The sequence below is a fragment of the Candidatus Poriferisodalis sp. genome, from assembly GCF_965203655.1.
Classification (GTDB): domain Bacteria; phylum Actinomycetota; class Acidimicrobiia; order Acidimicrobiales; family Poriferisodalaceae; genus Poriferisodalis.
Map to the genome: position 1 here is coordinate 229,172 of NZ_CBDBDD010000009.1, position 114,756 is coordinate 343,927.

Consider the following 114,756-nt stretch of genomic DNA (forward strand, 5'->3'; position numbering starts at 1 on the left):
CGGCGATTCCTGGACGAACAGGATCGTGCCGGCGATCGGCTCGTCGTTGGGACCTGCGACCGAGCCGCCCACGCCGGGGCCCACGAAGCGGTAGATCAGCCACAGCAGCGGGATCGCCGCCGTCGCAGATCCCACCGCGATCGCCGTCTGGCGACGTCGTACGCCGAAGGCGCACAGGCCGGTGAGCAGGACGGTCACCGAGGCCAGGACGGCGACGGCGGCCCAGGCGCCGCCGGTGGAGGGCCTCAGCGTGCCGAGCCAGACCCAGACGGCGTTGAGCAGCCCGGTCTGGCTCTTTTGCGGAGGCCTGGCGATGTACATGAAGCGCCAGATGATCCCCGCGCCGACGAACGAGATCGCCATCGGCAAGAAGATGAGGCTCTTGGCGAGCGATTCGCGCTTGACGCGATCTGCGATCACTGCGGCGAGCAGGCCGAGCGCCGTGGACAGGAAGGTGACCGCCACCACCCACCACAGGTTGTTCATGACCGTGCCGCGCAGGCTGGCGAACACGGCGAAGCTCAGCAGCAGGCCGGCGCCGAGCCCGATCCCGACTGTGCCGGCGGAGAAGTCGGCCCGGACGCCGCGCCGACGGCCCCGGTACAGCGCAATGACGGCCATCAAGACGAACAGCACGACGGCGCCGTAGAACAGCTGGCTGCCAAAGATGCCCGACCAGCCGGAGAGGTCGAGACTCTGGGCGTTGGTGAATATCTCGCCGTAGTTGGCCAGCCCGCGGAAGTCGGTGCCGCGCTTGTCGAACAGCGACAGGTAGATGGTGCGCAGCAGCGGGATGATCAGCCCCAGCGCGACGAACAGCATCGCCGGACCCACGAACGTCAGCGCCCGCAGGCGGCTCTGCACAGCCACGATGCGGGCCGCCGACAGCGGCCAGCGGATGCCCACGGCGATGCCCACCAGCCCCCCGGCAGCAGCGCCGCCGACGATCCAGACGAGCGATGAGCCGGCCAGCAATTGCTCGGACTCGGGTCCGCTGCGAATGCCGGCCGCCAGCGCGCCCGCGACCCCACCGGCGATCGCGCCCGACACGGCTGCCACCACGGCCCATCGGCGCTCCACCAGTGCGAACAGCCGATGAGTGCCCCAGAACAGAGCGGCGCTGGCGCCGACGGAAATCACCACGCCGACGAAGGCCCCCCACAGCGCTGCCATCGTCGCAGTCTTGCACCCGGTGCAACGCTGCGACGCCTTTGCTTCCCGCTCTGGCTCCCCGGTCTCATGCGATTGGGCTGGTGGGCCGCTCGTGCCCGGGGCTCAGCCTCGGGGACAAGCGAAAGGCCGCCCCGCACGGGCGGGACGGCCCTTCGTCTATGGATGTGATCTCGCCGGCAGATGCGCCTCGCGGCGCGGAACCGGCCAGAAGCGGCTCAGCCTCAGCCGGGCCAGCTGTCGTCGATGGCCTGGGTGGCCTCGGCGACGGTCTTGTCGCCGTTGACCACTGCGGTGCCCTCGGTCCAGAACGTGCCGGCGCCCACCTCGGCAGGCATCAGGTCTGAACCGTCGAAGCGCACGACATCGGCGTTCTGCAAGATGCTGAGGAAGGACTGCTCGAGCGGCTGGTACACGCTCGGGTCCTGGTTCGTCGCAGCCGACAGGAAGCCGGACAGACCGCCGCCCTTGCGCTCGGTCTGTGCCCGCTGGCGGACCTCGGCATACTCGGAGCTGCCGAAGTACTTCATGACCTCCCACACCTCGGGAGCGTCACGGAAGGCGCCCACCAGGGTGCCGGCGCCCAGCACAGGCTGGTCGCCCCTGACCGACGGGAAGTAGAAGGTGTCCACTGCGTCGGCCGAGCCGTCAGCGAACACGGTTCCCTCGGGGATGAACGCGGCGTAGAAGGACGCCTGACGGTGCATCATGCAGTCGTTGTCGACCAGCGGCTGGCCGTTGTCGCCGAACGGCGTCGCGGCGATGGAGCCGCCTGCTGCGAACACCATGCCCGGTGTGTTCCACAGGTCGAGCACTTCGGTGAACACGCCGCTGACCTCGTCGCTGGAGAATGCCAGCTCGCCGGCAACCCATGCGTCGTATTCGTCAGGCGTATGGAAGCGCAGCATCAGGTCCTCGACCCAGTCGGTGAAGGTCCAGCCCGTGGCAGGACCGCTCTCGATGCCGATGCAGAACGGCGTGTCGCCGTTGGCGATCATCTCCGCCGACAGCGCCTTGAGCTCGTCCCAGGTGCCGGGCACCGAGTAGCCCTTCGACTCGAACAGCGCCGGCTTGTACCAGACCAGCGACTTGAGGTCGGACTTGTTCGGGATGCCGTACTGGGTGCCGTCGACGTCGCCGAATGCCGTCCATGCGGGCGTCCAGTGCTCGTTCATCGCAGCGATCACGTCGTCGGGCAGCGCGACGAGGTGGCCGTCACGCGCGAAGTCGGCCAGCTTGCCCGGCTGCGGGAAGATGAAGATGTCCGGCGGGTTGCCGCCGGCGGCCTGGGCGTTGATCTGATCCGCGGCGTCGCGGGCACCGGTGTAGGTGATCTCGATACCGGTCTGCGCGGCGAAATGATCGAGGGCGTCGCGCAGCGCGCCGGCCTCTTCGTCGCTCGACTCGGGACCGAAGACCGTGACCTTGGTGCCTTCGAGGGGGTCAGCAGCTTCGGTGGTGGCTGGCGCGGCGGCAGTGGTCGCCGCCGCGGCAGCGGCGGTCGTCGCTGCCGCGTCCTCGTCATCGTCGCTGGCGCATGCAGCTGCGATCAGCCCGAATGCCAGTGCGATAGCCAGAAGACGCGCCCCGCGGAGGCGGGTACGTCTGTTGCTGTGATCTCTCATGTGTTCCTCCCTGTGGGGCCGCACGACGGTGCGCCCTCGTGACACGTTGCAAGCGCTTGCAGACGCCGTTGCCGCAGCCTAGCGGACCGCCGAATGGACGTGTCTTGCTGGCCACCCGAGGTTCGACCGCGACATGCGGTCACGTCGTGCACTCCCGTCATATCCCGTGGGCGTTCGGCGCTGTGCATGTCGTCGTTGGGCTCAGCTTGGGGGCGGCCCCACCGAGTCACGGACGATCAGTTCGGTGTCGAGCTGGATGTGGTCGGGCGCTGAGGCGGCGGAGGTGAGCGCGGCCAGCACGAGATCGGCAGCCGCCACGCCTTGGTCAGCGACGTGCTGTCGCACCGTGGTCAGGCCCACGAGGCGGCTCTGGTCGTGGTCGTCGACCCCGACCAGCGACAGATCGTCCGGGATGCGCAGACCCAGGTCGCGCGCCGCGAGCATGACGCCGAACGCCTGCTCGTCGCACATGGCAAAGATCGCACTCGGCGGCTCTGCGGCGCCGAGCAGCACATGGGCCGCCCGGCGGGCCTCGGCCCAGCTGTTGCTCGTCGAGACCGTCATCGCAGGATCCGGCGCCAGCCCAGCTGTGCTGTGCGCCCCGGCGTAGCCCTGGGCCCGCTGGCTGGGAATCGAGAAGTTGAGCGAATCGCCGCTGCTGAGGCTGAGCAGCCCGATGCGCCGGTGGCCGTGGTCGAGCAGGATCTCAGTAGCGGCGCGGCCAGCGGCCACGTTGTCGACCGTCACCGAGCTGAGTGCCGATGTCCGGAAGCCGACGGTGACAGCACAGCCGCCCTGAGCGACGAAGGCGCTTGCGACTTCGGTGTCCACGGCGACGTCAATCAGCACCACCGCGTCGCTGCGACCCGATCTCACGCCGTTCAGCTCGATGAAGCGCTGTCGTTCTTCGGAGCTCGCGACCCCCGACAGCAGCAAGTCGTAGCCCGCGGCGGTTGTGTGGCGGCCCAAGGCACCCACGATCGTCGCGTTGAACCATGCGGCCGGGTCGGGCACCGCAGCAGCGATTGTGTTGGTCGTTCCGGCGGCCAGCCGGGCCGCCGGCAGGTTGGGCCGGTAGTCGAGTTCGGCAGCGGCCGTGAGCACTCTTTGCCGTGTGGCCGGCGCGACGTGGCGCAGGCCCCGCAAGGCCCGGCTGACGGTTGCGGTGGACACTCCCGCGGCTCGGGCGACATCGCCGATCCGAACCATGGGACCGGTCATTCCTGCCACACCACCGCGCTCGCCGGGGCGAGCAGGTACGGCCCGTTCGACTGTCCTGGCCCGCGGCTCCCGCAGGGTCCGGCAGCGCCGTCGTGGGGGTGGGGGCAAGCGGACGCCGAGTCGTACAGCACGGTGGCAGCGGCTGGGATCTCCACTTCGACCGAGGTCCCGCCGACGCTGGCTGCGACCCCGATGCGGCCGCGGCGGTACGAGATGACCGGACCGCGGCCGCTGTCGGTCCACTCCACTGCTTCATCGCCGCTTGTTTCGGCACCGCCGGCGGACCCGTTCGAGAATGCTGACCGCACTCGCTGCTGCACGTCCAGCAGCGTCCGGTACGCCCCCAGCCACGACCGCTCGTCCTGGGACTGCGCCCCAGCCGTCTCGCCGACGGGACGCTCGGCCGAGCGCAGCCACGGCTCGGCGGCCGAGAAGCCGTTGTGGGGGCCGTCGCCCCACGGCATCGGCGTGCGGCAGCCGTCTCGCCCGGCGCTCACGTCGTCGTCGGGACCGACGGGGTCCAGCTTGTCCTCGGCAGCGACCTCGCCGTCGGCCAGACCGAGTTCTTCGCCTTGGTACAGCACCAGGGTGCCGGGCAGGAAGGCGGCGAGCACGTTGAAGGCGAGGGTGCGCGCAGCACCCCAGCGCCGCGAGACCCCAGCAGTGCCCTCAGCGCTCGAGTCTGGCGCGAAACGGGTCGGCGCCCGGGGCATGTCGTGGCTGCTCATCGCCCACAGCAGTCGGCCGGCCAAGCCGCTCGACGGACCGCGGAGCGTCCTGCGGATCTCGTTGGGCTCCCAGTCGATGTGCATCGGCGCGAACCAGTAGCCGCCGTGCATGCCGTCGGGCGGCAGCAGGTCGTCCATGCCCCGCGGGTCGAGGTGGTACGTCTCGCCGTGCAGGAACGCTCCGTAGTCGTCACAGATCTTCCGCCAGCGACGGAACACGTCCTGGCTCTCGGGCTGGAAGACGTCATAGAGATGCTCGAAGCAGTCCCACTGCTCCCAGCGCGACGCCCGGGGCGGGATCGGCAGGAGCTGGGGATTCGAGCGAAGCTCGGCGTCCTTGACCAATCCGCCGGCCACGTCGACGCGGAAGCCGGCGACGCCGCGGTCCAGCCAGAACCGCAGGATCTGGTCCCACTCGTCGGCCACGGCGGGGTTGCGCCAATTCAGGTCAGGCTGTGACGGCAGGAACAGGTGCAGGTAGTACTGGCCTGATTCGGGCTCCAGCGTCCACGCCGGACCGCCGAAGTAACCCACCCAGTTATTCGGCGGCCCGCCGTCGGGGGCGGGGTCTCGCCAGATGTAGTAGTCCCGGTAGCGCGCCCGCTCAGCTTCGCCGGCGTTGCCCAGCGCGGCTTGGAACCAGCGGTGATCGCTGCTCGTGTGGTTGGGAACGAGGTCGGTCACCACGCGGATGCGCCGATCGGCGGCATCGGCCACCAGCGCCTCGAAGGCGTCCAGGTCGCCGAACAGCGGGTCGACGTCGCAGTAGTCGGCGACGTCGTAGCCCCAGTCGTGTCCGGGCGTGGGGTAGAAGGGCGTGATCCAGACGAAGTCGACCCCGAGGTCGCTGAGGTAGCCGAGCTTGGACCGGATGCCGGCCAGGTCGCCGATGCCGTCGTCGTTCGAGTCGGCGAAGGACCGCAGGTACACCTGGTAGCCCACGGCGTCCATCCACCACGGTGAGGGCGTGTGGCGGGCGGATGTCGGGCTGTGAGCCATCGCGCCGTCTCCAGTCGTCCAATGGTGAGGTGCTTCGCTGACGGCTGTCAGTCTGCCCTCAATCTGCAAGCGATTGCAGGATCTGTCCATGCGCCGGCTGCGTAAGTCACCGCGAGGCGCTGAAGCCGCCGCGCGAGCAGGCAGCTAACGGGCTGGGCTGTGCAACCCAAAGACCGGCCCGCAGAAGCGGGCCGGTCCTTGGTCTGTCAGTTTGGGTTGTGTGATGTGCAGCCCGGAGTGCGCACTCCGGGCGGTGAACACGCCGCTTGTTTAGCCCAAAACGGCAAGTACGTGCCATTTCGTTGCCCCGAGCGGCGCTGAGGGTGCTGCATACGGGCATGAATGCCCATGCCCGAGCGCGCTGCCAGCGCGCGGCCACGGCGGCAGGTCAGCATGCTCGGGCGGCATCCGACGACAGAATCGCGAACGACCGTGAACGAATAGTGTCAAGGCTTGGCGCGCGGTTCGGCCTGGCGCCGACGCGGTGGATCCGGTCGCACAGCGGACCGAGTGCCTCATCCACATCCCACCGGTTCAGCGAACAGAAAGGTGCCTGTGATGCCACAGCCTCCCAGTCCCTATGACTTCCTTCCCGCAGTTGCGTCGTTCGAGGTGCGAAGCGACGACGTAGCGGATGGTCAGATGCTGCCGATGCCGCAGGTCTCGGGCATTTTCGGTGCCGGCGGCGAAGATCGATCGCCCCACCTGGCGTGGTCCGGAGCGCCCGACGGGACCCAGAGCTACGCCGTGACCTGCTTCGACCCCGACGCACCGACCGGCAGCGGGTTCTGGCACTGGGTGGTGTACGACATTCCCGCGTCGTGCGCCGAGCTTGCCTCAGGTGCCGGCGATGCCGAAGGCGGCGGACTGCCTGAGGGCGCCAAGCAGCTTCGCAACGATGCCGGACTCTCCGGCTACCTGGGTTCTGCGCCGCCTGCCGGTCACGGCCCGCACCGCTACATGTTCGCCGTGCACGCGCTGAGCGTTGAGGCGCTGCCGATCGACGAGAGCGTCTCGCCCGCGATCTGCGGCTTCAACATGTTCGGCACGACGCTGGCCCGCGCCCTCATCACGCCCGTCTACGAACAGGGCTAGCTGTGACGACCGGGGATGCCCGCAGCGGCGTTCCGGTCCCACCGGCTAGATCGCACGTCGGCGTGGTGGCACCAGCCCCAGGCCCCGTATCCGAGGCAGCCCCGTGAGCTCCGCCCAGATGCGGCCCACTGCGACTCCGGTGGTGTACCGGGCGATGTGGAATGACGACCGTCCAGGTCTGCACGAGCTTGCTGCGCGCACGTTTCGAGCATGGGCTCGGACGCTCCACCCGCAGCTTGGCGGCGACGCCGCAGCGGGCGCGGAAAAGCCCGCGTCCGGCGAGCCGACGCCCGACGGGCCCTCGAACGGGTTCGGCGGCGAGGCCGCCACCGATGGGGTGCGGGTGAACCTTCGCCGCGAGACCGCTGCGCATGGCGGTGTCTCCGAGACGCTGCTGGAGCTGGACCAGCAGGGACCGTCGAGTTCATCCGTAGTCGTCCTGCGCGTGCTGACCAACGGCACGGACGGCTGGGTGTGGATCGATGTGGAGATGGGTCACGAGCAGGCCGCGGCCGCCAACGTCGGCGAGGTACAGGACCTCGTATGCACGCTGCTGGATGACGCCGAACGCGGTGGCGGCCGGCCCCGCATGGCAACGGAACGGCTGGGCACCCGCCCGCTTGCGGTCGAACCGACACGCCAGGCGGTCGTGCCGCTCGCGAACGCGTTGCGCGGCGCGAACCGGGTGATGCCGTACGTCGTGCTGGCGCATGACTACCTCGACGGGCCGGGTCCCACGATGGACCGCGCTCGTGCAACGGCACGCCACCTGGCAGGACTGGCCCGTGTCTACGTGCTGCCGGCGCAGACGATCAATCCCTTCCAGGTGGCGATGGGACCCGAGCTCGACGTTCAGCCCGGCGAGGCTCGGCTGTACCTGCCCGGCGAGCACGAGCCGCACCGTCACCGGACGCTTGCTGCGGAGTTCGTGCGAAGCGAGCCCGACGAAACGGGCCGCTGGTTCGGCCGCCTGCTCCAGTCGATGCTGGTTGACCGCGAGCCGCCCGAGCTCTACCGCCGATCGCGCCAGCTGCTGGGCGATCGCCGCGAGCGCTACGAGCCCTCGCCCGACACCGACGCGGCCGAGCGGGCCGAAGCCCTCGAGACCGAGGTGGAGGCGGTCTGGGCCGCGCTCTACCAAGCCCGCGAGGAGCGAACCGCGGCCCGGGCCGAGCGTGACGAGCAGTCCGAGCAGCTCTACGACGTGCTCGAAGAACTCGAGATGGCCCAGCAGCGGGTCGAGCAACTGCACCAGCTGCTGGAGGAGTCACGGGATCAAACCGTCAGGGCCCTGATGTCGTCTGAGATGACTGCGGCGTCCGATGCCGATCCCTCGCACACCAAGTACCCGCAGGTGACCTCCATCCGCCAAGCCCTCTCGCTCGCGCGGATCAATCTGCGCAAAGTCGAAATCCCGCCCGAGGCGGAACACCGCATCGCCGACCTCGACAGTGCCATCGAGTCCAGGTCATGGGCTCGCAGCGTGTTCGACGGCCTGCTCGCCCTCGAGGTGTACGCGCACAAGGGCGACGACTTCGGCGACTTCCGCGACTGGTGCGCCCGCAGCAAGCACGAGCGCGCCTGGTTCGCGAATGCCAAGAAACTGGCGATGAACGAGTCCGAAGAGGTGATGCGACGTCCCGAGCTGCGCCAGCACCGCGTGCTGCCGGTCTCGAAGGGCGTCGACCCCTCAGGCCAGACCGTGATGCAGTCGCACCTGAAGCTGGCGAACGGATCGATGGCGCCGCGGCTCTACTTCCACGATGACACGCGAGGGTCGACCGGGAAGGTGCATGTGGGCTACATCGGCCCGCATATGCCGACGAAGCGCTTCAAGTCCTGACGAGCAGGCTGCGCCGGCAGCGCTGCCGGCACGGGCCTCGTGGTGTCAGCCGGAAAGCCCGGCAGCCCCCTGGCGCTCGCCTTGGGGGTCGCGGCGCGACACGAATCCGTTGAGGTCACAGGCCTCGCGCACCGGTGCCGACATGTCGAACGTCCCCGGATCGAGCGGGGTGCCGGTGCCGTCGGCGACACGGGTCATCATGTGGAAGTTGGCGCTGACCGCCACCGCATCGACCATCACATCGGCGCCGGCAGCGTCAGTGAGAGCGGCTCGGGCTGCTGCCATCTCGGTGGCGTCGCCTTCCCACATCGCCTCCGCGATGCGGGCCAGCAGTGCGCCGTGGGGCACGCCCCCGTCACCACTCTCGGAGCCGTTGACGGTGTCGTATCCGACGTCCATGCCCTTCTGTTGGCCGCTCAGACCGAGCAGCAACGCATGTGCAGACGTTCAGTAGAAGCACTCGTTGAGCTTCGATGTCCGCGCTGCGAGCACCTCGATCTGGGGCCGGGTGAGCGAGTTGCGGTCCGACACCACATCGCCCCGCACGCGCTCCATCGGCACGTACTGGGCGTCGGAGAGGATGAACAGCGCCTCGTTCTCCGCCGGCACGGCGCTGAGCGCCTTGATGACGTTGGGCATCTTGATGTCCGCCGTGGGAACCCAGTGGTACTTCACGGCCGCAGGCGCGCCCTCCCGCCCCGGCGGGCCGTCGGCGGGCTCGTCCAGCTCGATGCGCGGCAGCTCCAGCGCGTCGGCGAAACGATCGACGCAGTTGGACTGCGCGACCAGCCCCACCAGCTCCACATAGGCCAGCGGATCGGTGCCGCGATCGACGATCGACTGGTACCAGTCTTCGGTCAGCGTTCCCGGGTGGTTGGTGATGCGCCACACCGCATCGACTGCGGCGGCGGGCAGCGGGCCGTCAGCATCGACAAGGCCGTCGACGGTGCTGGGCTGCACCCACGGCGGCAGTGCGCCGCCATCGTCGCTGCGATGGTCTCGGGCTGCGCGCACCTGCCGCACGATCTCGGCGCGCTGCTCGCCGGTCCACCAGGTGCCTGGCCGCGACCAGCGGGCCGCGATCTCCCCATGGGCGGCTCCCAGATCGTCCCGGATCGGCAGCTCACTGTCGTAGGTGCGTTGTGGTGCTGCGATGCTCATGGCTGCATCTCCGCTCGTTGTGGGCAGTGGCGACCGCCACATGCTGGCACACGTCGGGCAGACGCACTGCGGCCATATCGAAGAGCAGGAACCGGCGGTGCGCGGGCCGCGACGGTTGGCCTACGATCAGCCTCGCAATCTCGCCGCCGCGCCGCCCTGAGCGACGCCGGGCGCGGTTGATTCCGCTTGCACAACCGAACCCCTCAAGGAGCACAGATGCCGACGCCGCAGAAGGCCATCTTCAATGAAATGGGCGCCAACCAGTGGTACGTCCACTTGAGTCGTGTCGAGGGCGCTGACCTCGGTGTCATCAAGTCTGTGATCGCAGCCACCAGAGCAGCCGCGGACGACCAGGGCATCAACCTGACCGTCGGCATCGGCCCGGGCCTGCTGGGTGACCTGACCGACGACGTGCCCGACGACTTCCAGGAGTACGTGACCGTCAAGTCAGAGGACGGCTCGGGGCGCGAAGCCAAGGGCACTCAGGAAGAGCTGCTGCTGTGGCTGAACCACGACGACAAGGACAAGGTGTGGAAGGTGCAGTACGACGCCCGCACCGCGCTGGCCGGCCACATGGCCGTCGCTCGTGAGACGCCCACGTTCATCTACGGCGACTCGCTGGACATGACCGGCTTCAAGGACGGCACCGGCAACCCCGCCGACGAGGATCAGCCAGCCGTGGCCATCGTGCCCGACGGCGATCCGGGTGCGGGCGGCAGCCACATCATCGCCCAGCGCTGGGTGCACGACCTCGACGGCTGGAACGCGCTCTCCGATGAGCAGCAGGAAAAGAACTTCGGGCGCAAGAAGTTCCCCGAGACCGACAAGACCGACAGCCAGGAGCCCTACAGCCACCTGAGCCATGTGGAGCTGCGCGCGGATGGCAACCACGGCAACGAGGGCAGCGACAAGATCAACGAGATCGCCCGCCGCTCCACGCCGTACGCATTCCACGACGGCACCGTGGGCCTGTACTTCATGGCGTTCTGCAAGGACCAGGCGCCGCTGCGGCGCCGCCTGCGCCGGATGTACGGCCTCGACGACGCCGACGGCGTGCGCGACGCCATCACCGACTTCTCGAACCCGGCCTCGGGCTCGTTCTACTTCGCTCCCAGCGAGGAAACCCTCGACGCCATCACCGGCTGCGAATCCAATCCCAGCGGCGTTCCTAGGCGTCGTCGGCGGCTTGGTCCCTGAACCATTCGCGGGCTGACATCGAGGCGATCGCCTCGAGTGCGAGGCCCGTGTGCAGGTCGTCGGCCATGGCGCGTCGCAGCGGGCGGACCAGCGCGTGGCACGTGTTGCGCAGCAGGATCGGGTTCAGCTTGGCCAGGTCGGCGGCGATCTCCTGAGCGCGAGCCATCAAGCCGTCGGCGGGCAGCACCTCGCCCACGATGCCGAGCTCGTGGGCCTCGGCGGCGTCGATCTGCTGGCCGGTGAGCAGGAAGTAGCGGCCGCGGTTCGGGCCGAGCAGCATCGGCCAGACGATCTGCATGCTGTCGCCGGGGACCAGCCCGCCGGGGAAGTGCGGGGCGTCCTGGAAGTAGGCCCCTTCTGCGGCGAGCACGATGTCGCACAGCACCGCCAGCTCCGAATGCACTGTCACCGGGCCGTTCACTGCGGCGATCATCGGCACCTCGATATCCAGCATCTGGTCGACGAGCCGGTTGCCCTCCCAGATGATGCGGTCCCACACCGTCGCGTTGGCGCGCCCCTCGGCGAGCGCATTGACCTCGTCGGGCAGCTCGATGAACGAGTCTCCGGTGCCGGTCAGGATCACCACCTTGATGTCGCGGTCGGACGCCAGTGCCATGAACAGCTCGGGCAGCTCACGGTGCGGGCGGCCGCCCCACTGCAGCGGCCCGCCGCGGGTGTTCATGCGAACGGTCACCACCCCGGCGTCGTCGCGGGTCACCTCGGCGGTGCGATATCGGTCTGCGTACTCAGCGAACTCCATGGCTTCATGCTCGCAGGTCGCGGATATCAACGAGAGAGCCGGCGGGTTGCCCGATTACCATCGTTTCGACGGGGACTGCCTGGGGGAGCGCGATGACTGACGTTGCGGATCGAACGGAAGCGGCCGATGCGCCGACGAGAGAGCAGCACCTCGCAGACATGGCCGACTACCTCGCCGGCGGCGTGGAGCGAGCCCACGAGACCGGCAACAGGGGTCCCGTCCGGTTTGGGCCCGACGGCAAGCTGCATCCCGAGATCCTGGAGAACTACTGGAAGCACGGCTTCTACGTGTTCACCGGCGTCGTCGGCCCAGACGAGATTGCCGAACTCCGATCCGAGGTGGGCGAGGTCATCGAGCGGGCGCCGGTGCGCCAAGGCGCAGAGGTGGACCGTCACGGCCGGCCCGCGCTGGGCCGCGACTACGCAGTCGAGCCGTACATCCACATCGCGCCGCTGTCAGACCCGTTCGGCGGCACCAGCGCCCTCGGCGGTCGCCACCAGGTCCAGATGGACCAGCCGACCCCCGATGCCGACGCCCCGCCTGATGTGGTCTACCTGATCTTCGGCATGTGCCAGTCGATGCCCTCCGCGCTGCGGCTGTACGGCCATCCCGACCTGATGTCGATCGCCGAGAGCATCAACGGCCCCGACTTCGTTCCCTACAACGACGCCATCTTCGTGAAGGAACCCGGGCTGGGCGGCTCGGTGTCGTGGCACCAGGACGGCGTCACCCACTGGGACAACCCCGACTGGGACATGGGCATTCACGGCTTCAACTTCCAGGTGCAGCTGTATGACACCACGGCGGCGAATGCGCTGTGGGTCGTGCCAGGCACGCACACGTCGGGGCGCATCGACCTGCGTGCAAAGGTGGCCGACAACGGCGGCAGCACCATGCTGCCCGACGCCATCCCGCTGCTGTGCGAGCCGGGTGATGCGACCGTGGTGAACCGTCACATGGTCCACGGCTCCTACGCCAACACCTCTGCGGACCCGCGCATCTCGGTCACGTTCGGCTTCCACCGGCGCAGCTCGGTGCTGGGCGTGGCAGGTCAACTGCGGGTGCACGAGCGTGACGGTGTGGTCGTCTACGACGAGGAGCGCGTGTTCAAGCGGTCGTCGGTGATTGCCGTGGCCATCGACGCCCGGGCGCAGCATCACCCCGGCGAGCGCCGCTACACCTACGCCCCCTTCGTCGGCCTAGAGGACGACTTCCGCTACAACGACGAGACCTTCGAGCGGGTCATCCGCGACTACAACCTCAACGACCTCGCCATCTGACCCACCGTCGATCTCGACCCTTCAGGCCGCCGACGCCGGGCTGTAGAGCTCGGTCACGACGTCGAGCGCTTGGGTCACCAGCGGCAGGGGTTCGCCGGAGCGGGTGAGCAGCAGCAGGGGGACCGAGGCCGCGGTGTCGCTGATCGGCACGTAGTGCAGGCCTGGCGGGCGGAACGTCTGCACGCTGGCGGGCACGATGGCGACGCCCTCGCCTGCGGCCACGAATCCGAGGATGGTGGTGTACTCGGTGGCCTCGATCATCGGGTCATAGGCGACACCCTGGGCGCTGAACATCCCCGCCAGCACGGCGTGGAGGCTGGGCGACACCCCCCGGTCGAATCCGATGACCGGCTCGCCGGCCACGTCACGCAGCGCTGCATTCGGCTGCTGTGCCAGCCGGTGGGCGCCGCCCGCGGCCAGCAGCAGCGGTTCGTTCATCACCAGGGCCGCCTCCACCTGGTCGGCATCCCCGGTGGCCCTGCCGATGCCGAGGTCGATGCGCCCGGCCCGCAGCGCCTTGACCTGCTCGTCCGAGCTCAGCGTGTGCAACTCGAAGTCGACCCGGGGCCGCCGCCGGCGGTACTCGGCCAGCACGCGCGGCATGACCTCGTAGGCGGCCGAGTCGACGAAGCCGACACGCAGCGTGCCCGTGTGGCCTTCGCGGCGCTGAGACATGAGGCGCTCGACTCCGTCTGCAGCCGCCAGCAGGCGCAGCGCTTCGGGATAGAGGAACCGTCCGGCCCCCGTGAGCGTGACGCGGCGGGTGCTGCGGTCGAAGAGCGGTGCATCGAGTTCGTGCTCCAGCAGGCGTATCTGCTGGCTCAGCGGCGGCTGGGACATGTGCAGTCGCTGCGCAGCTCGGCCGAAGTGCAGCTCCTCGGCCACGGTGACGAAATAGCGCAGGCGCTGCAGGTTCACGCAGCACATCGTAGGCAGGAATGAGAGGCAACACGTCTGAATTGATCGCAAATTGATACTTCCCGTCACCGAGCGAGGTGCTTACCCTGCATGGCGATGGCGGCAATCGGGGGTCGGCTGCGGCGACGCCCGCCGAAGTACTCGGCGGCGGCGCTGGCCTGGAAGGGCCTGCGCGGCGAGAGCTGGCCGCGCGTGTGGCGCGACTGCGATCTGAAGCGGTCCTACGACGCCGTGGTGATCGGCGGCGGCGTGCACGGCCTGGCCACCGCGTACTACCTGGCCCGCAACCACGGCATGACCGATGTGGCCGTGCTCGACAAGGCCTATCTGGGCAGCGGCGGCTCGGGGCGCAACACGGCCATCGTGCGCTCCAACTACCTCACGCCCGAGGGCGTGGCCTTCTACGACCGTTCGGTGCACCTCTATGAGCAGATGGCCATCGAGCTGAACATCAACGTGATGTTCAGCCAGCGGGGCCACCTGACGCTGGCCCACTCCGACGCCTCCCTGCGCACGATGCACTGGCGCGCCGAGGTCAACAAGCTCGGCGGCGTCAATTCCAGCGTGATCGGCCCCGACGAGATCAAGCAGGAGTGCCCGAGCCTCGACACCTCCGACCACCCCCGCTACCCGATCCAGGGCGCCCTGTATCACCCGCCCGGCGGCGTCGTTCGCCACGACGCGGTGGTGTGGGGCTACGCCCGGGCGGCGGACCACATGGGCGTCGAGATGCACCAGAAGACTGAGGTCACCGACATCATCTGCGAAGGCGGCGATGGTCCCGACGGCAAGGGCGCAGGCGGTCGAGTCACCGGCGTGCGCACCAATCGCGGCGACATCTCCACGCCGATCGTCATCAACTGCACCGCCGGGTGGGCATCGCTCATCTCGACCATGGCCGGCGTGCGGTTGCCTATCACCACCCACCCGCTGCAGGCGGCGGTCACCGAGCCGGTGAAGATGTTCCTGCCGACGGTGGTGGTGTCGGGCTCGCTGCACGTCTACGTGAGCCAGACCGACCGGGGCGAGCTGGTGTTCGGCGCCTCGGTCGACCCGTACGCCAACTACTCGGTGCGCGGCTCGCTGGAGTTCACCGAGGGGCTGGCGGGACACGTGCTCGAGCTGATGCCCGGCATCTCGCGCATGCGGATTCTGCGCCAGTGGTCGGGCCTCTGCGACATGACTCCCGACTACTCGCCGGTGATGGGCTTCACGCCTGTCGACGGCTTCCTGGTGGATGTGGGCTGGGGCACCTACGGCTTCAAGGCCGCCCCGGTCTCAGGCGAGCAGTTAGCCGAAGCCGCCGCGACAGGCAAGACGCCCAAGCTGATCGAAGCCTTCGCCCTCAGCCGTTTCGACAACGGCGAGCTGGTGGGCGAAAAAGGCGCAGCGTCGGTGGGCCACTGATGTCCGGTGAGACGCTTGACCCGGGTGCCATGAGGCCCACCGGCGCCATTACGACAGTGGTGGGCCACTGATGCTGCTTGTCCCGTGCCCCAACTGCGGTCCACGCAACTCGACCGACCTCCGGTACGGCGGCGAATCGCACGCCCGTCCCGACCCCAACACGGCCTCGCCATCGGAATGGCGGGCCTACCTCTACCTGCGCGACAACCCCGCGGGCTGGCTGCGCGAGAACTGGTACTGCGCGTCGGGCTGCCGCCGCTGGTTCTCGGTGGAACGCAACACCGCCACCAACGAATTCCGAGATCCGCCCCTGCCCGGCGACAAACGCGGCGGTGCAGCATGAGCGCGTATGTGCCCGGTGCCGTCTGGGGTACCCAGCCCGACGGCGAGCGAGGTAGTGCGGCATGACGATGAGCCGGCAGGGCGTCCAGCCCACCGAGGTGATCGACCGGGCTGCCAAGCTCCGCTTCCGCTGGAACGGCAAGCGCTTCAGCGGCTTCGAGGGCGACACGATCGCCTCTGCCCTGGCCGCGTCTGGAGTGCAGATCTTCTCCCGGTCCATGAAGTACCACCGGCCCCGGGGGATCCTCACCGCCGACTACTGGGATCCCAACCTGATGGTCCAAGTGGGCGACGATCCCAACGTGCGGGCCGGCCACCGCTTGCTGGAGTCCGGCATGGACGTCCGCTCGCAGAACGCGTGGCCGTCGCTGAACCGCGACATCAAGGCGGCGAACAGCCTGCTCGGGCGCTTCCTGACGGCGGGCTTCTACTACAAGACCTTCATGCGGCCGCAGTGGCTGTGGCCCACCTACGAGCGGGTGCTCGCCACGTTCGCCCCGGGCGGCAAGATCGACCTCGACACCCCGCACGCCTACCACGACAAGCGCTACACCCACCCTGACGTGGTGGTGGCCGGGGCAGGACCGGGTGGCATCGAGGCGGCATTGGCCGCGAGCAACGCCGGCGCCAGCGTGCTGCTCGTCGAGCACGAGCACGCGGTCGGAGGCCATCTGCGCTATTCGAGCGATGCTGCCGATCAGGCTGCCCTGGCAGAACTGCGGGCAGCCCTCGACGCATCCGACATCGAAGTGCTGACTGATTCAACCGTGACGGGTCGATATGAGGACAACTGGCTCGGCATCGTCCAGCGCAACCACCCGATCGCGGTCGAGCGGCTCATCAAGGCCCGCGCCAAGACGCTGGTGGTGGCGCCCGGCCTGATCGAGCGTCCGTATGTGTTCGAAGGCAACGACCGGCCCGGGGTCATCACCCCGGGAGCGGCTCGACGCCTCATCAACCTGTGGGGCATCAAGCCAGGCGAGCGGGCCGTGGTGTTCAGCGCGAATGCCGAGGGCGACGCGGCAGTCGCCGACCTCGAGCGGGCCGGCACCGAGATCGCCGCCGTCATCGACGGTCGCACCGCCGCGCGGATCAGCTCGACCGCAGGTTCGTCCCGGGCCGTCGAGGCCGTCATGGTGGACGGAACCGACGGCCCCCAAAGAGTCGAAGCAGATGTGCTGGTGGTGGCCGCAGGCTGGACTGCCCCCACCTCGCTGCTCAACATGGCAGGCGACCGTCCGGTCTACGACCCGGCCGCGGCCAGATTTTTTCCGTCAGACCCCCCCAGCACTGTGCTGGCGACGGGCGGGCTTGCCGGCGACGGCGATCTGGATCGGCTGCGCGAGCACGGCGCAGACACCGGTCGCCTCGCCGCATCCCGTGCCGCTGCGGTACGCCATCGCTTGCAGGCCCGCACCGCCCGGGCGGTGCCGGTCGACGGCGACGAGCCCGCGTGGGCGCCTGACGAGCGGGCGCCGCTCGGCCGTGATCCCCATCCCGAGCTCTACCGCGCCGACACCCACGGCATGGTCGACATGTCCGAGGACATCAGCTCCAAGGACCTCGTCGCCGCCGCTCATGAGGGTTACGACTCGGTGGAGCTGGCCAAGCGCTACACCACCGCCACGATGGGGCCCTCGCAGGGCAAGCTCGAGACGGTCAACACCGTTGCGGCCATCGCTGAGGCGCGCGGTGAGACGATCAGTGAGGTCGGCACCACCGTGTGGCGCCCCCCCTTCGCGCCCATCACGCTGGGCGCGCTCGGCGGCCGGATGTTCGAGCCGGTGCGGGTGTCATCCATCCACCCCTGGCACGAGGCCAACAACGTCTCGGTCATCCAGGCCGGCCAGTGGCTGCGCCCCGATCACTACGGCGACCCCCAAGGCGAGGTCCGCAACGTCCGTGAGAATGTCGGGCTCATCGACGTCACACCGCTGGGCAAGCTCGACCTGCGCGGCCCCGACGTGCCGAAGCTGCTCAGCCTGCTGTATGTCAACAAGTGGATGAAGCTGGGCATCGGCCGGGTGCGCTACGGGATGATGTGCGCCGAGGACGGCGTGGTGCTCGACGACGGCGTCACCGGCCGGCTCGGCGAAGACCACTACATGATGTCCACCACCAGCTCGGGCGCCGGCGGCGTGTGGGAATGGGTGGAGAACTGGCTCCAGACCGAGCGCCCCGACTGGCAGGTGCACGTCACGCCGGTCACCACCGCCTACGCCAGCATCAACGTGGCCGGGCCCAAGTCCCGCGAGCTCATGGGCAGGGTCTGCGAGGGCGTCAACCTCGATGCCGAGGCATTCCCGTACATGACCGTCCGCCAGGCCACCGTGGCCGGCGTGGAGGGCTGCTTCATGTGGCGCATCGGCTTCACCGGCGAGCTGTCGTTCGAGCTGCACGTGCCGTCCGGTCACGGCTGCCATGTCTGGGAAGCGCTCATGGACGCTGGCAGCGATCTCGGCATCGGCCCCTTCGGCCTCGAAGGCCAGCGCATCATGCGCCTCGAGAAGGGGCACTTCATCGTCGGTCAGGACACCGACGGGCTGACGCTGGGACCCAGCACCGGCTTGGGTTCGCTGATCAAGCTCGACAAGGACGACTTCGCCGGCAAGCCCGAGCTGGCGTGGGCAGCCGATCGGCCGCTGCCGCTCGTCGTGGCCATCCAGCCCGACGATCCCCACGTGGTGCCCGAGGAAGCCGCCCAGATCGTCCGGGGCGAGACCAACGAGATCCTGGGCCGCATCACGTCCTCGCGCTTCTCGCCGACGCTGAACCGCTCGATCTGCCTGGGGCAGGTGGAGCCCGACCTGGCCGCCGGCGGCACGAAGCTGACGGTGCTGCTCGAGTCCGGCAGGCGCATCAGCGCCACGGTGATCGACCATCACGCCCACTTCGACCCGGCAGGGGAGCGTCTCCGTGGCTGAGACCGCATCGCCCCAGAGCCCGGCGTTCGAGAGCCCGGTGGTACGGAGCTATCCCGCAGGGCCAGAGGGCGACCTGACGCTGACCGACGCGAGCGCCACCGCCAAGTGGCTGGTGCGAGCCAGTCCCGACGGCCCGACGGCAGCGCGCATGGGAACCGCGTTCGGATCGTCGAGCCTCGCGCCGAGCGGCGCGCTCGTGCTGGGCTCCCGGCCCGGCGAGTGGATCATCGTGGGAACCCCGGGCGAGGTGGCTGCAGCAGTCGCCGACCTCGACGGACTCGACTCCGAGGAGTTCATGACGGCGCTGGATTGGACCCACAGCCGGGCGATGTTCCGGGTGGCCGGCGCCGAGGCAACGCGCATGCTGGAGAAGGTGTGCGGCATCGACTGGAGCGACCACATGACGCCCGACGGAGCGGTGCTCTCGGCCTCGGTGGCCCTGGCCACCTGCGACCTCGCCCGCAACGACCGCGGCGAGGTCCGCTCCTACCTGATCTTCTGCGACCGATCCTTCGGCCAATACCTCTTCGACGCGCTGATCGATGCCGGCGGCGAGTTCGGCCTGGCAGTTCGCGCTGGCTGAGCCAGTCGCTCAATCGGGATGCGCGGGCCTGCGTCGCGCAGCAGCGCTCAGGCGAGCACGACGACGGGAGTGCCGATCGGTGCCCACCGGTACAAGCGCTCTGCCTTGTCGTCTCGTTGACGGATGCAGCCCAATGACAGGGCCTCGCCGAGTTCCGCCTCGGTCTGCACCGGCACATCGCTCCAGCCGCGGGGAATGGAGTGGAAGCCGATCCAGTCGTCGTCGGCATCTGTCGTGAACCGCACCATGTGGCGCATGGTGACCAGCCAGTTGTAGGAGATCGCATCCTCTGACTTCGACGTGACCGCATAGCGGCCTGGCTCCGGTGAGGCGGGGTGACCGCTGACCGGGTAGTTGTCGACCATGCTCCCGTCGGCGTCAACCAGCCAGACCCACTGCTGGCCCCGCTCGTAGATGACATGACGGCGCCCCGCGAGCCCGACATCGGGCACTGAGTTGCCGCTCCGCCAGAGCACGCGTCCCTGCGGCGTCACCACCGCCAGGGTGCCGTCGTCGTCAAGCCGGAGAACAGCGCCCGATTCGCTGCGAGTGTCCGCGCTCCACAGCATTGCTGCACTGCCTTGCGACAGGGTGTCGCCGAATCCGGGGCTGGCCGTGTCGTAGAGAGCGAGTTCGCCGCGGGCGTGCATCACCAACAGCGGCATGGCTTCGGTGACAGGCCCGGTTGACCACAGCAGGCCGTAGCGGCCTATGCCGTCGTCTGTGGCACGCAGCACCAGTCGGCCGTTCGGTTCGAGCGTCAGCCGGTACCAGCCGTTTGGCGAGACGGCCGATTGGCCGACAGACAGGTACTCACCGGGTCCCAAGACGACGGTCGAAGGCGGCTCCTGGGGGAATTGGTCAGCGGGATCGATGACCTTGACGAAGCCGTCGGGTGGCCATGAAGCATCGAATTCGGCGTGCCAGAGCAGACTCGGCTCTGCGCTCAGATCGGCGAACCGGTCAGCAGCGGACGCGTGACTGACGGGCAGCACGGCGAGCACCACCGCCGCGAGGACCAACGTGGCGAGGGTGCGCCACGGCGTGTTCGAAACGAGCACGCATGGCGAGAGTACGGCAGGTGTCCCAGTTCTGACAAGACTTTATGAGCGGTACCGCGACCCCGAATTCGTACGCCAACGGTCTGAGAGGGCCGAGATCGCGAGGAACTGCTCGCCGGTTCGAGACCCTCGCATTCCTCTACTGAGAGGAAAGAGCCGCTACTCACGTTAGACATCATCTCGGCTTCTGTGCTAGGTTGCGGAGCGGCTCGGACACGTTCGCACGCGGGCGTGCCGAGGCACAATTCGCGGGGCGTTACGGTTCGCATGAACTTGAACGCCATGCCAACAGGGGGAGCAATGGCCACAGATCTTGAGAAGTTCGTCGAAGCCGACGGACGCGAGGAACAGATAGCCGAAATCGAGCGCCGGATAGAGGCCGACGGCATCCAATACCTCTACTGCCAATTCGTGTCGGTCACCGGCCGGATCATGGGCAAGGGGATACCTGCCAAGCACTTCGGCATGATCGCCCGCAAAGGATTCCAGCTCGTCTACGGCTCTACCGCCAATCTCTTCATCGATCGTCACGGCAACTACATCGGCTACGGCCCCGAAGCCCGCGAGCTCGTGGGCATCGGCGAGCCCGAGACGTTCATGCCGCTGCCGTGGGACCCCAAGACCGCACGCGTCTGGTGCACGCTCTTCCGGGGCCGTGAAGAAGAGGTCGACGGCGGCGCGTTCCTCACCTCGGACTGCCGGGGCAATCTCAAGCGCCTGCACGCCGAATTCGAGGCCAAGCACGGGCTGCACCTGCGGGCCGGCTGCGAGCCCGAGATGATGTGGCTCAAGGCCGATGCAGACGGCAAGCCCACCGTGGAGGGCATGACCAAGCCGAACTGCTACCACATCGACCAGTTCGCCGAGCTGCAGCCGCTCATCCACAAGGTGGTGGAGTACTGCGAGGCCATGGGCCTCGAGATGATCCAGGGCGACCACGAGGACGCTCCCGGCCAGCTCGAGCTGAACTTCCAGTTCGACCGGGCCGAGCTCACCGCCGACCGCCTCACCACCTACCGCCAGGTGTGCAAGCAGGTAGGTCGCGAGCTGGGTGCGTTCCCGTGCTTCATGCCCAAGCCGTTCATGGGCGTGTCGGCCAACGGCTGCCACCACAACATCTCGCTGTGGGACTCCGAGGGCAACAACAAGTTCCTGCCCGAGGGCGACAACCCGCAGCTCCCCGGGCCCGTCGGCATGAAGGCCATCGGCGGCATCCTCGAGCATGTGCGGGCGCTGACGTGCCTGTCCTCGCCGACGGTCAACTCCTACCGCCGGCTGTGGGACACCGGCTTCTGGGCGCCGGTCTTCGCGGACTGGGGCTTCCAGAACCGCACCACCGCGCTGCGGGTGAGCGCGCCGGGCCGTTTCGAGTACCGCTCGGCGGACAGCTCGGTCAACCCCCACCTGTCCTTTGCCGGGCTGCTCATGGCGATGGACGACGGCCTCGACCGCAACCTCGACCCGGGCGAGCCCGAAGAGCGCAACATCTACGAGGCCATGGAGGCCGGCAAGGACGTGCAGAAGATCCCGCTCACGCTGGGCGAGGCCCTTGAGGCGCTCCGCAACGACGAGTGCGTCATGCGGTCGCTGCCCGGCGAGATGGAAAAGGTGTTCTTCCACTACAAGACCGACGAGTGGGAGCGCTTCCTGCACACCGTCTCCGACTGGGACGTGGAGGAGTACCTCGACGTCCTGCCGTGAGGGAGGCCGACAGCCATCGGGCCGGTTCGCCGAGGCGGGCCGGCACACAACCCGAAAGACCAACAGCACCCACGAAGGGGGGAGCACCATGTGCGGCATAGCCGGAGTGATCCACCGCGACGGAACCGCCGACATCGGGGCAGAGCTCACGGCGATGCTCCAATCGATGAAGCACCGAGGGCCCGATTCCACCGGCTACGCCGTGTACGGACCGGCCGACGACCTGGTCGTGATCCGGTTCGTGCTGGCCGAGCCCAACAAGAGCACGGGCATCGGCATGGCCGAGCGCCTCGAGCGCAACCGGGCCGAGGTCGAGAGCCGCCTGGCCAAGATCGGCGCCGAGGTGGCGACGGTCACCAGCGAGACCGGGTACGCCTTCCGTGCCACCATCCGCTACGGCGGCGATCTCAAGGCTCTGGCCGACTACCTCGAAGACGTTCCCGGCTGCGAGGTGCTGTCGCTGGGCAGCTCGCTGGAGATCATCAAGGACCTGGGCGACGCATCGACCGTGAGCGACCAGTACAACCTGGGCTCGTTCCGGGGCACGCACGGCATCGGCCACGTGCGCATGGCCACCGAATCCGAGGTGGATCTTGCGAGTGCGCACCCCTACTGGGCGTATCCCTTCGCCGATGTGGCGGTGGTGCACAACGGCCAGCTCACCAACTACCACCAGTGGCGCCGCCGCCTCGAGCAGCACGGCCACCGATTCCAGAGCGAGTGCGACTCGGAGATCATCGCCGTGTACCTCGCCGAGTACATGAGCCGGGGCCTGACGCTCGAGACGTCGATGAAGCACAGCCTCGATGATCTCGACGGCGTGTTCACCTACGTCTGCGTCACCGGCAACCAGCTGGGCGTCGCCAAGGACGAGATGGCCGCCAAGCCTCTGGTGCTGTTCGAGTCCGATCCGCTCGTGGCGGTTGCCACCGAGGAAGTAGCCATCCGGTCGCTCGTGAAGCGCGAGGTCGTGACACGTGATCCCTACGAGCGGGAGGTGCTGGTGTGGCAGGTGTAGGTTCCCGCAGCGGCGTCTCCTACGACGCCCGGGGGCTGGTTGAGCCCCATGCCGACATGCCCGACAACATCGAGGTCGACGGCGGCCGGGCCCGCTTCGACGCAGCCGATCTGACCATCCGCCAGATCAACATGGCACTGCGCAAGCTCATCTACGACGACGGCATCACCGATGTGACGATCCTGAATCCGGCGTCGAAGCACTCGCTGGCGGTCGGGATCCTGAAGCGCTGCCGCATCCACTTCGAAGGCAGCCCGGGCTGGTTTGCCTGCGGGCTCATCGACGGCCCCGAGGTGACGATCAACGGCCGTGTCGGCTGGTCGGTGGCCGAGAACATGATGTCGGGCGTGGTCACCATCGAGCGCAGCGCCGGCTCGCTGACCGGTGCGGCCATCCGCGGAGGCGATCTCATCGTGAAGGGCGATGTGGGTGCCCGCACCGGCATCGACCAGAAGGGCGGCACGATCGTCGTGCTCGGCGATGTGGGCATCAACACCGGGTTCATGATGCAGCGGGGCCGCCAGATCATCTGCGGCAACGCCGGCATGAACCTGGGCGACTCGATGTACGACGGCGAGATCTACGTGGCCGGCAAGGTGGCCTCGCTCGGCGTCGACTGTGTTCCTGGTGAGTGGAACGATGCCGACACCGAGCTGATCGAGCGCAAGTTCCGCATCCACGGGCTGGGCGACCCGCCCGAGTTCCAGAAATTCGTCTGCGGCAAGGTGCTGCACAACTACGACCAGCTTGAGCCGTCCGAGCGCAAGCTCGTGATCCATTAGAGGCAGGGGGAGTACAGCCATGGCTGACGCAAATGAGGTGAACAAGAGCACTGACGTGCTCGGCAAGAGCCGGATCTTCACCCCCGAGGTCATCAACGACATCCACGTGAAGGCCGAGCTGGGCCGCTACCGCATGCGGGGCTTCTCGATCTTCAAGAAGATCCCCCACTGGGACGAGCTCGTGTTCCTGCCGGGCACCCTCACCCGGTTCGTGATCGAGGGTTATCGCGAGAAGTGCGAGACCAAGACCGTCATCGGCTCACGCTTCGCCTCTAAGCCGCTCGAGCTCGACATCCCGGTGTACATCACCGGCATGAGCTTCGGCGCACTGTCGCTGGAGGCCAAGATGGCGCTGGCCAAGGGCGCCTCGATGGCCGGCACGGCCACCTGCTCGGGCGAGGGCGGCATGATCCCGCCCGAGCGTGACCTGTCGACCAAGTGGTACTACCAGATCATCCAGAGCCGCTACGGCTTCAACCCCCACCACCTGATGCTGGCCGACGCCGTGGAGTTCTTCATCGGCCAGGGCTGCAAGGTGGGCCTCGGCGGCCACCTGATGGGTCAGAAAGTCACCGAGCAGGTGGCCGAGATGCGGTCGTTGCCGGCGGGCATCGACCAGCGCTCACCGGCCCGCCATCCGGACTGGCTGGGCCCCGACGACCTGTCGCTGAAGATCCAAGAGGTGCGCGAGGCCACCGACTACCAGATCCCCATCCAGCTCAAGCTGGGGTCGGCCCGGGTGTACGACGACGTGCGGATGGCGGCCAAGTGCGGCCCCGATGTCATCTACCTCGACGGTGCCGAGGGCGGCACCGGTGCGGGGCCGCACCTGGCCACCGAGGAGACCGGCATCCCGCTGATGGCGGCCATCCCCGAGGCCCGCCGGGCGCTGGAGGACGTCGGCCTCGCCGACGACATCGACCTGGTGGTTGCGGGCGGCATCCGCAATGGCGGCGACGTGGCCAAGTGCCTGGCGCTGGGTGCGAACGCGGTTGCGCTCGGCACCGCGGCGCTGATGGCGCTCAACTGCAACAAGGAGATCCCCGGCGTCACCGACTACGAGGGCACCATCGGCGTGCCGGCGGGCGAGTGCTACCACTGCCACACCGGCCGGTGCCCCGTGGGCGTGGCCACCCAGGACGTGGAGCTGCGCAAGCGCCTCGACGTCGACGAGGCGGCGCTGCGGGTCTACAACTTCCTGATCACCCTCACCATGGAAGTGCAGATGCTGGCCCGGGCGTGCGGCAAGACCGACATCCACTCACTCGAGCCCGAGGATCTGGCGGCCCTGACGCACGAGGCGGCAGCCATGGCCAAGGTGCCGATCGCCGGCACCAACTACATCCCGGGCGTCACCGAGGAGCGGACCCTGGCGGAGATCCGTGACCTCTTCGACAAGCACGTGATCGACGGAGGACTGTAGGCATGGCTGGACAAGCAAGCACCGGCGAGAGCACGCGCGAGACGCGCACCGTTGCCATCGACGCGGAGGTGCTGGCGGGCAAGCGGTTCCCGTACCAGGAGGACATGTCGCTGGTCGAGGACATCGACCTGCTGGCGCTCACGCCGGGTCCCGACATCAACTGGCTCGAGGACATCACGCTGCTGGAGGAAGACGGTGTGCCCGCCGTGTTCGACCGCTACTCCAACTCGTTCCTGAAGATCTACTTCGACATCCCCGAAGGCCGCGAAGACGAGATCGCCCGCAAGGTGCTGATGAAGCACCTCACCGAGGGCAACAGCTACGGCATCACGCTGAAAGACATCCACTGCAAGTTCCCGCAGGTGGAGCTGGGACCCTGGGTGGAGAACTCCCGCATCGTCGGCACCGAATGGCGCCCGCCGGTGCTGGAGGGCTGGGAGGCTCCTGCCGGCCACTGAGCCGGCGCTCGCCGACCGGCCAGCGTCGCCACACGACAGACGCCGCCACACGACAACACCGCGACACTTCACGATCAAGAAGGCAACGGCATGGCACTACCCACCAGCGCTCGTTACGTCATCATCGGCTCGGGCATCCACGGCCTGTCCACCGCTTGGAACCTCGCCCGCGATCTGCGGTCGTCGGGTCGGGGCTCGGGCGCCGACATCGTGGTAATCGACAAATCGGGTGTGGGCGCAGGCGCTTCAGGCATTGCCTGCGGCGTTATCCGCAACAACTACTTCCAGCCGGCGATGCGCGAGCTGATGGCCCACTCGGTGGACGTGTGGGACAGCGATCCCGAGGCGTTCTCGTACCACCCTGTCGGCTACATGCAGATCAGCCACGAGGCGATGCGCGCCGACGTGGCGTCCATCCATGCCCAGCAGCAGGCCATCGGCTACTCGTCGACGTTCGTCGAGGGCGCCACTGCGTCGGACAGCTACATGAAGGGCATCTTCGACGACTGGCAGGCCCAGGGAATCACCAGCGTGCTGCACGAGCACCGTGGCGGGTATGCCAACAACATGGCCTCGCTGAAGGGTTTGCTGGGCAAGGCCGAAGCCGAAGAGGTCAACGTAGTCGGCGGCGTCACCGTCACCGGGTTCGACCAGGACGCATTGGGGGCCGTCACTGCCGTGCTCACCGATCAGGGCTCGGTTGCCTGCGAGCACGTGGTGGTGGCCGTGGGGCCGTGGGTGCAGAAGATCTGGGCAATGCTGGACCTGCCCACCACCACCGACATCGCGGGCGGCGACGGCGAGCTGCACAACGTGCCGACGTGGACCTACATGTGCCTGCAGGAGGGCACGCTGACGGTCGATCCGGGCTACCTGACCGACAACGAGGGCAACATGCCGCCGGTGGTGCATGTCGACACCGACGCGCCGCTGTATGACGCGGATGGCCTGGTGACCGAGGGTCCGTGGGGCATCTACTACAAGCCCGACTTCAACTTCGGCGGCGTGCAGGGCGGTTACATGCCCTACGTGGTCGACAAGCCGCCCGAACAGGTGGCCGTTGACCCCTACGGGCCCGACTCGCCCGACTTCGTGGTGGGCGGCGATTTCTACCGCACCTGGACGGCGGCACTGGCGCACTGCCACAAGCGCTTCGAGGGCAAGAACCACCTCATCAGCGACGAGCCCTCAGGCGGCATCGGCAGCTTCTCACCCGACAACTTCCCGGTGTTCGACACCTTCTGCGACAACGCCTTCTTCATCGCCGACTCGAATCACGGCTACAAGATGATCGGCGTGGGCGCACTGGTCGCCAAGGAGTTGCTCGGCGAGCCACAGGCACTGCTCGAGCCGTTCCGCTACTCGCGCTACGCCGAAGGCCGGCTCCACCCGGTCAGCAACTCGCCCTACCCCTGGAGCTAAGAGGCTGAGCCGATAGGCGAAGCCGTGGCCCGAGCGGCCCGTGAGCGACAGCGAACAAGAGCGGGAAACGACAGGTGGGCCGACGAGAAGGCTCGCCTATCCGCGCTGCCTCTAAGCGCGGGCGCTGGGTCCGTAGGACAGGTGCATCAGGTCGCCCTCGGCGAAGCGTGACGGTCGCAGAGCGCTGATGTCGATGGGCGGCGCGTCGCCCACCTGGTCGACGCCGAGCACGCGGGCTGCGACGATCTCGCCGAGAGCGGGTGACAGCTTGAGCCCGTGGCCCGAGAGGCCGACGGCCAGGTACAGGCCCTCCACCTGCGCGATGTCCGACGCCCAGCCCAGGATGGGGTGGTAGTCGGGCGCGACGTCGTAGGCCCCGGCCGTGGTGCTGACGGTGGACGCGACGGTCAGGCTCGGGAGTCGTTCGGAGATGGCAGCCCGCAGACGCACGTCGTGAGCTGCATGGCCGGCCCTGGACGCATCGGCGAGCGGGTCATCGACCACGGGCATCTCCGGCGGGTAGGCGACGGCGACGATGTGACGGCCCATGTCGGGTCGGATCACCAGGTTGGAGTTGCCATCGGTGATGCAGGTTCCCAGTGCTCGTGCTCCAGCGCTCTGTTCGAGCACTGCCATTTCCAGCCGCCGCCGCTCGATGGGCACCTCCACGCCCAGCGGATCCAGCAGGTCGCGCGCCCATGCCCCAGTGGCGGCCACAACGACCGGCGCGACGATCTCTCCGCCGGCGGTGTTCACGCCGGTGACGGCCCCGCCCGAGGTCATGATTTCCTCGACGTTGACCGGCGCGAGCACATCGGCACCGGCGGCGCTCGCCGCGGTGAGCCAGCTCAGCACCATCTTGGTGACGTCGATGTAGCCGCCCTCGGGCTCGTAGGCGCCGCCGGCGAGACCGTCGGCGTTCACCAGCGGCTCGACCTCGGTGATCTGGCTGCCGACAACGAAGCTGGTGTCCACGCCGAGGCTGCGGCCGAGCTCGATGTTGTGGCGCAGGCCGTCGAGCTGATCTGCGACGACCAGCAGCATGTAGCCGAAGCGGGCGTAGCCGGGATCGCCGAAGCCCACCGCCGAGTCCCAGTTCTGGATGCAGTGGAAGCCCCGCTGGGCGATGCGCACCATCAGCTCGTTGGAGTAGTGCTGGCGGATCTGGCCGAACGTGCGGCCCGAGATGCCGCCCACCGGTGCCCGGGCGTCCACGATGGCCACGCGCATATCCGAATGTCGGGCGAGCTGGTAGCCGATGCTGGCACCGGTCACCCCGGCGCCGATGACCACAACGTCCGCTTCAGATGGGATCGCCTGCACCAAGCGGCCCTTCGCTGTTCTCTCTTGGCGAGACCCGCCGATCAGCCTTCAGCCAAGTACGACTCCAGCGAGTCGTCGAGGGCGTCCTCCCACGACGTGTGGTGCACCGGTGCCAGCGTGCCGGTCACCGGCGAGGTGTGGCCGTGGTCGCGGTAGCCGATGATCGACTGCTTCTTGTGCCCCTTCCAGTCCTTGAACATCTTGTTGATGAGCTGCGTGTTCGGGTCGGGGCAGTCGGTCTGGTCGATCAGGTCCTGGGTGTAGTCGCCCTGGAAGTCGATGGCCCCGTAGTCGTCGGCCACGGCGTCCTCGGCGGCCTGGAAGTCGTCGATCCAGCGGGCCTGCTCGTCCGCGCCGGGCAGTTCGATGCGGCCCAGGATCACGTCGCGGGCGTACCAGGCCTGGGCGTCGAACATGTTGAACGTGTACCACTGGTCCTGCATGCCCAGGTAGAGGATCCGGTTCTCCGGCTGGAACACCACGCCCCGGTACAGCATCGACGAAGCGAGCCGGTTGGCGGTCACCAGGCGCAGCTCGTCGTCCATGAACGGGAAGTGGTGCAGGTAGCCGGTGCACGAGACGATGGCATCCACCTCGGCGCTGGTGCCGTCGGTGAAGTGCACGGTGCGACCGTCGACATGGGTGAGGATCGGCTTCTCGCTGATGCCGGCGGGCCAATCGAAGCCCATTGGTCCGCTGCGCGAGGAGCAGATGACCTCCGACGCCCCGTACTTCCACAGCTGCGACGCGATGTCCTCGGCCGAGTAGCTCGAGCCGATCACCATGACGACCTGGCCTTCGAACTGCACGGCGTCGCGGAAGTCGTGGGCGTGCAGCAGCGTGCCGCCGAACGTCTCGTAGCCGGGATAGTGAGGCATGTTGGGCGTCGAGAAGTGTCCCGTCGACACGACCACCCAGTCGAAGTCCTCGCTGACGTTGGCGTCGGCGGCGTGATCGTGCGACGTCACCGTGAAGCCGTCACCGGACGCAGAGCGGCTCACCCGTCGCACCGCTTGGTTGAAGCGGATGCTGTCGCGGATGCCGCTGCGCTCTGCCCGCCCGATGATGTAGTCGTAGAGCACTTCCCGTGGCGGGAACGAGGCAACTGGCTTGCCGAAGTGCTCCTCGAAGCCGTAGTCGGCGAATTCCAGGCACTCCTTGGGGCCGTTGGACCACAGGTAGCGGTACATGGAGCCGTGGCAGGGCTCGCCGTGTTCATCGAGGCCCGTGCGCCACGTGTAGTTCCACAGGCCGCCCCAATCCTCTTGCTTCTCGAAGCAGACAAGTTCGACGCCCGCAGCCTCCCCCGAGGCGTCGCTGGCGAACGCATGCAGCTGCGACAGTCCGCACGGTCCAGCACCGATGATGGCTACCCGAGTCATATCCGGATCCCCCCTGTGAGTAGATGTTTATGCAATGAGAGTAGAACGTCGCCCAGTCTTGCATCTGCGTGCACAGGTCCGGGACACGTTGCGCGACCGCTGCGGAGGCGGCAGGACCCTATGAGCGCACTCGGGATTTGTCGGGATCGTAGAACGGGAAGCGCACGACCTCGGCAGCGATGCGCTTCTCGTGGCCGTCCAGCTTGCCCACTTCCACCGCGGTGCCGATCTCGTTGTAGGGCAGCGTCATGCGGCACAGGGCGATGTTCTTGCGCAGGATGGGCGAGATGGTGCCGCTGGTGACCTCGCCGACGTGATTGCGCCCGACGTACACGCCGTCGCCGAGCCCGGCCGGCTCACCCCCCTCGAGTTCGAGGCCCACCAGCCGCCGCTGGGGATTGTCGCGCCGGTCGAACAGGGCATCGCGTCCGATGAAGTCGTCTTCCTTGGTCTTGAGCGGGACCGTGAAGCCGATGCCCGCCTCGTAGGGATCGGTCTGGTCGCAGAACTCGTGGCCGGCGAAGACCAGCCCAGCCTCGATGCGCAGCATGTCGAGCGCACTCAGGCCCATGGGCACGAGCCCGTGGGGGGCGCCCGCCTCGAAGATCGCGTCCCACACCGCCGGGGCATCGGAGGGATGGCAGAACACCTCGTAGCCGAGTTCGCCGGTGTATCCGGTGCGTGAGAGCACCAGCGGGATGCCGTCGTAGTCGCCGATGCGAGCGATGGCGAACCGGAACCAGCCGAGCTCGGAGACGGTGGGCTGATCGGGGCGAGTCCAGATGACTTCGTCAAGGATGCGGCGGCTGTTGGGGCCTTGGACCTGCAGGTTGTGGAGCTGCTCGGTGGAGTTGCGCACCCAGACGTCCAAGCCCATCCGCTCTGCCTGCTCGCGCAGCCAGATGCCGCTGTAGCCGAGCTGACCGCCGATCCAGCGGAAGTTCTGGCGCGTGATGCGGAAGACGGTGCCGTCGTCGATCATGCCGCCCGTGGGGTGGCACAAGGCGGTGTAGACCACCTGCCCGTCGGCGAGCTTGCGGACGTTGCGCGTGACGCAGGTCTGCATCAGCAGCTCGGCATCGGGCCCCGTCACCTCGTACTTGCGCAGCGGCGACAGATCGATGGCTGCCGCCGCCTGCCGGCACGCCCAGTACTCCTCGGTGGCGCCGTGCGCCGTGTAGTGGTCGGCCAGCCAGTAGCCGCAGTACTCGCTGAAGCTGCGCGTCAGGGCGGCGGTGCGGGAGTGGAATCCGGTCTCTTTGGTGAGCTGGGCTTCGGAGTCCGCGGTCATTCTGATCGCCGTCGCTTTCTTGAACATGTTGGCTGCGGGGTACACCCTGACCGCAATGTCGGTGGGGTTCCAGCCGTTGGCGGCGTCGACATCGCACGGGCAGGCGGTGCTGACGCACACCAGATCCTCCAGCGCCCGCAGCAGCACGTAGTCGCCGGGGCGTGACCACGGCTCGTCGAAGTAGATCTGGTTCGCGTCGTCCACCTGGGTGTTGTAGAAGAAGTTGATCGCCTCCCAGCCGCGCCGTGGGGCGACGTTGTAGGGATCGAGCTCCCGGTTGATGTTGTCGGTGCAGTTGACGTGGCCGGGGTAGCCCATCTCCTCGTAGTAGCGGGCGTTGCAGGCCGTGTTGAAGGTGTCGTGGCGGCCCACCGTGTCCTGCACCACCTCCACGAGCGGCTGCATCTTGGCGTTGAAGAACTTCGAGTACAGCCCCGGTGCGGGGCAGCTCGCCCCCATGAGCGAGCGGGTGATGGTGGCGTCGAGGCAGAGTTCGTTGCCGGCCTCGAGGTCGGCTACCGCGAAGCATTGGAAGTCCGAGCACTGCCGTCCCTCGGCGTCCACGACCTGGAACCAGTCGCCCTTGGGCACCTGGTAGGCGCGAGCGGTGCTGGCGAGGATGATGAAGTCCTGGCTGGGGTCGGCCAGCGGCGTGGGCAGCAGGGGCTCGGCGCCATTGCCGGCCGGGTCGCGTCGGTGGACGTATGCGATGAGGTCGGTCGGGGGGACGCCGCCGTGCGCCGACATGGCTCCGCCGGGCGCTGCGACCACGCAGGCGAGGTCGTCGAGGGCAGTCACGCGAGCGCTGCTGTTGGCGGGTGTGTCGCCGTCGAGAAGCCTCAGCGGCGTCGCTGCCTGCATGGCCCCCATGTCGATGCCCACCCGTTCGAGGCCGGCCCGCACCCGGCGGGCGTCATGCAGCGGCGCTGAGAGGATGCCGACGGCGACCGGATCGGATCCATCGGCTGTTCGGGCATTGCCGCCAGCGCCCTTGAGCCCAGCGACCTCGAGCAGGCCCGGGTCCGAGTGGCCGCCGGCACCGAACGCGAGCAGCTCGCATGGCTGGCAGCCTTCGGGATCGACGACCTCCAGCTCGTCGCCCGCATCGAGGGCCAGCACCGTTGCCCCGCCGCCGGTGACCCGATATCGCTCGACCCCCGGTCCGAGCAGCATCAGTCCGGGCACCACCTCGGACTCGCCGGGCAGCAGCAGTGTCATCGCCGCCGGCCGAGCGGTCCGGAGAAGAACCAGCGCGGCGGCTCGTCGGGGTCGCGACCCTCACCCGCAGCAACGCCGGCGAACATGTTCCACCCGAGCAGCACGACGGCCGCCGCACAGGTGATGAAGGCGATCTGGGGCCCGAGGCCCGGATCGGGGCTGCCGAGGCCCGACGGGCTGACGAGTTCACGGATTGCGATGGTGCCCGCGAAACCGGCGCCGATCCAAGCGGGGCGCCAGCGGATCTGAATCAGCACCACGGTCAGGAGACAGATGACGAGCAAGATCCGCCCGATGCCGGTGCTGATGCCGCTCACCGTCTTGGTGGTGTCCGTCAGCGGCCCGACTCGGACGTTGGTGTTCCACGGCAGGAACATCGCGGCGCCCGCCACCACCACGCACGCTTGGGCGATCCACTTGCGAGTGGCGCTCATGGCCCCAACCTAGAACCTCAACGCGCCAGCAGACGCCGCGCCGCCGGTGGGCGGCGCGGCGTCTGCCGCGTTGGTTGTGATGCGTCTGCTGACTGCTGTCAGCCGACGACCTGGATGGCAATGATCGCGAAGACGATGCAGGCGATGGTGAAGACCACCACCCCCATCTCAACGGCCTTGCTGTGACCTTGCAGTCCTTGGAATTCGATCTGCTTGCGTCGAGCCATGTCAAGTCCTCCTAGCTGTACTTGTCAGCGAGACGGTCAGCTGCATGGTTCAGCAGCTTGTCCTCGCGCGCCGTCACAAGAAACGCCGCAACCACGGAAACGGCGATCCCGATGACGGCGAGAACGACCGAGGCCGTATTGCCGCCTGGGCCAAAGGTGAAATAGCCAGGGCAGGCGTTATAGAACGCTTCGCACAGACGTTCACCGGTGTCAGGATTCTCGACAGCCCTGAGAGCTTCGTCCCAGCTGTCGTAAGGGAAGGTGTTCATTCAATCCTCCTCAGGTTTGAACGAGGTCAGTGATCGTGTCGGTCCTGTCCCTGTGCCTCTTGCTGCGCTCGTTTCTGCTTGCCCCAGTACCCGGCGGCCGAAACCAGCAGGTACATGACGACGATCGCAAGAATGAACTGCAGCCACGAGGCGGACACCCGACTTATCGGTTGGCGGCGAGGTCGGCCCGCAGCGTTTCGTCTGCGTCCCCCTCGGACCCGTCAGCGTGGACAATGGGCTCAGGGGCTCGGCCGAACTCCGGATAGAAGTCCGTCTCGAACTCGGCCATGTCGAGGCCCTCGACCTCCACCTCGGGCGGCACCCGGAGCAGGTTGAACTGCTTGAGGATCCACGATGCGACGTACCCCGTGACGAACGACAATGCGAAGATCGCCGCTGCACCTACGAGTTGACCCAGGAAGCTGGTCTTCACTCCGCCGGCCCCTGTCGGGTAGCCCCCGGCGAAGATGCCCACGAGCATGACGCCCCAGAAGCCCATGACACCGTGGACTGACACCGCGCCGACGGCGTCGTCGATGCGGGCCTTCTGCTCGATCCAGTTGCCCACGCTGTAGGCAAGACCGGCGGAGAAGAACGCCAGGATCAGTGTCAAGTTCGGGCTGTAGATATCGGCGCCTGCCGAGACAGCCACCACGCCGGCCAGACCACCGGAGATGGTCCAGAACGGATCGCCCTTGGCGAAGATGTAGCCGCCGGCGAAACCGCCTGCGAAGCCCATGGTGATGGTGAACGTGATCGCCGACAGTGTGGCCGGGCTGAAGTAGATGTTCGCCCAGCCCGGCGTGGTGTCGGCCGTGATTGCCAGGCACGCCGCGTAGAACGCGTAGAACGCCGTGAAGATGATCATCAGCCCCATCAGCGTCAGATGGAGGTTGTGGGGCTTGAACACCCGTGTCCCGCCGTCCGCGTCGTAGCGACCGATTCTCGGCCCGAGGTTGAAGAGCACTCCCAAGGCGAAGATGCCGGCGACGCCGTGGACCACGCCCGAAGCGGCGAAGTCGTGGTAGCCGAAGTGGACACTCAGCCAGCCGCCGTAGCTCCAACCCCAAGCGGCCGCGATCACCCAGACGATGCCGCCCATGAGAGCGGTGAGCCAGAGGTAAGCCGAGATTCGGATTCGCTCTAGCACCGAGCCGGACATGATCGAGCCGGTTGTCCACGAGAACAGCACGAAGGCCGCCCAGAAGACGCCGCTGATGTTGTCGCCGAGATTTGGCCCCATGGAGCCATCCCACGGTAGGCCGAAGCCATCGCCGCAGTAATAGTCACCCGAGGCGGCTGTGCCACCTCCGTCGGCTGTCCCGGTGAACTTGAGGCCCTCCTGCATGCAGAAGTAGACGTACCAACCGACGTAATAGAACGTCGGCGTCACGACGGCGATCGTCATGATGTTCTTCATGGCCGTCGACATGACGTTCTTGCGACGGCTGACGCCGGCTTCATACGTCATGAAGCCGACGTGCAATAGCCACATGATCGCGACCGTGAAGAAGTAGTAAGCCTCCGTGAACACAACAGAGGTATCCATCGCGCCTCCCCCCATTTTCGGTTTGCGCTGAGTCCCCAACAACCCGGGCGCCAGACCAATTGGAGGAAACCGTAACAGGTTCGCAATGTTCGATCTGACATCGCCCGCGCAATGGGTGGAAATTGAACGTCGCGGGTGATTTCTTGAACGAGGCAGTCCGGCTTGCAGCGCGCTGTTGACGAATTCGTGACGCGGCTGTGCTGGACTCGACTGCCGCGCGGATCAGCCGTCGCCGGCGTCGCCGACCTGCACTTCGCGGATCTCCCCGGTGCCGGCGTGCACCCAGATCGCTGCGTGGTGGAGGAAGTCCTCGGACCCGCCGTCGGGGTCTGCAACCGTAAAGACCACGACCCAATAGGGCGTCGGGGGGAAGCCCTGGCGGAGCACCTTGGCCTCGGTGCGTTCGGGCGTGAAGCCATCGGGGTGCGCGTCGAGCTCGGCGCGAGCAATGGCGACGGCCTCGTTCTCCTCGAGGTCGACGCCGGAGCAGCTTCCCGGAGCGAAGACGAGGAGGATGGCCAGGATCACGCCGACGACGATGAGCAGCAGCGGCCGACCAGGCATCGCGTTCAGGCGGCCGATCAGGCCCTTCGATCCGTTGGGCGGCTCGGGCGGCATCAACTCGTCGTCAGGCATCGTGGTGTCCTCTGGCTTTCCGGCTGATGGGATCAGTCGTCTCGGGGCGGGCGCGGCACGAGACGCAGGATGACGTAGCCCACCACATGGGTGATGGCCACGAACGACACCCACCACAGCATGACGGTTTGACGGTAACCGCGTTCGCGGCATTCCCAGTAGGTGAGGCCGACCGCTGCCGCCAACAGGATCCACAGAAGGAGGCTGCGGCGCGCAAAGCCGGTGTCGCTGATCCAGTCGGCGACGAACATCAAGACCATTGGCCTCAGCCTCCCGCCGCGCCGCGCGACTCGCTGGCGGGGTACACCTTGATGGAGATGAACCGCACCGGCAACTCGACGAGCTCGACCGGGCCGTGGGCCACCTCGCCGTGAATCTGCATGGTGTCGCCGGTGTTGAGCAGGTAGGCCTTGCCGCCGTAGCCGTAGTTGAGCGATCCCTCCAGCACGTGGAGAAACTCCACACCCGGGTGCTGGTAGAGCGGGAACACGCCGCCCGGCTCGGTGATGGTGGTGATCATCGGCTCGATGATCCGGTTGGGTCCTCGCAGCGTGCCGAGATCCTGGTACAGCCGGTCCGGCCCGCCGCGGTCGTGGTGGATCTCATGGCCTTCGCCCGCTCGCACGATGACTAGGTCGTGTTCCTCGTCGAGGCCCCGGAACAGCGCGGTCACGGGTACCTTCGCCGTTCCGGCGAGGCGAGCGAGCGTCGACAGGCTCGGCGCACTCTGGCCGTGCTCGATCTTGGAGAGCATCCCCAGCGAGATGCCGGCATCGTTGGCGAACGCCGACATCGTCATATTCAAGGCTTGGCGGAGTTCGCGGACCCGGCTGCCGACCACGCGGCACAGCTCGGCGGTGGTCAGCGGTGAATCGATGGCTGACTCCGCAAGGCTCAGCGGGTCGGGGCCGTCGGGATCTTCCCGCGGGTCCGGGTTCATCGCCCTGATAGTGCCAGATGGCAAGTGCTGCCCGGTGTGCCCGCTGCGGAGGCGGCAGGATCCTTAGAGGCCGGCGGCTGCGGCGAAGGTGCGCAGTTCGCGTTCGACGTCGCCCATCGGCTGGAACGAGACTTCGGTGATGCCTGCGGCAGTGAGTCGTTCCATGCGCTCGGGCACCTCGCTGGCATGGCACACGAATGGGGCGATGCGCAGGGACTCAGGCGTGAGCACTTGGCGGTCGATGGCATTCAGCTGGGTGAGGTGGCCTTCGTGCAGCGACAGGTGGAGCGTTGCAGGGTCCATGTCGCCGGTGATCTCGCTGAAGCGCTCTGCGTTGGGGAGTGTGCCGAGCCGGGCATCGCGTTGTTCCAGGAATGCGTGATACGCCACGCTCACGCCGGGTCCGGCGGTGTCCATGACACGTTGCGATTCGATCGACTCGTCGTCATCCATGATCGTGCCGAAGCCGAGCAGGATGACGTCGTCGATGCCCGCGTAGTCGGCGTCGGGCCGAGGTCGCGAAGTGAAGACGCCGCAACCCATCTTCGCCGCGGCCTCGAGGCCCCGGGGGCCGTTCACGCCCAGGATCCATGGCACTTCGATGGGCCGCTCCGCCGCTTGGCCCGGCCAGTGCAGCATCTTGGCGGCCCTGCCGTCGACTTCGACGATCTCGCCTCGCAGCAGTGCTTGGGTGTCGGCAACCATCTGAGGAAAGTCGGCCCAACGCAGCGGCTTCTGGCCCATGGCCCGGCGGCCGGTGAATCCGGTACCGGCACCGATGATGACTCGTTCGGGTCCGACGAGCCCGACCAGTGTGGCGATGGCTGACGCCGTGGTCATCGGGTGGCGCAGCGAGGGAATCAGCACACCGGGCCCGAGACGGATGCGCTCAGTGCGCACCGCCGCGAGGGCGAGAATCATCCAGACATCGAGCTGCAGCGCCGGCGTGTCGTACACCCAGGCGGTCTCGTAGCCCAGCTCCTCGGCTAGCACGATGTGGTCCGGCGTCTCGGGAACGGGCGGGAACGCGGCAGAGATCTTCATGGCGGCAGTCTCGCGAAATGCGCGGGCTTCGGCCCGGGTCGCCAGCCCTCAACCCGCGGACTCCCATGTCCGAGGCTCGGGCCCCCTCGGCAGCCCTGACCGCCGGGGCTCGTATGTGCGAGGCTGCGCGCATGGAGATCTCGAAGGCACTCGACTACGTGCGCAAGAACGACCGCGCTGTGCTGGCCACCAAGGCGCGCGACGGCACGCCACAGCTGTCGCCGGTGACGTTGGCCGTCGTCGACGACACGGTGGTGATGAGCACCCGCGACACGGCCTTCAAGGTCAAGAACCTGCATCGCGACCCGCAGTCGTGGCTGTGCGTGTTTCCCGAGAAGTGGCTGGGCCGTTGGGTCCAGCTCGAGTGCCAGGCTGAGATCATCTCGGGCGAGGCTGCGCTCGATCCGCTGGTCGAGTACTACCGAACGCTGCAGGGCGAGCACCCCGACTGGGACGACTACCGCCGCGCGATGGTGGAGGACAAGCGTTGCCTCGTCCGCTTCCACATCACCAAGGCCGGCCCCGACAAGCACGGCTGATCCGCCGGGGCTGAGCGCCGCGGTGTATCGTTGGTGTATGGCACGCACAAACATTGACATCGACGAGGCTGCGTGCATGCGTGTCATGCAGCGCTATGGACTCAGCAGCAAGCGAGCAGCAGTGAACTTCGCCTTGGAACTCGCCTCCGAGGAACCGATGTCGCTTGATGAAGCGCTCGCCATGCGCGGCACCGGTTGGGACGGCGACCTGGAAGCCATGCGTGGAGGCCGCGTCGAGCACCTGTGACACAGCTCGCTGGCAGTGTCGGCCCACCGGCGGAAGCAGTGCTCATTGAGACGTCGGCATGGGTCGCGTTCTTGCGTGGGAGCGATGACGCGATCGCTGACGCAGTCGAGTCTGCGCTCGCCGACGGCGTGCTCACCTGTGACGCGGTCCGCATGGAAGTGCTGGCAGGTGCCCGTGACGAAGTGCATCTGGCTCGGCTGCGTGCATTGCTCGGTCGTGCGAAGTTGATTCCGACCAATTCGGTCGATTACCAGCGAGCAGCGCTGCTGTACCGAACGTGCCGACGGTCTGGCGCGACGGTGCGCAACATGATCGACTGCCTCATTGCTGCCATCGCCATCAGGAGCGGCGCAGCGGTGCTGCACGCCGATCGCGATTTCACAGCGCTCGCTCAACACACCCAGCTACAAGTCCATCCCGCATCTGCGACTCACATGCCCGATCGATAGAGGACGTCAGCTGCTGGTGACCTGCCAGTGGACGAGGGTGTAAGGCGGGTTGCCGTTGTCGTGGTCCTCGAAGACGGCTTCGACATCGCTGCCGATGACGATGTCTTGCATGGGGTCGCCGAGCAGGTTGCCGATCATGCGCAGGTTGTCGGCGTGGGGCAGCTCGACCAGCACCACGATGTAGGGACCGTGTTCGGCCAGCGCCGGATGCACGGGGTGATGCACGCGCTGCCAGGAGTAGATGCGCGCCGTGGGCTCGACCGTCACCCACTCGACATTGAGCGACTGGCAGGCGTGGCACACCCAGTCGGGCCCCCATTGGTGCGTGCCGCAGTCGGTGCAGCGCTGCACTCGCAACTCGTGCTCGCGGGTGCCTTCCCAGTACGGCGCGTCCATCCCGTCGCGCATCGGAGCCGGTTGGGTGAGGCCTTCCGGCAGGTAGGTGCCCTCGGCGAGCGCACTCATCCGAGCACCTCCGCCGTGCCGTAGATCGCTGTCGAGGCGATCTCGACCATGGGTCCGGCATTGGAGAGCGACACGTTGACGTTCGGCACCTGGTTGGTGGAGTCGCCGCGGACCTGCCGCACCGCCTCGATCTGCATGCCGAGCCCGTGCATGTAGCACTCGGCAAGGTTGCCGCCGCTGGTGTTCAGCGGGATGCTCCCCCCGTCCGCCCGCAGGTTCTCGAACGTCAGCACCTCATTGGCGTTCTCGTAGGTGCACAAGCCGTGCTCGATGAGGCTCATCACCACGGCGCCGGTGAAGTTCTCGTAGCTCTGCACCACGTCAACGTCGTCAGGTGTCACGCCGGCCTGCTCGTACAGGTGCTGCGCCCCGAGCTTGAAGCTGGAGGTCGCATAGTCGGTCGGGTTGTGGACCCAGGCGCCCGAACGGTGACCGCCACTCTGCTGGGCTGCCAGCACCAGCACCGGTGTGTCGCTGAGGTCGGCGGCTCGCTCGGCAGACGTGACGATCATGGCCGCGCCACCGTCGTTCTCCAGGCAGCAGTCGTACAGCCGGAACGGCTCGGTGATCCAGCGGGACGAGTCGTAGGTCTCGGCGTCGAGCGGGCGGCCGTACATGACCGCCCGGGGGTTGTTCTGGGCGTGGTGATACGCAGCCAGCGCCACCGCCCGCATGGTGGACCGATCGATGCCGTGCTCCCACATGAGCCGGGTGGTGCGCATCGCGTACATCTGGGCTGGGCTCATCACGCCGTAGGGGAGCGTGTAGGCGAACTCGCCCCGCACGGCCGGTCGGCGCCCACCTTGGCCGAAGCGGCCGAACTGGCCCTGGGCCAGGCCCCGGTAGGCCACCACGACGTTGGCCGATCCGGCGTGCACTGCACTGGCAGCGTTCTGCACGACGGCTGCAGCGCCGCCGCCTCCGCCGCCCCACTGCATGTTCGAGTAGCGCAGCTCTTCGAGGCCGAGGGCGTTGGCCAGCCGGGCCGGTGTATTGCGATCGTTGCTGTACGAGCAGAACCCGTCGATCTCCCGTGGGTTGATGCCCGCGTCCTCGCACGCCGTCAAGATCGCCTTCACGACCAGCACGAATTCAGGATCGGTCGATTGGCCGCGCTTGTAGTAGGTGGTCTCACCGACACCTGCAACGGCCGTGCGGCCACGCAGGCCGCGATCAGCACCTGAGGCACTCACGGCGCAAACCGTAGCCAAGCCCTGCCCGCCCCCGCCGATGCACCGCCGGGTCTGCTGCACCCCTCGTCCGGTGGCTGTCGCGGCTCGATGGGCTAGAAACAGGGCCGATGTCCGACGACGAGCTCGCTGCCTTCCGCCGCAGTATCGACAAGGTCGATGCGGAGCTGGTTCGGCTGCTCGCGGAGCGCTTCCGCATCACTCATGACATCGGCGTCTACAAGGCTGCGAACGACCTGCCGCCGGTTGACCTGCCTCGCCAGCATGAGCAGGTGGACGGGCTGCGCCGGCTCGCCTTGGCGGAGGGACTCGATCCCGACTTCTGCGAGAGGTTCGTGCATTTCGTGATGGACGAGGTGATCCGCAACCACAAACGCATCGCCGAGGCCGCCAGCGAGTTCACCATCGAGCAGGAAACTCTCTAGACGGGCGAGACCGCTGGCAAGCTGAACGGGCGGTTCAGCGCGAGATGATGACCTCGATGCCAGCGTCGGCGAGCTGGGTGCGTGCTGCGGCTTCGGTCTCGGGCGCCACCGAGGCGGAGAGCCCCTCGATCACCGTGGTCACGTAACCGTTCGCAGCAGCGTCCATCGCGGTGGCACGAACGCAATGGTCGAAGGCGATACCGACCACGTCGACTTCGTGTACGCCTGCAGAGTTCAGCAGGTCGTTGAGGGTCCGGCCGTCGCCGTCGACGCCTTCGAAGCCGGAATAGGCGGCAGCGTGCATGCCCTTGCGCACGCCCGCGTCGATGCGACCGGCTACAGCGTCGAGTGCAGGGTGCAGCTCGGCCTCTGTGGTGCCGGCCACGCCGTGGGGCGGCCATGTGTCGACGAAGTCGGGCTCGTCGCTGAAGTGATCACCCGGGTCGATGTGCCAGTCCTGGGTGGTCACCACGAGGTCGTAGCCGTGGTCGCCGGCGAGCAAGTCGGCCACATTGGCGGCGACGTCGTTGCCACCCTCGACCCCCAGTGCGCCGCCTTCGCAGAAGGTGGGCTGCACGTCCACGACGAGCAGTGCTGTGCGGGAATGCTGATCGGGATTCTCAGCCATGTCTGGTCTCCTGCGCCGCGACTCGTGCCGCCGGGCGCGGCTCCCGCAGCGCGCTGAGGCCAAATCTACCGACGGCCCGATGGGGCTTGAGACGGCGCTACACGCCGAGCAGGAACGAGGCGTTGCCCGCCCAGAACGGTGCGGTGACGCCTCCGCTGAGGCCGGCCGCGGTGAACGAAGCCTGGAACTCTGCGATCGGGTCGCGGCCGCCTTCGGGGTGCGGCCAATCCGACGAGAACAGGTACAGCTCCGGCCCGCTGTTGGCCACCAGCCAGCCCACGTCCTCGAAGTGCCACGGCGTGAACCGCACCTGGCGGCGGATGTAGTCCGAGGGTGCCATGGTCAGCTTGGACAGCTCAGGCTCGTGACGGCCGAAGGCCTTGACGCTGTTGTCCAGCGAACGCAGCAGGTTGGGCACCCAGCCCGCGCCCAGCTCGATCAGCCCGCAGCGCAGATCGGGGAACTTCTCGAAGATGCCGTCGAGCACCATGCAAGCCAGCAAGTTCTCGGCGTCGTGGTACAGGTTCAAGAAGTCCTTCGAGCGCATGTTCTCGCCGCCGCCCACGAAGTCCTTGCCCGGAACACGCCCGTTGTTGTGGTACGTCTTCGGCAGCTTGTTGCCGCCGTTCGGCCCGAGGTGCATCAGCACCGGCACGTCGGCCTCGGACAGCAGCGCCCACAGCGGGTCGAAGTCGGGGTGTGTGGGGCTCGTCGCGGTCGGCACGCCGTGGGGGATCCATGCGGCCCGGCATCCCACCTCGATGGCCTCGCGGGCGCACTCGAGGGTGCGCTGCGGATCCTCCAGAGGCACGAACGCCACGCCCAGCAGCCGCGGGTCGACCGAGCAGAAGTCGGCGATGCCGCGGTTGTGCGCCGAGGCGCCGCCGTACGCCAGATCGACATCGCCGCGGGCGTGGAACTGCGTGTGCGCGAACGTCGTGAACACCAGCTGGCTGGCGAAGCCCAGCTGGTCGAGCGCCCCGACCCGTTCATTGGCGTCCATCGAGCCGTAGGCGAAGTAGCCCTTCGGCCCGCCGACCACGTCGGCTGCCAGCTTCGCCGTTTCCTCAGGATCGTCGCGCCGCGCCCAGCACTGCTCCACCAGCTCATGGGTGGCTGCATCGCCCCCACCCAACAAGCTCAGGTCTCGGAGCTTGGCGGCCACGGAGCTGTCGGCGTAGCTCGCCAGCCAATCCACCGGTTCCATCAGATGGCTGTCGGTGTCGTGAATCAGCAGCTCACCTGCATACGTCGTCATAGTTCTTCCCATCGGCCGAACGGCCAGAACGCTGGCCCTGCGACTGCCAGTGTTGCAGGACTGACGCGGCGGTACTCGACCCGCTTCTTGAGGCCAGCAGTTGCTTCAGCTACTGATCTATGCATCTGCCGGGTGTTCTGCCCGCGGAATCGCGGCCACCATGCCGCGGTCAACGGTGACCACGGGCATCGCATGTTGATCGGACAGGGCTGCGTAGAGCGCGTCAGAAAGCCGCAGATTGTGGCGGTGGTTCCATGCGCTCGCGAGCAGAGAATCAAGCAGGTGGCGTCGCACGATGATGCGCTTGAATGTTTCCAGTAGTCGTGACACCTGCGCTGCCCTCAACCGACCGGCACGGTGAAGACGGCCGAGTGCCGACATGACCTCGATGTCCAGATGTGCCGGCGCATGCAGTTCGTTGTGCCGCAGGCGATTCCGGATCGCGCCAGCCGAGGGGGCATCGATGAGTATGTCGACGACCGCCGAAGCATCGACGACCAGCGCCTCATTCACCGAATTCGAGTTCGTCTTTGGCCGCGCGGACCGCTTCGACAACGGATTCGTCGTCGATGCCCGTCGAAGGCAAGTTCGCCACCTCGTCGAGCCAAGCGTCCAGCGACTGGCGATCGAGTTCACGCTGGATGGCGGCCTGTGTCAGCCCGGAAACGTTCAGGTCGGCAGCGCGCGCCTTCTCGGCAAGATCATCCGGCAAGTAGACGTTCACACGTGCCATGCGCATAGGGTACACACTCAATTCCGCGCGAGGAGCTGACGTTCAGCATCGCCAGCATGGATCCATCTTCGGCCCGCAGGCAAACGATTTTCGCAGCGCGGTTGACGTCGCCCTGTGCGCCTACACCCGTCGACGGTTGACGGGTCCCTGGACATTGAGAGGATTGTCCAGCTTGGCGATCTCTTCGTACTCGAGTGATTCGGCCTCGCTCTCCGTCAAGCCAGAAGCGAGTGTCTCGTACTGGTAATCGGCACCTGCCGCAACGAGTCCGCTCATCTCCTTTGAGCCACCGGTCAGTCCCCTGTCGCCCGAGACGTGCTCGGACACTCTGGCCTCGACCAGCCGGCTGGTGATGCCTACGTACTGCTGACCGTTCTCGAAGCTGAGTCGATAGACCTTCCAACGGCGGCTTGGCGGATGCGGTGTGTCAGACGGCGCCTCCAAGCGCCGGTATTCGAGCTCGAGCGTGAGTCGCTGCTTGTTGAGTCGTCCGAGCTCGGTTATCGATGCGCCAGCCTCTCGTTGGCGTCTGTACCGCCGGCGCACTGTTTCGTACTTCTTCCAGCGGATTGCGGCTTCGGCGCATGCTGAGCAGGGTTCCTCGCCATGTTTCTTGTGACGTTGAAATGCGGCCCATGTACCGCAGGGGCGTTGCATGCGCCCGCCGACGTTCACACGGGTCCGCTCGCCTCGTTCGTCCAGCGAGTAACCCTCAGCCATTCGGCATCGAATCTGAGGTGATGCCTGAGGCTGGTCAGCCGCCGTGGCGGAGGAGCTGGCCGCTGTAGGTCTCGGTCTGGGTGTCTTCGGAGATGGTCTCGGCGCCGTTCACGATGACGCTGCGGTAGCCGCTGGCCCGCTGGATGCGGCGCCACTCGCCGCCCGGCAGGTCGTGCACCACCTCGTTCGGGCCGACTGCCAGGTTTTCGGGGTCGTACACCACGACGTCAGCAGGACCGCCTTGGCGGATGAGGCCCCGGTCGCGGAATCCGGCGAGCTGCGCGGGAAGCGCCGCCAGCCGACGATGCGCTTCCTCGTAGGTCACCCACTGGTTCTCACGCACCTGCTCGGAGAGCGTCTCGGTGGGGTAGCGCCCCGCCGTGAGGAACTTCGTGTGTGCGCCGCCGTCTGACACCCCGAACAGCATGTGCGGGTACTGCACCACGTCGCGCAGCAGCTCTGAGTTGCCCTGCGGCGGCGCCACGAAGAACAGCGTGTCGAGCCCGTCCGTGACGGCCACATCCAGCATGAGGTCCACCGGGTGCTTGCCGGCGACTTCGGCCGCCTGGCCGACCGACATCTCCCGGTACTGCTCGGTGGATTCGCTGCGCGGCGACAGGATCGTCACCGTCTCGATGCCCGCGGTCGCGGTGCGGGGCATCGTGTCCTTGAGCGCCTGCCGGCGGCTGGGGTCGGCCATCTTGGCCAAGCGCTCGGCCTTGTCGCCCATGCAGGCTTCCATCCAGGCCTCGGAGTCGTCGTAGAGGTTCCAATCCTCGAGGGTGAACGTGAAGCCGGCATCGCTGGTCACGCCCTGGCCGTACACCGGAACGCCCTGTTCACGGCAGCGCTCCAGCCACTCGATCTGACGGCGGTGGATGTTGGGCTTGTCCTCAAACGCCTGCACCACGTTGTGCAGCAGCGGCCGGCCGCTGATCGATGCGATCTCCTCGAGGTGGGCCATGTCGTGCGCGACGTTGCCGCTGGTGAGCGTCATCTGCACGACGCCCTCGTTGCGCTCGGCCAGCACGCGGGCCAGCACCCGGGCGGTCTCGTCGTTCATCATGTCGGTCGGCATCGGCGTGCCGTCCCAGTCACGCTGCACCGCAGCGGGACCGGTCGGTGGCAGCCGCTGCGCCGACCAGCCGCAGCCGCCCGCGTCCATCGCCTCGTGCACCAGCTTGGCCAGCATCTCGTGCTCGCCTTCTGTGGGCAGCCGCCCAGACTTCGCATCGTCGAGGCCGAGCACCATCACCAGCATCGGGCCGATCGGCACGTACGGGAGGATGTTCATCGCCTTGGGCGTGCGTTCGAGGCTGTCGAGGTACTCCGGGAAGGTCACCCAGTCCCAGGGCATGCCCTGGCGCATCGACTCGTACGGGATGGCCTCGACGCGGGTCATCGAGCGCATGGCGTACTCGCGCATGTCGGGATCTACCGGGGCGAAGCCGAATCCGCAGTTGCCGATGGCCACCGAGGTGATGCCGTGCCAGCCCGACAGCGTGCAGTAGGGGTCCCAGAAGACCTGCGCGTCGTAGTGCGTGTGCAAGTCGACGAAGCCGGGGGCGATGTGCATGCCGGAGGCATCGATGACTTTGGCGCCCTCGCGGGCGTCGACCCGGCCGACGGTCGCGACCCTGCCGTCGGCGATGCCAAGGTCGCCGCGCACTCTCGGTGCCCCTGTCCCGTCGAAGATCATGCCGTCTTTGACGACGATGTCGAAGGTGCTCATGTCGGACTCCCCTGAGACTCGGCCTGTCCGGCGAATTGCCGTGCCTTGATTGTGGCGCGCTCGGCGCGGTGCTCGCTCGGCTGCGGGCGGTGGCCTCAGCCGTCGATGTCCCAGCTCATCCGCTGTGCCGCGTACAGCGTGTCGGTGTACTCCTCCATGTGGGCGATGAGCCCATCGCGGCAGTCGTACACCCAGCAGTACTGATTGTCGTACTCGCGGCCGGTGGCCTTGGCGGTGGCGGTCAATCGCTGCTGCACCACTGCAGTGCCGCCGTCGACGATCATCCTGCGGACCTCGAGGCTGATCGGCTGGCGGATGTCGAAGGTCTGCCTGACCACACGACCCCCCAGGGCCTCGACCACCTCGTTGGCACCCGTCATCGTGTCGACGGCATTGCCCTGAGCGGCCGTTTCGGGCAGCACCCAGGTGACTTCAGGGTCGAGGCATTCGAGCATCGTGTCCCTGTCGGCCGTCGTCAGCGCTGCGTAGTAGCGCTCCATCAGCGCTCGCGTCTCATCGCTCTCCATGGTCGTCCTTCCTTCCTGTCGCGCAGCGATCTAGGCCGCCGTGGCGCGCAGCGCGTCGTCGAGCCGGTCGAAGATCTGCCCGATCTCCTCGTCGGTGATGATGAGCGGCGGGCAGAATGCGAGCGCGTTGCCGATGGCCCTCGTGATCACACCGCGCTTGAGGAACGCATCGCGGGTCTCCGCCGCGTCGCGGCCGATGTCGCAGGCCCAGATGCCGCCGAGCCCGCGGTAGCTCTCGATCATGCCGTCGGCCTGCAACGCCCGCAGGCCCTCTTCGAGCTTCTCGCCAATGTGGGTGGCCCGTTCGACGAGCCCTGCGGACTCGATGACGCCGAGGTTCGCGACCCCGGCGGCACACGCCGTCGGGTGGCCCGAATAGGTGTAGCCGTGCATGAACTTGGCCTCGTCGGCTTCGAGCAGGTCCGCGATGTCCCGTGACACCACGACACCAGCCAGTGGGATATAGCCCGACGTGACGCCCTTCGCGAAGGTGAAGATGTCTGGCTTCACGCCGAAGGTCTGGCCTCCGAACCAACTGCCAGTGCGCCCGAAGCCGCAGATGACCTCGTCGAAGATCAGCAGCGCACCGTTGTCGGTGCACAGCCGACGAAGCCCCTCGAAGTACCCGGTCGGTGGCGGAATCACGCCTCCGGCACCCTGGATGGGCTCAGTAATGACGGCGGCGATTCGCTCGCCGTGGGTCGCGAACAGCTGCGCAGCCGGTTCGATGTCGTCGTTGGGGATCTCGAGCACATGGGGCATCAGGTCACCCCAGCCTTCGCGGTAGGCAGCCCCTCCCTGAACGCTGGTGCCTCCCACGTTCACACCGTGGTAGCCGGCGGTGCGGCGAACGATGATCTGCCGATCGGTGTCGCCCTTGCGCTGTTGAACGCGTCGAGCGAACTTCAGCGCGGTGTCCACGGCCTCGGAGCCCGAACATGCCAAGAACACTCGCCCGTCAGGGTGCTGCGACCGAGCGCGCACCATCTCGGCCACCTCGACCGCGGGACCATTCGAGAACGGCTCGAACGTGTTGTACGTCTGCAGTTGCTCCAGCTGCGCGTTGATGGCGTCGATGACCGTCCGGTTGCCGTGGCCGATCTGGCACAGCCACAGGCTGGCGAGCGCGTCGATGTACTCGTTGCCGGCTTCGTCGGTCAGCTTGACGCCGTTGCCCGAGACAATCCGGACGTAGGTGTTTTCGTCGCGGCTGAGGACCGAATACGGATGGATGAGTGCGTTGTTGCTCATCGTGGGCACCCCCGTGTGTGTTCTGCAGCGTCCGCCCTGGCAGGCGAGGGCGCCGCTCTGACGGCAGCCTACGCGTGCGCTCGGGCCCGGGCCTCAGCGTCCTTAGGCTGATGGCGCTTGGCGACGCGCCGGTGGGCACGATCGCTGAAGGGAGTTGCAATGTCGCTGCGACACGGCCGCCCGCTTGTCATGATCCCGGGCCCGTCGGTGATCCCCGACCGGGTGCTGAATGCGATGCGCCGGCCCATCCCGAACATCTACGAGGGCGAGGTGGTGGACCTCACCTATTCGCTGCTGGAACGGCTGCCGGCGATCGCCCGCACCGAGCACCGGGCGTATATCGCGATCTCCAACGGCCACGGCGCCTGGGAGATGGCCATCACCAACACGCTCTCTCGTGGCGACACGGTGTTGGTGCTCGAAGTCGGCCACTTCGCCACGAACTGGGCCGAGATGGCCGCGATGAGCGGAGTCAAGTTCGAGGTGCTGCACGCTGCGGACCGAGCGGCCATCGACCCCGATGCCGTCACCGAACGGCTGCGAGCCGATGTCGGCAGCGAGTTCGCCGCTGTGCTCGTGGCACAGACGGACACCGCGTCGTCGGTGCGCAATGACATCGCCGCCGTGCGCCGCGCCATGGACGAGGCGGACCATCCGGCGTTGCTGATGGCCGACTGCGTGGCCTCGCTGGGATGCGAGCCGTTCGAGATGGACGCGTGGGGTGTCGACGTGACCGTGTCGGGAAGCCAGAAGGGCCTGATGGTGCCCCCGGGCCTGGGCATGGTCTGGGTCGGTCCCAAGGCGTGGGAGGCACACCAGCGAGCGGACCTGCGCACCGCGTACTGGGACTGGACGAGGCGCACCGATCCCGATGCCCACTACTGGATCTTCTGCGGCACGCCGCCTGTCCAGCACCTCTGGGGCTTGGCGGAGGCACTCGACATGATCGACGAGGAGGGCCTGGAGAACGTCTGGGAGCGCCATCGTGTGATGGCGGGCGCCATCCACGCAGCCGTCGATGCGTGGTCGGCACCCGGCGGGCTCGAGCTGAACGTGGTGGACCCAGCGCATCGTTCGAACTCGGTCACGATGATCCGCACCGGCGAGGTCTCCGCGCAGCAGCTACGCGCCACGTGCGAGTCCGAGGCCGGACTGACCCTGGGGCTGAGCATCACCGGCAATGCCGACGCCGAGTTCCGCATCGGCCACATGGGCCATCTCAACCCGCCGATGCTGCTCGGCACACTCGGCACCATCGAGGCCACTCTGGCGGCCATCGACGCGCCGATGGGCACTTCCGGTGTGGCCGCCGCCGCTCAGGTCATCGCCCAGGCCACGACCCCAGCACCCAAGCCGGCCCCCGGTCCCGAAGACCCCTGGTCGTGACCGCCGCTCGCGCCAGCGGAACAAGTATCAGCCGGCGAGGAGCTGGCGGACGAGTACGACGGAGGCGCTGGTTGCTGCGACCGAGAGCACGATGATCCGGAAGCGTGGACCTGCCAGACGCGGCCGCAGCCACCTGCCGATCGGCAGACCCAGCGCAACTGCTGGCAACAAGCCCAGCCCCAGCCAGAGCTCCCGCAGACCGAACTCTCCGATGATGACGAGGGCAGCGATGATCGCCGTGCCGACGATCAGCATGAAGGTGGCCAAGGTGGCCCGCAGGGCTGCCGGCTCCCAGTGGCTGGCGAAGACTGCGTACACCGGCCCGGGCACTGCCGCCACCGACGATGAGAACGCCGTGCCGGCTCCGGCCGCATAGTCGGCCCGGCGACCCTCGGGCGGCCGGAAGCCGATGGCCTGCGCCGACACGGCCGCCAGCACGAACACGCTCACAGCGATCGCCAGCGAGCGGTCGCTCAGCACGGTCAGCAGCGCGACACCGCCGACCAGACCGAGGGGTGCCGCGATCAACTGCCGGCGCAAGGCCGGGGCTTTCAGCGCCGCTCGGTCCGCGACAGCGTTGCGGATATTGATGCCGCCCGCCAGCATCAGCATCGGCCCAGGGATTCCCGTCGGCTCGATGGTCACCAGCACTGGTCCCACGATCAGGCCCATGCCGAGGCCGATGCACGCCTGTGTTCCTGCGCCGGCGGCGACCACCACCGCCACGACCACATACTCCAGGACGCTCATGAATCGAGCACGTCGCGGCTCACGAGGTGCTTCCCCAACCGCTCATCTGGCCCCTTGCGGTATGGGCACGCTCACACCGGCAGGTTGCCGGTAGCGGCCCCGGTGCTGCCGGTGTCGGTATAGGCGGCGATGGTGCGCTGCGCGATGCGCATCTGGTGCACCTCGTCAGCGCCGTCGGCGAAGCGGGCCCAGCGGGCGTGCTGGTACATGTGCGCCAGCGGGGTGTCGGTGGAGTAGCCGAGCGCTCCGTGCACCTGGATCGACCGGTCGATGACCCGGCCCAGCATGTTCGCCACGAAGTGCTTCGCCATCGACACTTCGGCCTTGAAGTCCTCGCCGGTGCCGGCCTGCGCCCGGTCGACCTTGTAGGCCGCGTGCAGCACCATCAGCTTCGCTTGGTACAGCTCCATGGTGCTGTCAGCGATCATCCACTGGATGCCCTGCTTCTCGGCGAGCAGTGAACCGTGGGCGAACCGGTTGAGCGACCGATCGACCATCATGTCGAGCGCCGTCTGAGCCTGGGCAATCCAGCGCATGCAGTGCGCCAGGCGCGCCGGCCCCAACCGGTACTGGCCCAGCAGATGTCCCTGGCCCCGACCGCCCAGCATCTGGCCGGCGCCGACGCGCAAGTCCTCGATGAGGATCTCGCTGTGGCCCGTCGAGCCGTGCATGGTCTCGATCTGGCGCACTTCGGTCCAGCCGTCGGCCGGCAGGTCGACGATGAACGCTGAGTTGCCGGCCTGGGGGATGTCGGGGTTGTCCTCGGTGCGGGCGATGAGGATGGCGAACTTGGAACGGTGCGCGTTCGAGATGAACCACTTGTGCCCGTTCAGCACCCACTCGTCGCCGTCTGGGTAGCCGCGGGTCTGGATGAGCGTGGGATCCGAGCCGGCCACCTCGGGCTCGGTCATGGCGAAACACGACTCGGCGCGGCCCTCGCACAGCGGCGCCAGGTATCGCTGCTTCTGGGAGTCGGTGCCCCAGTGCAGCAGCGTATGCATGTTGCCCTCGTTGGGCGCCTGGCAGTTGAGCACCCACGGGCCGAACCGGGTCTTGGCGGCCTCGGCCTGCACCATGGCCATCTCGACGTGACCGAGCCCCATGCCGCCCCACTCAGCGGGCATGTGCGGCAACCAGAGCTCTTCGTCTTGCGCCCGCTTGCGCATTCCGAGCAGTGCCCCGACGTAGGCGTCCCGGTCGGTGTCCTCGAGCCGCTCGTCGTCGATGCGAGTCTCGACCGGACGTACCTCGGCGTCGATGAACGCGGCGATGCGCTTGCGGAGCTCCTCGAGTTCGGGGCTCAAGCTGAAGTCGATGGCCATCGATGCTTCCTCCTGCGGGGGTGTGCCGCGGTCGCTAGATCGTGAAGGGCTCCCCGTCGCCCCGCTCGCGCACGGCAATCTCCTCGACCGGCTTTCGGCTCAGCTTGGTGAGCTGCTTGGTGGGCTTGCCGATCGGAAGCAGGGCGCACACCGCCTCCCAATCCTCCAGCCCGAGGAGTTCCTTGGCTGCGGGCTCGTTTGCCGAGAGCAATGTGGTCATCGCGCCGCCCAGGCCCTCGTTGCGAGCACCCAGCAGGATGTTCCACGCGAACGGGTACACCGACGCGCCGCTGACCACCCCGATGCGATCCTGCTCCTTGTCGATCGAGGCGACGTTGCGCAGATCGACGGTGATCACCAGCACGACGGGCACCTGGTCCATGTGCTCGAACATCGGGAGCGGGAACTTCAGCGACTCGTCGGCCATGGCCTCTTCGATGTTCACCGATGACGGGCTGTAGCTCTGCCAGTATACCTCGCCGGCAGCGACCTGCGCCGCGGCAACGCGCATCGCCGGAATACACAGCTCGCCGAGGCGCTTCTTGCGGGCGGGATCGCGTACCACGATGACCTTGTGGCCCTGCCGGTTGCCGCCGCTGGCGGCGAACCGGGCATTGTCGAAGATGCGGTACAGCACTTCGTCGGTGACTTCGTCGTCGGTGAAGTCCCGAGCGGCGAAGGTTGTGCGCATGACGTCGTAAATCTCCATCTCGCCAGTCTCGCACCGGTCGGCCAACTCCGCGCCGAGGATCAATTTCGCGCCAGAATCGCCGGTACCCGGCCATGTCACGGCCATGTGATGGCCATATCGAGGGGGGATCGTGAGTTTCACCCGTGTCCTGATCGCCAATCGCGGCGAGATCGCTATCCGGATCGCCAAGGCTGCTGATGCCTTGGGAATCGAGACGGTGGCGGTGCACGCGCCGGTGGACGAGCGCTCGCTGCACCTGACGGCCGCCGACCAGGTCGCTCCGCTGCCGGGCGGCGACCCGTTGGCCGCATACCTGGACATCGACGCGTTGCTGCGGATTGCAACCGAACACGGCTGCGATTGCGTCCATCCGGGCTATGGCTTCTTGGCGGAGAACGCGGCCTTTGCCGCTGGCTGTGCCGAAGCGGGCCTCGCCTTTGTAGGCCCCGCCGCCGACACGCTCGAACTCTTCGGCGACAAGGTCCGCGCCCGCGCATTGGCTGCTTCGATCGACGTTCCCGTCGCGGGCGGATCGCCGGGGGCCGTCGCCGATGCGGCAGCGGCGGCCGACGCCGCCGCGGAGGTCGGTCTGCCGGTGATGCTGAAGGCTGCAGCCGGCGGCGGCGGCCGGGGCATGCGCGCTGTGGAGCGCATCGAGGACATCGCCGAGGCGTTCGAGCGGTGCACCAGCGAGGCGGCAGCGGCGTTCGGCGACGGCGCTGTGTTTGTGGAGCGCCTCGTGGAACGACCGCGCCACATCGAGGTGCAGGTGCTCGCCGACCTTCACGGCAGCGTGGCGCACCTGTATGAACGGGACTGCTCGGTGCAGCAGCGCAATCAGAAGGTCATCGAGATCGCTCCTGCGCCGGGACTTGATGCCAGCCTGCGTGACCGGCTGCATGCTGATGCTGTTCGGCTCGCTGCACAGGCCGGTCTGGCGAATGCAGCAACGGTGGAGTTCTTGGTGTCGCCCGAGACCGGGGACCACTTCTTCATCGAGTGCAACCCGCGCATCCAGGTGGAGCACACCGTCACCGAGCAGGTCACCGGCGTCGATCTGGTCGAGGCGCAGTTCAGGATCGCTGCAGGTGCGCGCTTGGAGGAGATCGGCGTTGTTCCGGGCAGCGCAGACCGAGACAAGGCCGCGGAGGCGTTCGTGGCCGCTCCGCGCGGCTACGCCGTGCAGGCACGAGTCGTGGCGACTGGTTCGGGCGCGATCTCGGCGTACCACGAACCGTCAGGCGCGGGCGTCAGGGTCGACGCCGCCGGCTATGCCGGCTACACACCGCCACCGCACTACGACCCACTGCTCGCCAAGGTCATCGGCACCGGCAGCACCCTCGAAGCAGCAGTAGCCCGCACCTCGACCGCATTGGCTGACTTCCACATCGGCCAGCTGCCCACGAACATCGACACGCTTCGCCAGATCTTGGGCCACCCCGCCGTGCGCATTGGTGATGCACGCACCACGTTGCTCGCCGAGATGGTGCCGCTCGCAGACGGGGCGGCGGCCGCCACCAGCACCAACGGAATGTCGGGCGACATGAGCGGCAGCGCCTCGCGGCGCGCCGCGATGTTGGAACCCGCCTCAGCGGCGATGCCTGCGACGCCGTCACCGGCCACGGCGCCGGCGTCGACATGGCCGGACCGCGAGCTCGCCGACGGTGAGGTAGCAATTCGCAGCCCGCTGCCCGCCAGCGTCGTCGAGGTCCGGGTGAGCGCTGGCGACGCCGTGACAGCGGGGCAAGCGCTCGTGGTGCTGTCGGCCATGAAGATGGAGACGGAGGTCACCGCTCCATGCGAGGGCACAGTCTCAGCACTGCGCGACCTGCAACCCGGCGACCAGCTGGCGGCCGGCGACGTGCTGGCTGTGGTGCTTTCCGGCGCCGCGGCCGGTGGCGCTTCGAGCGCGGGCGCGGCCCCCAGCGGCTGGGAGCCGCTGCTGGATGACGTGCAGACGTTGCAACGGCTCGCCGAAGAACGCTTGGGTCCGGACTCAGACGAGCCGGGCGTGGTTCGCCAGCGCAACCGGGGGAAGCTGCATTGCCGGGACCGCATCCGCTTGCTGCTCGACGACGGCAGCTTCCGTGAGGTCGGCAGCCTGGCCGGTTTCGCTTCCTACGACGACGAGGGCGAGATCGCAGCCTTCACGCCAGCCAACCATGTCGGTGGGACCGGCAAGATCCACAGCCGGGATGTCGTGGTCTGCGCCGACGACTTCACGTCGCGAGGCGGCCATGCCGACGGTGCCATCGGCGCCAAGAGCTTCTACTTGGACCTGCTGTCAACCGAACTTGGCGTGCCCTCCATCCGGCTGCTGGACGGTTCGTCCGGCGGCGGCAGCGTCGCCTCGATGGTGCCCGAGCAGCGCAAGGAAGGCGAGAGCAGTGCCAAGGAGAGCACCGGGGCCATCAAGGCGGGCCGGCCACGGGTGACGGGTGGGGGAGGTTCGTTCCTGCCGTCGCACTTGGGCAGCACCGAGTATGCGGAGCAGCTCACGACGGTGCCGGTGGTCAACATGCTGCTGGGCAGCGTGGTCGGCATCGGAGCGGCGAAGGCCGTGTTGGGGCACTTCGCCGTCATGGTGCGCGACATCTCGCAGCTGTTCGTGGCAGGGCCGCCGGTCGTGAGCCACGCCATGGGCTACGAAATCTCCAAGGAAGATCTCGGCGACTGGCGCATCCACTGCACGAACGGCTCGGTCGACAATCTCGCCGAGACCGAGGAAGAAGCAGCCGATCTCGTTCGGCGATTCCTGTCGTACTTGCCGTCGTCGGTGTACGAGACGCCGCCGGTGCTGCCGCCGGACCCCGACGATCCGCCGGACCGGCGTGACGAGGAGCTGCTGACGCTGATCCCCCGCAAGCGCACCACGACGTTCGACATCCGCCGGGGCATCGAGCTGATCTGTGACCGAGGTTCGTTCTTCGAGATCGGTTCGCTGTGGGGCACCGATCAGGTCGTCGGGTTTGCCCGCATGAACGGGCACCCGGTCGGCGTGCTGGCGTCCGACAGCCGTCATCCGAACGGCGGCGCGCTGACCGCCGACGGCTGCGACAAGCTGACCCGTCACATCGACCTGTGTGACCTCTTCCATATGCCGATCCTGAACCTGTGCGACAACCCCGGCTTCGCAGTCGGCGTCGAGCACGAGATCACCGGCACCATCCGCAAGGGCGCAACCTGGATGACGGCATTCGCGCAGGCCGCGGTACCGATCTTCACGGTGCTCATGCGCCGCAGCTTCGGCGTGGCTGGCAACAACTACGCCACGCCCCGGCGCCAGCACAACGCCCGTGTGGTGTGGCCGGCCGCCGACGTGGGCGGCATCCCGCCCGAAGGCGGCATCGAGGCCGCCTACAAGCGGCAGCTGGCTGAGGCGGAGGACCCGGTGGCGCTGCGGGCCGAGCTCGAAGCGCGTATCGAGGCGGCGCGTGGCCCCATCGGGCCGCTCAACCGGTTCCAGATCGAGGAGATGATCGATCCTCGCGAGACCCGCCGGCTGATCTGCGAGTGGATCGAAGGCGCTTACCGGGTCGTGAACCGGCCAGCCCAGCTCGTGCCCCGCGCCATCGCATTTCGGCCCTAAGAGAATGCACTGGATCCATCATTGGCTTCCCTTGCGGTGACCGTGTTCCTCTTGGACTATCTGCAGCGGCACACCAGAAACGAACCCAGTCCAATCTCTACTAGGAATGGTCGCTCCTTATCGCAAATGCGCCTCTTCTTGGACTCAGGCCATTTGCAAATTCGGGAGAACTGATTTCGAACTGAAGACTCTAGCGCAGGTATCGTTCGGTTCACTTGGCGACATCAGCAAGCGCCGCAGTGGAACCATGCCTTCGTAGCGAACGCCTCAAGCCTAATGTAACCGAGTCAGCGTTTCAGTTTCCATTTGCCGGCGCAATTTTTCCCATGTGCGCTCATCACGAGCTAGATTGTAATCCGGCTGTGATTCTGCCCGCGTTTCGATGCGATTATTGATCTCGAAACGGACAATGCGTCGTGCGTCCTCGATAGCACTTCCAGTAATCTGGTCAAAGTGGTTCTTGCCGCTCAGCAACTCCTTATAGCTCTCGAATCGACCCTCCTCGCGACTCAATCTCAAGCCAACGGCAACCAAGCCAACCAAGTATCTCGAAAGCCGATACAAGTAGTTAGGTTCACCAAAGGTAGGAGCCCGGCCTCCACCTTCTGTATTATGGCCGTGACCTGCATCAGACTTCTTCGCTTGATTCCGCAGGGCACGGCTTTCTTTTTTGAATATATCGTCGAGCGCAATGGAAATAGCTGCCTCATCAAGTTCTGGTTCAGTCCAAGACTGAAGTGACTGGCCCTGATCACCAAAAGCCCACCAGTAGAGTCCGGAATCTGAGGTGTCAAAGAGCAATTTGGGCTCTTTGTATGTGCGGACGGGACCGTGAAGGAACGAATAGCGGATTCGAGCAAGCTGGTCTGAGGTCAAGATAGGCCCTGCATCACCCGTGATACGTTTACCACGTTTTGGCTGATAGCTAAAGGACGGGACTGGCCCCTTTCCAGACCGTCGATTAAGGTGCTCCCTTAGAAACTGCTGAATTTGATCGTTCGCCCTAAAGTCCGAGATTTGGATCGGGTTTTGAGTATTGTTGAAGCGGATGATGTTCTCAGTGAATTCGCCGCCTGTAGCGTCGCCGGTCGCCGTCAGACGAAATAGCACGGAAACCTTGTCTGTCGAGTTGGCACCAGCGATAGCACCAACTGTTTGGGCACCATTGATTATCTGGAATCGCTTTGCCTCAACACGATTTTGTTGCTCATTGTACTCAAATTCATGGCAGACGGCCGAGACTCCATTATTGTAAAAGAAGAATGACTCGGGTTCCTTTTCGGCTGTGTCTCGTATATCCCGGTTGATGGCACGATTTAGTGTCATCGGAAGGCGTATGTTGAGGGCAAACAGTTCTTGTTTGTGTTGCTTGTAGAGATCTGTCAGCTCATTGCCCGATATGCGACATATTAGGCTGTGAGATGGTTGACGGAACTCGACCACGTCGTTACCCTTGACGGCAAATGTGATGGATTTCAGTATGCCGGCATCAGTAGATTTGACTTGGGATTCCAGTTCCTTGAGTTCAGTTTGCCCGAAGATCTCACATACTATGGGCAAGCCAGCGTCCTCGTAGCCCTTGTTTGCGCTGTCCCTAATCAGACCGATTCTCTCAGTCTTTGGAAGAACCCGATTCGTAACGAATCGGAATCGCACTGTGTAGTGATCACGTACCCGATCTCTGTAGCCGCCGAGCAGCTCTCGCGCCATATCGCTCCCGGTCGCAATATAGTCTGGCTCGCAGAGCTTGGTATGGAGGCCGAAGAAGCTCTGTAGCTCGTTATTCGGGAACGCAGTTCCTTTGCCTAACCATTTTGCCTGGACTAGAAGCAGCTGCTTGTTCTCAGAATCTTCGAGTACAACATCGACTCCTAGATCATTACGCCGTAGGATAACTTCACTTAAGTCTGCGCTATGAGGCTGCTGTCCTTCGAGGACTTCTTGGAAACCGCTTTCCTGTACGAACAAATGCGCAAGGTAGCTTTCAAAGCCGCGTGCTAGGTCGTTGGCCTTGAAACCGTACTGTTGCGCCAAATCCTCACAGCGTTGCCTCAGTCGCGTTGGGAAGGCACTGGAGTTTGATTGGCTGGTCACGGTTCGACGACCCTCCTTCCACGATTGGGGGACTTGCCGTGCCGACTCCTCGGAATGATGTCGAGCTGAATGACAGGCGGGAGTAGTGGTTCATGGTACTCAAGCGGACCGACGCGACCAGTGGCACTCAAACATCGGTTACGCATCGCTCCAGAAACTCTAGATGTGACACCTCATCCCGTCTGCTTCTTCAAAGGTCGTGCAAATTCGAAATGGGGCGGCATCTTGCGGATCGCTAATCGTACACTCGGGGGTCCGTAACCGTTTGGGTACTTGGACGGATCGACGTGCGGAGAATGCGCCCGATCGCATTCAGGCCCTAGCTCTTGCGGCCTTGACTTGATTGGCCCTGTTCGAGCCGACCATGATCGGGCTGCACCGCCCGGGCCTCGGCCGCAGATGCCAGCCGCACGATCAGCTCACGGAAGATCATCGTGTGGATCGGGACGAGCGACCACCAGTAGAGGCGGCCGAGCACGCCCCTGGGATGGAAGCGTGCCCGCTGACACAGCAGCACTCCCTCGGCTGACTCGCTGAGCTGCCATTCCAGCCATGCGTCGCCGGGCACGCGCATCTCTGCCCGCAGCCGAAGCAGTTTGGGCGGCTCGTGTACCTCGACGCGGAAGAAGTCGACGGCGTCGCCGACCTGCAGGTCATCGGGGTGTCGCCGACCCCGCCGCATTCCCACGCCTCCGATCAGCTTGTCAACCGCTCCTCGCAGCTGCCACAGCCATTGGCTCGCGTACCAGCCGCGCTGGCCGCCGATGCCTGACACCGTCGCGAATGCGTCCTCGATGGACGCGTCCACCAACACCTCGCGCTCGTCTGCCAGCACGGTCCCCCCAGCCCAATCGGGGTCTTGGGGCATCGGCGACGCTGCTGTGCGACTCGCAGCACTGTCCATCCAGCTGGTCGTGATGTCCAGGTCCTGAACATGCTGCGAGGCCCGCTCGAGGGCCTCGTCCAAGGACAGTGGTTGATGCCCCGAGCGCATGCGCGGATTGGCGGAGCCTTCCGTCGCGGTGCCCGTTATTTCCCGCTCTTGTTCGCTGCGCTCACGGGCCGCTCGGGCCACGGCTTCGCCCTGTGCTTCCCGCTCTAGCTCGCTGCGCTCGCGGGCCGCTCGGGCCCGGGGCTCAGCCTCTAGGCAACGATCGATGCTGCGGGCCTCGCTGACCACGACGTCATTGACAAGGCTGTCCACGAGCGGCCGCGCAAGGTCGTAAGGAAGCGGGGTGACCAGCTTGACCCAGTGCCCCGACAGGCGGGGGGTGAGCACCGGCACTGGCAGGATCAGCCTCCGTCGCAGACCTGCACAGCGCGCGTAGGCATTCATCATGTCGCGATAGGACACGACATCTGGGCCGCCGATCTCGGCGATCTCGTGTGCCCCCGCGGGCATGCCCACCGCCTCGCCGAGGTAGTGCAGGACATCGGCAATGGCGATGGGCTGGCAGCGAGTGGCCGTGACCCAGCGAGGACAGATCATCGCCGGCAGCACTTCGACAAGATGTCGCAGCATTTCAAAGGAAGCACTGCCCGAGCCGATGATGACCGCCGCCCGAAGCTCGGTGACCGGCACCGACCCGCTGGCAAGCAATCGCCCGACCTCATGCCGGCTCTCCAGATGCGGCGACAGCTCCGAGGGTGCGTCGCTGCCGAGCCCGCCGAGATACACGATCCGTTGCAGCCCCACGGCCTCAGCAGCGTGCGCCATGTTCTGGGCGCCGATCCGGTCAGCGCGTGCGAAGTCGTCGGTCATGCCCATGGCATGAACGAGGTAGAACGCAGCGTCGCATCCGGCCAGCGCCACCTTCAGCGACGCAGCGTCAGCCACGTCGCCGGAGCGCACCTCGACGTCTTGGCGCCAGGGGCGGTTCGCCAGTCGCTGAGGATTGCGCGAGACGCACACCATGTCGTGGCCACTGGAGATCAGGTGCGGCACGAGACGGCCGCCGACGTACCCCGTCGCACCGAGTACCGCGAGTTTCACGACCTCATTTTTGCTGCCATGGCGGGTGAATCGAGGTCGCGAGACGACCTCATCGGCCGATCAGGTGCGATGGATCAGGAGCAGCAGACCGACCCGGCCAGGTCACGCAGATTCCACGGCCCAGACAGCGGGAGCGGTGCGGTCGCGTATCTGTTCGACCTCGTCGAGTTCGGCTGCGTCTTCGAGAGCGCCGTTGATGCCGTTGCCGGCGAGCACCGGCTGGCGCACTCCCTCGGGGAGATGACGCGTGGCGGTCAGGACGGGTGTCGGCGTCGGTCGTGCGGATCGAGGCCGAATCGGGGCTGCCCACTCGGATTCCGGTGCCGGTGCCGTGAGATAGTCGCGGGCCGGGTTGCCGGCGAAGCTGTAGATGACCAGACCCACTGCGGCGATTGCTGCCAAGGCGAAGAACGCGGACCGGTAGCTGTACGCATCGTTGAGGACCCCGGTGAGGAACGGCCCCCCGGCCAGGCCGGACACCATCAGCAAAGAGCCGAAGCCGTAGATGCGCGGGTAGTCCCGCACGCCGAAGGCGTCAGCCAGGATCAGCGGGTGCAGCATCAGCAGATTGCCCATGGCGCTGCCCAGCACCAGCACGCCGAACAGGATGGCAAGCCCGCTACCAGCCACAGCAAGCAGGCACAGCCCAACCACCTGCACCACCATCAGCACCATCGTGAGCCAGCGCAGCGACACCTTCAGCGCTGCGATGCCGCCGCAGATCCTTGCCACGACGCTCGTGCCCGCGAGCACCTGCACAGCGCCGGCGGCGGCTGTCTCCAGCCCCAGCCGATCCCCGGTGAACTTGTACATGTGCTGAATCGCCCCGACCTGGCTGCTCATCACCAGCACGAAACCGATGGCGGTGAAGACGAAGAACCTCGTGCGGATGGCCTGCTGGTACGGCGTTCCGGGCGGCGGTCCGGTGGGCGTCTCGCCCGGATCGCTGGACTGTCTGGCGCCGTCGGGCAGCAGCCCCACATCTTTGGGCCATGCCCGAAGAAAGAACCACGTGGAGATCAGCAGCAGAACGCAGTACACGACGGCGAATCGGGGCGCCCAGTAGATCAACGTGTCCGCTTCGATTCGAACGCTCATCTGCGGCAGCAGGATGATGCCGCCGAGCGACAGACCGGTAGACGAGATCGCCATCGCCACCGAACGCCGGCGCTCGAACCAGCGCGTCACCAGCGTCGTGGTGGGCACCAGACCGCAGAGCCCGAAGCCGATGCCGAAAATGGTCATGACGACGAACATCTGCCAGCCGCTGCGCACCTGTGACAGCAGTGCCATGCCGATGGTGCTGACAGCGGTGCCAGCGGTGATCACCCAGCGGGCGTCGAATCGATTGACCAGCTTGCCCGTGTAGTACCCGCACAGTCCCGACGCCAGCAAGAAGATGCCGACGCCTGCGCCCGCGAGTCCGGTGCTGAAGCCCTGCTCGTCCACGAAAGCGTCCAAGAACGCGCCGAGGGCGTAGAACACCATGCCCGAGGTGATCATCATCACCCCGAAAACGCCGGCGAGCACAACCCAGCCCCGAACGAACCGTTGGCTGCGCTCAGCGGTCGCCACCGGCACATTCACGCCCGACAGCCTGCCAGCTAACTTTCCCCGATGCGCCTGCTGTGGCACCGCAGCCTCATCGGTCCGCAGCGGGTCATGTGCGTGACGGTGCTGTGCGCGCTTGCTGCTGCGGCGTGCACGTCAGGGGACCGCGCAGCCGGCACGACGGTGCGACCCACATCGTCGGCAGCCGTCCCAGCAGCGTCAGCACCCGAGACATCGCAGGAGGCCGCACCGTCGACGAGCGCCTCTGCCTCAGATGGCTGCGTACCGGATGCGGATGTCGTCGGTTCCCATGGCCGCCACCGTCTCGCCTCGGGAGGCAACGAGTACGAGTACCTGCTCTATGTGCCGGCGTCGGCATCGGGGTCGGCGCCCGCACCGTTGGTCGTGAACTTTCACGGCCTGGGCGGCGACGGACCCGGCCAGGCGGCCTACACGGGTTACACCGATCTGGCCGATGACGAGGGCTTCGTGGTCGTCCACCCGTCCGGTCTGGGCGACAACGACTGGGGAGGCGTCCGGAGTTGGGAGCTCGCCCACAGCGATACCTCGTCGCGTGACGATGTGCAGTTCGTCGGGGATCTGATCGAACGAGTCTCCGAACAAGCGTGCGTCGACGAATCACGCGTCTATGCGACCGGATTCTCGAACGGGGGCTACTTCAGTGCGTACCTGGCCTGCAAATTGGCAGATCGGATTGCAGCAACGTTCTCTGTCGGCGGCATCAGCCATCCCGAAGGGTGCCAACCCTCCCGCGCCGTGGCGATGGCAGCCGTTCACGGCACGGACGACGAAGTTGTGCCCTTCGACGACCGCCGAGAATCGGTGTTGTTGCAGGGTGTGCAGATCGATGACGAGAAGGCCCGGGAGCTCGAAGCGTTCTTCGCGGAGATCATCCCCGACGAGCTCGCGGAGTTCGCAGCTGCATTCGGATGCGCGGTCGTGACTGAGAGCGAGTTTGACTCCACGACATCGCTCACGAGCTACACCGGCTGCGATGACGGTGTCGAACTGCGCTTCTACGCGGTCGAGGGCCTCGGCCACGTCTGGCCCGGCTCATCGTGGGGGAAAGGCAACGGCAAGAACGGTGCCGGTTCAGAAGCGGGCATCAGCGCCACCTCGGACGGCTGGGCGTTCATGAGCCAGTATTCGCTGAACCAATGAGAATGATCAGCAGCAGGGCGTGGGGCAGAAAGCGAGCAGACGCATGGAGATGATGAAGGCGGGTCGGATGGTCGATGTGGGTCGCATGGTGTGCGAAGAGATCCCGGTGCCGCCATTGGACGAGGCCTCGTCAGATGCCGCACCATCGTCCCGGCCCGATGCCGCCTTGGGCATGACGGCGGTGAACTACGACGTGCTCATCCGCTCGGAGATGGCATCGATCTGCGGCAGTGACCTGCACATGGTGATGATGGGCGCCGGCCTGGCGCATCGTCCGCCCTGCCCGCATGGCTTCCCAGGCCACGAAGGCATCGGCGTGGTGGTGGAGAGCCGGGCGCCCGGGCTTCCGGAGGGCACGCACGTGCTGACGTTCCCGAACCCGCCGGTAGGCGAGTGCTTCAACGCCTTCCAGCGGATCAACTCCAGCTACTGCGTGCCGTTGCCGGCCAGCGACGTGCCTCGCTCGCACCTGCTCATGGGCCAGCAGCTCGGCACGGTGATCTACGCCATGCGCCAGCACCCACGTGATGTCACCGGCGAGACCGTCATGGTCATGGGCCAAGGCTCGGCGGGGCTGTTCTTCACCTACCTGCTGAAGCGAGCCGGCGCGGAGCGGGTCATCGTCTCTGACCTGTCACCGACTCGCTTGGCAGTAGCAGAGGCCTACGGCGCGGACGAGTGCCTGAATGCCGCCGAGCTCGGCAACGCCGGTGTCATCGAGGCGGTTAAGGACATGACCGATGGCCGCGGCGCCGACTATGTCATCGAGGCGGTCGGCCGTTCGGACACGTTTCTTGATTCAGTCGAGCTCGTACGCATGGATGGTCAGCTCTTGTGGTTCGGACTGCCGTCGACCGACGACAACATCCATGTGCGCTTCCAGAAGTTCTTCCGCAAGCGGCTCTCTGCCGCGAGCACCTACGGGGCCCAGGACGAGCCCGGCTCGATGTCATTCCGTCAAGCGCTGCAGCTCATTGCCTCGGGCGACATCGACGTGTCTCCGCTCCTCAGCCACGTGTTCGACGTGAGCGACATCGGCGACGCCTTCCGGCTGGCCCACGAGCCCCACGACGCCGGAGCGCTGAAGGTCTCGGTCAGCTTCGACTGACCTTGGCTGGCTCAGTCATACGATCGAGTCGGGGATTCCCAGAGCGTTGCAAGGGGGGCTGAGTGGAGCCGGTCGCCCAAGCTGGCCGCGTGGCGGCCGGTGTGCAGCAGGACGCCGGCGCGGAATGCGCCCGGCTCTGCGCGGTCAAGGCTGTCGCGCAGGGCGGCAATGTGACGCAGGTCGGTGGCGCGTGGCGAGGATGTGGCCTTGATTTCGATCGCGACGATGGTGCCGTCGGGCCGCTCCACAATGAGGTCTGCTTCACGACCCGCGTTGTCGCGATAGTGGTAGAGCGTCGCACGATCGGCGTGGGCTGCCAGTTGGCGGGCGATCTCGCTCACGGCGAACGTCTCCAGCAGCGAGCCGGTTGCGGTCGCGGTCGGCGTGCGCAGCGCGGCGGCGTCGACACCGCTCAACGCTGCGGCCAGCCCGCTGTCGGTGAGGTGCAGCTTCGGCCGACGCACGACGCGTGCCGATCGGTTGCGGGTCCACGACGGCAGTTCGTGGACCAGGAACACCGTGCGCAGCCAGCCCAGATACGACTCCACGGTCGCCCGGTCGGCGCCGAGTTGCTGCGACCAACGCGTCAGGTTCGCCTCGCTGGCCGTGTTGGCGGCGGTAAGGCGCAGCAGCCGTCCGAGGAGTTCGGAGCGCCGGATGTCGCCGAGGCTCACGATGTCGCGGCTGATGACCGTCTCGACGTAACTGTCGAACCACTCGGCGCGTCCCGCTGGCGCGAGTTGCTGCACCTCGGGGTAACCGCCGGCACACACCATCTCCAAGTAGCCGTCACGGTCGGGCCAGTCGGCCCCCCCGACGGCGAACGATTCCGGCGCGGCAGCGCCCCCTTCGTACCAACGCTCGACGACAGATGCTGTGCCGTCGCGATCTTGACCGCTGAGCGTCGCGAAGCGGTTTTCGGCAGATCCCGCACTCGGGTCGCCCCGTCGGCCGTCCGCGGCATCTCGCGCCGCGGTAGCCAGCTCCAGCTGAGAGAACGGCCACAGTCGCAAGATGACGGCCCGCCCGGCCAGCGATTCGCTGACGGTCGGCACGGTCAGGAAGTTCGTTGAACCAGTGAGCAAGAAGCGGCCGCGAGTGTCGTTCTCGTCCACGGCGATCTTGATTTCGCGTACCAGTCGATCTCCGCCGAGCTGCACTTCGTCGATTACCAGTGGCGGCGCATAGGCGCGCAGGAAGGTGCGCGGATCGGCACGCGCAGCATCGAGCATCTGTTGGTCGTCGAGCGTGATGTACGCGCCGCCGCGCGCTGCTGCAACGGCACGGGCCAGCGTGGTCTTGCCGCACTGACGGGCACCGTGCAGGATCACGACCCGCGCGTTGTCGAGCGCGTCCGCCAGCCGAGGCCGCATGTGCCTGTCGACCAGGTCCATGCACACGACAATAGCTTCAAATCACAATTACGTCAGAGGTCTCATCCTATTTCTGTATGACCACTAATCCTAATTTCGTAATCCTCAGCAGTAGCACTTGAGCACTGAAACGAATGGTGTCGCTGATGTTCGACACCGGGGATCGCGGCTAGGCGCAAAGGCTGCCATTCCTCGGAAACACTACGAATTCTCAGGAGCGCTACTTTTTCTCATCTCTTGCGCTTCTGATCCCGCCGGGCTGAACCCGATCGGGTCAGTTGAGTGCTTCGAGGGCCCCGACGAGGATGTCGAGTCCCTCGTCGAGCTCGGCTTCGGTCACGTTCAGCATCGGCGTGATGCGGATGACGTTGCCGTACAGGCCTCCCTTGCCCACGAGCAGGCCGCGTTCCTTGGCGGCTTCCACCACTGCGGTCGACGTCGGGGCGTCGGGTTCGATGCTGCCGGGGTGGCAGAACTCGATGCCCTGCATGAGCCCCTTGCCGCGCAGCTCAGCGACATGCGGCGACGCATCGCACACCGTCGCCAAGCGAGCCTGCATCTGCGCCCCCCGTGCAGCGGCGTTGGCCTGCAGGTCGTTCTCGAGCACATAGCGCAAGGTGGCCCGACCCGCAGCGGTCGAGAGGGGGTTGCCGCCGAATGTGGTGAACGACGTGCGGGTGAGGCAGTTCATGAGTTCAGCACGCGCCACGATCCCGGCCAGCGTGATGCCGTTCCCGACGCCCTTGGCGAAAGTGATCGCGTCGGGTGTGATGCCGTGGGCCTCGTAACCCCAGAAGTGCTCTCCGGTGCGGCCCCAGCCGGTCTGCACCTCATCGGAGATGAACAGGATTCCCTCCGAGTGCAGCACCTTGCCCAGCGCTCCGAAGAAGCCGTCCGGAGGCACCGCGAACCCTCCGACGCCCTGGATGGGCTCGGCAATCAGCGCCGAGAACCCCCCTGAGTCGGTCATGTCGATGAGCTGGACGAGGTCCTCCACGCAGGCATTGGTGAAGGCATCGTCGTCGAGGTCGCGAAACGGGCTGCGCAGCCGGTAGCCGCCTTGCACGAAGTGCACGTCGAGCCCGCTGTGAGAGGTGGTGGACCAACCCCGGTGGCTGGTGATGGCCTGGGCGGTGAGCGAGCGGCCGTGGTAGCTGTTGCGCATCGCCAGCACTTGGTTGCTGTTGCGGAAGTTGGTTGCCAGCAGGATGGCGGTGTCGTTCGCCTCGCTGCCCGAGGTGGTGAAGAGCACCCGGGGATCCGAGATGCCCGATACGGCGGCGACCTCCTCGGCGAACGAGATCATCTCCTCGTTGAGATACAGCGTCGATGTGTGCATCACCTTGGCTGCCTGGGACTGCACGGCCTGCACCACGGCGGGATTGGAGTGCCCGATCATGGTCGTGAGGACCCCGCCAAAGAAGTCCAGGTAGCGGTTGCCCTCGTGGTCGAAGACGTAGCTGCCTTCGCCCCGATCGATCGAGACGGGCTGGGCGTACAGCGGGCTGATGAAGCTGGGCAGGACGGCCCGGTAGCGCTCCGCGAGATCGGCGGTCGAAGCCATGTCGGCTCACTTTCGCTTCGTTCAGAAAAATCGGATGCCCGAACCGCAGCCTCCGGCGCATACGGAACGGGCACGTGGAAGTTCGAGCACATCGTAGAGTTCGTGGGCACCCTGAGCGGCCAGCGGAGGGAGGCATGCCATGGCAGGTCTGACCAAATGGGTCACGCAGGCTTTCGAGACCGCCCGCAGCGTTATGCAGTTCGGCGAGTTCGAACGCGATGCCGACAAGAGGCACCTGATCCGCGCCGCCGACGTGTCTGACCTGCGGCGTATGGCCAAACGCCGGATGCCGGTCGGCTGCTTCGACTACATCGACGGGGCAGCGGAGGACGAGGTCAGCGCTGAGCGCAGCGTCTCCGCGTATCACCGCTGGCAGTTCCGGCCTCGAGTGCTGCGGGACGTCACCGATGTGGACATCTCGGGCAGGGTCCTGGGCCAAGAAGTACCGATCCCGCTCGTGATCGCACCGACCGGCTTTGACCGCATCGCCCACTCTCAAGGAGAGCTGGCTGTGGCCCGCGCCGCCGAGCGCGCCGGCATCCCGTACTCGCTGTCGACCATGGGGACGCGCTCGGTCGAGGAGGTCGCTGACGTCTGCGACGGCAGGAAGTTCTTCCAGGTGTACGTCTGGCGTGACCGCGAACTGATGGCTGATCTGCTGAAGCGCTCGGCGGCAGTCGGCTACGAGGCGATCATGATCACGGTCGACACTGCAGTGCTGGGACGCCGCGAGCGCGACGTCCGGCACGGCTTCAGCCTTCCCCCCAAGCTAGGCCCCGACACGATCATCGACGGATTGCTGCATCCGCGCTGGCTCCTGGACTTCCTCAGCAACGAACCGATCAAGTTCTCGAATTGCGAAGGCGCGGCCGGCGGCGACGGCGGCGACGCGGTGGCCCTGGCCGACTACATCAACAGCCAGTTCGATCCGTCGCTGTCATGGGACGACATCGAGTGGTTCCGCGATCGCTGGGACGGCCCGGTGATGCTCAAGGGGGTGCTGTCGCCCGACGACGCCAAGATCGCTGCCGACATGGAGCTCGACGCCGTCATTGTGTCGAATCACGGCGGACGCCAGCTCGACGGGGCGCCTGCGCCGGTGGAGTGCGTGCCTGCAATCCGCGAAGCCGTCGGCGACCGGTGCGAGGTCATCTGTGATGGCGGCATCCGGCGCGGCAGCGACATCGTGAAAGCGCTGGCACTGGGTGCTGACTCAGCCATGATCGGCCGGGCGTACCTGTATGCCCTTGGTGCCGCGGGCGAGACCGGTGTCGACTGGGTGCTCAACTACTTCGTCGAGGGGATGACCCGCACGATGCGCCTGAACGGCGTGCGTTCCACTGCGGACCTGACCCCCGACTTGCTCGAACGCGTCTGAGGCGGCACTGATGGCAGAAAAGACTTCACCCGGGCGCGCCCTTGGCGATCGCACGATCCCGGATCGTGCCGGGCCCAATCGCACGATCCCAGATCGTGCCGAAGTGGTCGTCGTGGGCGGCGGGATCGTTGGGTGCGCCGTTGCGTACCACTTGGTGCGTCGGGGCATCACCGACGTGCTGCTGCTGGAGCAGAACCAGCTCACGGCGGGCACCACATGGCACGCCGCCGGTCTCGCGGCGCAGCTCAAGGCGACGTACAGCCTCACCAAGCTCGCCACCTATTCGGTGCGCCTGTTCGAGGCACTGGAAGACGAGACGGGCCAGGCCACCGGTTTCCGTGCGCCGGGTTCGATCTCGGTGGCGTCTGACGCCGAGCGTTGGGAGGAGATCCTGCGGGGCGCGTCGATGGGGGCCACTGTCGGCGTCGAATCTCGCCAGATCGACATGGACGAGCTCACTGAGATGTGGCCGCTGATGCGCACAGACGACTTGGTAGGAGCGTTGTACCTGCCAGACGACGGCTTGGTCTCGCCGGTGGACGCCACGATGGCGCTCGCCAAGGGCGCACGTGCGCACGGCTGCCGGATCATCGAGGGAGTCGCGGTCACCGGGCTCGAGACCCGCAACGGTGCCATCTGCGGCGTCCGGACTGAGTTGACACCCGGCGCCGCGAGCGGCACCGGTGACGCCGCTGGGGGCGACCACCTCATCGAAACCGAGACGGTGGTGCTGGCCACCGGCATGTGGACCCGCCACCTCGCCGCACAGATCGGCGTGAACGTCCCGTTGCAGGCGTGCGAGCACTTCTACGTGGTCACCGAGCCGCTCGAAGGCCTCGACACCTCCACGCCCATCGTGCGCGACCCCACGAACTACACGTACTTCAAGGAAGAGACCGGCAAGCTCATGGTCGGCTTCTTCGAGCCGGAAGCCAAGGTGTGGCGCCTCGACGGCATTCCCCGCGACTTCAAGTTCGGGACGCTGCCGGAAGACTGGGACCACGTCGGGCCGGTGTTCGAGCGCTCCTGCCATCGGGTGCCTGCGCTGGCCGACTGCGGCGTGCAGCTGTTTTTCAACGGCCCCGAATCGTTCACTCCCGACGGCACCTACTACCTCGGCGAAGCGCCCGAGATCGACGGCTGTTTCGTGGCGGCCGGCTTCAACTCCGTTGGCATCCAGTCCGCGGGGGGAGCCGGTTGGGTGCTGGCCGACTGGATCGCCGATCGGCACCCGCCGATGGACCTCTCAGCGGTCGACATCCGGCGTGCCATGCCATTCCAGGCCGACAACGGCTACCTGGCCGAGCGCATCAGCGAGAGTCTCGGGCTGCTGTATGCGATGCACTGGCCGTTCTTCCAGTACACGAGCGCTCGTGACCAGCGGCGCTCGGCGCTGCACGACGCGATGGATGCGGCCGGGGCGGTCTTCGGCGAGACGGCCGGCTGGGAGCGGGCCAACTGGTTCGCCGAGCCGGGCCAGGAGCGCGAGTACCGCTACAGCTACGGCAAGCAGAACTGGTTCAAGAACTCCGGGCGTGAGTGCGACGCCGTGCGCAACGGCGTTGCCGTGTTCGACCAGTCGTCATTCGCCAAGTTCACGGTGCGCGGCCCCGACGCGCTCGACGTGCTCGACACGTTGAGCGTGGCGTCGGTGGACGTGCCTGCGGGGCGCGCGGTGTACACGCAGTGGTGCAACGAGCGAGGCGGCATCGAGGCCGACCTGACGGTCACCCGGCTGGGCGACGATGAATTCTGGGTGGTCACCTCGGCTGCCTGCCAGACCCGCGATTGGGCGTGGCTGCGGCGCCACTGCCGAGATCGTGACGTGGACATCGCCGACGTCACCGATGAGTGGGCAGTGCTCGGGCTGATGGGGCCGCACTCTCGAGATCTGCTCAGCCGAGTCACCGACGCCGCGCTCGACAACGAGTCGTTCGGCTTCGGCGCTGCGCAGCACATCGAGGTGGCGGCCTCGGCTGGCCCGATTGCGGTGCTGGCCGTGCGCATGAGCTACGTGGGGGAACTCGGCTGGGAGCTGTATGTGCCCAACGCCGAGGCAGTCGCGGTCTACGAAGCACTGCGCGACGCCGCCGCAGCCGCGGACGGGCTGGAGCTGGCACACGCCGGCTACCACGCCATGAACACGCTGCGGCTGGAGTGCGGCTACCGCCACTGGGGGCACGACATCAGCGACGAGGACACGCCGCTGGAGGCCGGCCTCGGTTTCGCGATCGCGTGGGACAAGCCGTGCGACTTCATCGGCCGCGCCGCACTGGAGGCACAGCGCCACGAGCCCCGCACACACCGCCTCATCCAGTTCCGACTCGACGACCCCGACGTGCTGGCCTACCACGACGAGCCGATCCGCCGCGACGGCGAGCTCGTCGGCCGGGTCACGTCGGCCATGTGGAGCTACACCGAGGATCGCTGCCTGGCGATGGGCTACGTGACGCACCCGACCGCGGCCGACCCCGAGCCGCAGGCCGTCACCAAGGCCTGGCTCGACGCCGGCAGCTTCGACATCGAGATCGCCGGCCGCCGCATCGCCGCCACGCCCTCGATCCGCAGCTTCTACGACCCCACCAACCAACGCGTCCGCCTGTAGCCGCGAATGCGCGCAGTGGTGCGCGGAGTGGTGGTAATTTGCGCGCACCACATCGGCATGCCGCGGGGTCGGAACCGGGGGGTTCGGCTCACGTCTGGCCTGGACACATGGGGACCTGTGTATGTCTGAGCAGGCCCGGCATCACTGAGCATGCCTGAGCAAGCGCAATGCGTCATCGTCGGGGGCGGGGCCATGGGGGCCGGCCTGCTGTATGCCCTCGCGCACGAGGGCTGGACCGACACGATCCTGGTGGAGAAGGGCGAGCTGACCTCCGGGTCCACTTGGCATGCGGCCGGTCTGATCCCCAACTTCATCGGCGATCTCAACATGGCCAAGGTGCACCAGGAGGCGGTCGCGCTCTACCCACGCCTGGAGGCCGAAACAGGACTGTCGGCGGGCTGGCACGGTTGCGGCGCCATACGGCTGGCGCGCACGGCCGACGAGGCCGACTGGCACCACTACGTCCACGCCATGCTCACCCAGATCGGCGTCGAATCGCACCTGATCGGGCCCGACGAGATTGCTGAACGGCACCCGCTGCTGACCGATCTCGACGACGTACGGCTCGGCTTCTACACACCCCATGACGGCTGGACCGATCCGTCGAGCTGCACGAACGCCATGGCCAAGGGGGCCCGCGATCTGGGCTGCCGGATCATGCGCCACACGCTCGTGACCGGCATGTCCCAGCGCCCCGACGGCAGCTGGGATGTCACGATCGTGCGCGGCGGCGCCGATCCGGGCCGGCGCCGCAACGGTTCGAACGGCCACGACGAGCAGGACACCATCCACTGCGAGCACGTCGTGAACGCCGCCGGGCACTACGCACCCCAGCTCGGCGCCATGATCGGGCTCGACGTGCCGATCGTGTCGGTCATCCACCAGTACTTGGTGACCGAGACCGTGCCCGAGGTCGAAGCCCTCGATTTTGAGCTGCCGGTAGTGCGCGATCCCCGTGCTTCCTGCTACTACCGCCAGGAGATCGACGGCCTGCTCATCGGGCCGTACGAGATGTCCGGATCCCGGTCCTACGGCGTCGACGGCATCGACTGGGACCTGCACTTCCATCTGCCCGGCGAGAACCTGGACGTGCTCGAAGAATGCCTCGGCTTCGCCGAGCAGCGCATCGGCGTGCTGTCCGACGCGGGCATCAAGCAGGTCGTGTCGGGGCCGATCACCCATACCCCCGACTCGGGCTATCTGATGGGTCCCGCACCGGGGGTGCGCAATTACTGGCACTGCAACGGGGCGTCCATCGGCATCACCCAGGGCCCGGGCGCCGGGAAGTTCCTGGCGCAGTGGATGGTCCACGGTCAGACCGAGATCAACGTGCGCGCCATGGATCCGCGCCGCTTCGGCGACCACACCGGCCCCAAGTCGCAATTCGTTCTCGAGAAGGCGCTCGACGAGTACCACGAGATGTACCAGGTGCGGCTGCCGGGGGAGCAGCGAGCCGCCGGCAGGCCGGTCAAGACCACGCCGCTGTGGGGACGCTTCGACGCGCTGGGAGCGCAGTGGCAGGAGATCTACGGGTGGGAGCGCCCCCAGTACTTCTCGCCCGACGGCACGCCTGAAGCGCACTCGTTCCGTCGCTCCAACGCGCATGACGTTGTCGGCGCCGAAGTGCGCGGCGTTCGCGAGCGCGTCGGGGTGGCCGACCTGAGCGCGTTCGCCAAGTTCGAGGTGACCGGGCCTGACGCGGCGGCCCTGCTGGATCGGCTGTCGGCCAACCGCCTGCCCGGGCGCGACGGCGGAATTCGCCTGACCCACATGCTCACCGAGCTGGGCGGCATCGAGTGCGAGATGACCATTGCACGGCTGGCGCCGGACCGGTTCTGGCTGGCCTCCGCCATAATGGGCCAGAGCCACGATCTGGACTGGCTGCGCGATCACGTCGCGGCCGGCGAGCAGGTGAGCGTGCGCGACGCCACCGACAGCACCGCCATCTTGGGAGTGACCGGCCCGCGTGCTCGTGACGTGCTGTCGCCGGTGACCGACGCCGACTTGAGCAATGACGCATTCAGCTGGCTGACTGCCCAGCAGATCTCGGTGGCAGGCGTGCCCGTCATTGCGCTGCGGGTGTCCTACGTCGGCGAACTGGGCTGGGAGCTGCACTGCCCGATGGACGATCTGGCCCGCGTGTATGACGCAGTCGCCGAAGCCGGCGAGCCCCACGGCCTGGTGCACTTCGGCAGCTACGCCATGAATGTCATGCGCATCGAGAAGGCCTACAAGGCATGGGGCAGCGAACTCACCACCGAGATCACGCCGGTCGAGGCCCGACTCGGGCGCTTCGTGGACTACAGCCGTCCCTTCCTCGGCCGTGACGCGGCACAGGCTCGCCGGGAATCTGAGCAGCAGGGCGAGCCGTTGTCGATGGTGCTCGTGTACTGCGAGGTGGACACCGAGATGGGCTCGATGGGCAACGACCTCCGCGGCAATGAGCCGGCGTTCGCGCCGGGCAGCGACGAGCCCATGGGCATCGGCACCAGCGGCGCCTGGGGCCACACCGTGGGCCGCAGCTTGGCCTTCGTGTACGTCGACCCCCGGTTCGAAGCCCCCGGCAGCACGTTCGAGCTGGATCTGCTCGGCGAGCGGCGCACAGCGACTGTGCTGGCCGAAGCGGCCTACGACCCGCAGAACCGGGGATTGCGGTCATGAGCGATACCGACACGAGTGAGGCGCCCAGGCGGCGCCGCGGCGGCGGCCGGGCTGGCCGCATCGCCGTCCGCGAAGCTGCTCCCGAGCGTGATCGCCGGCCTGTTCGCCCGGGTCTGCCCGCGGGTCGCTTCAAACCGCTGACCGAGAGCGACATGCAGCAGGTGTACGACACCGCACTCGGGCTGCTCGAAGACGTCGGCATGGGCGATCCCCTCGACGAGTTCGTCGAGGCGGCGATGCCTGCGGGCGGGTGGGTCGACGACAACGGACGCATTCACCTGCCTCGCGGCGTCGTGGAGCGCGCCATCGAGACGGCGGCCAAGGAGTGGATCTGGCACGGCTTCGACGACGACCAGTCGGTGCACGTGGGCGGTGAGCACGTCTATTTCGGCACGTCCGGCGCTGCGGTGATGATGTACGACCACGAGACGGGCACGTTCCGCGATTCGCTCGCGCAGGACGTGTACGACTGCGGCCGCTTGGTCGACACGCTCGACAACCTGCACTTCTACGTGCGCACGGTGGTGGCACGCGACATGGTCGAGACCCGTGACCTCGACATGACCACGGCATACGCAGTGATGTGCAGCACCACCAAGCCGGGCGGATCGTCGTGGTTCGAGCCGGAGTGGGTGTACGAGTCGGTCGAGATGTTCGATCTCGTGCTGGGAGGCGAGGGTGAGTTCGCGAAGCGCCCGTTCATCGCGGCCAACAACACGTTCGTCGTACCACCGCTGCGCTTTGCCTACGACTCGGCCAGGTGCCTGGTGGCACAGGTGCGCACGGGCATGCCCATCAACCTGCTGTCGGCCCTGCAGGCCGGCGCCACTGCGCCTGCGGCGCTCGCAGGCGCGCTGGCGCAGGCGGTGGCCGAGTGCCTCGGGGGGTTGACCTTCGTGAACTTGCTGTCGCCTGGGCATCCCTGCCTGCTGGGCTTGTGGCCGTTCGTGTCCGACCTGCGCACGGGCGCGATGAGCGGGGGATCGGGCGAGGAAGGAATTCTCAACGCCGCAGCGGCCGAAGTGGGCCACTGGCTCGGGCTGCCCACCGGTGTGGCGGCAGGCATGACCGATTCCAAGGTGAACGACGCCCAAGCCGGCTACGAGAAGGGCCTGAACGTCGGACTAGCCGGCCATGCGGGAGCGAACATCGTCTATGAGTCGGCGGGGATGCTGGCGAGCCTGCTGGCGTGCTCGCACGAGGCGCTGGTGATCGACAACGACATGCTGGGCGCCATCAACCGCACCGTGCGCGGCATCGAGGTGAATGCCGACACCCTGTCGGCAGAGCTCATCGGCGAGGTCATTGCGGGGCCGGGGCACTTCCTGGGCTCGCCGCAGACGCTCGAGCTCATGGAAACCGAGTACCTCTACCCGCTGGTGTCCAACCGGGACACTCCCGAGGACTGGACCGAGGCTGGCAGCCGGGCCGCGCACGATGTCGCCCACGACCATGTGGTGGCCACGCTGGAGAACCACTGGCCGTCGCATATCAGCCCTGCTGTCGACGCCGCCATCCGGGACGCCTTCCCGATCGGCCTGCAACCGCAAGGCCCTTCGACCACTGCCGTCGCCTCCTAAGGGGCTGAGCCGAATGGCGAAGCCGTGGCCCGAGCGGCCCGTGAGCGCAGCGACTAGGCCGCCGCGGGGATATTGAGCGTGGCCAAGAGCGCGCCGACGCGCTGGCCGATGTCGTCACGTACCTCCCGCACAACCTCAATCGGCTGGCCGGCGGGGTCGGTGAGTTCCCAGTCCTCGTAGCGCTTGCCCGGAAAGATCGGGCAGGCGTCGCCGCATCCCATGGTGACGATCACGTCGGCCGCCCGGGCAATCTCATCGGTCCACGGCTTGGGGTACTCGCCGGTGATGTCGATACCGATCTCGCCCATGGCCTCGATGACGGCGGCGTTGGTTTCGAGACCCGGGTCGGAGCCGCCGGAGAACACGTCGACGCGGCTGCCCGCAAGGTGCCGGAGCCAGCCGGCCGCCATCTGGGAGCGCCCCGCATTGTGCGTGCACAGGAACAGCACCGCAGGTACGTCGAGCGAGCCGACTTCGAGACGCTTGAGCGCTCGCAAGCGGTCGCGGGTGAAGCGTTCGATCAGCAGCGGTAGCCAGTCCAGCAGCCTCGCCCCGGCCTTGAGCTTCGTGCGTGAGTCGAGCATGTAGCGCTCGATGGTCTCGGCATTGAAGACGCCATCGAACTCGTCGCGCAGCCGAGCCGAGCCCTGCTTGATCAGCAGCAGCTGCTCGGTGGTGAACTCCGGCAGGCCGACCTCGTGGTCGCTAGCCGTGAAGTTGCGCGGCGCAGCGCTGTCCGATGTCGAGTTCGTGGACATAGGTGCTCCTGGGTGTGCGGCCGCGCAGCTGCCGCCGCGCGGCATCCGGCTCAGCGTCGTAGGTAAGCGGCGACCGGGAGCGGGATCAAGCGATGTCGCGGCATCGTTGGCCGATGTTTCCGCGATGTTTGCGTTAGGCATCGCTGCGCCTCCACGGTCCGCAATGCACCGGGCGAGGCGGCGTCGCCGATCGGCTCGGCCTCCTAGCGTGATCCTGTGGCGCGCTCGCTCGATCTCAACGTGGTGCTGACTGGCTTCATGGGGACAGGCAAGACCACCGTCGGTCGGTTGGTCGCACACGAGCTGGATTGGACGTTCATCGACACAGATGACGTGATCGTGGCCCGGCACGGACCGATCAACGCCATCTTCGCCGAGCAGGGCGAACGTGCTTTCCGAGCACTCGAGCGGGAGGTGGCTGCCGAAGCTGCCCGCAGTCGGCAGCACGTCATCGCCACTGGCGGTCGGATGCTTCTCGACTCGGCCAATGCCGACGCGCTGACCGCCACGGGTCGCGTCTTCTGTCTCGCCGCCAGTGTCGACGAGATCCTCCGCCGCCTGAGGGCCGATGTCGATGGCCCGGTGCGGCCATTGCTTGCGGGCGACGACCCGGCCGCCGCAGTTGCCCGGCTCCTCGACGAGCGGGCCGCGGGCTACGGGCAGTTCGAGCAGGTCCACGCAGCGGGCCGCTCACCGCAGGACATAGCGGCAGACATCATCAAGCGCCTCGAAGCCTGACCCGCGACAGCACGTTTGACCGGCTGTCGAAAGCCGGCGGATCGTCAGGGGATGCTCAGTCGGAGGCGACGATGCCGCGCTCGGTCAAGTCGGCGATCTCGCTCTCGTCCAGGCCGAGCAGATCGCCCAGCAGGGCTGCTGTGTGCTCGCCGGCTCGTGGCGCGGGGCCGCGCACGCCCACGTCGGGAGAGTTGTGCATACGGAACGGAGCGGCGATCGTCTCGAAGTCGCCGGCCTCTGGGTGGTGAATTGTCTCGAAGGCGCCGGTTGCGCGCACCTGCGGATCCTGCGCTGCTTGCGCCGTGTCGTTGATCGGCGCCCAGATGCAGCGGTGCTCGTCCAGCCGGGGCATCCAGTAGTCGGATGGCTGTGACTTGAGCGTGTCGTCGATGTCGGCCAGCAGTGCGCGCATCGCCCGGAATCGCTGCCGGCCGGTCTGGTAGTCGGGATTGGACAGCAGGTCCTCGCGCTCGATGGCCTTGCAGAAGCGTTCCCATGCGTCACCGGTGTCAGGCATCGTGAAGTGCAGCCAGCGCCCGTCCGCGCACTCGAAGGCTTCGAGCATGGGCGACAGGCCGCTGTCACGATGACGTTCGGTGTTCGGTCGACCGTCCACCAGCGAGGTGGACATGTCGATGGCGATGGTCCAGGTCGCAGTGCGCAGCAGCGACGACTCCACCACCTGGCCCTCGCCGGTCACATCCCGGGCTCGCAGCCCGGCCATGATCGCGCCGAAGAACGCCAGGCTCGTGGTGTGGTCTCCTTGGCCTGGCCGGGCGTGCGGCGGGGCGCCTCCGGGAGGCGTCGAGGCGCCGTACAAGCCCGACCGTGAGAAGAAGGCCGTCACGTCGTAGCCCGGCCGGTCGATCTCGTCTCCGACCTCCCCGTAGCCAGACAGCACGCCGATCACCAGGTCGGGCTTCAGCGCCATCAGGTCGTCGGTGCCCAGGCCGAAGCGGTCGCGGCGCTCGGGCAGCAGGTTCATGACCACGACATCGGAGGCCGCGACCAGGCGTCGCGCAATCGCTGAGCCGTCGGGATCCTCGAGGTTGAGCTGGATCGACTGCTTGCCTCGGTTGATGAACTGGAACGCCACGTCAGGGTTGTGGACGCCGTCGGGCACTTTGGCCTGCTTCATCAGCCCGCGGATCGGATCGCCTCCGATCGCCTCCACCTTGATCACTTCGGCACCGAGGTCGGCCATGATCGCCACGGCCGACGGCGCGGCCGCGAAGTTGGCGAACTCGGTGACCCGGATGCCCTCGAGGGGTGATGTCATCTCCGTTGCTCCCGTATGTCGGTAACGATGAACTCGGTCGCCGGCTTGGCGGGCAATCCGCCCATCGCACGGCACGCAATGGTCGGCACGGTGCGCCCTTCGTGCACGGTCACGGTCCACGCACGCCCTGCGGATGTTGCGATCACGTCGACCTCCCAGGCGTCAGGGGTGCGTCGGAAACGCACCTCGCGCGCCATGGATTCGAGCGACCACCCGATCTCGGCCAGCACCGCCCGCTCGCCCACCTGGGCGGGCCCGGTCGCAGCCCCCCACCAGCCGCGACAGCGTGGCGCCAAGGCGGATGCGTCCGCGGTCCGATCCAAGATGGAGGCCAGTTCACCGGCCTCGATGCCGGCCCACATGCGGCCGTCGGGCAGTGTCATCGCGGTGGGGGCAAATCGATGCCCCCCGGTGTGGCTGACCCGGTACACGGAGACCCGCCCGCTGGCTGTCGGCGCGCCCGGATAGGGCTCGTTGACGTCTGCGCGGCGGTAGGCCCGCAGCGCGCCCTCGAAGTCGGCTGCGAGGCGGGAGCCCTCGCTGCCGCAGCACACGTCGTGGCTGCCCTGGGTGCAGATCAGCACTGCCCGCTCGTCTTCGGTGCAGCCGAGCGATGCGAATCCCTGCCCGTCGGGAATCGGGTCGGATGGCAGGTTGTGCTCAAGGTGTGCGAAGAGCTGGCGCAGTCCGGCGGGGTCGGCGGCTTCGAAGTACGCGGACTGGATCCCGGCACCGGCACGCGAATGGAGCACGACAGGAATCCGGTCGGACCTCGTGCGCTCGTCCGGCGGCACCGTGGCGAGGACGCGCGTCGCGCCCGTCGCCAGATCGATCATCGGTCTGAATCCCTCCAGCAGGCCGGAGGCGAAGACCGGCTTTGGCCAGGGCAGCGGTGTTTCGATCAGCGCAACTGCCCCGGCGCTGATTGCGGTTCCGCCGGGGTCCGTGCCGATGCCGGCAGCGTGCGCGGAGCAGCGCGGCGCCTCGTCGGCAGCCGGCAGCAGCGCGAGCACATCGGGCTCGAGCGGTGGCAGAGCACCCTCGGTCGGCTGCGCCGGTCGGGACGCTGTTCCCTCCGGTGCCGCTGCCATCGGGCCAGCATAGGAAGCCGTTCTGGCTGCGGCCTGATGAACCCTGCGCCGAGCGTGCGTCCCCCGAACCGTCGGCAGAGGTTCACCATGGCGCTGCCCAGGCGTTGTGCGGGCTCGCGGTAGGTTCGGGTACGTGCCGTGGTGGCTGTGGTTGCTGATCAGCGTCGGGGCCTTTCTTGGGATCGTGTTCATTCACGACAGCATTCAGAAGCGGCACTCGATCCTGCGCACGTACCCGGTCATCGGCCATCTCCGTTTCCTGCTGGAGAAGATCGGCCCCGAGCTGCGGCAGTACATCGTCGCTCACAACGAGGAGGAGCGGCCGTTCAACCGGGACGAGCGACGCTGGGTGTACTCGACAGCCAAAGAGCAGAACACGTACTTCGGCTTCGGCACCGATGACGAGATAGACAAGCCCGGTCACATCACGTTCCGCCACAGTCCTTTCCCGCTGGGCCGCACCGTGCCGGTCGATGCGCCGCTGCCGTGCGGCAAGGTCATGGGCGCATGGAGCAACCGAGCCAAGGCATTCCGCCCTGCTTCGATTGTGAACGTCTCGGCAATGAGCTTCGGATCGTTGTCAGGCACGGCGATCGAAGCGCTCAACCGCGGGGCGAAGATGGCCGGCTGCATGCACAACACGGGCGAGGGCGGTATCTCGAAGTACCACCGCAGCGGCGGCGACCTGGTCTTCCAGATGGGAACCGGCTACTTCGGGTGCAGGAACCCCGACGGCACCTTCTCGATGGATCGCCTGCTGGAAACCGTCGAGGGGGCGCCGGTTCGCTCCATCGAGGTGAAGCTGTCCCAGGGCGCCAAGCCCGGTGTCGGAGGATTGCTGCCCGGGGCCAAGGTGAGCCCCGAGATCGCCGAGGCACGTGGCGTCCCGGTCGGCAAGGACGTGGTGAGCCCCAGCCGGCACTCTGCATTCGGCAGCGTGGCCGAGCTGGTGAACTTCGTGGAAGAGGTGGCCGGGGCGACCGGTCTGCCGGTAGGCATCAAGTCGGCGGTGGGCCAGGAGGCCTTCTGGACCGAGTTGGCCCAGCACATGGCCGAGACCCGTCGTGGACCGGACTTTGTCACGGTGGACGGTGCCGAGGGCGGTACCGGTGCTGGGCCGCTGGTGTTCACCGATCACGTGGCATTGCCGTTCTGGCGGGCGTTCGGAGTCGTGCATCGCGCCTTCGGCGAGGCCGGCCTGACCGACGAGATCGTGATGATCGGCTCTGCCAAACTCGGCTTTCCGGCCCCGTCCGCGCTCGCGTTCAACATCGGCGTCGACATGATCGGCGTGGCCCGCGAGCCGATGATGGCCATCGGCTGCATTCAGGCGCAGCGCTGCCACACCGACCATTGTCCCACCGGCGTGGCAACACAGAACAAGTGGCTCTCTCGCGGCCTCGACCCGACGCTGAAGAGCGTGCGGCTCGCCAACTACGTCGTGGGCCTGCGCAAGGAACTGTTCCGGCTGGCCGATGCATGCGGAGTGCCCCACCCGGGGCTCATCGGGGGCGACAACGTCAACGTGGTGAGCCCCTTCGGCGACCTCATCCCGGCGCATCATGCATTCGGCGTGACCCCGGAGCGCACGCACAGCCCAGCCCGCATCGCCGGCCTGCTGGAGGCCGTGAACGCACGGGCGGCCAAGGACGCGCAAACCGACGCCGAAGCGCTGGCAAACTCTCTCGCATCGGAATCGTCAGCAGGCGCTGCCTAGTCGCAGCCAGCCCCGCCATTCGCGTCGAGGAGGAGCTATGAGCCGCCCCTATGGCCACCCGATCCAGGCCAGTTCGCACGCCGCCGAGCGCATCACCGACGAGCACAAGGCGGTGTTCGCCGCAGACGGCGTGGTGAAGGTGACCCATGCGGTGTCGGACGGGTGGGTCGAACGGGTGCTCGAGGTCGCCGACCAGCAGCTGCGCGAGCCCGGCAAGTGGGTGTCAGATACGAATCCGGGAGCGTCGGAGAACCGGCTGTTCACAAGCCGGTACCGCTGGGACATCGATCCGGTCATCGGCGATTTCGTCTTCAACTCGGGCATGGCGCAGATGGCCGCGGCGCTGATGGAATCGGATACCGCCCGCTTCTATTTTGACCACCTGCTCATCAAGGAGCCGCGGACCGCCAACCCCACGCCGTGGCATCAGGACATCCCCTACTGGCCCTTCTTGGGCAAGCAGATCTGCTCTGCGTGGGTGGCGATGACACCGGTGACCGTGGCCGAGAGCTCGCTCGAGTTCGTGCGAGGTTCGCACGGCTGGGACGCCTACTACGCACCCGAGTCCTTCGACGGCACGAAGGGCTTCATGGCTGACTTCGAGGGCGAGAAGATGCCCGATGTGGAGGCCGACCGGGCCGCGTACGACATCATCGGGTTCGACGTCGAGCCCGGCGATGCGCTGTTCTTCTCGTCGTGGATCATCCACGGATCGCCGGGCAATGCCGGCGATCACCGGCGCGTGGCACTGTCCACCCGCTGGCTGGGCGACGACGCAGTGTGGTACCCCCATCCGGGGTGTGATCCCATCGTGGGCGATGACGACACGACATCGGTAGCCGGCGAATATCCCGCTGACAACGACAAGTTCCCGCTCGTCGCGGCATAGCGCAGCCGCTGTCCGCCGAACTAGTAGCAGTGACTACTAGGGCGAGAGTAAGTTTGGGGGATGGACTATCCAGCCTCCGTTACCGTCGAACCCTCAGAGCGCGTGGCGAACTGGCGTCCGCTGGTCCACTGGATCATGCTGATCCCGCACTTCGTGATCCTCGCCGTGTTCCACATCGTGGCTTGGCTGCTCGCGATCTTGACCATGCTCGCGGTTCTCTTCACCGGCAAGCTGCCAGCAGGCATCGCGAGCTTCCAAGTGATGTACATCCGCTACTACCACCGTGTGCTGTCGTTCGTGCACATCATCCATGACCAGTACCCGCCGTTTGAATTCCCTTCCTCGGCAGAGGATCCGGGCGGTTTGCCGGTGGCGGTGAACATCGCAGTGTCGTCGGGGAGCCGCAATCGTCTGGCAGCACTGTTCCGTCCGATCTACGGGTTGCCGCAGATCGTTTTCGTAACCGTCTACTCGTATCTCGTGGTTGTGGTGGTCACTATCGCCTACCTCATCATCCTGTTCACCGGCCGCTGGCCCGCAGGCATGCGCAGCTTCGTGATCGGCTTCTACCGGGCCCACACGCGCTACTTGGCTTTCATGTACATGCTCACCGACAAGTACCCGCCCTTCAGCGCCGCCGCATAGAGCCTGTTCTCGCCCGCCGCTCGACCATGCATCGAGCGTTCCGGGCTTCCAAGTAGGTTCGGCGGCATGGCTTACCGGTTCTCCGCGATTTAGGGGGGAGTGAGGGTTTTGAGGAGGGTCCAGTCGGGTTTTCCGGCATAGAGCAGCGCGCGGATTCGGAAGTTGTCGAAGTTGGTGAATCCGAACGCGACTCGTTTGACGCGTTTTGCGAGGTTGTTGGCTGCCTCGGTGGGTCCGTTGGTGGCTCGGGAGGCGTGCCAGTTGGTGATCTGGGGGCGCCACGCGGCCAGGGTGCGTCCGAGACGGTTCAGCTCGGGGCTGTACGCGTCGTCTTGGAGATCGCGGGCGAGCTCGTCGAGCGCGGCTGTGGCCCAGCGGCGTGTGGGCACCTGGTAGATGTCCCGGACGGCCTCTTTGGCCAGCCATGCGTCGCGCACCTCGCCGTGGGGGTCGCCGGCGGCGAGCAGGCCCTGCAGCTTCGCCTGTCCGGCTCGGGCGACGCGTTCTTTGGCCATGACGAGCAGCTTGCGTATCCGATACAGCGGATCGTGCTTGGTGCCGCGTCCGCCCAGGGTGTCGTTCTGGACGCGTCGGCGCACCTCGTCGAGGACGCTGTTGGCGAGCCGCACGACATGGAACGGGTCCGCGACCTGGCGGGCGTGCGCCAGCGCGTCGCCGAACGCCTTGCGGTAGGGCCCCGACAGGTCCAGCACCGCCCAGCGCACCGCACGACGCCATCCCGGAGGCCGGCTGCGCAGCCACGCCGCGGCGGCGTTGGCAGTCCGACCAGGGAAGACATCGAGCAGGCGGCCCCTGCGGACGTCCACCGCGGTGGTTGCCCACGTCTTGCGCCGATAGCGGCCTCGCCGCACGACGAGAATCTCGTCCATCCCCAGCGCGGTCACCCCGTCGAGGCGGCCCCGGTCAGCGTTGAGCAGCGCTTCGCCCCAGCGCCGCACCGAGGCCATGACCGTGTGCCAGCCGCAGCCCAGCTCCGCGGCCACCGCTGCGATATCGCGTCCCGCGCCCGCCTGGCGGGTCGCCCAGCGAGCCGCCCGGGCCGTGAGCAGCCCACGCGCAGCCCCGATCCGGGAGTCCTGCTCGGTCCACGACCCCACAGCGCAGGCCGCATCAGGACAGCGCCAGCGACGCTTGTGCCACACCAGCCGCACCGGCCGCCCGAACACCGGCAGATCCACCAGCACCACACAGCGGGACCCCTTCGACCACGCCCGCCTGCCGCACGACCCGCAGCACGGCCGGTCCCCGCCCAGCCGCACATGCACCCCCAACGGCCGCCCAGCCCGGTCGACAACACCGACCACCTCCACGCCGGGGCCCAAGCCCACCAGCACACGATTGACACGCGTAGGGTCAGCCTCCACAGGGATCCTCCAGCACTCGGAAGCATCAACACCTCCGATTCTGGGGGATCCCTCCCATTCAGGCCCGCACCCTCACACCCCTACTGCCCCCTCAAACGCGAAGAGCCGGCTTACCCGGCTTCCGTCACCGTCGAGTCACCGGAGCGGATCGCCAACTGGCGACCCTTGGTCCACTGGCTGCTGCTGATCCCGCACCTCATCATCTTCGAGATCCTGCAGCACATTGCATGGCTGCTCAATCTGTTCGGTTGGCTCGCCATCGTCTTCACCGGCAAGTTGCCCAAGGGCTTGGCGGATTTCCAGTCCATGTATCTCCGCTACAGCGTCCGGCTGTACGCCTACTTCGACTTCCTGCACGAGCGGTACCCGCCCTTCGAGTTCGACATGTCTGCGCCAGAACCCGGAAGCACACCGGTCGCCGTCGACATCGAGCCGCAGCTCACCGACCGCAACCGGCTTACGGTTGCGTTCCGGCTGATCCTGGTCATCCCGGCTCTGGTGTTCACTGCGATCACTGGTCTCATCACAGTGGTTCTGGTCGTACTTGGCTTCTTCGCTGTGCTGTTCACCGGCCGTTGGCCCGCAGGCATGCGCGGGTGGGTTGTCTCGTGGTTCGGGGTGAATCTGCGCATGAACGCCTACCTGCATCTGCTGACCGATCAGTATCCACCGTTCAGCCTCGACGCGTAGTTCCCAGCGCCAGCCGGCAGCGAAGCCGAGTCCGCTGCACCGTTCGTCGCATATCGCAGCGGCATCCGCCCCGGCGTGCCGGTGTGCCGCGGGGCTACCGTTCGGGCGGTGATCGAGGCCCGAGGTGAGCGACTGCGATGAGTGAGATGACCGGCGGCGAGGCCGTCGCAGCGACGCTGGCACGCTTGGGTGTGCGGCACGTCTTCGGGATCGTCAGCGTGCACAACCTGCCGATGTATGAGGCGCTGTCGGTGCGTGACGACATCGAGGTGGTGAAGGTCCGCCATGAGCAGGCCGCCGCGCACGCTGCTGACGCCTACTACCGCGCTACCGGCGAGATGGGCGTGCTGCTCACTTCCACCGGCCCCGGCGCAGCCAACGCTGTGCCTGGCTTGTACGAGGCGTCGTTCACCAGCTCGGCTGTGCTGATGGTGACGGGTCAGACCGAGTCCCGCTTCTACGGGAAGGGAAAGGGCTTCCTGCACGAGAACGACCAGCAGGTCGACATGCTGCGCTCGGTGTGCCGCAGCGTTGCATCGGTACGGCACCCCAGCGAGATCTCGGCCGAGATCGCCCGCGTCGCGGACGACATCCGCACCGGTCGCCCGCAGCCCGGTGCTGTGGAGATCCCGATCGATTTCCAGTACGCCAAGGTCGGCAGCGGATCTATCGCCGGCTCATCGGAGGTGCCCCGCCTTCGTCCAGATGCATCGTTGCTCGACGATGCTGCCGAGCGATTGGCAGCATCGCAGCGGCCGCTCATCTGGGCCGGTGGCGGGGTCGTCAGCGCCGATGCGTCAGCGGAGCTCACCGCATTGGCTGAGCGTCTGGGCGCGCCGGTCGTGACCACCATCGAGGGCCGCAGTGCCCTGAGCGAGCTGCACCCGCTGTCGCTTGGCTTCCGCTCGGACCGCCCCCAGATGGCTGATGTCTTCGCTGAAGCCGATCTGCTGTTGGCCGTGGGCACCCGGTTCCAGAACTACGCAACCCGGGTCTGGGCGCTGCGTTTGCCCGACGAGCTGATCCACCTTGACGCCGACCCCGGCGTGATCGGTCTCAACTACCCGGCGTCGCTGGCTGTCGTCGGCGATGCGAAGCTCAGCCTGGCCGGGCTGCTCGAGCGGCTGGGTGACGGCGCGCCCGCCGTCGACGACGGCTACGTCGAGCGGGCCCGCAAGCACCGCGCCGCCGACATCGAGGCGATGCGGGACGAGATCGGACCCGACCACGCGGCAATTTGCGACACAATCCGCCGTCTGCTGCCCGATGAGGCCCGCATTGTGCGTGACACCACCGTGCCCGGCTACATGTGGGGCAACCGGCTGCTGCCGATCGTGGCCCCGCGTACGTCAATCCGGGCGGCGAACGCGGCGATCGGCCCCGGCGTGCCGATGGCGGTCGGTGCGGCGCTCGCCACCGGCCAGCCGACCGTCGTGATCCAGGGCGACGGTGGGCTGATGCTGTCGGTAGGGGAGATCTCGACGCTCGCCGAGCACGGCCTGCCCGTCATCGTGTGCGTCTTCAACGACGGCGGCTACGGCGTGCTGCGCATCATCCAGGACGCCCTGTGGGATTCCCACCACGGCACCGAGATCGGCGGCATCGACTTCGTCGCTGTGGCTGAGGCCATGAGCGTGCCGGCCCAGCGGGTGCGCAGCGTTGCCGAGTTCGAAGCTGCCTTCGGCGAAGCGGTTGCCCGTGCCAGCGGCGAATCAGGTCCTGTTGGACCGTCGCTGATCGACATCGACCTCACTGCGCTCATCCCGATCACGTTCCCGCTGCCCGCCCACCAACGCCGGCGCGACGACTGATCGCCAGCCCAGCGGGCGGGGCCGCGCAGTGCTCAGAGGCCAGAGATGTCGGTGTCGGGGTCGAAGAAGGTGCGGCCGGCCAGCTCCATCACCGGCATACCCACCATGAAGTGAGCCGAGGCCGTCTGGGCATCGCGCAGGTGGCGTTGCAGCGGGGATGCTTCGAAGACGGCCGTGCCCCCGACGGCGGAGTTCATGGACTGGATGACTCGGAGGCTGGTCTGCATGGCATGGGTGGTCGCCGTGCGCAGGTCGCGGCGCTGCTCAAGATCGGACAGGCCGTGCTGCGCCCGCTGCCACGCAGCGTCAATCGACGCATACAGCAGATTTCGCGCAGCACGCACTTCGGTGTCTGCCACCGCGACGGCACTGTGCAATGCCGGCCGTTGGCCCAGCGTGCGCCGCGAGCCCTGGGGCACCTTCGACTTGGCGATGTCGATGACTTCGTCCACGCTGGCCCGGGCCATCCCCAGAGCGATTGCTCCGATTGGCAGCGCCAGCAGACCGAACAGCGGCATGCGGTACAGCGGCTCGGCGGCGTACGACGACTTCAGGATGGAGCGTTCGTAGGCGATGCGTGACGCAGGAAGCCACACCTCGTGAGCTTCGAACGTGCTCGATCCCGAGCCGCGCAGACCGCTTGTGTACCAGTCGTCGTGGAGCGCGATGTCGTCGGGCCGGAAGAACGCCCGGCCGAGCGCCGGCTGGGGGCCGTCGCCAGCGCGACCAGCGGCATTGCCATCGACGATCTGCACGCCGCCCGAGATCCACGCAGCGTTGTGCGATCCCGAGGCCCATGCCCAGCGGCCGCTCACCACGTACCCGTCGGAACCGCCAGGTCCCTGTGCAGCCGAGGCCGTTCCCGAGTGTGCGAACACCCCGGCGGTGATGACATCGGGATTCTCGAGCACCTCCGCGAGCTGGGCCGGTTCGAGCGCGGCGAACATGATCTGCGACGTCGCGCCGATGAACGTGCACCACGCTGCGGAGGCATTGCCCATGGCCAGCACTTCGCTGATCTCGGCGACCATCGCCGGTGGAAGGCCCAGCCCGCCCAGCTCGGGAGGCACCAGCGTCCGGTAGAAGCCATCGGCGGCCAGCGCATCGGCCAGGTCCTGCGGCAGCTGCCGCAGCCCGTCGATCTCGGTGCTGCGCTCCCGCAGCGTCGGGCCCCACTCGGCGGCCAGCTTCAGCAGCTTGTCACTCATGACGTCGCCACCGGCGCGCACTCGAACGGCACGCCCAGCTCGTCGCCGACCCGGCGGAGCGAGCGCACCACCGACGCCGGATAGCTGACGGTGCCAGCAGCGGCACGCCGGTCCATCTCGAGCTGTTCAAGCTCGCCCGGCAGATAGACGGTCTGACCCGGCAACACGTCTTCTTCTCCAGCAGCGCGGATCTGGGCAACCATGTCCTCGATGTCGTCGTAGTAGCCGTCTCGATCGCGGAACACGCCCGGGTCCGTCAGCAGGAAGAACTGCCCTCGCCGCCCCACCGCCACATCGCCGGTGTGGGCCGATCCGGCCAGGATCCCTGCGGCGATGTTGGAGGCCGTGATCATGCCGATGCCCTTGTATCCGCCGATCGCAGGCACGATGCCGCGCATCGCCACGTCGGGATCAACCGTGGGATTGCCGTCGCGGTCCAGGAATCCCCACTCCACCGGGATCTCGGCACCCTCCGAGCGAGCCCGCAGCACCTTGCCGAGCGCCACGGGTGTGATGGCCATGTCGAGCACGATCGGCGGCTGGTCACGACGGGGGAACGTCCACACGATCGGGTTGTTGCCAAACAGCTTGCGGCGGCTGCCGAACGGCGCCAGGTTCGGCACCGAGGTGGTCGTGCCGTAGCAGACGAACCCGGCCTCAGCAGCGTGGTACGGGTAGTTCGCGCCGCACCCCCAATCGTTGGAATTGCGGATCACGCCCACCACCAGCCCGCTGTCGCGAGCCGCCTCGATGAGCTGCTCCATGAAGCGGGTGATCACCAGCTGGCCGAGACCGTGGTGCCCGTCGGCCACCAGCACGGACGGCGTGCGGGTGACGATCTCGCACTGTGCAGTCGGGTCGGTGGTGCCGTCGCGGAACCAGCCGACGTACCAGCTGACCCGCTGGAACCCATGGGTGTCCACACCGCGCAGGTCTGACCACAGTTGGTTGTCCACCACCGTCGCCGCGTCCGCAGGTGCCATTCCGGCGGCGACATACGCGTTGATGCCCCACGGGCGCAGCTCGTCCAGCCGGAACGACACGGGCGCTGTCTCGTCGCCCGCAGCCGGCCGGTCGTCAGGTATCCCCCGCGGCAGTGTCTCGCCGCTCGCCGTCTGCTCGCTCATCTCGTTTCGCCTGCCTCCATATCGAACCGTACGCGAGTGTGTACACCGGCAGCCGCGGCTTCGCGCCGGACGGACATGGGAATGAGCGAGTCAGGAAAATGATGTGGACTCCGAGCGACGATGTGCGATGCTGCCGGAGTGAGCCAGTTGCAGCAGGCCCAATTCGCCAACATGGGCGCCATGGCGCAGCCCGATGCTGTGCTCACCCGCTTGGAGGAGCGGTTTGAGAAGCTTCGATCGACGCTTGTCGCTGACCATCCCGGTCAGTGGGCGCTGCTCATCGACCGCGGTTCAAGACTGGTGCCGCTGCTCCAAGTGTTGGACGACGAATGGGACGCGATTCGCGCTGGCTATGCCGACCCCGCCGCCCGCCGCTTCTGCGTCAAGCCGATCCTTGAGGCCGACCCAGAGTTGATGGTGAATTCGTTGGGTGCCCGGCATTGAGTCCGCGGCTGCCCCATGGCCGCTGACGGCCCGCATCACCGGCAGCGGCGCACGCGTCGATTTCGAGTTGAACGCCACGGCCGTCGACGTGCAAGAGCATCGAATGGTCGCGCGCCCGCTGCCGCTGCCAGTCCGCGGCAGGGCACTGATCGACACCGGTACTCAGATGTCCCTGATGAGCGACCGCATCGCGCAGGCACTCGGCCTTGACCCGACGCGCACAACGGTGCTGCGCACCGCCGCCGGTCGGACTACCGCTCTCTGCTACGCCGTTGCGTTCTCATTCGTGTCGCACGGAACCGTCATCGGCAAGCCTCAAGACCTGATCGTCGGGCGTGCCGACACGCTGCAAGAAGACATGCTGCTTGGCCTCGACGTGCTCCGTCGCAGTCGCATGGAATGGAACGGCCCCACCGCCACTGTTCGCATATTCCGGCACGGCTAGGCCGTCGGCCCGTCTCCGACGGCCTTGGCCGCCGCCGTCAGGGCCTCGACTATTCGCCTGCCGAGTCGCTTGAAACCCAACTCGGCGGCAAGTTCCGAGATCAGATCGGCTTGGGTACGAAGCAGCGTGTCCCGCTTGATCCAGCGGGCGAGGGCCACCAGTTCGGCGTGCGTGTAGTCGCCGATGTTCCGCCTTCCCGGCGAGCCGACACGGGCGACGTTTGGCCTGGCACCGCGAGATGCGGGCGAGGTGACAGGCCGCATTGCCGACGAACTCGCCGATCGCTGTGGCTTTCACGGAGCGTCCGCAGCAGAAACCGCCTCGCGCCAAGCTTCTTCTGCCTTGTCGAGTTCGGCTTCGGAGTCGGTGAACCATGAGGTCGACCAGATACGGTGAACGCTCCAGCCCTTGTCTTCAAGCACCTGCTGGCGGATGCGGTCTCGATCTCTGGCGGTCGCGCCGGAGTGGTAGCTGGCACCGTCGGCCTCGAGAAGGAGCACCATCAGCCCCGGCTTGTCGGGATGGGCGCACCCGAAGTCGACCCGGTAGCCGGCGACGGCGAATTGCAGCGTGGCGGGAATGCCGCGACGTTGCAGGCCGCGCTGTACCGAGAGTTCGAAAGGGTTGAGCGGTACATCATGTGCGGCCGATCCGAGCACCTCGCATCGGGAATCGGCGTACTCCAGGTACTGACGCAGGAGTTGTACGCCCCGCGCTGACGAACGATCAGGTGCCATGTCGCGATGACTGAACGAGGAGACGAGCGCTAAACGTGAGCGGGCCCTGGTCACGGCAACGTTGAGACGCCGCTCGCCGCCTTCCTGATTCAACGGACCGAACCGGTACAGCAGCCGCCCGTTGGCGTCCTTGTGGTAGCCGACGCTCAGCACGATGGCGTCCCGTTCATCGCCCTGAACCCGCTCGATGTTCTTCACGAAGAAGCGCTCCTCATTGGCTTCGGAGAAGAAGGCATCCAAGGACTGATCTTCGAGGTCGCGCATGAGCCGGCTGAGCTCGCCTTCTATGGCGTCGGCGTGGGCTTGGCCGAACGCGATCACGCCGAGAGTCTCGTGCGGCGAGGTGCGTGCGTGTTCCAGCACGCGCTCGGCCACATAGCGGGCTTCGTCGGGATTGGAACGCGTGCCGTTCGCTGCGGCGAGCGCGCGGAACTCGACCTCGTGGTGCGTCACTGGCGGCGCTGCGTCTGTGCCGGGGAACGTGGTCAGCGAGCCGCTGTAGACGTGCTTGTTCGAGAAGGCGATGAGGCGGTCGTCGCGGCTGCGGTAGTGCCACGTCAGCATTGCGTCGCGAAGGAAGACGTCAGCGAGATCAAGCAGAGACTCCACGTCCCCTGTCGAGAAATCGGTGTCATCTTCGACGCCTTCATGGTCGTAGGACTCTCGTCCGAAGAACGTCGTGGGCGGCAGCTGACGGCTGTCTCCGGCGATGACAGCTTGACGGGCCCGTGCGAGGCTGCTGATGGCCTCAGCCGGCGGGATCTGGGACGCCTCGTCGAAGATGACCACATCGAAGAGGCTCGACTGCATTGGGATCATCTCGGCGACGAGCACCGGCGACATCGTCCAGCACGGGCGCAGCGCGGTCAGGACATGCGGGGCGTCGGCAAGCAGACGGCGGATGCTGCGATGACGGCGCCGCTTCGCAGCTTCCTTGCGAAGGATGTCAGCCTCGCTCGGGTGTGCGTCCATTGCAGCGACGACATTCTGTGCGACCTCGCGCCGGAGGCGCATCGGATTGGCAGCGAGGTGATCCCGATCGAACTCGGCGAATTCGCTCAGCAAGCGAGTTGCGCGGTCGCTGTCGAAGTTCGAGATTCGAGGGTCGGCGAACTGGATCTCCTCGAGGACTTGGCTCAGCCAAGCGCGCTCGACCGCCTCCGCGGCCTTGCTCGGGGAACACTCATCGTCAAGCGAGGCGAGAACGTCTGTGACGCCGGATGCGTGCAGGTCTGATTCCAGTTCACGCAGCCGAGGCAGACGCTGGGCAGCGTGCGCGTCTGCGGCGAGCGCGCCGATGTCGGCCGACAGCTCTGCCCACGACCGAGCTTCGGCAGCGGCCCGGTCGATCAACCCGGTTTCGGCGAGCTGGACCAGCGCCGACAGCGCTTCGGCTGCTGCTGTGAGCGCGGCATCGAGGTCAACGGGTGGTCGGGGCAGGCCATCGGTGCCGAGCTCGGACCACGTCGACCGCTGGTGCAGTGCCTGTTCCACAATCTCGTCTGCCTCGTCTGCCCCCAGCCGCTTGCTGCCGCCGTCGAGCAACGTGTCCTCGACAGTCCTGCGGCACTGCCGCAGCTTGCGCGAGAACGCCTGGGTGAGCTTCCACGAGCCGCGGGCTCGTGCGAATTCGGCGTTCAGCGCAGCCAGATCAAGGAGATACACGTCGGGGCTGCAGCGTTCGAGCAGCGCCCGAATCTCGCCGAAGAGGCTCAGGACATCGGCTCGATCGGATGCTTCTGTCGAGACGGGCATCCCGACGCTCTCGAGACAGGAGCGGATTTCGCGGTCGGCAGCGGGGAGCAGAGTGTGTGCGGCGCTCCGCAGCGTCTCGAGCGCTGCCTGGGCTTCGGACGGCGATGTGACCGTGCTGTTGTGCCAGCGCGGGTGCTGCTTGGGAAACAAGGGGCCGCCGAGTTCGACCCACTCGGTGATTCGATTCTCCAGCGTGCGCCAGTCGTCGCGATCGATTCGCCGAGCGGCGTCGCCCCCTAGGCGCTGCTCTGAGCGGGCCGGTGGATCATGGGCCAGCAGCCGTTCATAGATCTCCCACACGCTGAGGTTCCATGGCTCGCGGGCTTCGTGGAGCGCCGCCGACATCGCGAGCAATTCGCCCCTTCGAGCCGCCAACTGGCCATGCAAGTCGGCATAGTCCTGAGCGGGGATCTTGCTGACATTGTCGAGCGACGCAGCCAAGTTGGATGCGAAGTCGCGGCGAGACGTGACGCCGCCGTGCAAGTCCATGACCAAATCGCCCAGTGCGGCCTGGTTCAACCGCTTGGTGACAGCCTCGATGGCGGCTCGCTTCTCGGCGACGAAGAGCACTCGTTTGCCGCGGGCAGCGAGCGCTGCGATGAGGTTGGAGATGGTCTGCGACTTGCCGGTTCCGGGTGGTCCTTGGATGACCAGCGACTCGCCGCCGAGCACTTGATTGATGGCTCGATGCTGGCTGGAATCGGCGTCGAGGATCAGGAACTCCGATTCGAGAGGATCGGCATCAGGCTGGCTGGGACTCGGGTCGCACACCTGAGCGCTGAGCGCATCACGGGCGTGTGCGACCCCTGCGATTGCCGCCACGAGATCGTTCTGTGCGAGCGCCTCGGTGTTCTGTTCGAGGTCGTGAACCAGCGGCATCGTCGAATACGAGAAATTGCCGCACACGGCCCGTGGCGTGATGGCGAATCCCGGGAGCTCGCTCCATGCGCCGGCCAGCTGGTCGAACAGCTCATCGAAGGCTTCGAGCGAAGCGGGAGGATCCTCGGCGAGGTCGGCTTCAGTGTCGTCGGTGTCGATGCTGTGCTCGCTTCGCAAGATGTGTGCAAGAACCGGGTTCAGGTGCGCGTCGCCGGCCACCGAGACCTCGTAGTCGCGTGTAGCGGCTCCCGTCGGTGCCGTGTGCAGCGGCACGAGGATCACCGGTGCATTCGGTTCCGTGCCCTGATCGACATTCCACGTAGCGAGGCCGATTCCCGCGAAGCAGGTGTCGATGCCCTTCTCTTCCAGATTGGTCAGCGCTGTCTTGTGGATGTTGGTCATGCGCCGTCGAGCATCATCCAACGGCGTCGCAGCGTCCGGCGCCGCCGCCGTTGCGAAGAGTTCGCTGAGGCGCACCGTGCGACCGGCCAGCAGCCGGTCCAGTGCAGGCGCGCTCAGCCCTGTTTGCCCGCCTGGGGTGAGATCGAGCGTGCCCGTCCTCAGGTCTCGATAGTTGCGCAGTCGATTGCGCCCGCTCGTGTCCAAGAGCTCGCGCTGCCACCGCTCTGCCGCTGAGCGCACGGCATCAAGACGCTGGTCGTCGAGCGACATAGTCGCGGCATCGTAGCCAAGCCCTGCGAGACCGCTCTCTGGACCGGTTGTGCTGTCCGTCGAGTGCCGACCAACTTGGCCTCGAATGAGCGGGGGCGACCCCGCACACCACTACCTGAGACTCAACCTCGGCTCTTCAGCGGCTGATTGCCAATCGCGGCGTCGGCGAGGCGAAAGTTTGTTGACGAGGGTTCGTGCAGATTGTTGATTAGTGACCCGACAGATTGTCGATGACAACGGTGGCGAAATCCTCGGTGCCCGCAGTGCCGCCTTGGTCGGGCGTCAGGTGCTCGCCCGCTTCGTACACGGTCGCAAGTGCTCGGTCCAAGCGGTCCGCCGGAGTCTCGAGCCCCAGATGGCGCAGCATCATCTCGGCCGATTCGAGCGTGGCGGTCGGGTTGATGATGCCCTGCCCGACGATGTCGGGCGCTGTGCCGTGCGCCGATTCGAAATACGCCCACTCGTCGCCGTAGCAGCCCGAGGGCGCCAGGCCCATGCCTCCGATCGTGCCGGCGCCCTGGTCGGACAGGATGTCGCCGTAGAGGTTGGGCAGCAGCAGCACGTCGAGCTCGTGGGGCCGCACCACCAGCCGGTGCGCCATGTCGTCGATGATGAACTGCTCGTATTCCAGGCCGGGGTACTCCTGCGCCACCTCCCGAGCGATGTCGCAGAACCACCTGTCGGTCGCGGGAAGCATGTTCGTCTTGGCCGAGACGGTGAGCTTGCCGCCCCGGCTCAGCGCCAGCTCGGCGGCGAAGCGGGTGACCTGCTCGGTGCCGGGGCGGGTGATGATCTTCGCAGCGAAGCGTCCGTTGGCGGCATCGGGCGGGACGCGAGAACGGCCCTCGGCCAGACCCGCATCGAGCAGTCGTTGCGCCGGGCCCATCACCCCGACATACATGTCCTCGAGGTTCTCCCGCACGATCACGTAGTCGATGCCCTCGGGCCGGGCCAGCGGCGAGGCATAGCCGGGCCGCCAGCGCACCGGTCGCACGTTGGCGTAGGTGCGCTTGCCCCAGCGCATGAAGCCCGCCCCCGGCGTAGTGCCGTTGGACGAGCCGAAGAGCACCGTGTCCGCGGCGTCGATGTGCTCGCCGACCAGCGACTCGCGCTCGTCGGGCGTCAGTGCCGCCAGCTCGTCGCCCACCGGCACATGGTCCCACTCGATCGGCAGATCCAGCGCGTCCAGCACTCGAAGCGAAGCCGACATCGCCTCGGGGGCCGCATCGTCACCCGGAATCACGCACACGCGGTGCCGCCGCTGCTCGGTCATGCGTGCCGACGCTACGCGGCGGGGCTCGCGGCCGCGTTGGCCACTGCAGCTATAAGCCGGGCTTGGTGACCATCACGGCGATGGCGGCCACGATCACCAGGTTGCTTGCCATGGCCCACATCTCGGCTCGCCGCCGCAAGCGCACGGCGTCATCGGCCCGTTTGTCGCCCGCTTCCAAGGCCTCGGCCAGCTTGGCGCTCGTCGGCCGCAGCGCCCCGTGTGCGATGCCTGCCCAAGCGAAGTAGAGGATGAACGCAGTCGTCACCCAGTCCTGCCGAAGATCCCACCGGTCATCGATGAGCACGGCGACGAGGCCGGCGATGCCCGCGAGGTACGCCGCCATATCCGTCAGCCGGTTCGACGCGAAATCGAACGACCGCCGTACCACGCCGGCGGCATCGGGGCCGTCGGTCCACGCCCGGCGCAGCATCACTGTGCCGAGCGCGCTCCCGCCGAAACCCACCACCGCGCCGACCAAGTGGACGACCAGCACCGCCTGATACCAGCCGGAATTGAAGCTCGCGCCTACAAGCGATCCGCCGACAGTCATGACCGCGAGTATCGCTCGCTCTGGAGCGAAAGCGGCAGCGGCCCCGTGTGGGAAATGCGAACCCGGGCGAAGCTCAGTGTCGGGGCAACTTCGGGGCGGTGTTCAGTCCGCCGGTGGCGCCAGGGTGTCCTCGATGAGCGTCTGCATCACCTCGTGCAGCGCCTCGGAGCTGTCAGCTCCGGCTTCGGTTGCCGCGCTATAGGTGGCCAGCTGCCGATCCGCCGAGGTGCCTCGCTGGCAGATCGTTCGCAGGTGCTCGATCTCGGCGACGCAGTCGAGGGATTCAGCGTCTGGGCGCACCATGTCCACGATGCGCTCGACGGCGCGGGGCACCGGTTCCAGTTCCCCGCTCTCGAAGTCGATCAGTTCGCCCTCAATGCCGTGCCGCTCCGCCAGCCACTTGTTCTGCCCGACCAGGAAGTTGCTGTGCTCCCGCCAGCTCAGGTGCTGGATGCGCAATCGCCACAGCATCCGCAGCAGACATGCGTACGCAGCCGCCACAGCGACGGTGTCTTCCATCCTGGTCGGCAGGTCGGTGACCCGCATCTCCAAGGTCGGGTAGGAGTTCGAGGGCCGGATGTCCCACCACACCTTGGAGGCGTCTTCGATGACGCCGGCGCGCACCAGCACGTTGATGTGCCGCTCGTACTCGGCCCACGAGCTGAAGCGCTCGGGCAGGCCCGTGCGCGGCAGCGTGCAGAAGACTGCCGATCGGTAGCTCTTGAGCCCCGTGTCTTCGCCGCGCCAGAACGGCGACGACGTGGACAGCGCCAGCAGGTACGGCAGGAAGGCAGTCATCTGGCCCATCAGGTCGATGCGCAGCTCAGGGTCCTCGATGCCGACATGGACATGCAGCCCCGAGATGATGAGCTGTCGTGAGACTCCTTGGAGATCCGCGGCGAGCGCCCGGTAGCGCTCCTTGTCGGTGATGTGCGCTTCCTCCGCACGGGCGCTGGGATGGGTGGAGGCTGCGATCGGCGCCAGCCCGTACTCGGCGGCGGCTTCCGTCACGGCTAGGCGCAGGAGGCCAATGTCCGCTCGCAGGCTGCGGAAGTCGTCGCAGATGCCGGTTCCGATCTCGATCTGCGCGCTGAACAGTTCGGGGCTGACCTGCCCGTGACGCAGTTCGGCCACCCGCTCGATCAGCCCCGGAGGCTGCTCGACGACCAGCTCGCCGCTCTCGCGGTCGACGAGGAGGTACTCCTCCTCGACACCCATCGTCCAGCTCGGTTCGTCCAGCACTGCGGCCGATGATTGCAGATGCAGCGGGCAGCGTCGGCGGCCAACGACCAAAGCAGGCTTCCACTGCAGCACGGGCCGTAGTCTCGGGCACTCCGGCTGCCGCCCACGAAAGGCTCGCATGACTGATCGCCAGATTCATATTCGAAGCTGCTCGCTGTGCGAGGCGATGTGCGGGCTCGAGGTGCATCACGCTGACGGCGAGGTGAAGCTCATCCGGCCGAACCGCAATGACGTCTGGTCCAAGGGCTACATCTGCCCGAAGGGCACCGTGCTCGGCCACATGTACGCCGATCCCGATCGCGTGCGCAGGCCGCTGATCCGCGGAGCGTCCGGCGAGTTCGCCGAGGCCAGCTGGGGAGCCGCCTTCGAGCGCTGTGCCGAGCTGATCAGCGGCGTCCGGGACAAGTACGGCGTCGAGGCGATCACCGCTTACCTCGGCAATGCCACTGGCTTCAACTATTCGATCAGCCGCTACGCCGGCATGTTCCTGCAGCTGGCCGGGATACCGACCGTGTACTCGTCGGGCACGGTCGACACGTGGTCCAAGAACGTGTGCTGCCAGCTGATGTACGGGCATTCGTGGCGCATCCCGGTGCCCGACATCGATCGCACCGACTTCATGGTCGTGCAGGGCGCCAACCCGTCCGCCAGCCAGGGCAGCTTCATGGGCTGCCCCGACGTTCCCGGGTCGCTGGACCGAGTGCGCGAGCGGGGAAAGGTGGTGGTCATCGATCCGCGCCGCAGCGAGACCTGCGCGCACGCCGATCAGTGGCTGCCGGTGCGGCCCGGCACCGATGCGCTGCTGCAGCTCGCCGTGGTGAACGTGCTGTTCGACGAGGGCCTCGTGCGGCTCGGGCACCTGGCCGATCGGCTCAAGGGTGTGGACGAGGTGCGGGCCATTGCTGCGGAGTTCCCGCCGGAGCGGGTGGCCGGAGCGTGCGGTGCGGACGCCGGGGCGATCCGCGCCCTGGCCCGCGAGTTCGCCGCCGCCGAGCGGGCAGCGTGGTACGCCCGCATCGGCACCTGCAACCAGGAGTTCGGCACGCTGGCGTCGTGGCTGCCAGACGTCATCTGCGCGCTCACCGGCAACTTGGACGCGGTCGGCGGGATGATGTGGGCGAAGCCCGTGGCGTGGTCGATGCTGCAGCAGGACTGGGGCTTCGAGGGCGGATTCGACCGCTGGCGGAGCAGAGTCCGCGACATCCCCGAGGTGCTGGGGCAGTTCCCGATGGGATGCCTCGCCGAGGAGATCGACACGCCCGGCGAGGGTCAGCTCAAGGGGCTGGTGGTGGTGGGCGGCAACCCCGTGCTGTCGGCCCCCAACTCCGAGCGCCTCGACAACGCCTTGCCGCTGCTGGAGGCAATGATCTCGGTCGACAACGCGCTGAACGAGACCTCCCGCCATGCCCATGTCGTGCTGCCGGGGCTGGCAGCGCTGGAGCAGCACTTCTACTCCGAGATGCTGTGGGGCTGGGCCAAGCGCTCGGCGGCGAAGTATGCGCCCCCGCTGTTCCCGCCTTCCTCTGATCGGCCCGACGAATGGGAGATCCTGACGCGGCTCGGTGCGATGTGCGCAGGCCTGGGAGAGGTGAACGTCGCAGAGTTCGACGACCTGTACTTCTCGGCCTTGGCGGAACTCGCCGGCGTGGATCCGGCGGTGGCACTGGAGGCGTCACCCGAGCCTGGTCCCGAGCGGTTGAACGACCTGGCCATCCGCACCGGCCCGTGGGGCGACCGCTACGGCGAGAACCCCGACGGTTTGAACCTCGACAGGCTGAAGGACTTGCCGGACGGGCTCGACATGGGCCCGATGGTCCCGCAGGTCGACGACATCGTCGTGCACCCCGACGGCAAGATCGACCTCGCGCCTGAGCGCATCACCTCCGACGTCGAACGCCTCGAGGCGAGCCTCGACCGATCTGATGCTGCGCTGAAGCTCATCAGCCGGCGCCACGTGCGCTCCAACAATTCGTGGATGCACAACGTGGAGGTGCTGGTGCGGGGCAAGGACCGCTGCACGCTGCTCATTCACCCTGACGACGCAGCCGATGCCGGCGTGGCAGACGGCGAGCTCGCCAGGGTCTCGTCGTCGAGCGGCGCCGTCGAGGTGGCGGTGGAAGTCAGCGACCAGATGTACCCGGGCGTCGTGTCACTGCCGCACGGCTGGGGGCACGACAAGCCCGGAACCCGCCAATCGGTGGCGAGCCGCTACGCCGGGGTCAACTACAACCTGCTGGTCCCGCCCGACTTCGTCGATGTGCCCTCGGGCAACGCCGCTGTCAACGGTGTGCCGGTGACAGTCGCACCGGCATCTGGCGTGCCGGCTTGACCGACCGTCGCGGGCCCTTCTCGGCCAAGGGCTTCCTGCCGCTCTGGCTGAGCGGTCTGTGCTGGCACTGGAGTCGCTGGGCCATCGCGTTCCTGGCCGGATACCACGTCAACGTCGTCACCGGATCGCCCCGGCTGGTGCAGCTCACGGGCACCGTGATGTGGGCGCCGCTGCTGCTGGGCGGCGCCATGGGCGGTGTCATCTCGGACCGCTTCGACCGGCGCCGCACGGTGCGCTGGCAGACGGCGCTGTTGATCCCGCTGGCTGTCATCGTCGGGCTGGCCGAGCGAGCGGGCCAGCTCGGCTTGTGGCTGCTCTACCCGTTCCTGCTGTTCGCAGGCGTCGGCTGGGTCGTCGACATGACCAGCCGGCGTGCGCTGCTGCTCGACATCGTCGGACCGCAGCGGATCGGCGGGGCCATGGCCTGGGAGACGATGGCGCTCGCGTCAGGTCTGGCTGCTGGGCAGTTGCTCGGAGGCGTCATCACCGGCCGAGCGGGTGTTGGGACCGCGTTCTTGGGCATCGCCGGGGTGTTGTGCGTTGCCTTGGTGCTGCTGATGTGGGTGCCGAAGGTGGCCCGAGTCGCGGTCGAGGAGGCGCGCTCGTCGGTCGGCGCCGAGCTGCGGGCGGGTCTGCGACTGGCGCGGACCAATCGAGGTCTGGCAAGCATCCTGGGTGTCACCGTGATGGCGAACTTCTTCATGTTCGCCTACTTCCCGGCGGTGCAGCTCATCGGCAAGGAAGTCGATGCGACGGCCTCCCAGATCGGACTGATCGGTTCGATGACGGGCTTCGGCATGATCACCAGCTCGTTCATCACCTCGGTGGCCAGCGCTCGGCGCTGGGGGATCCTCTACGTCAGCGGCGTGTTCATCACGATGGCCATGCTCATCGTGTGGGCGCTGTCGCCCAATGTGCCCGTCGCCGTCGTGACGCTGTATCTCGCGAGCTGCGGCAGCGGCCTGTTCGCGGCGACCCAATCCACGCTGGTGCTCACGGTGGTGCCCGAGGCGATGCGCGGGCGAGCCATGGGCCTGCTGTCGATGGCCATCGGAGCGTTGCCGATTGGCACCTACCTCCTCGGCGAGGTTGCTCAAGCGCTCGGGCCGCGCACGGCGGTCATCACCATGGCCTCGATGGGGTTCGTGGCACTCACGTTGTGGCTCGTCTGCCGACCCGAGGTGGTGCGACCCAACGACCCGACCGCTTGAGATGGCGCGGACCGAGCGCCCGACGGCCGTTCGCTACGCTGCGGCGAGGTCACGCGCCAGTGACCGGCGGGAGGGGAATTGACGATGAAAGCTGCAGTGCTTAACGAGATCCCGGGCGAACTCGACATCGAGGACATCTCGGTCGATGCGCCTGCTCCCGACGAGGTGCTGCTGCGGGTGGTGCACGCAGGCCTGTGTCACAGCGACCTGCACTTCATGGATGCCCACTGGCCGTACCAGCTTCCCGCTGTGATGGGTCATGAGAGTGCCGGCGTGGTCCAAGCGGTCGGTGAGAACGTCGCGTACGTGAAGCCCGGCGACCACGTCATTTCCTGCCTGTCGGTCTTCTGCGGCCACTGCGAGCGTTGCCTGACCGGACGCCCGAACATCTGCGCCAATCCCGCTGCTGTCGCTCGGCCTACCGGGGCCGCACCACGGCTGGCCAAGAAGGACGGCACCGAGGTGGGCCAGTTCGCCCGTCTCGGCGGATTCGCTGAGGAGATGCTGATCCATCAGAACGCTGTCGTGAAGATCCGCGAGGACATGCCGCTCGACCGTGCAGCGCTCATCGGCTGCGGTGTGACCACGGGGCTGGGGGCGGTGTTCAAGACGGCGCGCATCGAGCCCGGCGCGACCGCGGCCGTGTACGGCGCCGGCGGCATCGGTTTGTCGGCTGTGCAGGGGGCACGCATCGCCGGGGCCGGTCGGGTCATCTCGGTGGATGTCGAGAACGACAAGCTCGAGACCGCTCGTCAGGTGGGTGCAACCGACACCGTTAACGCTTCCGAAGGCGACCCTGTCGAGGCCATCAAGGAGATGACCGGCGGCGGCGTGGACTACGCCTTCGAGTGCATCGGGCTGAAGCAGACCTGCGAGCAGGCGTGGTCGTCGTCGCGGCCCGGCGGCACCACGGTCATCGTCGGGATGATGCCGTTCGGCGAGAAGATCGAGATCCCGGGCTACGAGGTGTTCATGCTCGAGAAGCGGCTGCAAGGCTCGATGATGGGCTCGAACGCCTTCCGGGTGGACATGCCCCGCTACGTCGACATGTATCTCGACGGCCGCCTGATGCTCGACGAGATGATCTCGGCGCACATGCCGCTGGAGGACATCAACGTCGGCTACGAGCAGATGCGCCAGCGGGTCGGCACTCGCACTGTCATCGATTTCGACTAGCCGGTCCGCCCCGCAAGCGGTCGGGCCGCACCAAACCAACAACGAGCAAGTGAGGGGCCATGGAGGTCGGGGGCACAGTTGCCGTGGTGACAGGCGCGGCGAGCGGCATCGGCCGCTCTATGGTCGATACGTTTGCAGCGGCGGGCATGAAGGTGGTGCTGGCCGACATCGAGGAAGCGGCGCTGAACGATGCCGCTGCCGAGGTACGCGCGACCGGCGCGCAAGCCATCGCGGTGCGCACTGACGTATCGAAGTTGGCCGACATCGAGGCGCTTGCCGAAGCTGCCGTCGAGCAGTTCGGAGCGGTGCACGTGCTGTGCAACAACGCCGGTGTCGGCATTCCCGGGCCGGTGGGTGACATGTCGCTCGAGGATTGGCGCTGGACACTCGACATCAATCTGTGGGGGCCGATCCACGGCTGCCACGTGTTCCTGCCGATCATCGAGGCAACCGGCGAGGGTCACATCAATTCGACCGCCTCGGTGGCGGGGCTGTACGGGGGTGCCTCCCTGGGTGCCTACAACGTGTCCAAGCACGGCGTGGTGGCGCTGATGGCCACGCTGGAACGCGACCTTCGGCTGCGCAACTCGCCGGTGCATGCCTCGGTGCTGTGCCCGGGGCCGATCAACACCAACATCGTGTACAGCCAGCGCAACCGCGACCCCGACGATGCCGCCCACCATGTTCGGACGGAACAGGGCGACAAGTTCTGGGACATGCTCAAGGGCTACCTGGCCGAGGGCATGAATCCAGCCGAAGTGGGGCCGATGGTGCTCGACGCGATCCGCACCGACCGTTTCTGGGTGCTGACCCATCCCGAGATGGGCAAGATCGCCCGCTACCAGGTCGACGCCATGCTCGACGACGGGCACCTGACACGCTGACCGCCTGATGCGCGTCGCTGCCGCGCGTGGCGAGGCTGAGGCAAACCGCTCGGGAAGGCGTTTACTGAGCCTGTGACGCCGACCGAGTCGCTACGAGCGGGACGCTTGACCCAAGCGCGGCTCCGTCGGTCCTGAGCACGTGAAGCCCGCAGGACCCAACGTGCGCGCGCGAGCGCGGCTGGCTGCGGCGCAGCCGTCGGTGTTCACGGTCGTCCCGCAGATTCTCGATGCCGCCGGCCGGCCGCTTGCCCCATCGGTGGCACCCCCCGCCCCGCGCACGGCCCCGTCGGGCGCTGCGCCCACCGACCGCCCAACTCCCGCCATCGGCGCGCCCCCGTCAGACAGTTATCGGTGGGTGCTGCTGGTGGTCATCGGCTTCGCGGTGCTCGGCTTCGGTTCGCTGATGACGCTGGTCAGCGCAGCGCTGGGAACCATCGCGGAGGACTTGGACACGAGCGTGCCCACGGCCGGCTGGGTGATGACCGGCCTCATGCTGGCGATGGCTGTGTCGACACCGGCAGGCGGCAAGCTCGGGGACATCTACGGGCATCGCCGAATGTTCATGATCGGCATTGTCGGCATGACGGCGACGATGATCGTCAATTACTGGGTGCCCGATATCGGCACGTTCATCGCGGTGCGAGTCGTGTTCGGACTGTGCGGCGGAATGCTCATGCCCTCAGGGATGGCCTTGCTGATGCATGCCTTCGGTCCGGCGGAGCGGGCCCGGGCCGTGGGGTGGTTCCAATTCGCGATGACCGGGGCGCCCACGATCGGCGTAGTTGCCGGGGGTCCGCTGCTCAACATCTTCGGCTGGCGCGGCATCTTCCTGCTCTTCGGCCTTATTGGACTGCTGGGCACCGTGCTCGCGGTGTTCATCGTCAAACCGATCCCGAGAGGCGCTCGCGTCTCCATCGACGTGCTCGGTGCCTTGCTGCTGGGCGGGGGCACGCTAGGAGTGCTGTGGGCGATCACCCGGATCCCCACGCTGACCCGTTCGGGCACGTCGCTGCTCAGCGACCAGACGCTGATGCTGATGGTCGGCGGTGCGCTGGTGTGTTTCGTGCTGTTCGTGCTCTGGGAGCGACGCGCGGCATCACCGTTGCTGGATCTGCGACTCTTCCGGCGCCCCAGCTTCACGCTGCCGCTGGTGTCCGCAGCGTGCAACCAGTTCGCCTACATGGGTGCGTTCATCATCGTGCCGACGTTCTTGCTGCAGGACGGATACGGGTACTCGGTGGGTGTGGCGGCGATGCTGATGGTTCCCCGGCCTGGTGCATTCGCGGTGGCGTCGCCGCTGGGCGGTACGCTGGTGACCAAGATCGGCGCTCGAGCACCCATGCTGTTCGGCACCTCGGCGATGATCGGCTCGATGGTGGCATTCGCCTTCGGTGCCGATCCGGCGGGCTGGGGGCTCGCGCTCGTCATGGTGGGGCTCGTGCTCTCGGGCGTGTCCGCCGGCTTCGGCTCTCCGGCGTATCAGATGCTCGTTGCCGACTCGGTCGAGGACAGGGACTTGGGCATCGCCAACGGCATGAACCAGACCGTCATGTGGATCGGCATCGTCACCGGCATCCAGTCGATGCTGGCGTTTGCGGGAGACAGCCCGTCGATCGGCCGCCTGCAGATGACGTTCCTCTTCGGCGCGATCGTGGCGGCATTCGGATACATGGCGCCGCTGTTCGCCACTCGCCGCGCCGCCCGCGCTGGTTAGCGGGTCACGCTGGCGCCGCCGACGGACTCGTCGGCAGTGATGCAGTGCGCTAGAGCGCGGCGAGGAAGTCGAGCAGTTCGGCGTTGAGCTCGGCGGCGGCTTCCTGCTGGACCCAGTGCCCGATGCCGTCGAGGATCACTGACTTGTGCAGGTTGGGCATGGTCTCGCCGAACTTGGCGATGGACCCGGCGCCCCACACGGTCGGGCCGTCGACCTCGCCGCCGACGAACAGGCTCGGCTGGGTGATGGCTGCGCCGTCGAAGGCGGCCATGTCCTCCCAGTCGCGGTCCACGTTGCGGTAGCGGTTCAGCCCGCCCGACATGCCGGTGCGGGTGAACTCCGAGGTGTAGTAGCCAAAATCAGACTCAGCCATCCAGTGGGGCCAGGAGCCCTCCTCGGGCCAGACGAAGTTGTCCGAGAGCTTGCCGCCGGGGGCGACGCCGAAGCCCCCGCCTGAAGAGTCGCCCGATGCCTGCCGGGCCCGCACGCCGTCGCCCGAGGCGGAGAAGTACATGCCCAGCAGCCAGTGGGGAAGGTCGACCTCCATCTCAGCCTCGGCCCGGCCCGGCTGCTGGAAGTACTCGATGTAGAACTCTTTGTCGCCGCCCATCATGCGGAAGGCGGCGCTGGGCTTGAAGTCGCTGCGGGCGTTGTAGGGCACGCTGACGAGGCCGAGCGCAGTGAAGATGTCGGGCCGCAGCAGCGCCGAGCTCCAGGCGATGGGTGCGCCCCAGTCATGGCCAACGATCACAGCGGTGTCCTCGCCGAGAGCCCGCACGACGCCCACGTTGTCGGCAACGTGGCGGACCATGCGGTAGTCGTCGACCGCAGCGGGCGCCGAGGAGCGGCCGTAGCCACGCACGTCGATCGCCACCGCCCGATATCCAGCCGCAGCCACCGCGGGCAGCTGGTGCCGCCACGAGTACCACGACTCCGGAAAGCCATGGACGAACAGCACCATCGGCCCCTCGCCCACCTCCGCCACATGAATCCGCGTCCCCAGCGCATCCACGTCGTAGTGCTTCACTCCAGAAAGATCAGGTGCCGTAGTGCCATAGCTCTCACTCATGGCCGACATTCTGGCCCCCAATTGCGTTTGTCGGCGGGTGGTATTCGAAAATGAGTTGCATGAGATCGACGCATCGCGCGAGGTTCAGCAGATGTGCGCTGGTCAAAGAGCTGTGCGTGCAGAATGCTGGCAACGCAGGCAGAATGCTGGCATGGCGGTGCAGATCACAATCCGAAACGTGCCCGAAGATGTACGCGATGAGCTAGCCGCTAAGGCTGCGGAGCGGCGTCAGTCGATGCAGGAGTTCTTGCGGGGCGAGTTAGAGCGCCTCGCCGCGAAACCGTCTGTGTCGACGTTGCTCGAGGAGATTCGACGGCGGAAGGAAGCTGCTGGCACCCATGTGTCGGCGGCCGAGATCCTGGCGGCACGTGACGCCGACCGGAAGTGAGCGTCGTTATCGATGCGTCGTGTTTTGTGGCCGCGCTCATCGACGACGGCAGCGATGGCCAGTGGGCGCTCGAACAACTCGCGCAGGAACCGATGGCCGCACCTCAGCTGTTGCCAGCCGAGACATCGAACATCCTGCGGCGCATGGAGCTCGCTGGTCAGGTCTCGCGGCTCGAGACCACAGCATCGCAGCGTGAGCTTGCTCGATTTGATTTCGAGTTGTACCCATTTGACCCGTTTGCGGAACGGGTATGGGAGCTTCGCTTCAATCTCACTGCCTACGACGCCTAGTACGTCGCGCTAGCTGAATCACTCGGCTGGAAGCTGGTCACTCTCGATCGCAAGATGGCCAACGCCAGCGGTACGCAATGCGAGTTCCGACTTCCCCCACAGCGCGAAGAGACCGGGTGACGCCCAAGGTCGGACAGCGGGACGTGGAACCGGCAAGGATGGGCGGCATGAAGATGACTGGTGCAACACGGCGTGCGCCCATAGGGCAAGCTCTCGCCTCCGCAGTCACCAGCGGGCCTAGCATCGCCGACCGTGGTTGAAGTGCTGCCTTTCTCTGAGGCCGAGACCCGCTTGTCGGAGTTGGCGGACCGGATCGAGCGCCAGCACGAGCGCATCGTCGTCACGCGCCGTGGTCGGCCATCGTTCGTGCTCATGAGTCCTGATGACTTGGAATCGCTCGAGGAAACGCTGGACATTCTTCAAGACGAGGAGCTCGTGGCGTCGCTGCGGTTGTCGCGGCAACAGGCCGCCGAGGGCAAGCTGATCCCGCTGCACGAGGTCGGCTAGCTCGCACGTCGACGAACCGGTCGGACCTGGGCAGGCAGGCGAATGTGTCGCACCCCTCCGCGATGCTGGCGTTCGTGAACACGCAACTGACTGAACTCATCCAGACTGCGCCGTGGCGCGAGGCCGTGACCTACCGGGACACGTGGCCGCACGAGTACGTGCTGAGCGAGAAGGACACCCAGCGGGAGCTGCTCGCCGCCATCTGCGCCCGGTTCCACGCCGGCGAGGGCGTCACGGGTCGCTTCTTCCGGATGACGAACACCTACCTGTTCGTCGGCGATCACAAGTACTGGCTGATGACGGACTACCGCGAGATCAAGCCGCTCGCGGGCGAGGACAACTACGTCATCAACCGAGCCCGCCTGTACCGCGACCGGCGAGACTTCGTGATCCAACCCGGCGACACCGGCCGCCCCGACGACTATCCGACATCGCCGGCGGCACACCCCATCGACTGAAACGGAGCATCGCCATGGAAGACGATCACTCACTCTTGGCCCATCTGGTACTGAAACTGACGTCGCAAGTGGAAGACGCGGCGACCGACGCGCTCGCTTACATCCTGAACCAGTCGGAGTCGTGCCGAGAAGCTCTTGCCTCACTCGTGAGCGACGGCGAACATCAGTTGCGGCCCTTGCACCGTGCAAGCACCCAAGTGACCGTCCCCCCTGACTGGCGGCTGGATCTCGTTGCGTACGACGCAGACGACTCGATGCGGCTCATCATCGAATCGAAGTTCTGGGCGGCTCTGTTGAGCTGTCAAGCAAGCGGTTACGTCACTCACTTGGCTGCCGACGGGCCAGCGACACTACTGTTCGTCGCCCCCGAAGTTCGACGCGAGACGCTCTGGGTCAAGATCAGAGCTCAATTCGACAAGGCACCGAGTCTGAACCTCGAGTCGGACCGCACTGTCGGGCAGTTGAGGGTTGCCGACGTGACCAAGCTGGTTGATGTCGCTGACGATGCCCAAGGCACCGATGCCCGATGGATCGATACCGAATCGCGCGTGGCGCTGACCAGTTGGTACGCGCTGCTTAACCACCTCGAGCCCGTCGATTCGTCAATGACATCCAACATCCGGCAACTGAGGAGTCTGGCGAACGCGGCGGACGACAAGGCGTTCGCACCTCTGCACGCCGAGGACTTCAATCCGGCAATACCACGCCGTCACATGGACTTCTGCCGACTCGTCGACGACCTGGTCAACACCGGCGAGCAAGAAGGCTGGATATCCGTCAAGGGATTCAAGGCCACGGCTCAACGAGACGGCTACCTGCGGTTCTTCCGGTTCGTCGCCGACGACGGCGGGCGCATGTCAAAGGAGATTGCTCTCTACTTGAGTGCGAGTCGCTGGGTGAAATCGGGCACGACGCCCACCTGGCTGCGCCTTTTGCACGCGCCGGAACAGAAGGCCCTCACTCAGCAAACCGAGATCGCGCACGAGAAGGACCCTGGCGGACCCACTTGGGTGCCGCTTCGCCTGCTGACTGACGTTGAGTACTCAGACGTGTTCGACGACGTGGTTGCGCAGGTCAGGGCCGTCCGTGACATCGTCCTGCGGTGATTCCTGGCATGGTGATGCGATGCCCGTAGAGATCACTGTCTACGACGTTCCGGAGCGCGTCCGAGATCGATTGGCTGGGAATGCTGCAGATCGTTCCCAGTCTTTGGAGGAGTACCTGAGGGCCGAACTGGAGCAGCTGGCCGAGCGCTTCTCCGCGAAGCCTTCGGTGCGGTCGTGGCTCGCTGAGACCAGGCGTCGAGTCGAAGCTGCGGGCACCCGGGTATCGGCTGCGGAGATTCTCGATGCGCGTGATGCCGACCGCCGATAGGCGTCGTTGTTGATCCTTCGGCATTGCCACGGCGTTGCGTCGGAGGACCGGCAAGGATGGGCGGCATGAGTTTGTTGTCGTTTGAGATGCCGTCGTTGGAAACGATTGAGCTGGAGCCTGATGGCGAGACGCTTCGGGTATGGCTGAACCGGCCGGAGTCGCGCAATGCGCACAACCAGCTGATGATCCGCGAGGTGGGGGATCTGTTTTTGGCCCTGAATGGGCAGACACAGCATCGGGTGGTTGTGCTCGGCGGGCGGGGGAAGTCGTTCTGCGCCGGCGCTGATCGCAAGGAGCAGCCGCCGTCTGCCGCGAACGACCGCGAGGCCCGTTACATCAACCAACTGGGGCGACGGGCGGCTCGGGCCATCGAGGATTGCGAAGCGGTCACGATCGCTCGGGTGCACGGGCATGCCATCGGCGGCGGGTGCTGCTTCGCCACGAGCTGTGACTTCCGCATCAGTGAGGCCGATGCGATGTGGTACGTGCCCGAGGTGGAGCTGGGTGTGCCGCTGCCCTGGGGAGCCACGCCGCGGCTAATCGCGGAGCTCGGGATGTCACGGGCACGCCAGTTCGTCATGACCAGTGAGCGCATCGACGGCCGCAAGGCCGCCGAGTGGGGCTTGGCGCACGAAGTGTGCGAAGGCGATGACGAGCTGGATGCCGCCGTCGAGCGGTGGGTCGCGCGCTTGCTCGACCTTCCGTCGCTGTCAGTGCAGATGGCCAAGCACCAGCTGCGTGGCTACGCCCAGATCACTCGGCTCGGCGATCTGTCCGAGTTCGACGGCGATGCCTCGGCCCGGTCCATTGTCAGCGACGACGCCCAAGCCCGCTTCGGCACGTTCTGAATCGATCAGAACTGGACGCTTCAAACCAAGCCCCTGCCAAGGCGTAGCTGCTCATGCGGTGACCCCCGCTCAGCGACCAGTCAGGGGCCAAGAGCGAAGAGGGGTACCACTGACACGCCGTCGGGGCGCTCATAGGAGAATCCGTCGGCCGCGGTGATCACTACGAGCTTCGCAGCGAGGCCCATCTTGGTCTCATCAACCTTGCGCTGCACGGCGAGGAGCGAGCGAGCCGCTTGTTCGATCTGCTCGTTCCCGCCGAGCTTGACCTCGACGGCGATCCAGCGGGCGTATCCGCCATCGACGATGGCATCGGCTTCGGTGCCCGCCGTGTCGCTGAACGCGAACACCCCTGCCCCGCTCGCTTGGGCGTAGACGCGCAGGTCCCGGATGACGAGCGATTCGAACAGCAGGCCGAGCGCTTCGGGGTCGGCCAGTAGGCGCTCGGGGTCGGCGCGCAAGGCAGCAACAGCCAGCGACGGATCGGTGAAGTGGTGCTTGGAGCTGGTCAGCAAGGGCGATCGGGAGCGAAGATGGGTTGGCCATGCCTTGAGCGGCTCGAGCACGTGAAGCCGATCGAGAGCGTCGAGGTAGGCGCGGACCGAGTGCCGCCCTAGCGGCGCGTCAGCACTCGTCTCGACAGCGAGCTTGTTGAGGCTCGCCGCAGTGCTGACGTTGCGCGCCAGCGAGTGCAGCAGGGCTCGGACACGCACCGGGTCGCGAGCAACGCCGTCCACTTGGCGGATGTCCGTTCGCGCGATGTCGTCGAGGTAGTTCTGCAGCGCATCGATTACGTCGCGTGCGGGCACATCGATCTCGAATCCGGGCCAGCCTCCGCGGCAGATCGCGTCAACTGCGTCTGGCACTCCGAGCCCGGTGCGGCGTGCCTTGGCGGGTTCGCCACTCAGTAGTGCCGCGAGCGAGACCTCCTGCGTGGATGTCCCTTGTTCGGCGAGCGACATGGTCCTCAGAGCAAGCCGCTGTACCCGCAGGGCGCCCGAGTGCCTGGTGATGTCATCTGCGGGTGTGGCTGACCCGGTCAGGATGAACTGTCCGGCCTCTGCACGGGCGTCGCATTCGCCACGAACGGCGCCCCACAAGGCCGAAACACGCTGCCATTCGTCGATGAGTCGAGGCGTCGGCCCCTCGAGCACCCTGTGGGGCTCAGCTTGGGCGAGCGCGAACGCTCCAGGATCCTGTTCGAGCAGCACTTCGCTACGCGCGAAGTGTTTCCCGAACCAGGTCTTGCCACATCCTTTCGGCCCCTCGATGAGCAAGGCCCGAGCAGTGCGCAGCATTTGGGTCGCAGTGGTTTCGGCGATACGAGTGCGGTAGCCGTCAGGTGTGAGCGGCGAGGCCGCTGGCATTGGCTGGTGGATGTCCACTGGCTCCAATCTACCAGATTCAAACAGTTTGATCTACAAAAATTGATAATTTGTTCTACAAAAATCAACTAAATTGATCTACCAAATTTGACTCTAACGATCCACTACATCGCAAAACGGCGCGGCATGCAGGACTCGCTCGACGCGGCGCTAGCTGCGGGCATCGATCTTGTCGAAGGCCTTCTTCATTGCTTGGTAGCCCTCGACGGCTCGGGGGATGCCGCCGTAGATGGTCATCTGCACCATGATCTCTTCGATCTCGGTGCGTGTCAGCCCGTGGTTGAGGCCCGCCGGAACGTGGAACGCCAGCTCGTCGGTGCGGCTCAGCACAGTCAGGATCGCGATGACCACGATGCTGCGGTCTCGCCGGGACAATTCTTCCCGTGACCAGAGATCGCCGAACGCCCAGTGATAAGCGATGCGCCCGACCTCGCCGAGGTGCTCGACGAGGCGTGCCATGTCCTCGCTGGGATCGCTCGACGCGCGGCCAGCGGTGAGCGTGCTGCGTACCTCAGCCGCCCGTCGCTCCCGCTCGTCGTCATCGAGTTCAGCGGCGCCCGAACGCTCAGGCAGCCGTTCGACACCGTCGAGCGTTCGGAACCGTTCGTCGACCACGCGCGACGCCGCCATCGCCATCGGGAAACCCGCGTAGGCGGCCACCTGGATCAGGACCTCTTCGATCTCGGTGCGCGTCAGGCCGTGGTTCAGGCCGACCTCCGTGTGCAACGACAGCTCCTCGCTTGAACCGATCGTGGCGAGCACCGTGATCACGATCAGGCTGCGGTCTCGGCGCGAGAGTTCGGGGCGTGCCCACACGTCGCCCATCACCACGTCGAAGGCAAACGTGCCCAGCGCCCCAAGGCGCTTGACCATCGCGCGCTGTGCCCGCTCGGGGTCGACTTCTCCGTTGGTGAATCGCTCGTATACCTCGAACGCGGCTGCCCGCCGCTCGGCGTGCGTGCGTGCTCTCGTCGTCGACATCGTCAGCTCCCTGCGCTTGATCGTCTTCGTGCCAGCGCCCGTCATCATCGCCGCGAACGCGCCTGTCGTGCCCGACTCGCAGGCGTGGGCAGCAGGCCCGCTGCCGGAAGCGGGCCCGTCGTGCGGCTACAGCTCGCCGGGCTCCTTGCCGGGCAAGTAGGTGACCGGCAGCCTCGTCAGGCGGCGAACCCGCGAGGGGAGGTCGGCTCCCACCAGCCGGGACGCCCCTGCGGGAAGCGTCGACAGGATGATGCCGTCGAAGCTCGAACGCGACAGCACCGCCTGGATCGCCCGCATCGGATCGGGGTCGCCCAGCTCGCCGGAGGCCGCGTACGACGCCGCAGCGATCTTCGCGAGCTGGGCATCCAGCCGCTTCTGTGCCTGCTCCATGCCCAGCGTGTCCGGCCCTAGGTAGTCGGCTGCTGGCACATGCTCGGAGGGGATGCCCGTCACCGGGTCGGCCGCCAGCATCGACAGCCGCCGGGCCCGGGCGTAGCTCTTCGAATGCGTCATCGGCACCAGCAGGTGGAACTCGCACGGACCGTGACTGTTCAGGCGCTCGATCTCCGCGACGACCTCGCCGGTGCCCAGTGTCTGGTTGGCCACGATGAGCCAGCGGGTCACCTCGACATCCGGCGCGCCAGGCGTCAGGCCCGGGCGCATCCGGTCGACCTGGAACGCAAGCCGGAGCTTGATGCGGTACAGCGCGATCTCGCCGTCCACGAGCATCACGTCGCGTTCCTCGACATGCGCCACCGACAGATCGCGGATCGTCTTGGTCGCCTCGGCCACACCTCGCCGCGCCGCGTCTTCCCACGAGATCCGGCTTGCCGCGACCAGCGTGATCACCTTCTCGACCGAGTTGCGGTTGCGTTGGGGTGCTTCGTTCAAGATTCGAACCCGTTCGCTAAGCGGCTCGTCCCAGTGGGCGGAGAGCGATGTGCTTCGGTGGGGCAGACTGTAGGTCACACCGCGAACGTGCGGCACAATGCGCGTGCGAGGGATCCAAGGAGGATTCAATGAGCAGCGTCTACAACGTGATCGAGCTGATCGGCACGAGCGACGAGTCGTGGGAGAAGGCGACGCAGAACGCGATCACCGAGGCCTCCAAGACTCTGCGGGATCTCCGGGTTGCAGAGGTAGTCGAACAGGACGTCGTGATCGAAGGCGGCGCCATCGCGGCGTTCCGCACCAAGGTCCGGCTGTCGTTCAAGCACGAGTCGCCTTGAGCTTCACCCCCCTCTCCATAGCGAGCCTCCCGCGCGGTCTCGGGGGAGCGCGCGGCCTGCGCGGGCGCCCATCTCTTCGATGACGGCGCGCGGCCTTGGCGGCATCCGTGTCGTCGAGATGGGGCAGATGGTGGCGGCGCCGTGGACGGCCAAGCTGCTCGCCGATCTGGGCGCCGAGGTCATCAAGGTCGAGCCCCCCGGCGGCGATCGGGCACGTCGGCGCGGGCCAGTGCCGCCGGGTGAGACAGACCCGGATCCGATGGGCGGGCTGTTCGCGGCCATCAACACCAACAAGCGCAGCGTGACCGCGGACCTCTCCCACGCCGAAGGCCGCTCGACGCTGGATCGCCTGCTCGTCGACGCCGACCTGTTCGTGCACGACCTCGCCCCGCACAACACTGAAGCGTGCGGTCTGACGGCGGCAGCGCTGCGAGCGCAGCATCCGTCTCTCGTGACCATGTCGATCACTCCGTTCGGTCAGAGCGGGCCGTATGCGAACTGGCGGGCCGAAGAACTGCAGGTTGTGCACGGCGGCGGCTGGGGTTGGCTGACCCCAGGCTGTGTGGCGGATCCCGAGCTGCCCCCGCTGAAGCCGTACGGTCACCAAGCCGCCTTCCAGTCGGGATTCGCGGCCGCCTGCGCCTCGCTGGCCGCCGTCGACCGGGCTCAGCGCACCGGCCGCGGCGAGCACATCGACTTCGCCCAGATGTCCTACGTCGTCGGGATGCTGGAAGCCGCGTTCATCATCTGGTCCTACACCGCCGACAATCCCAGCCGGCTGGGGGCGCGCATCCTCAACCCGTGGGGGATCTTCCCGACCAATGACGGGCACATCTTCCTGGTGTGCGTCGAGGCCGACCAGTGGGAGCGGCTGAAGGATTTCATGGGCCGACCGGAGTGGGCCGACATGGACCTCTTCGAGACGCTCGAGGGTCGCTTCGAGAACGAAGATCTGCTGCGCCTATGGCTTGGCGAGTGGATCGCTGCGCAGCCGGTGATGGAGCTGTTCCACCGGGGCCAGGCAGAGCGGCTGGCCTTCGCGCCCGTCAACACGGTGACGCAGATGGCCGCCGACCCGCACCTGGCTGCCCGAGACTTCCTGGTCACCTACGACCAGCCAGGCCTGGGCAGCATCACCGTGCCCGGCGCGCCGTCCCGGCTGACCAACCGCTGGTGGGCTATCCGCCGCCCGGCGCCCGGCCTCGGTGAGCACAACGGCGCTTCGTTTGCCGCAGCCGACACGGCAACGGCAACACCGTCAGCACCTGCAGCTACACGTGCGCGCGCAGCGTCGGGCCGCCCGCTCGACGGCGTCACGGTCGCCGATTTCTCCTGGGTCTGGGCCGGCCCGTACTGCACGGTGCAGCTCGCCCACCTCGGCGCCACCGTCATCAAGATCGAATCCTCAGCCCGGCCCGACCTGGGTCGCCGCCTGCCCACCCAATCGGTGCACCACGAACCGACGCTCGACACCAACGGCTACTTCAACCAGTACGGCCAGGGCAAGAAGAGCATCGCCATCGATATGGGCACCGCTGAGGGACGTTCGCTGGCGAAGCGCCTCGCACTGGAGTGCGATTTGGTGGTATCCAACTACGCCACCGGCGTCATGGACGAGTGGGGCCTCGGCTACGAGGCGCTGGCCGCGGAGCGCCCCGACGTGATCGTGGGCGCCATCAGCGGATACGGCCACCACGGGCCGTACAAGTCGTACATGGGCTACGGACCCACCACCGGACCCCTTTCGGGCTTGGCGTCCATGACCGGCTACCCGGGCAGCGCAGCCGATGAGTTGGGCGTCTCGCTCGGCGACCCGGCCGCCGGCATCGCCACGGCCTTCGCGCTGGTAACCGCGTTGGTCGCCCGGCGGCGCACCGGCGAGGGCCAGTTCATCGACACTTCTATGTGGGAAGCCACCACCGCATGTACAGCCGAGGGCTGGATGGAGTGGGTGCTCAGCGGCTCGCAGCCATCCCCCATGGGGAACTGGGATCCGCTGTGGGCGCCGCACAACCTGTACCGCTGCGCGGGCAACGACGACTGGGTGGCGATCTGCTGCACCGACGAGGTCGAATGGGCGGCGTTGGCCCGTGTCGTCGGCATCGACGGCCGCGATGAACGCTTCGCAACGGCAGCGGCTCGGAAAGCCAGCGAGGCCGAGCTCGACAAGCTCGTCGGCGCATGGACCCGCGAGCGAGACCAATGGGATGTCACTGAGCTGCTGCAAGAGGCAGGAGTACCAGCGCTCCCATCACTCAGCTCGCGGTCACTCGAGGAAAACCCGCACTTAGCCGACCGTGGGCTGATCGAGCGCCTGGATCATCCCGTCGTCGGCCAGATGAGCCACGTCGGCATCCCGTGGCTGCTGACCGACGGCACCAACGGCGTGCGCTCGCCCGCCCCCACCCTCGGCCAGCACACCCACGAAGTGCTCACCGAGGTCCTGGGCCTGAGTGCAGCCGAGATCGCAGCGCTCGAAGCGGCAGGCGCCCTGCGCTGAGCGTTACTCGGGCCAGTCGGTACGATGCGGGATTGAGGAAGGCCCGAATGAAGACACTCAGCGTCGACGACGGTCTCTACGGTGCGATGGAAGCGGCTGCGGCGCGCGACGGCCGCTCGGTTCAGGAGCTGATCACTGAGGCGATCGGCGTGTGGCTAGAGGATGCATCGCTTGACGACGCCGACTATGCGCTCATCGAGTTGGCCCGCGCTGAGGCGAACGAGCAGGGCGGAGTCGAATTCGAGGCATTTTTCGACTCGCTGCCGGGCACGCGCGACTGACTCTCTGAGCCTTGCCGGACTCATACCGAATTGAACTGTCGCCTGCCGCCCAGCGCCAGGCGAGGCGGCTGACGTCGAATGACCGGCGACGAGTTCGCGATGCGCTGCGCGGTCTCGTCGAAACCCCTCGAACCCGCGGCAGTGTGAAGCTCACAGGTTTCGAGAGCGTCTACCGGATACGGGTCGGGCAGTTCCGGGTCGTCTACGAGATACATGATGACGAGCACCTCGTCATGGTGCTACGGATCGCTCGACGAGACGAAGCCACATACCGCCAACTCTGATTGAAGATCACTCCAGATGCTCTATTGAGTAAAATTGCTCAATAGAGCATCTGCGACGGTATGCTGGCTGTGTGCCCATGTATAGGCGACCGCT

At 66.9% G+C, this 114,756-nt stretch carries 104 protein-coding genes (2 of these 104 only partly in view); 51 read left to right on the forward strand and 53 right to left on the reverse strand.

The window, feature by feature from the left end; all coding sequences use genetic code 11:
• The 4 genes from ACOGW9_RS12435 to ACOGW9_RS12450 form a co-directional block, all read right to left on the reverse strand.
• Positions 1–1,173: the 5' portion of a carbohydrate ABC transporter permease gene (locus tag ACOGW9_RS12435; RefSeq protein ID WP_419911692.1), read on the reverse strand. Its footprint begins 405 nt before the window's first position; 1,173 of the gene's 1,578 nt are visible here — the first part of the coding sequence; the start codon lies at positions 1,171–1,173; its stop codon lies off the left edge, out of view.
• Positions 1,174–1,394: 221 nt separating this feature from the next.
• A complete protein-coding gene (locus ACOGW9_RS12440) occupies positions 1,395–2,795 on the reverse strand; it encodes an ABC transporter substrate-binding protein (protein WP_419911694.1) in 1,401 nt (466 codons plus the stop codon).
• Between the two features lie 201 nt (positions 2,796–2,996).
• Positions 2,997–4,016: a LacI family DNA-binding transcriptional regulator gene (locus tag ACOGW9_RS12445; RefSeq protein WP_419911696.1), complete on the reverse strand. Its 1,020-nt coding sequence runs from the start codon at positions 4,014–4,016 to the stop codon at positions 2,997–2,999.
• On the reverse strand, positions 4,013–5,743 hold the full coding sequence (locus ACOGW9_RS12450; protein ID WP_419911698.1) for an alpha-amylase family glycosyl hydrolase: 1,731 nt from the start codon (positions 5,741–5,743) through the stop codon (positions 4,013–4,015). The genes ACOGW9_RS12445 and ACOGW9_RS12450 overlap by 4 nt, the downstream gene beginning before the upstream one ends.
• Positions 5,744–6,301: 558 nt before the next feature.
• Here ACOGW9_RS12450 and ACOGW9_RS12455 point away from each other — a divergent pair.
• Both ACOGW9_RS12455 and ACOGW9_RS12460 read left to right on the forward strand, forming a co-directional pair.
• Entirely contained in the window at positions 6,302–6,838 is a 537-nt protein-coding gene (locus ACOGW9_RS12455; RefSeq protein WP_419911700.1) for a YbhB/YbcL family Raf kinase inhibitor-like protein, read from the forward strand.
• A gap of 103 nt (positions 6,839–6,941) precedes the next feature.
• Complete coding sequence (locus tag ACOGW9_RS12460) at positions 6,942–8,681, forward strand: hypothetical protein (RefSeq protein WP_419911702.1); 1,740 nt, start codon at positions 6,942–6,944, stop codon at positions 8,679–8,681.
• Positions 8,682–8,726: 45 nt separating this feature from the next.
• Here ACOGW9_RS12460 and ACOGW9_RS12465 read toward each other — a convergent pair whose 3' ends face one another.
• Entirely contained in the window at positions 8,727–9,080 is a 354-nt protein-coding gene (locus ACOGW9_RS12465) for a hypothetical protein (RefSeq protein ID WP_419911704.1), read from the reverse strand.
• A 48-nt stretch (positions 9,081–9,128) separates the two neighbouring features.
• Complete coding sequence (locus ACOGW9_RS12470; protein WP_419911706.1) at positions 9,129–9,842, reverse strand: alkylhydroperoxidase-related (seleno)protein; 714 nt, start codon at positions 9,840–9,842, stop codon at positions 9,129–9,131.
• Between the two features lie 216 nt (positions 9,843–10,058).
• On the opposite strand from ACOGW9_RS12470, the gene ACOGW9_RS12475 reads away from it, so the two are divergent.
• Entirely contained in the window at positions 10,059–11,039 is a 981-nt protein-coding gene (locus ACOGW9_RS12475; RefSeq protein ID WP_419911708.1) for a Dyp-type peroxidase, read from the forward strand.
• Here the strand turns inward: ACOGW9_RS12475 and ACOGW9_RS12480 are convergent.
• Entirely contained in the window at positions 11,011–11,799 is a 789-nt protein-coding gene (locus tag ACOGW9_RS12480) for an enoyl-CoA hydratase/isomerase family protein (RefSeq protein ID WP_419911710.1), read from the reverse strand. The two genes, ACOGW9_RS12475 and ACOGW9_RS12480, sit on opposite strands and share 29 nt — an antisense overlap.
• A 92-nt stretch (positions 11,800–11,891) precedes the next feature.
• Between ACOGW9_RS12480 and ACOGW9_RS12485 the strand changes: the two genes are divergently transcribed.
• Complete coding sequence (locus tag ACOGW9_RS12485) at positions 11,892–13,079, forward strand: phytanoyl-CoA dioxygenase family protein (protein WP_419911712.1); 1,188 nt, start codon at positions 11,892–11,894, stop codon at positions 13,077–13,079.
• 21 nt (positions 13,080–13,100) lie between these two features.
• Here the strand turns inward: ACOGW9_RS12485 and ACOGW9_RS12490 are convergent, their stop codons facing one another.
• Entirely contained in the window at positions 13,101–13,997 is an 897-nt protein-coding gene (locus ACOGW9_RS12490; RefSeq protein ID WP_419911715.1) for a LysR family transcriptional regulator, read from the reverse strand.
• 96 nt (positions 13,998–14,093) lie between these two features.
• On the opposite strand from ACOGW9_RS12490, the gene ACOGW9_RS12495 reads away from it, so the two are divergent.
• The 4 genes from ACOGW9_RS12495 to ACOGW9_RS12510 all read left to right on the forward strand — a co-directional run bounded on the left by ACOGW9_RS12495 (position 14,094) and on the right by ACOGW9_RS12510 (position 19,253).
• A complete protein-coding gene (locus ACOGW9_RS12495) occupies positions 14,094–15,404 on the forward strand; it encodes an FAD-dependent oxidoreductase (RefSeq protein ID WP_419911717.1) in 1,311 nt (436 codons plus the stop codon).
• Between the two features lie 70 nt (positions 15,405–15,474).
• The gene (locus ACOGW9_RS12500; protein WP_419855371.1) at positions 15,475–15,747 is read left to right on the forward strand and encodes a sarcosine oxidase subunit delta; all 273 of its coding nucleotides are present in this window, start codon (positions 15,475–15,477) and stop codon (positions 15,745–15,747) included.
• A 61-nt stretch (positions 15,748–15,808) separates the two neighbouring features.
• The gene (locus ACOGW9_RS12505; protein ID WP_419911719.1) at positions 15,809–18,670 is read left to right on the forward strand and encodes a 2Fe-2S iron-sulfur cluster-binding protein; all 2,862 of its coding nucleotides are present in this window, start codon (positions 15,809–15,811) and stop codon (positions 18,668–18,670) included.
• Complete coding sequence (locus ACOGW9_RS12510; protein WP_419911721.1) at positions 18,663–19,253, forward strand: hypothetical protein; 591 nt, start codon at positions 18,663–18,665, stop codon at positions 19,251–19,253. Before ACOGW9_RS12505 ends, ACOGW9_RS12510 begins: the two co-directional genes overlap by 8 nt.
• Before the next feature lie 47 nt (positions 19,254–19,300).
• On the opposite strand, the gene ACOGW9_RS12515 is transcribed toward ACOGW9_RS12510, so the two are convergent.
• Positions 19,301–20,314, reverse strand: coding sequence for a L,D-transpeptidase family protein (locus ACOGW9_RS12515; RefSeq protein WP_419911723.1), 1,014 nt, complete (start codon positions 20,312–20,314; stop codon positions 19,301–19,303).
• A gap of 300 nt (positions 20,315–20,614) precedes the next feature.
• On the opposite strand from ACOGW9_RS12515, the gene ACOGW9_RS12520 reads away from it, so the two are divergent.
• From ACOGW9_RS12520 to ACOGW9_RS12545, 6 genes are all read left to right on the forward strand, one after another.
• Positions 20,615–22,015, forward strand: coding sequence for a glutamine synthetase family protein (locus tag ACOGW9_RS12520; RefSeq protein ID WP_419911725.1), 1,401 nt, complete (start codon positions 20,615–20,617; stop codon positions 22,013–22,015).
• 88 nt (positions 22,016–22,103) lie between these two features.
• Complete coding sequence (locus ACOGW9_RS12525; RefSeq protein WP_419911727.1) at positions 22,104–23,033, forward strand: glutamine amidotransferase; 930 nt, start codon at positions 22,104–22,106, stop codon at positions 23,031–23,033.
• A complete protein-coding gene (locus ACOGW9_RS12530) occupies positions 23,021–23,815 on the forward strand; it encodes a GXGXG motif-containing protein (protein WP_419911729.1) in 795 nt (264 codons plus the stop codon). The genes ACOGW9_RS12525 and ACOGW9_RS12530 overlap by 13 nt, the downstream gene beginning before the upstream one ends.
• Positions 23,816–23,834: 19 nt before the next feature.
• A complete protein-coding gene (locus tag ACOGW9_RS12535) occupies positions 23,835–25,238 on the forward strand; it encodes an FMN-binding glutamate synthase family protein (protein ID WP_419911731.1) in 1,404 nt (467 codons plus the stop codon).
• Positions 25,239–25,240: 2 nt separating this feature from the next.
• Positions 25,241–25,696 carry a hypothetical protein gene (locus tag ACOGW9_RS12540; protein WP_419911733.1) on the forward strand — a complete coding sequence of 152 codons (456 nt, stop codon included), beginning with the start codon at positions 25,241–25,243 and terminating at the stop codon, positions 25,694–25,696.
• Positions 25,697–25,786: 90 nt separating this feature from the next.
• A complete protein-coding gene (locus tag ACOGW9_RS12545) occupies positions 25,787–27,118 on the forward strand; it encodes an NAD(P)/FAD-dependent oxidoreductase (RefSeq protein WP_419911735.1) in 1,332 nt (443 codons plus the stop codon).
• 111 nt (positions 27,119–27,229) lie between these two features.
• Here ACOGW9_RS12545 and ACOGW9_RS12550 read toward each other — a convergent pair whose 3' ends face one another.
• From ACOGW9_RS12550 to ACOGW9_RS12600, 11 genes are all read right to left on the reverse strand, one after another.
• Entirely contained in the window at positions 27,230–28,441 is a 1,212-nt protein-coding gene (locus tag ACOGW9_RS12550; RefSeq protein WP_419911737.1) for an NAD(P)/FAD-dependent oxidoreductase, read from the reverse strand.
• A gap of 41 nt (positions 28,442–28,482) precedes the next feature.
• Positions 28,483–29,823 (reverse strand): flavin-containing monooxygenase, encoded by a 1,341-nt coding sequence (locus tag ACOGW9_RS12555; protein WP_419911739.1) that lies wholly within the window; start codon positions 29,821–29,823, stop codon positions 28,483–28,485.
• Positions 29,824–29,941: 118 nt separating this feature from the next.
• Positions 29,942–32,332: a DUF1989 domain-containing protein gene (locus tag ACOGW9_RS12560; RefSeq protein WP_419911741.1), complete on the reverse strand. Its 2,391-nt coding sequence runs from the start codon at positions 32,330–32,332 to the stop codon at positions 29,942–29,944.
• Positions 32,329–32,766 carry a hypothetical protein gene (locus tag ACOGW9_RS12565; RefSeq protein WP_419911743.1) on the reverse strand — a complete coding sequence of 146 codons (438 nt, stop codon included), beginning with the start codon at positions 32,764–32,766 and terminating at the stop codon, positions 32,329–32,331. The genes ACOGW9_RS12560 and ACOGW9_RS12565 overlap by 4 nt, the downstream gene beginning before the upstream one ends.
• 98 nt (positions 32,767–32,864) lie before the next feature.
• Positions 32,865–32,993 (reverse strand): hypothetical protein, encoded by a 129-nt coding sequence (locus ACOGW9_RS12570; RefSeq protein WP_419911745.1) that lies wholly within the window; start codon positions 32,991–32,993, stop codon positions 32,865–32,867.
• An 11-nt stretch (positions 32,994–33,004) separates the two neighbouring features.
• Entirely contained in the window at positions 33,005–33,262 is a 258-nt protein-coding gene (locus ACOGW9_RS12575; protein WP_419911747.1) for a hypothetical protein, read from the reverse strand.
• Positions 33,263–33,425: 163 nt separating this feature from the next.
• Complete coding sequence (locus tag ACOGW9_RS12580; protein WP_419911749.1) at positions 33,426–34,811, reverse strand: ammonium transporter; 1,386 nt, start codon at positions 34,809–34,811, stop codon at positions 33,426–33,428.
• A gap of 222 nt (positions 34,812–35,033) precedes the next feature.
• The gene (locus ACOGW9_RS12585) at positions 35,034–35,447 is read right to left on the reverse strand and encodes a hypothetical protein (RefSeq protein WP_419911751.1); all 414 of its coding nucleotides are present in this window, start codon (positions 35,445–35,447) and stop codon (positions 35,034–35,036) included.
• Positions 35,448–35,479: 32 nt separating this feature from the next.
• A complete protein-coding gene (locus ACOGW9_RS12590) occupies positions 35,480–35,707 on the reverse strand; it encodes a hypothetical protein (RefSeq protein WP_419911753.1) in 228 nt (75 codons plus the stop codon).
• A gap of 5 nt (positions 35,708–35,712) precedes the next feature.
• Entirely contained in the window at positions 35,713–36,387 is a 675-nt protein-coding gene (locus ACOGW9_RS12595) for a helix-turn-helix domain-containing protein (RefSeq protein WP_419911755.1), read from the reverse strand.
• Positions 36,388–36,450: 63 nt separating this feature from the next.
• Positions 36,451–37,431, reverse strand: coding sequence for an LLM class flavin-dependent oxidoreductase (locus ACOGW9_RS12600; protein ID WP_419911757.1), 981 nt, complete (start codon positions 37,429–37,431; stop codon positions 36,451–36,453).
• A gap of 131 nt (positions 37,432–37,562) precedes the next feature.
• On the opposite strand from ACOGW9_RS12600, the gene ACOGW9_RS12605 reads away from it, so the two are divergent.
• Genes ACOGW9_RS12605 through ACOGW9_RS12615 form a run of 3 tightly spaced genes read left to right on the forward strand, consistent with a single transcriptional unit; the run spans position 37,563 to position 38,666 of the window.
• Positions 37,563–37,970: a PPOX class F420-dependent oxidoreductase gene (locus ACOGW9_RS12605; protein ID WP_323671536.1), complete on the forward strand. Its 408-nt coding sequence runs from the start codon at positions 37,563–37,565 to the stop codon at positions 37,968–37,970.
• 37 nt (positions 37,971–38,007) lie between these two features.
• The gene (locus ACOGW9_RS12610; RefSeq protein WP_419855407.1) at positions 38,008–38,217 is read left to right on the forward strand and encodes a type II toxin-antitoxin system VapB family antitoxin; all 210 of its coding nucleotides are present in this window, start codon (positions 38,008–38,010) and stop codon (positions 38,215–38,217) included.
• Positions 38,214–38,666: a PIN domain nuclease gene (locus ACOGW9_RS12615; RefSeq protein ID WP_419911760.1), complete on the forward strand. Its 453-nt coding sequence runs from the start codon at positions 38,214–38,216 to the stop codon at positions 38,664–38,666. Before ACOGW9_RS12610 ends, ACOGW9_RS12615 begins: the two co-directional genes overlap by 4 nt.
• Positions 38,667–38,672: 6 nt before the next feature.
• Here the strand turns inward: ACOGW9_RS12615 and ACOGW9_RS12620 are convergent, their stop codons facing one another.
• The gene (locus ACOGW9_RS12620) at positions 38,673–39,131 is read right to left on the reverse strand and encodes a Zn-ribbon domain-containing OB-fold protein (protein ID WP_419911762.1); all 459 of its coding nucleotides are present in this window, start codon (positions 39,129–39,131) and stop codon (positions 38,673–38,675) included.
• The gene (locus tag ACOGW9_RS12625; RefSeq protein ID WP_419911764.1) at positions 39,128–40,324 is read right to left on the reverse strand and encodes a thiolase C-terminal domain-containing protein; all 1,197 of its coding nucleotides are present in this window, start codon (positions 40,322–40,324) and stop codon (positions 39,128–39,130) included. The genes ACOGW9_RS12620 and ACOGW9_RS12625 overlap by 4 nt, the downstream gene beginning before the upstream one ends.
• 107 nt (positions 40,325–40,431) lie before the next feature.
• Between ACOGW9_RS12625 and ACOGW9_RS12630 the strand changes: the two genes are divergently transcribed.
• Entirely contained in the window at positions 40,432–40,746 is a 315-nt protein-coding gene (locus ACOGW9_RS12630; RefSeq protein ID WP_419911766.1) for a chorismate mutase, read from the forward strand.
• A 34-nt stretch (positions 40,747–40,780) separates the two neighbouring features.
• On the opposite strand, the gene ACOGW9_RS12635 is transcribed toward ACOGW9_RS12630, so the two are convergent.
• From ACOGW9_RS12635 to ACOGW9_RS12670, 8 genes are all read right to left on the reverse strand, one after another.
• The gene (locus ACOGW9_RS12635; protein ID WP_419911768.1) at positions 40,781–41,374 is read right to left on the reverse strand and encodes an isochorismatase family protein; all 594 of its coding nucleotides are present in this window, start codon (positions 41,372–41,374) and stop codon (positions 40,781–40,783) included.
• A 97-nt stretch (positions 41,375–41,471) separates the two neighbouring features.
• Positions 41,472–42,632 (reverse strand): amidohydrolase family protein, encoded by a 1,161-nt coding sequence (locus ACOGW9_RS12640; protein WP_419911770.1) that lies wholly within the window; start codon positions 42,630–42,632, stop codon positions 41,472–41,474.
• Between the two features lie 117 nt (positions 42,633–42,749).
• Entirely contained in the window at positions 42,750–43,145 is a 396-nt protein-coding gene (locus tag ACOGW9_RS12645) for a type II toxin-antitoxin system VapC family toxin (protein ID WP_419911772.1), read from the reverse strand.
• The gene (locus tag ACOGW9_RS12650; protein ID WP_419911774.1) at positions 43,138–43,365 is read right to left on the reverse strand and encodes a type II toxin-antitoxin system CcdA family antitoxin; all 228 of its coding nucleotides are present in this window, start codon (positions 43,363–43,365) and stop codon (positions 43,138–43,140) included. Before ACOGW9_RS12650 ends, ACOGW9_RS12645 begins: the two co-directional genes overlap by 8 nt.
• Before the next feature lie 120 nt (positions 43,366–43,485).
• Positions 43,486–44,085: a hypothetical protein gene (locus ACOGW9_RS12655; RefSeq protein WP_419911776.1), complete on the reverse strand. Its 600-nt coding sequence runs from the start codon at positions 44,083–44,085 to the stop codon at positions 43,486–43,488.
• A gap of 34 nt (positions 44,086–44,119) precedes the next feature.
• Positions 44,120–45,817, reverse strand: a complete 1,698-nt coding sequence (locus ACOGW9_RS12660; protein ID WP_419911778.1) for an N-acyl-D-amino-acid deacylase family protein — start codon at positions 45,815–45,817, stop codon at positions 44,120–44,122.
• A gap of 95 nt (positions 45,818–45,912) precedes the next feature.
• Entirely contained in the window at positions 45,913–46,344 is a 432-nt protein-coding gene (locus ACOGW9_RS12665) for a nuclear transport factor 2 family protein (protein WP_419911780.1), read from the reverse strand.
• Between the two features lie 30 nt (positions 46,345–46,374).
• A complete protein-coding gene (locus ACOGW9_RS12670) occupies positions 46,375–47,595 on the reverse strand; it encodes an aspartate aminotransferase family protein (RefSeq protein ID WP_419911782.1) in 1,221 nt (406 codons plus the stop codon).
• A 159-nt stretch (positions 47,596–47,754) separates the two neighbouring features.
• Between ACOGW9_RS12670 and ACOGW9_RS12675 the strand changes: the two genes are divergently transcribed.
• Positions 47,755–48,981 (forward strand): pyridoxal-phosphate-dependent aminotransferase family protein, encoded by a 1,227-nt coding sequence (locus tag ACOGW9_RS12675; RefSeq protein ID WP_419911784.1) that lies wholly within the window; start codon positions 47,755–47,757, stop codon positions 48,979–48,981.
• A 27-nt stretch (positions 48,982–49,008) separates the two neighbouring features.
• On the opposite strand, the gene ACOGW9_RS12680 is transcribed toward ACOGW9_RS12675, so the two are convergent.
• The 3 genes from ACOGW9_RS12680 to ACOGW9_RS12690 all read right to left on the reverse strand — a co-directional run bounded on the left by ACOGW9_RS12680 (position 49,009) and on the right by ACOGW9_RS12690 (position 51,762).
• Positions 49,009–49,731 carry a TSUP family transporter gene (locus tag ACOGW9_RS12680; RefSeq protein ID WP_419911786.1) on the reverse strand — a complete coding sequence of 241 codons (723 nt, stop codon included), beginning with the start codon at positions 49,729–49,731 and terminating at the stop codon, positions 49,009–49,011.
• A 71-nt stretch (positions 49,732–49,802) separates the two neighbouring features.
• Complete coding sequence (locus ACOGW9_RS12685) at positions 49,803–51,053, reverse strand: acyl-CoA dehydrogenase family protein (protein ID WP_419911788.1); 1,251 nt, start codon at positions 51,051–51,053, stop codon at positions 49,803–49,805.
• 34 nt (positions 51,054–51,087) lie between these two features.
• Positions 51,088–51,762: a nitroreductase family protein gene (locus ACOGW9_RS12690; RefSeq protein WP_419911790.1), complete on the reverse strand. Its 675-nt coding sequence runs from the start codon at positions 51,760–51,762 to the stop codon at positions 51,088–51,090.
• 112 nt (positions 51,763–51,874) lie between these two features.
• Between ACOGW9_RS12690 and ACOGW9_RS12695 the strand changes: the two genes are divergently transcribed.
• A complete protein-coding gene (locus ACOGW9_RS12695) occupies positions 51,875–55,333 on the forward strand; it encodes a carboxyl transferase domain-containing protein (RefSeq protein ID WP_419911792.1) in 3,459 nt (1,152 codons plus the stop codon).
• 273 nt (positions 55,334–55,606) lie between these two features.
• Here the strand turns inward: ACOGW9_RS12695 and ACOGW9_RS12700 are convergent, their stop codons facing one another.
• From ACOGW9_RS12700 to ACOGW9_RS12710, 3 genes are all read right to left on the reverse strand, one after another.
• Positions 55,607–57,427, reverse strand: coding sequence for an AIPR family protein (locus ACOGW9_RS12700; protein ID WP_419911794.1), 1,821 nt, complete (start codon positions 57,425–57,427; stop codon positions 55,607–55,609).
• 319 nt (positions 57,428–57,746) lie between these two features.
• Positions 57,747–59,420 (reverse strand): SDR family oxidoreductase, encoded by a 1,674-nt coding sequence (locus tag ACOGW9_RS12705; protein WP_419911796.1) that lies wholly within the window; start codon positions 59,418–59,420, stop codon positions 57,747–57,749.
• Between the two features lie 102 nt (positions 59,421–59,522).
• A complete protein-coding gene (locus ACOGW9_RS12710; RefSeq protein WP_419911798.1) occupies positions 59,523–61,007 on the reverse strand; it encodes an MFS transporter in 1,485 nt (494 codons plus the stop codon).
• 30 nt (positions 61,008–61,037) lie between these two features.
• Between ACOGW9_RS12710 and ACOGW9_RS12715 the strand changes: the two genes are divergently transcribed.
• Both ACOGW9_RS12715 and ACOGW9_RS12720 read left to right on the forward strand, forming a co-directional pair.
• Positions 61,038–62,153 carry an alpha/beta hydrolase family esterase gene (locus ACOGW9_RS12715; protein WP_419911800.1) on the forward strand — a complete coding sequence of 372 codons (1,116 nt, stop codon included), beginning with the start codon at positions 61,038–61,040 and terminating at the stop codon, positions 62,151–62,153.
• Positions 62,154–62,196: 43 nt separating this feature from the next.
• Entirely contained in the window at positions 62,197–63,261 is a 1,065-nt protein-coding gene (locus ACOGW9_RS12720; protein ID WP_419911802.1) for a zinc-dependent alcohol dehydrogenase, read from the forward strand.
• 11 nt (positions 63,262–63,272) lie between these two features.
• On the opposite strand, the gene ACOGW9_RS12725 is transcribed toward ACOGW9_RS12720, so the two are convergent.
• The gene (locus ACOGW9_RS12725; protein WP_419911804.1) at positions 63,273–64,655 is read right to left on the reverse strand and encodes an ATP-binding protein; all 1,383 of its coding nucleotides are present in this window, start codon (positions 64,653–64,655) and stop codon (positions 63,273–63,275) included.
• Positions 64,656–64,908: 253 nt separating this feature from the next.
• Entirely contained in the window at positions 64,909–66,198 is a 1,290-nt protein-coding gene (locus tag ACOGW9_RS12730; RefSeq protein ID WP_419911806.1) for an aspartate aminotransferase family protein, read from the reverse strand.
• A gap of 139 nt (positions 66,199–66,337) precedes the next feature.
• On the opposite strand from ACOGW9_RS12730, the gene ACOGW9_RS12735 reads away from it, so the two are divergent.
• The 4 genes from ACOGW9_RS12735 (at position 66,338) to ACOGW9_RS12750 (ending at position 74,422) form a co-directional block, all read left to right on the forward strand.
• A complete protein-coding gene (locus ACOGW9_RS12735) occupies positions 66,338–67,576 on the forward strand; it encodes an alpha-hydroxy acid oxidase (RefSeq protein ID WP_419911808.1) in 1,239 nt (412 codons plus the stop codon).
• 10 nt (positions 67,577–67,586) lie between these two features.
• Positions 67,587–70,181: a GcvT family protein gene (locus tag ACOGW9_RS12740; RefSeq protein WP_419911810.1), complete on the forward strand. Its 2,595-nt coding sequence runs from the start codon at positions 67,587–67,589 to the stop codon at positions 70,179–70,181.
• Positions 70,182–70,331: 150 nt separating this feature from the next.
• A complete protein-coding gene (locus ACOGW9_RS12745; protein ID WP_419911812.1) occupies positions 70,332–72,842 on the forward strand; it encodes a GcvT family protein in 2,511 nt (836 codons plus the stop codon).
• On the forward strand, positions 72,839–74,422 hold the full coding sequence (locus ACOGW9_RS12750) for a trimethylamine methyltransferase family protein (protein WP_419911814.1): 1,584 nt from the start codon (positions 72,839–72,841) through the stop codon (positions 74,420–74,422). Before ACOGW9_RS12745 ends, ACOGW9_RS12750 begins: the two co-directional genes overlap by 4 nt.
• Positions 74,423–74,475: 53 nt before the next feature.
• Here the strand turns inward: ACOGW9_RS12750 and ACOGW9_RS12755 are convergent, their stop codons facing one another.
• Positions 74,476–75,180, reverse strand: coding sequence for a three-helix bundle dimerization domain-containing protein (locus tag ACOGW9_RS12755; protein ID WP_419911816.1), 705 nt, complete (start codon positions 75,178–75,180; stop codon positions 74,476–74,478).
• A 216-nt stretch (positions 75,181–75,396) separates the two neighbouring features.
• Here ACOGW9_RS12755 and ACOGW9_RS12760 point away from each other — a divergent pair, with 216 nt between their 5' ends.
• Positions 75,397–75,918, forward strand: coding sequence for a shikimate kinase (locus ACOGW9_RS12760; protein ID WP_419911818.1), 522 nt, complete (start codon positions 75,397–75,399; stop codon positions 75,916–75,918).
• 55 nt (positions 75,919–75,973) lie between these two features.
• Here the strand turns inward: ACOGW9_RS12760 and ACOGW9_RS12765 are convergent, their stop codons facing one another.
• Together ACOGW9_RS12765 and ACOGW9_RS12770 are read right to left on the reverse strand one after the other, a co-directional pair.
• On the reverse strand, positions 75,974–77,197 hold the full coding sequence (locus ACOGW9_RS12765; RefSeq protein WP_419911820.1) for a CaiB/BaiF CoA transferase family protein: 1,224 nt from the start codon (positions 77,195–77,197) through the stop codon (positions 75,974–75,976).
• Complete coding sequence (locus tag ACOGW9_RS12770) at positions 77,194–78,288, reverse strand: sucrase ferredoxin (protein WP_419911822.1); 1,095 nt, start codon at positions 78,286–78,288, stop codon at positions 77,194–77,196. The genes ACOGW9_RS12765 and ACOGW9_RS12770 overlap by 4 nt, the downstream gene beginning before the upstream one ends.
• A gap of 133 nt (positions 78,289–78,421) precedes the next feature.
• On the opposite strand from ACOGW9_RS12770, the gene ACOGW9_RS12775 reads away from it, so the two are divergent.
• From ACOGW9_RS12775 to ACOGW9_RS12785, 3 genes are read left to right on the forward strand one after another with little or no spacing between them, the layout of a single operon-like run.
• On the forward strand, positions 78,422–80,005 hold the full coding sequence (locus ACOGW9_RS12775; protein ID WP_419911824.1) for an FMN-binding glutamate synthase family protein: 1,584 nt from the start codon (positions 78,422–78,424) through the stop codon (positions 80,003–80,005).
• 37 nt (positions 80,006–80,042) lie between these two features.
• Positions 80,043–80,894 (forward strand): phytanoyl-CoA dioxygenase family protein, encoded by an 852-nt coding sequence (locus ACOGW9_RS12780; protein ID WP_419911826.1) that lies wholly within the window; start codon positions 80,043–80,045, stop codon positions 80,892–80,894.
• A gap of 60 nt (positions 80,895–80,954) precedes the next feature.
• Entirely contained in the window at positions 80,955–81,539 is a 585-nt protein-coding gene (locus tag ACOGW9_RS12785) for a DUF4389 domain-containing protein (protein WP_419911828.1), read from the forward strand.
• 89 nt (positions 81,540–81,628) lie between these two features.
• Here the strand turns inward: ACOGW9_RS12785 and ACOGW9_RS12790 are convergent, their stop codons facing one another.
• A complete protein-coding gene (locus tag ACOGW9_RS12790; RefSeq protein ID WP_419909489.1) occupies positions 81,629–82,924 on the reverse strand; it encodes an ISL3 family transposase in 1,296 nt (431 codons plus the stop codon).
• A 165-nt stretch (positions 82,925–83,089) separates the two neighbouring features.
• Between ACOGW9_RS12790 and ACOGW9_RS12795 the strand changes: the two genes are divergently transcribed.
• Positions 83,090–83,614: a DUF4389 domain-containing protein gene (locus tag ACOGW9_RS12795; protein ID WP_419911829.1), complete on the forward strand. Its 525-nt coding sequence runs from the start codon at positions 83,090–83,092 to the stop codon at positions 83,612–83,614.
• 137 nt (positions 83,615–83,751) lie between these two features.
• Entirely contained in the window at positions 83,752–85,425 is a 1,674-nt protein-coding gene (locus tag ACOGW9_RS12800; RefSeq protein ID WP_419911831.1) for a thiamine pyrophosphate-binding protein, read from the forward strand.
• 32 nt (positions 85,426–85,457) lie between these two features.
• Here ACOGW9_RS12800 and ACOGW9_RS12805 read toward each other — a convergent pair whose 3' ends face one another.
• A complete protein-coding gene (locus tag ACOGW9_RS12805; protein WP_419911834.1) occupies positions 85,458–86,633 on the reverse strand; it encodes an acyl-CoA dehydrogenase family protein in 1,176 nt (391 codons plus the stop codon).
• On the reverse strand, positions 86,630–87,760 hold the full coding sequence (locus ACOGW9_RS12810; RefSeq protein WP_419911836.1) for an Ldh family oxidoreductase: 1,131 nt from the start codon (positions 87,758–87,760) through the stop codon (positions 86,630–86,632). Before ACOGW9_RS12810 ends, ACOGW9_RS12805 begins: the two co-directional genes overlap by 4 nt.
• 138 nt (positions 87,761–87,898) lie before the next feature.
• On the opposite strand from ACOGW9_RS12810, the gene ACOGW9_RS12815 reads away from it, so the two are divergent.
• Both ACOGW9_RS12815 and ACOGW9_RS12820 read left to right on the forward strand, forming a co-directional pair.
• Entirely contained in the window at positions 87,899–88,204 is a 306-nt protein-coding gene (locus ACOGW9_RS12815) for a hypothetical protein (protein WP_419911838.1), read from the forward strand.
• Entirely contained in the window at positions 88,191–88,649 is a 459-nt protein-coding gene (locus ACOGW9_RS12820; RefSeq protein ID WP_419911840.1) for a retropepsin-like aspartic protease, read from the forward strand. Before ACOGW9_RS12815 ends, ACOGW9_RS12820 begins: the two co-directional genes overlap by 14 nt.
• Here the strand turns inward: ACOGW9_RS12820 and ACOGW9_RS12825 are convergent.
• The 5 genes from ACOGW9_RS12825 to ACOGW9_RS12845 all read right to left on the reverse strand — a co-directional run bounded on the left by ACOGW9_RS12825 (position 88,646) and on the right by ACOGW9_RS12845 (position 95,754).
• Positions 88,646–88,912 carry a hypothetical protein gene (locus ACOGW9_RS12825; protein WP_419911842.1) on the reverse strand — a complete coding sequence of 89 codons (267 nt, stop codon included), beginning with the start codon at positions 88,910–88,912 and terminating at the stop codon, positions 88,646–88,648. The genes ACOGW9_RS12820 and ACOGW9_RS12825 overlap by 4 nt on opposite strands.
• A 30-nt stretch (positions 88,913–88,942) precedes the next feature.
• Positions 88,943–92,692 carry an AAA domain-containing protein gene (locus ACOGW9_RS12830; protein WP_419911844.1) on the reverse strand — a complete coding sequence of 1,250 codons (3,750 nt, stop codon included), beginning with the start codon at positions 92,690–92,692 and terminating at the stop codon, positions 88,943–88,945.
• A 208-nt stretch (positions 92,693–92,900) separates the two neighbouring features.
• The gene (locus tag ACOGW9_RS12835; protein WP_419911846.1) at positions 92,901–93,965 is read right to left on the reverse strand and encodes an isocitrate/isopropylmalate dehydrogenase family protein; all 1,065 of its coding nucleotides are present in this window, start codon (positions 93,963–93,965) and stop codon (positions 92,901–92,903) included.
• Positions 93,966–94,014: 49 nt separating this feature from the next.
• Positions 94,015–94,515, reverse strand: a complete 501-nt coding sequence (locus tag ACOGW9_RS12840; RefSeq protein WP_419911848.1) for a DUF2269 family protein — start codon at positions 94,513–94,515, stop codon at positions 94,015–94,017.
• A 102-nt stretch (positions 94,516–94,617) separates the two neighbouring features.
• Positions 94,618–95,754: a carboxylate-amine ligase gene (locus tag ACOGW9_RS12845; RefSeq protein ID WP_419913075.1), complete on the reverse strand. Its 1,137-nt coding sequence runs from the start codon at positions 95,752–95,754 to the stop codon at positions 94,618–94,620.
• Between the two features lie 121 nt (positions 95,755–95,875).
• Here ACOGW9_RS12845 and ACOGW9_RS12850 point away from each other — a divergent pair, with 121 nt between their 5' ends.
• The 5 genes from ACOGW9_RS12850 to ACOGW9_RS12870 all read left to right on the forward strand — a co-directional run bounded on the left by ACOGW9_RS12850 (position 95,876) and on the right by ACOGW9_RS12870 (position 103,071).
• On the forward strand, positions 95,876–98,086 hold the full coding sequence (locus tag ACOGW9_RS12850; protein ID WP_419911850.1) for a molybdopterin-dependent oxidoreductase: 2,211 nt from the start codon (positions 95,876–95,878) through the stop codon (positions 98,084–98,086).
• Positions 98,083–99,297 carry an MFS transporter gene (locus tag ACOGW9_RS12855; RefSeq protein ID WP_419911852.1) on the forward strand — a complete coding sequence of 405 codons (1,215 nt, stop codon included), beginning with the start codon at positions 98,083–98,085 and terminating at the stop codon, positions 99,295–99,297. Before ACOGW9_RS12850 ends, ACOGW9_RS12855 begins: the two co-directional genes overlap by 4 nt.
• Positions 99,298–99,381: 84 nt before the next feature.
• Positions 99,382–100,473: a Zn-dependent alcohol dehydrogenase gene (locus ACOGW9_RS12860; protein ID WP_419911854.1), complete on the forward strand. Its 1,092-nt coding sequence runs from the start codon at positions 99,382–99,384 to the stop codon at positions 100,471–100,473.
• 86 nt (positions 100,474–100,559) lie between these two features.
• The gene (locus ACOGW9_RS12865) at positions 100,560–101,357 is read left to right on the forward strand and encodes an SDR family NAD(P)-dependent oxidoreductase (protein WP_419911856.1); all 798 of its coding nucleotides are present in this window, start codon (positions 100,560–100,562) and stop codon (positions 101,355–101,357) included.
• 160 nt (positions 101,358–101,517) lie between these two features.
• Complete coding sequence (locus ACOGW9_RS12870) at positions 101,518–103,071, forward strand: MFS transporter (RefSeq protein ID WP_419911858.1); 1,554 nt, start codon at positions 101,518–101,520, stop codon at positions 103,069–103,071.
• Between the two features lie 49 nt (positions 103,072–103,120).
• Here the strand turns inward: ACOGW9_RS12870 and ACOGW9_RS12875 are convergent, their stop codons facing one another.
• Positions 103,121–104,140, reverse strand: a complete 1,020-nt coding sequence (locus ACOGW9_RS12875) for an alpha/beta fold hydrolase (RefSeq protein WP_419911860.1) — start codon at positions 104,138–104,140, stop codon at positions 103,121–103,123.
• Between ACOGW9_RS12875 and ACOGW9_RS12880 the strand changes: the two genes are divergently transcribed.
• From ACOGW9_RS12880 to ACOGW9_RS12910, 7 genes are all read left to right on the forward strand, one after another.
• Positions 104,139–104,528 (forward strand): FitA-like ribbon-helix-helix domain-containing protein, encoded by a 390-nt coding sequence (locus ACOGW9_RS12880; RefSeq protein WP_419911862.1) that lies wholly within the window; start codon positions 104,139–104,141, stop codon positions 104,526–104,528. The two genes, ACOGW9_RS12875 and ACOGW9_RS12880, sit on opposite strands and share 2 nt — an antisense overlap.
• Positions 104,525–104,818, forward strand: a complete 294-nt coding sequence (locus ACOGW9_RS12885) for a type II toxin-antitoxin system VapC family toxin (protein WP_419911864.1) — start codon at positions 104,525–104,527, stop codon at positions 104,816–104,818. The genes ACOGW9_RS12880 and ACOGW9_RS12885 overlap by 4 nt, the downstream gene beginning before the upstream one ends.
• A gap of 252 nt (positions 104,819–105,070) precedes the next feature.
• The gene (locus ACOGW9_RS12890) at positions 105,071–105,325 is read left to right on the forward strand and encodes a type II toxin-antitoxin system Phd/YefM family antitoxin (RefSeq protein ID WP_419911866.1); all 255 of its coding nucleotides are present in this window, start codon (positions 105,071–105,073) and stop codon (positions 105,323–105,325) included.
• A 74-nt stretch (positions 105,326–105,399) separates the two neighbouring features.
• On the forward strand, positions 105,400–105,783 hold the full coding sequence (locus tag ACOGW9_RS12895) for a hypothetical protein (RefSeq protein ID WP_419911868.1): 384 nt from the start codon (positions 105,400–105,402) through the stop codon (positions 105,781–105,783).
• A gap of 14 nt (positions 105,784–105,797) precedes the next feature.
• Entirely contained in the window at positions 105,798–106,889 is a 1,092-nt protein-coding gene (locus ACOGW9_RS12900) for a hypothetical protein (protein ID WP_419911870.1), read from the forward strand.
• 19 nt (positions 106,890–106,908) lie between these two features.
• Complete coding sequence (locus tag ACOGW9_RS12905; RefSeq protein ID WP_419911872.1) at positions 106,909–107,157, forward strand: hypothetical protein; 249 nt, start codon at positions 106,909–106,911, stop codon at positions 107,155–107,157.
• 65 nt (positions 107,158–107,222) lie between these two features.
• Positions 107,223–108,005: an enoyl-CoA hydratase/isomerase family protein gene (locus ACOGW9_RS12910; protein WP_419911874.1), complete on the forward strand. Its 783-nt coding sequence runs from the start codon at positions 107,223–107,225 to the stop codon at positions 108,003–108,005.
• An 80-nt stretch (positions 108,006–108,085) separates the two neighbouring features.
• Here the strand turns inward: ACOGW9_RS12910 and ACOGW9_RS12915 are convergent, their stop codons facing one another.
• The 3 genes from ACOGW9_RS12915 to ACOGW9_RS12925 all read right to left on the reverse strand — a co-directional run bounded on the left by ACOGW9_RS12915 (position 108,086) and on the right by ACOGW9_RS12925 (position 111,259).
• Positions 108,086–109,387, reverse strand: a complete 1,302-nt coding sequence (locus ACOGW9_RS12915) for an ATP-binding protein (protein WP_419911876.1) — start codon at positions 109,385–109,387, stop codon at positions 108,086–108,088.
• Positions 109,388–109,537: 150 nt separating this feature from the next.
• A complete protein-coding gene (locus tag ACOGW9_RS12920) occupies positions 109,538–110,368 on the reverse strand; it encodes a carboxymuconolactone decarboxylase family protein (RefSeq protein WP_419911878.1) in 831 nt (276 codons plus the stop codon).
• 126 nt (positions 110,369–110,494) lie between these two features.
• Entirely contained in the window at positions 110,495–111,259 is a 765-nt protein-coding gene (locus ACOGW9_RS12925; protein ID WP_419911880.1) for a dodecin family protein, read from the reverse strand.
• Between the two features lie 128 nt (positions 111,260–111,387).
• Between ACOGW9_RS12925 and ACOGW9_RS12930 the strand changes: the two genes are divergently transcribed.
• From ACOGW9_RS12930 to ACOGW9_RS12950, 5 genes are all read left to right on the forward strand, one after another.
• Positions 111,388–111,597, forward strand: coding sequence for a dodecin family protein (locus ACOGW9_RS12930; protein ID WP_419551951.1), 210 nt, complete (start codon positions 111,388–111,390; stop codon positions 111,595–111,597).
• Positions 111,598–111,676: 79 nt separating this feature from the next.
• The gene (locus ACOGW9_RS12935; RefSeq protein ID WP_419911882.1) at positions 111,677–114,097 is read left to right on the forward strand and encodes a CaiB/BaiF CoA transferase family protein; all 2,421 of its coding nucleotides are present in this window, start codon (positions 111,677–111,679) and stop codon (positions 114,095–114,097) included.
• Between the two features lie 47 nt (positions 114,098–114,144).
• Positions 114,145–114,378 carry a hypothetical protein gene (locus tag ACOGW9_RS12940; RefSeq protein ID WP_419911884.1) on the forward strand — a complete coding sequence of 78 codons (234 nt, stop codon included), beginning with the start codon at positions 114,145–114,147 and terminating at the stop codon, positions 114,376–114,378.
• Between the two features lie 11 nt (positions 114,379–114,389).
• Positions 114,390–114,662, forward strand: a complete 273-nt coding sequence (locus ACOGW9_RS12945) for a type II toxin-antitoxin system RelE family toxin (RefSeq protein ID WP_419911886.1) — start codon at positions 114,390–114,392, stop codon at positions 114,660–114,662.
• 77 nt (positions 114,663–114,739) lie between these two features.
• Positions 114,740–114,756 carry the beginning of an ATP-binding protein gene (locus ACOGW9_RS12950; protein WP_419913077.1) on the forward strand. Its footprint extends 1,261 nt past the window's final position, so the window shows 17 of its 1,278 coding nt (coding positions 1–17); it begins with the start codon at positions 114,740–114,742; its stop codon lies beyond the right edge, outside the window.

Coding starts and splice junctions, on each gene's coding strand:
- ACOGW9_RS12440 (WP_419911694.1), bottom strand. CDS start 2,795: ATGAGAGATCACAGCAACAGACGTACCCGCCTCCGCGGGGCGCGTCTT.
- ACOGW9_RS12445 (WP_419911696.1), bottom strand. CDS start 4,016: ATGACCGGTCCCATGGTTCGGATCGGCGATGTCGCCCGAGCCGCGGGA.
- ACOGW9_RS12450 (WP_419911698.1), bottom strand. CDS start 5,743: ATGGCTCACAGCCCGACATCCGCCCGCCACACGCCCTCACCGTGGTGG.
- ACOGW9_RS12455 (WP_419911700.1), top strand. CDS start 6,302: ATGCCACAGCCTCCCAGTCCCTATGACTTCCTTCCCGCAGTTGCGTCG.
- ACOGW9_RS12465 (WP_419911704.1), bottom strand. CDS start 9,080: ATGGACGTCGGATACGACACCGTCAACGGCTCCGAGAGTGGTGACGGG.
- ACOGW9_RS12470 (WP_419911706.1), bottom strand. CDS start 9,842: ATGAGCATCGCAGCACCACAACGCACCTACGACAGTGAGCTGCCGATC.
- ACOGW9_RS12475 (WP_419911708.1), top strand. CDS start 10,059: ATGCCGACGCCGCAGAAGGCCATCTTCAATGAAATGGGCGCCAACCAG.
- ACOGW9_RS12480 (WP_419911710.1), bottom strand. CDS start 11,799: ATGGAGTTCGCTGAGTACGCAGACCGATATCGCACCGCCGAGGTGACC.
- ACOGW9_RS12485 (WP_419911712.1), top strand. CDS start 11,892: ATGACTGACGTTGCGGATCGAACGGAAGCGGCCGATGCGCCGACGAGA.
- ACOGW9_RS12495 (WP_419911717.1), top strand. CDS start 14,094: ATGGCGGCAATCGGGGGTCGGCTGCGGCGACGCCCGCCGAAGTACTCG.
- ACOGW9_RS12500 (WP_419855371.1), top strand. CDS start 15,475: ATGCTGCTTGTCCCGTGCCCCAACTGCGGTCCACGCAACTCGACCGAC.
- ACOGW9_RS12505 (WP_419911719.1), top strand. CDS start 15,809: ATGACGATGAGCCGGCAGGGCGTCCAGCCCACCGAGGTGATCGACCGG.
- ACOGW9_RS12520 (WP_419911725.1), top strand. CDS start 20,615: ATGGCCACAGATCTTGAGAAGTTCGTCGAAGCCGACGGACGCGAGGAA.
- ACOGW9_RS12525 (WP_419911727.1), top strand. CDS start 22,104: ATGTGCGGCATAGCCGGAGTGATCCACCGCGACGGAACCGCCGACATC.
- ACOGW9_RS12535 (WP_419911731.1), top strand. CDS start 23,835: ATGGCTGACGCAAATGAGGTGAACAAGAGCACTGACGTGCTCGGCAAG.
- ACOGW9_RS12540 (WP_419911733.1), top strand. CDS start 25,241: ATGGCTGGACAAGCAAGCACCGGCGAGAGCACGCGCGAGACGCGCACC.
- ACOGW9_RS12545 (WP_419911735.1), top strand. CDS start 25,787: ATGGCACTACCCACCAGCGCTCGTTACGTCATCATCGGCTCGGGCATC.
- ACOGW9_RS12555 (WP_419911739.1), bottom strand. CDS start 29,823: ATGACTCGGGTAGCCATCATCGGTGCTGGACCGTGCGGACTGTCGCAG.
- ACOGW9_RS12560 (WP_419911741.1), bottom strand. CDS start 32,332: ATGACACTGCTGCTGCCCGGCGAGTCCGAGGTGGTGCCCGGACTGATG.
- ACOGW9_RS12565 (WP_419911743.1), bottom strand. CDS start 32,766: ATGAGCGCCACTCGCAAGTGGATCGCCCAAGCGTGCGTGGTGGTGGCG.
- ACOGW9_RS12570 (WP_419911745.1), bottom strand. CDS start 32,993: ATGGCTCGACGCAAGCAGATCGAATTCCAAGGACTGCAAGGTCACAGC.
- ACOGW9_RS12575 (WP_419911747.1), bottom strand. CDS start 33,262: ATGAACACCTTCCCTTACGACAGCTGGGACGAAGCTCTCAGGGCTGTC.
- ACOGW9_RS12580 (WP_419911749.1), bottom strand. CDS start 34,811: ATGGATACCTCTGTTGTGTTCACGGAGGCTTACTACTTCTTCACGGTC.
- ACOGW9_RS12585 (WP_419911751.1), bottom strand. CDS start 35,447: ATGCCTGACGACGAGTTGATGCCGCCCGAGCCGCCCAACGGATCGAAG.
- ACOGW9_RS12590 (WP_419911753.1), bottom strand. CDS start 35,707: ATGGTCTTGATGTTCGTCGCCGACTGGATCAGCGACACCGGCTTTGCG.
- ACOGW9_RS12595 (WP_419911755.1), bottom strand. CDS start 36,387: ATGAACCCGGACCCGCGGGAAGATCCCGACGGCCCCGACCCGCTGAGC.
- ACOGW9_RS12600 (WP_419911757.1), bottom strand. CDS start 37,431: ATGAAGATCTCTGCCGCGTTCCCGCCCGTTCCCGAGACGCCGGACCAC.
- ACOGW9_RS12605 (WP_323671536.1), top strand. CDS start 37,563: ATGGAGATCTCGAAGGCACTCGACTACGTGCGCAAGAACGACCGCGCT.
- ACOGW9_RS12610 (WP_419855407.1), top strand. CDS start 38,008: ATGGCACGCACAAACATTGACATCGACGAGGCTGCGTGCATGCGTGTC.
- ACOGW9_RS12620 (WP_419911762.1), bottom strand. CDS start 39,131: ATGAGTGCGCTCGCCGAGGGCACCTACCTGCCGGAAGGCCTCACCCAA.
- ACOGW9_RS12630 (WP_419911766.1), top strand. CDS start 40,432: ATGTCCGACGACGAGCTCGCTGCCTTCCGCCGCAGTATCGACAAGGTC.
- ACOGW9_RS12635 (WP_419911768.1), bottom strand. CDS start 41,374: ATGGCTGAGAATCCCGATCAGCATTCCCGCACAGCACTGCTCGTCGTG.
- ACOGW9_RS12640 (WP_419911770.1), bottom strand. CDS start 42,632: ATGACGACGTATGCAGGTGAGCTGCTGATTCACGACACCGACAGCCAT.
- ACOGW9_RS12650 (WP_419911774.1), bottom strand. CDS start 43,365: ATGGCACGTGTGAACGTCTACTTGCCGGATGATCTTGCCGAGAAGGCG.
- ACOGW9_RS12655 (WP_419911776.1), bottom strand. CDS start 44,085: ATGGCTGAGGGTTACTCGCTGGACGAACGAGGCGAGCGGACCCGTGTG.
- ACOGW9_RS12660 (WP_419911778.1), bottom strand. CDS start 45,817: ATGAGCACCTTCGACATCGTCGTCAAAGACGGCATGATCTTCGACGGG.
- ACOGW9_RS12665 (WP_419911780.1), bottom strand. CDS start 46,344: ATGGAGAGCGATGAGACGCGAGCGCTGATGGAGCGCTACTACGCAGCG.
- ACOGW9_RS12670 (WP_419911782.1), bottom strand. CDS start 47,595: ATGAGCAACAACGCACTCATCCATCCGTATTCGGTCCTCAGCCGCGAC.
- ACOGW9_RS12675 (WP_419911784.1), top strand. CDS start 47,755: ATGTCGCTGCGACACGGCCGCCCGCTTGTCATGATCCCGGGCCCGTCG.
- ACOGW9_RS12680 (WP_419911786.1), bottom strand. CDS start 49,731: ATGAGCGTCCTGGAGTATGTGGTCGTGGCGGTGGTGGTCGCCGCCGGC.
- ACOGW9_RS12685 (WP_419911788.1), bottom strand. CDS start 51,053: ATGGCCATCGACTTCAGCTTGAGCCCCGAACTCGAGGAGCTCCGCAAG.
- ACOGW9_RS12690 (WP_419911790.1), bottom strand. CDS start 51,762: ATGGAGATTTACGACGTCATGCGCACAACCTTCGCCGCTCGGGACTTC.
- ACOGW9_RS12715 (WP_419911800.1), top strand. CDS start 61,038: ATGCGCCTGCTGTGGCACCGCAGCCTCATCGGTCCGCAGCGGGTCATG.
- ACOGW9_RS12720 (WP_419911802.1), top strand. CDS start 62,197: ATGGAGATGATGAAGGCGGGTCGGATGGTCGATGTGGGTCGCATGGTG.
- ACOGW9_RS12725 (WP_419911804.1), bottom strand. CDS start 64,655: ATGGACCTGGTCGACAGGCACATGCGGCCTCGGCTGGCGGACGCGCTC.
- ACOGW9_RS12730 (WP_419911806.1), bottom strand. CDS start 66,198: ATGGCTTCGACCGCCGATCTCGCGGAGCGCTACCGGGCCGTCCTGCCC.
- ACOGW9_RS12735 (WP_419911808.1), top strand. CDS start 66,338: ATGGCAGGTCTGACCAAATGGGTCACGCAGGCTTTCGAGACCGCCCGC.
- ACOGW9_RS12740 (WP_419911810.1), top strand. CDS start 67,587: ATGGCAGAAAAGACTTCACCCGGGCGCGCCCTTGGCGATCGCACGATC.
- ACOGW9_RS12745 (WP_419911812.1), top strand. CDS start 70,332: ATGCCTGAGCAAGCGCAATGCGTCATCGTCGGGGGCGGGGCCATGGGG.
- ACOGW9_RS12750 (WP_419911814.1), top strand. CDS start 72,839: ATGAGCGATACCGACACGAGTGAGGCGCCCAGGCGGCGCCGCGGCGGC.
- ACOGW9_RS12755 (WP_419911816.1), bottom strand. CDS start 75,180: ATGTCCACGAACTCGACATCGGACAGCGCTGCGCCGCGCAACTTCACG.
- ACOGW9_RS12765 (WP_419911820.1), bottom strand. CDS start 77,197: ATGACATCACCCCTCGAGGGCATCCGGGTCACCGAGTTCGCCAACTTC.
- ACOGW9_RS12770 (WP_419911822.1), bottom strand. CDS start 78,288: ATGGCAGCGGCACCGGAGGGAACAGCGTCCCGACCGGCGCAGCCGACC.
- ACOGW9_RS12780 (WP_419911826.1), top strand. CDS start 80,043: ATGAGCCGCCCCTATGGCCACCCGATCCAGGCCAGTTCGCACGCCGCC.
- ACOGW9_RS12785 (WP_419911828.1), top strand. CDS start 80,955: ATGGACTATCCAGCCTCCGTTACCGTCGAACCCTCAGAGCGCGTGGCG.
- ACOGW9_RS12800 (WP_419911831.1), top strand. CDS start 83,752: ATGAGTGAGATGACCGGCGGCGAGGCCGTCGCAGCGACGCTGGCACGC.
- ACOGW9_RS12805 (WP_419911834.1), bottom strand. CDS start 86,633: ATGAGTGACAAGCTGCTGAAGCTGGCCGCCGAGTGGGGCCCGACGCTG.
- ACOGW9_RS12810 (WP_419911836.1), bottom strand. CDS start 87,760: ATGAGCGAGCAGACGGCGAGCGGCGAGACACTGCCGCGGGGGATACCT.
- ACOGW9_RS12825 (WP_419911842.1), bottom strand. CDS start 88,912: ATGCGGCCTGTCACCTCGCCCGCATCTCGCGGTGCCAGGCCAAACGTC.
- ACOGW9_RS12830 (WP_419911844.1), bottom strand. CDS start 92,692: ATGTCGCTCGACGACCAGCGTCTTGATGCCGTGCGCTCAGCGGCAGAG.
- ACOGW9_RS12835 (WP_419911846.1), bottom strand. CDS start 93,965: ATGACCGAGCAGCGGCGGCACCGCGTGTGCGTGATTCCGGGTGACGAT.
- ACOGW9_RS12840 (WP_419911848.1), bottom strand. CDS start 94,515: ATGACTGTCGGCGGATCGCTTGTAGGCGCGAGCTTCAATTCCGGCTGG.
- ACOGW9_RS12850 (WP_419911850.1), top strand. CDS start 95,876: ATGACTGATCGCCAGATTCATATTCGAAGCTGCTCGCTGTGCGAGGCG.
- ACOGW9_RS12860 (WP_419911854.1), top strand. CDS start 99,382: ATGAAAGCTGCAGTGCTTAACGAGATCCCGGGCGAACTCGACATCGAG.
- ACOGW9_RS12880 (WP_419911862.1), top strand. CDS start 104,139: ATGGCCGACATTCTGGCCCCCAATTGCGTTTGTCGGCGGGTGGTATTC.
- ACOGW9_RS12875 (WP_419911860.1), bottom strand. CDS start 104,140: ATGAGTGAGAGCTATGGCACTACGGCACCTGATCTTTCTGGAGTGAAG.
- ACOGW9_RS12900 (WP_419911870.1), top strand. CDS start 105,798: ATGGAAGACGATCACTCACTCTTGGCCCATCTGGTACTGAAACTGACG.
- ACOGW9_RS12905 (WP_419911872.1), top strand. CDS start 106,909: ATGCCCGTAGAGATCACTGTCTACGACGTTCCGGAGCGCGTCCGAGAT.
- ACOGW9_RS12910 (WP_419911874.1), top strand. CDS start 107,223: ATGAGTTTGTTGTCGTTTGAGATGCCGTCGTTGGAAACGATTGAGCTG.
- ACOGW9_RS12920 (WP_419911878.1), bottom strand. CDS start 110,368: ATGTCGACGACGAGAGCACGCACGCACGCCGAGCGGCGGGCAGCCGCG.
- ACOGW9_RS12930 (WP_419551951.1), top strand. CDS start 111,388: ATGAGCAGCGTCTACAACGTGATCGAGCTGATCGGCACGAGCGACGAG.
- ACOGW9_RS12935 (WP_419911882.1), top strand. CDS start 111,677: ATGACGGCGCGCGGCCTTGGCGGCATCCGTGTCGTCGAGATGGGGCAG.
- ACOGW9_RS12940 (WP_419911884.1), top strand. CDS start 114,145: ATGAAGACACTCAGCGTCGACGACGGTCTCTACGGTGCGATGGAAGCG.